The organism is Actinoplanes sp. NPDC020271 (genome assembly GCF_044388125.1).
Taxonomy (GTDB): domain Bacteria; phylum Actinomycetota; class Actinomycetes; order Mycobacteriales; family Micromonosporaceae; genus Actinoplanes.
This window is the reverse complement of sequence record NZ_JBIRWQ010000008.1, coordinates 1-111,909: the sequence shown is the minus strand read 5'-3', so window position 1 is coordinate 111,909 and position 111,909 is coordinate 1. Positions and strand designations below refer to the sequence as shown.

The 111,909-nt window shown below is 72.5% G+C and carries 107 protein-coding genes and 1 pseudogene (1 of these 108 only partly in view); 52 read left to right on the top strand and 56 right to left on the bottom strand.

The window, feature by feature from the left end:
- Both ACH442_RS19765 and ACH442_RS19760 read right to left on the bottom strand, forming a co-directional pair.
- Window positions 1-1,713 carry the 5' portion of an ATP-binding protein gene (locus tag ACH442_RS19765; protein WP_396339498.1) on the bottom strand. Its footprint begins 132 nt before the window's first position, so the window shows 1,713 of its 1,845 coding nt (coding positions 1-1,713); the start codon lies at window positions 1,711-1,713; its stop codon lies off the left edge, out of view.
- A gap of 101 nt (window positions 1,714-1,814) precedes the next feature.
- A complete protein-coding gene (locus tag ACH442_RS19760) occupies window positions 1,815-2,348 on the bottom strand; it encodes a hypothetical protein (protein ID WP_396339497.1) in 534 nt (177 codons plus the stop codon).
- Between the two features lie 161 nt (window positions 2,349-2,509).
- Between ACH442_RS19760 and ACH442_RS19755 the strand changes: the two genes are divergently transcribed.
- From ACH442_RS19755 to ACH442_RS19745, 3 genes are read left to right on the top strand one after another with little or no spacing between them, the layout of a single operon-like run.
- A complete protein-coding gene (locus tag ACH442_RS19755; protein WP_396339496.1) occupies window positions 2,510-2,770 on the top strand; it encodes a hypothetical protein in 261 nt (86 codons plus the stop codon).
- Window positions 2,770-6,447 carry a hypothetical protein gene (locus ACH442_RS19750; protein WP_396339495.1) on the top strand — a complete coding sequence of 1,226 codons (3,678 nt, stop codon included), beginning with the start codon at window positions 2,770-2,772 and terminating at the stop codon, window positions 6,445-6,447. The genes ACH442_RS19755 and ACH442_RS19750 overlap by 1 nt, the downstream gene beginning before the upstream one ends.
- A complete protein-coding gene (locus ACH442_RS19745) occupies window positions 6,444-7,457 on the top strand; it encodes a metallophosphoesterase family protein (RefSeq protein ID WP_396339494.1) in 1,014 nt (337 codons plus the stop codon). Before ACH442_RS19750 ends, ACH442_RS19745 begins: the two co-directional genes overlap by 4 nt.
- Window positions 7,458-7,464: 7 nt before the next feature.
- On the opposite strand, the gene ACH442_RS19740 is transcribed toward ACH442_RS19745, so the two are convergent.
- Window positions 7,465-8,565: a glycosyltransferase family 4 protein gene (locus ACH442_RS19740; RefSeq protein WP_396339493.1), complete on the bottom strand. Its 1,101-nt coding sequence runs from the start codon at window positions 8,563-8,565 to the stop codon at window positions 7,465-7,467.
- Window positions 8,566-8,652: 87 nt separating this feature from the next.
- Between ACH442_RS19740 and ACH442_RS19735 the strand changes: the two genes are divergently transcribed.
- Window positions 8,653-10,782 (top strand): hypothetical protein, encoded by a 2,130-nt coding sequence (locus ACH442_RS19735; protein ID WP_396339492.1) that lies wholly within the window; start codon window positions 8,653-8,655, stop codon window positions 10,780-10,782.
- On the opposite strand, the gene ACH442_RS19730 is transcribed toward ACH442_RS19735, so the two are convergent.
- Entirely contained in the window at window positions 10,730-11,551 is an 822-nt protein-coding gene (locus ACH442_RS19730; protein ID WP_396339491.1) for a glycosyltransferase family 2 protein, read from the bottom strand. The two genes, ACH442_RS19735 and ACH442_RS19730, sit on opposite strands and share 53 nt — an antisense overlap.
- Window positions 11,552-11,713: 162 nt before the next feature.
- On the bottom strand, window positions 11,714-12,427 hold the full coding sequence (locus ACH442_RS19725) for a phosphoribosyltransferase (RefSeq protein WP_396339490.1): 714 nt from the start codon (window positions 12,425-12,427) through the stop codon (window positions 11,714-11,716).
- Between the two features lie 204 nt (window positions 12,428-12,631).
- On the opposite strand from ACH442_RS19725, the gene ACH442_RS19720 reads away from it, so the two are divergent.
- The 3 genes from ACH442_RS19720 to ACH442_RS19710 are packed head-to-tail and all read left to right on the top strand — an operon-like array spanning window position 12,632 to window position 14,759.
- Window positions 12,632-13,873, top strand: a complete 1,242-nt coding sequence (locus tag ACH442_RS19720) for an NAD(P)/FAD-dependent oxidoreductase (RefSeq protein ID WP_396339489.1) — start codon at window positions 12,632-12,634, stop codon at window positions 13,871-13,873.
- Between the two features lie 7 nt (window positions 13,874-13,880).
- Window positions 13,881-14,195: a TusE/DsrC/DsvC family sulfur relay protein gene (locus tag ACH442_RS19715; RefSeq protein WP_396339488.1), complete on the top strand. Its 315-nt coding sequence runs from the start codon at window positions 13,881-13,883 to the stop codon at window positions 14,193-14,195.
- Window positions 14,196-14,246: 51 nt separating this feature from the next.
- On the top strand, window positions 14,247-14,759 hold the full coding sequence (locus tag ACH442_RS19710; protein ID WP_396339487.1) for a DsrE/DsrF/DrsH-like family protein: 513 nt from the start codon (window positions 14,247-14,249) through the stop codon (window positions 14,757-14,759).
- Here ACH442_RS19710 and ACH442_RS19705 read toward each other — a convergent pair.
- Window positions 14,752-16,311 (bottom strand): FAD-dependent monooxygenase, encoded by a 1,560-nt coding sequence (locus ACH442_RS19705; RefSeq protein ID WP_396339486.1) that lies wholly within the window; start codon window positions 16,309-16,311, stop codon window positions 14,752-14,754. The two genes, ACH442_RS19710 and ACH442_RS19705, sit on opposite strands and share 8 nt — an antisense overlap.
- On the bottom strand, window positions 16,308-16,751 hold the full coding sequence (locus ACH442_RS19700; RefSeq protein WP_396339485.1) for a hypothetical protein: 444 nt from the start codon (window positions 16,749-16,751) through the stop codon (window positions 16,308-16,310). The genes ACH442_RS19705 and ACH442_RS19700 overlap by 4 nt, the downstream gene beginning before the upstream one ends.
- Window positions 16,752-17,412: 661 nt before the next feature.
- Here ACH442_RS19700 and ACH442_RS19695 point away from each other — a divergent pair.
- Entirely contained in the window at window positions 17,413-18,825 is a 1,413-nt protein-coding gene (locus ACH442_RS19695; protein ID WP_396339484.1) for a GGDEF domain-containing protein, read from the top strand.
- Here the strand turns inward: ACH442_RS19695 and ACH442_RS19690 are convergent, their stop codons facing one another.
- Window positions 18,826-19,686: a septum formation family protein gene (locus ACH442_RS19690; protein ID WP_396339483.1), complete on the bottom strand. Its 861-nt coding sequence runs from the start codon at window positions 19,684-19,686 to the stop codon at window positions 18,826-18,828.
- Between the two features lie 161 nt (window positions 19,687-19,847).
- Here ACH442_RS19690 and ACH442_RS19685 point away from each other — a divergent pair.
- The 3 genes and pseudogenes from ACH442_RS19685 to ACH442_RS19675 form a co-directional block, all read left to right on the top strand.
- Window positions 19,848-20,498 (top strand): annotated as a pseudogene (locus tag ACH442_RS19685) (EmrB/QacA family drug resistance transporter); the annotation flags it as partial.
- 172 nt (window positions 20,499-20,670) lie between these two features.
- The gene (locus ACH442_RS19680; RefSeq protein ID WP_396339482.1) at window positions 20,671-21,723 is read left to right on the top strand and encodes a YbhN family protein; all 1,053 of its coding nucleotides are present in this window, start codon (window positions 20,671-20,673) and stop codon (window positions 21,721-21,723) included.
- 416 nt (window positions 21,724-22,139) lie between these two features.
- Window positions 22,140-22,646: a hypothetical protein gene (locus ACH442_RS19675; protein WP_396339481.1), complete on the top strand. Its 507-nt coding sequence runs from the start codon at window positions 22,140-22,142 to the stop codon at window positions 22,644-22,646.
- Between the two features lie 152 nt (window positions 22,647-22,798).
- On the opposite strand, the gene ACH442_RS19670 is transcribed toward ACH442_RS19675, so the two are convergent.
- Window positions 22,799-23,470 carry an SMI1/KNR4 family protein gene (locus tag ACH442_RS19670; protein WP_396339480.1) on the bottom strand — a complete coding sequence of 224 codons (672 nt, stop codon included), beginning with the start codon at window positions 23,468-23,470 and terminating at the stop codon, window positions 22,799-22,801.
- A 148-nt stretch (window positions 23,471-23,618) separates the two neighbouring features.
- The gene (locus ACH442_RS19665; protein ID WP_396339479.1) at window positions 23,619-24,701 is read right to left on the bottom strand and encodes an FAD-dependent oxidoreductase; all 1,083 of its coding nucleotides are present in this window, start codon (window positions 24,699-24,701) and stop codon (window positions 23,619-23,621) included.
- A gap of 82 nt (window positions 24,702-24,783) precedes the next feature.
- On the opposite strand from ACH442_RS19665, the gene ACH442_RS19660 reads away from it, so the two are divergent.
- On the top strand, window positions 24,784-25,413 hold the full coding sequence (locus tag ACH442_RS19660) for a TetR/AcrR family transcriptional regulator (protein ID WP_396339478.1): 630 nt from the start codon (window positions 24,784-24,786) through the stop codon (window positions 25,411-25,413).
- 187 nt (window positions 25,414-25,600) lie between these two features.
- Here the strand turns inward: ACH442_RS19660 and ACH442_RS19655 are convergent, their stop codons facing one another.
- Together ACH442_RS19655 and ACH442_RS19650 are read right to left on the bottom strand one after the other, a co-directional pair.
- Window positions 25,601-25,843, bottom strand: a complete 243-nt coding sequence (locus tag ACH442_RS19655; RefSeq protein ID WP_396339477.1) for an EamA family transporter — start codon at window positions 25,841-25,843, stop codon at window positions 25,601-25,603.
- Window positions 25,844-25,868: 25 nt separating this feature from the next.
- A complete protein-coding gene (locus tag ACH442_RS19650) occupies window positions 25,869-26,729 on the bottom strand; it encodes a helix-turn-helix domain-containing protein (RefSeq protein ID WP_396339476.1) in 861 nt (286 codons plus the stop codon).
- Between the two features lie 17 nt (window positions 26,730-26,746).
- On the opposite strand from ACH442_RS19650, the gene ACH442_RS19645 reads away from it, so the two are divergent.
- On the top strand, window positions 26,747-27,253 hold the full coding sequence (locus ACH442_RS19645; protein WP_396339475.1) for a VOC family protein: 507 nt from the start codon (window positions 26,747-26,749) through the stop codon (window positions 27,251-27,253).
- Between the two features lie 19 nt (window positions 27,254-27,272).
- On the opposite strand, the gene ACH442_RS19640 is transcribed toward ACH442_RS19645, so the two are convergent.
- A complete protein-coding gene (locus ACH442_RS19640; protein ID WP_396339474.1) occupies window positions 27,273-28,442 on the bottom strand; it encodes a zinc-dependent alcohol dehydrogenase in 1,170 nt (389 codons plus the stop codon).
- Complete coding sequence (locus tag ACH442_RS19635) at window positions 28,439-28,867, bottom strand: hypothetical protein (RefSeq protein WP_396339473.1); 429 nt, start codon at window positions 28,865-28,867, stop codon at window positions 28,439-28,441. Before ACH442_RS19635 ends, ACH442_RS19640 begins: the two co-directional genes overlap by 4 nt.
- 234 nt (window positions 28,868-29,101) lie before the next feature.
- Between ACH442_RS19635 and ACH442_RS19630 the strand changes: the two genes are divergently transcribed.
- Together ACH442_RS19630 and ACH442_RS19625 are read left to right on the top strand one after the other, a co-directional pair.
- The gene (locus tag ACH442_RS19630; protein ID WP_396339472.1) at window positions 29,102-29,350 is read left to right on the top strand and encodes a hypothetical protein; all 249 of its coding nucleotides are present in this window, start codon (window positions 29,102-29,104) and stop codon (window positions 29,348-29,350) included.
- 39 nt (window positions 29,351-29,389) lie between these two features.
- Window positions 29,390-30,460: a S1C family serine protease gene (locus tag ACH442_RS19625; RefSeq protein WP_396339471.1), complete on the top strand. Its 1,071-nt coding sequence runs from the start codon at window positions 29,390-29,392 to the stop codon at window positions 30,458-30,460.
- Here ACH442_RS19625 and ACH442_RS19620 read toward each other — a convergent pair.
- A complete protein-coding gene (locus ACH442_RS19620) occupies window positions 30,441-30,716 on the bottom strand; it encodes a hypothetical protein (RefSeq protein ID WP_396339470.1) in 276 nt (91 codons plus the stop codon). The two genes, ACH442_RS19625 and ACH442_RS19620, sit on opposite strands and share 20 nt — an antisense overlap.
- Window positions 30,717-31,053: 337 nt before the next feature.
- Here ACH442_RS19620 and ACH442_RS19615 point away from each other — a divergent pair, with 337 nt between their 5' ends.
- Window positions 31,054-31,656, top strand: a complete 603-nt coding sequence (locus tag ACH442_RS19615) for a chemotaxis protein CheB (protein ID WP_396339469.1) — start codon at window positions 31,054-31,056, stop codon at window positions 31,654-31,656.
- A 15-nt stretch (window positions 31,657-31,671) separates the two neighbouring features.
- Window positions 31,672-33,132, top strand: coding sequence for a DUF4389 domain-containing protein (locus ACH442_RS19610; RefSeq protein WP_396339467.1), 1,461 nt, complete (start codon window positions 31,672-31,674; stop codon window positions 33,130-33,132).
- A gap of 116 nt (window positions 33,133-33,248) precedes the next feature.
- Here the strand turns inward: ACH442_RS19610 and ACH442_RS19605 are convergent, their stop codons facing one another.
- Window positions 33,249-33,407 carry a hypothetical protein gene (locus ACH442_RS19605; RefSeq protein ID WP_396339466.1) on the bottom strand — a complete coding sequence of 53 codons (159 nt, stop codon included), beginning with the start codon at window positions 33,405-33,407 and terminating at the stop codon, window positions 33,249-33,251.
- Between the two features lie 60 nt (window positions 33,408-33,467).
- Window positions 33,468-33,701: a hypothetical protein gene (locus tag ACH442_RS19600; RefSeq protein ID WP_396339465.1), complete on the bottom strand. Its 234-nt coding sequence runs from the start codon at window positions 33,699-33,701 to the stop codon at window positions 33,468-33,470.
- Between the two features lie 191 nt (window positions 33,702-33,892).
- On the opposite strand from ACH442_RS19600, the gene ACH442_RS19595 reads away from it, so the two are divergent.
- Together ACH442_RS19595 and ACH442_RS19590 are read left to right on the top strand one after the other, a co-directional pair.
- Entirely contained in the window at window positions 33,893-34,582 is a 690-nt protein-coding gene (locus ACH442_RS19595; RefSeq protein WP_396339464.1) for a response regulator transcription factor, read from the top strand.
- Entirely contained in the window at window positions 34,572-35,948 is a 1,377-nt protein-coding gene (locus ACH442_RS19590; RefSeq protein WP_396339463.1) for an ATP-binding protein, read from the top strand. Before ACH442_RS19595 ends, ACH442_RS19590 begins: the two co-directional genes overlap by 11 nt.
- 35 nt (window positions 35,949-35,983) lie before the next feature.
- On the opposite strand, the gene ACH442_RS19585 is transcribed toward ACH442_RS19590, so the two are convergent.
- Window positions 35,984-36,640, bottom strand: a complete 657-nt coding sequence (locus tag ACH442_RS19585; RefSeq protein WP_396339462.1) for a DUF2202 domain-containing protein — start codon at window positions 36,638-36,640, stop codon at window positions 35,984-35,986.
- A gap of 233 nt (window positions 36,641-36,873) precedes the next feature.
- On the opposite strand from ACH442_RS19585, the gene ACH442_RS19580 reads away from it, so the two are divergent.
- Both ACH442_RS19580 and ACH442_RS19575 read left to right on the top strand, forming a co-directional pair.
- Entirely contained in the window at window positions 36,874-37,683 is an 810-nt protein-coding gene (locus tag ACH442_RS19580; protein ID WP_396339461.1) for a hypothetical protein, read from the top strand.
- 175 nt (window positions 37,684-37,858) lie between these two features.
- Window positions 37,859-38,332, top strand: a complete 474-nt coding sequence (locus ACH442_RS19575; protein WP_396339460.1) for a nitroreductase/quinone reductase family protein — start codon at window positions 37,859-37,861, stop codon at window positions 38,330-38,332.
- Between the two features lie 47 nt (window positions 38,333-38,379).
- Here the strand turns inward: ACH442_RS19575 and ACH442_RS19570 are convergent, their stop codons facing one another.
- From ACH442_RS19570 to ACH442_RS19530, 9 genes are read right to left on the bottom strand one after another with little or no spacing between them, the layout of a single operon-like run.
- Window positions 38,380-39,165: a family 16 glycosylhydrolase gene (locus ACH442_RS19570; protein ID WP_396339459.1), complete on the bottom strand. Its 786-nt coding sequence runs from the start codon at window positions 39,163-39,165 to the stop codon at window positions 38,380-38,382.
- Complete coding sequence (locus ACH442_RS19565) at window positions 39,162-40,259, bottom strand: glycosyltransferase (RefSeq protein WP_396339458.1); 1,098 nt, start codon at window positions 40,257-40,259, stop codon at window positions 39,162-39,164. Before ACH442_RS19565 ends, ACH442_RS19570 begins: the two co-directional genes overlap by 4 nt.
- Window positions 40,256-41,383: a GNAT family N-acetyltransferase gene (locus ACH442_RS19560; protein ID WP_396339457.1), complete on the bottom strand. Its 1,128-nt coding sequence runs from the start codon at window positions 41,381-41,383 to the stop codon at window positions 40,256-40,258. Before ACH442_RS19560 ends, ACH442_RS19565 begins: the two co-directional genes overlap by 4 nt.
- Window positions 41,380-42,177: a Wzz/FepE/Etk N-terminal domain-containing protein gene (locus ACH442_RS19555; RefSeq protein WP_396339456.1), complete on the bottom strand. Its 798-nt coding sequence runs from the start codon at window positions 42,175-42,177 to the stop codon at window positions 41,380-41,382. The genes ACH442_RS19560 and ACH442_RS19555 overlap by 4 nt, the downstream gene beginning before the upstream one ends.
- The gene (locus tag ACH442_RS19550) at window positions 42,174-43,280 is read right to left on the bottom strand and encodes a glycosyltransferase (protein ID WP_396339455.1); all 1,107 of its coding nucleotides are present in this window, start codon (window positions 43,278-43,280) and stop codon (window positions 42,174-42,176) included. The genes ACH442_RS19555 and ACH442_RS19550 overlap by 4 nt, the downstream gene beginning before the upstream one ends.
- Entirely contained in the window at window positions 43,277-43,993 is a 717-nt protein-coding gene (locus tag ACH442_RS19545; RefSeq protein ID WP_396339454.1) for a polysaccharide deacetylase family protein, read from the bottom strand. Before ACH442_RS19545 ends, ACH442_RS19550 begins: the two co-directional genes overlap by 4 nt.
- Window positions 43,983-45,500 (bottom strand): murein biosynthesis integral membrane protein MurJ, encoded by a 1,518-nt coding sequence (murJ, locus tag ACH442_RS19540; RefSeq protein ID WP_396339453.1) that lies wholly within the window; start codon window positions 45,498-45,500, stop codon window positions 43,983-43,985. Before murJ ends, ACH442_RS19545 begins: the two co-directional genes overlap by 11 nt.
- Window positions 45,497-46,807: an O-antigen ligase family protein gene (locus tag ACH442_RS19535; protein WP_396339452.1), complete on the bottom strand. Its 1,311-nt coding sequence runs from the start codon at window positions 46,805-46,807 to the stop codon at window positions 45,497-45,499. Before ACH442_RS19535 ends, murJ begins: the two co-directional genes overlap by 4 nt.
- 3 nt (window positions 46,808-46,810) lie before the next feature.
- Window positions 46,811-48,190: an exopolysaccharide biosynthesis polyprenyl glycosylphosphotransferase gene (locus tag ACH442_RS19530; RefSeq protein ID WP_396339451.1), complete on the bottom strand. Its 1,380-nt coding sequence runs from the start codon at window positions 48,188-48,190 to the stop codon at window positions 46,811-46,813.
- Window positions 48,191-48,422: 232 nt separating this feature from the next.
- Here ACH442_RS19530 and ACH442_RS19525 point away from each other — a divergent pair, with 232 nt between their 5' ends.
- Both ACH442_RS19525 and ACH442_RS19520 read left to right on the top strand, forming a co-directional pair.
- The gene (locus ACH442_RS19525; protein WP_396339450.1) at window positions 48,423-49,316 is read left to right on the top strand and encodes a class I fructose-bisphosphate aldolase; all 894 of its coding nucleotides are present in this window, start codon (window positions 48,423-48,425) and stop codon (window positions 49,314-49,316) included.
- A gap of 20 nt (window positions 49,317-49,336) precedes the next feature.
- Window positions 49,337-49,555 (top strand): hypothetical protein, encoded by a 219-nt coding sequence (locus tag ACH442_RS19520; protein WP_396339449.1) that lies wholly within the window; start codon window positions 49,337-49,339, stop codon window positions 49,553-49,555.
- Window positions 49,556-49,628: 73 nt separating this feature from the next.
- Here ACH442_RS19520 and ACH442_RS19515 read toward each other — a convergent pair whose 3' ends face one another.
- The 5 genes from ACH442_RS19515 to ACH442_RS19495 all read right to left on the bottom strand — a co-directional run bounded on the left by ACH442_RS19515 (window position 49,629) and on the right by ACH442_RS19495 (window position 53,588).
- Complete coding sequence (locus ACH442_RS19515) at window positions 49,629-49,841, bottom strand: DUF1918 domain-containing protein (protein ID WP_396339448.1); 213 nt, start codon at window positions 49,839-49,841, stop codon at window positions 49,629-49,631.
- Between the two features lie 163 nt (window positions 49,842-50,004).
- Window positions 50,005-50,670, bottom strand: a complete 666-nt coding sequence (locus ACH442_RS19510; RefSeq protein WP_396339447.1) for a CBS domain-containing protein — start codon at window positions 50,668-50,670, stop codon at window positions 50,005-50,007.
- 115 nt (window positions 50,671-50,785) lie between these two features.
- The gene (locus ACH442_RS19505) at window positions 50,786-52,174 is read right to left on the bottom strand and encodes an NAD(P)(+) transhydrogenase (Re/Si-specific) subunit beta (RefSeq protein WP_396339446.1); all 1,389 of its coding nucleotides are present in this window, start codon (window positions 52,172-52,174) and stop codon (window positions 50,786-50,788) included.
- Window positions 52,171-52,455, bottom strand: coding sequence for an NAD(P) transhydrogenase subunit alpha (locus ACH442_RS19500; RefSeq protein WP_396339445.1), 285 nt, complete (start codon window positions 52,453-52,455; stop codon window positions 52,171-52,173). The genes ACH442_RS19505 and ACH442_RS19500 overlap by 4 nt, the downstream gene beginning before the upstream one ends.
- Entirely contained in the window at window positions 52,452-53,588 is a 1,137-nt protein-coding gene (locus tag ACH442_RS19495; RefSeq protein ID WP_396339444.1) for an NAD(P) transhydrogenase subunit alpha, read from the bottom strand. The genes ACH442_RS19500 and ACH442_RS19495 overlap by 4 nt, the downstream gene beginning before the upstream one ends.
- A gap of 231 nt (window positions 53,589-53,819) precedes the next feature.
- Between ACH442_RS19495 and ACH442_RS19490 the strand changes: the two genes are divergently transcribed.
- The 9 genes from ACH442_RS19490 to ACH442_RS19450 all read left to right on the top strand — a co-directional run bounded on the left by ACH442_RS19490 (window position 53,820) and on the right by ACH442_RS19450 (window position 66,678).
- Window positions 53,820-54,065, top strand: a complete 246-nt coding sequence (locus tag ACH442_RS19490) for a hypothetical protein (RefSeq protein ID WP_396339443.1) — start codon at window positions 53,820-53,822, stop codon at window positions 54,063-54,065.
- Window positions 54,062-55,699 (top strand): NAD(P)-binding protein, encoded by a 1,638-nt coding sequence (locus ACH442_RS19485; RefSeq protein WP_396339441.1) that lies wholly within the window; start codon window positions 54,062-54,064, stop codon window positions 55,697-55,699. Before ACH442_RS19490 ends, ACH442_RS19485 begins: the two co-directional genes overlap by 4 nt.
- 17 nt (window positions 55,700-55,716) lie before the next feature.
- A complete protein-coding gene (nifJ, locus tag ACH442_RS19480; RefSeq protein ID WP_396339440.1) occupies window positions 55,717-59,256 on the top strand; it encodes a pyruvate:ferredoxin (flavodoxin) oxidoreductase in 3,540 nt (1,179 codons plus the stop codon).
- Between the two features lie 80 nt (window positions 59,257-59,336).
- Window positions 59,337-59,729, top strand: a complete 393-nt coding sequence (locus tag ACH442_RS19475; protein ID WP_396339439.1) for a VOC family protein — start codon at window positions 59,337-59,339, stop codon at window positions 59,727-59,729.
- Window positions 59,730-60,048: 319 nt separating this feature from the next.
- Window positions 60,049-61,200 carry a site-2 protease family protein gene (locus ACH442_RS19470; RefSeq protein ID WP_396339438.1) on the top strand — a complete coding sequence of 384 codons (1,152 nt, stop codon included), beginning with the start codon at window positions 60,049-60,051 and terminating at the stop codon, window positions 61,198-61,200.
- Window positions 61,201-61,257: 57 nt separating this feature from the next.
- Entirely contained in the window at window positions 61,258-62,148 is an 891-nt protein-coding gene (locus ACH442_RS19465) for an ABC transporter ATP-binding protein (protein ID WP_396339437.1), read from the top strand.
- A gap of 7 nt (window positions 62,149-62,155) precedes the next feature.
- Window positions 62,156-62,950, top strand: a complete 795-nt coding sequence (locus ACH442_RS19460) for an ABC transporter permease subunit (protein WP_396339436.1) — start codon at window positions 62,156-62,158, stop codon at window positions 62,948-62,950.
- 21 nt (window positions 62,951-62,971) lie between these two features.
- The gene (locus tag ACH442_RS19455) at window positions 62,972-63,862 is read left to right on the top strand and encodes a universal stress protein (RefSeq protein WP_396339435.1); all 891 of its coding nucleotides are present in this window, start codon (window positions 62,972-62,974) and stop codon (window positions 63,860-63,862) included.
- 128 nt (window positions 63,863-63,990) lie between these two features.
- A complete protein-coding gene (locus tag ACH442_RS19450; RefSeq protein WP_396339434.1) occupies window positions 63,991-66,678 on the top strand; it encodes a GNAT family N-acetyltransferase in 2,688 nt (895 codons plus the stop codon).
- Here the strand turns inward: ACH442_RS19450 and ACH442_RS19445 are convergent.
- The 3 genes from ACH442_RS19445 to ACH442_RS19435 form a co-directional block, all read right to left on the bottom strand.
- The gene (locus ACH442_RS19445) at window positions 66,641-67,048 is read right to left on the bottom strand and encodes a hypothetical protein (RefSeq protein WP_396339433.1); all 408 of its coding nucleotides are present in this window, start codon (window positions 67,046-67,048) and stop codon (window positions 66,641-66,643) included. The two genes, ACH442_RS19450 and ACH442_RS19445, sit on opposite strands and share 38 nt — an antisense overlap.
- Window positions 67,049-67,084: 36 nt before the next feature.
- A complete protein-coding gene (locus ACH442_RS19440) occupies window positions 67,085-67,570 on the bottom strand; it encodes a flavodoxin domain-containing protein (RefSeq protein WP_396339432.1) in 486 nt (161 codons plus the stop codon).
- 91 nt (window positions 67,571-67,661) lie between these two features.
- Complete coding sequence (locus tag ACH442_RS19435; protein ID WP_396339431.1) at window positions 67,662-68,564, bottom strand: universal stress protein; 903 nt, start codon at window positions 68,562-68,564, stop codon at window positions 67,662-67,664.
- Between the two features lie 252 nt (window positions 68,565-68,816).
- Here ACH442_RS19435 and ACH442_RS19430 point away from each other — a divergent pair, with 252 nt between their 5' ends.
- The 3 genes from ACH442_RS19430 to ACH442_RS19420 all read left to right on the top strand — a co-directional run bounded on the left by ACH442_RS19430 (window position 68,817) and on the right by ACH442_RS19420 (window position 71,866).
- Window positions 68,817-69,734, top strand: a complete 918-nt coding sequence (locus tag ACH442_RS19430; protein WP_396339430.1) for an ABC transporter ATP-binding protein — start codon at window positions 68,817-68,819, stop codon at window positions 69,732-69,734.
- Window positions 69,718-71,334, top strand: coding sequence for an ABC transporter permease (locus ACH442_RS19425; protein WP_396339429.1), 1,617 nt, complete (start codon window positions 69,718-69,720; stop codon window positions 71,332-71,334). Before ACH442_RS19430 ends, ACH442_RS19425 begins: the two co-directional genes overlap by 17 nt.
- Window positions 71,335-71,416: 82 nt before the next feature.
- Complete coding sequence (locus tag ACH442_RS19420) at window positions 71,417-71,866, top strand: hypothetical protein (protein WP_396339428.1); 450 nt, start codon at window positions 71,417-71,419, stop codon at window positions 71,864-71,866.
- A gap of 18 nt (window positions 71,867-71,884) precedes the next feature.
- Here ACH442_RS19420 and ACH442_RS19415 read toward each other — a convergent pair whose 3' ends face one another.
- The 4 genes from ACH442_RS19415 to ACH442_RS19400 are packed head-to-tail and all read right to left on the bottom strand — an operon-like array spanning window position 71,885 to window position 75,022.
- Window positions 71,885-72,649 (bottom strand): oxidoreductase, encoded by a 765-nt coding sequence (locus ACH442_RS19415; RefSeq protein WP_396339427.1) that lies wholly within the window; start codon window positions 72,647-72,649, stop codon window positions 71,885-71,887.
- The gene (locus ACH442_RS19410; RefSeq protein ID WP_396339426.1) at window positions 72,649-73,458 is read right to left on the bottom strand and encodes an FAD/NAD(P)-binding protein; all 810 of its coding nucleotides are present in this window, start codon (window positions 73,456-73,458) and stop codon (window positions 72,649-72,651) included. The genes ACH442_RS19415 and ACH442_RS19410 overlap by 1 nt, the downstream gene beginning before the upstream one ends.
- Entirely contained in the window at window positions 73,455-73,892 is a 438-nt protein-coding gene (locus ACH442_RS19405; RefSeq protein ID WP_396339425.1) for a cyclic nucleotide-binding domain-containing protein, read from the bottom strand. Before ACH442_RS19405 ends, ACH442_RS19410 begins: the two co-directional genes overlap by 4 nt.
- On the bottom strand, window positions 73,889-75,022 hold the full coding sequence (locus ACH442_RS19400) for a 4Fe-4S dicluster domain-containing protein (RefSeq protein ID WP_396339424.1): 1,134 nt from the start codon (window positions 75,020-75,022) through the stop codon (window positions 73,889-73,891). Before ACH442_RS19400 ends, ACH442_RS19405 begins: the two co-directional genes overlap by 4 nt.
- A 184-nt stretch (window positions 75,023-75,206) precedes the next feature.
- Between ACH442_RS19400 and ACH442_RS19395 the strand changes: the two genes are divergently transcribed.
- Window positions 75,207-77,546 carry a GNAT family N-acetyltransferase gene (locus ACH442_RS19395; RefSeq protein WP_396339423.1) on the top strand — a complete coding sequence of 780 codons (2,340 nt, stop codon included), beginning with the start codon at window positions 75,207-75,209 and terminating at the stop codon, window positions 77,544-77,546.
- Between the two features lie 47 nt (window positions 77,547-77,593).
- Here the strand turns inward: ACH442_RS19395 and ACH442_RS19390 are convergent, their stop codons facing one another.
- On the bottom strand, window positions 77,594-77,986 hold the full coding sequence (locus ACH442_RS19390; RefSeq protein ID WP_396339422.1) for an Hsp20/alpha crystallin family protein: 393 nt from the start codon (window positions 77,984-77,986) through the stop codon (window positions 77,594-77,596).
- Between the two features lie 198 nt (window positions 77,987-78,184).
- On the opposite strand from ACH442_RS19390, the gene ACH442_RS19385 reads away from it, so the two are divergent.
- The 5 genes from ACH442_RS19385 (at window position 78,185) to ACH442_RS19365 (ending at window position 85,535) form a co-directional block, all read left to right on the top strand.
- On the top strand, window positions 78,185-79,654 hold the full coding sequence (locus tag ACH442_RS19385; RefSeq protein ID WP_396339421.1) for an AAA family ATPase: 1,470 nt from the start codon (window positions 78,185-78,187) through the stop codon (window positions 79,652-79,654).
- Window positions 79,655-79,877: 223 nt separating this feature from the next.
- A complete protein-coding gene (locus ACH442_RS19380) occupies window positions 79,878-80,735 on the top strand; it encodes a universal stress protein (RefSeq protein ID WP_396339420.1) in 858 nt (285 codons plus the stop codon).
- A 25-nt stretch (window positions 80,736-80,760) separates the two neighbouring features.
- Window positions 80,761-81,519, top strand: a complete 759-nt coding sequence (locus ACH442_RS19375) for a 2,3-diphosphoglycerate-dependent phosphoglycerate mutase (RefSeq protein WP_396339419.1) — start codon at window positions 80,761-80,763, stop codon at window positions 81,517-81,519.
- Window positions 81,520-81,568: 49 nt separating this feature from the next.
- The gene (locus ACH442_RS19370; RefSeq protein WP_396339418.1) at window positions 81,569-83,047 is read left to right on the top strand and encodes an MFS transporter; all 1,479 of its coding nucleotides are present in this window, start codon (window positions 81,569-81,571) and stop codon (window positions 83,045-83,047) included.
- 118 nt (window positions 83,048-83,165) lie between these two features.
- Complete coding sequence (locus ACH442_RS19365; protein ID WP_396339417.1) at window positions 83,166-85,535, top strand: glycoside hydrolase family 65 protein; 2,370 nt, start codon at window positions 83,166-83,168, stop codon at window positions 85,533-85,535.
- Here the strand turns inward: ACH442_RS19365 and ACH442_RS19360 are convergent.
- On the bottom strand, window positions 85,525-86,409 hold the full coding sequence (locus tag ACH442_RS19360) for an alpha/beta hydrolase (RefSeq protein WP_396339416.1): 885 nt from the start codon (window positions 86,407-86,409) through the stop codon (window positions 85,525-85,527). The genes ACH442_RS19365 and ACH442_RS19360 overlap by 11 nt on opposite strands.
- Window positions 86,410-86,591: 182 nt before the next feature.
- Here ACH442_RS19360 and ACH442_RS19355 point away from each other — a divergent pair, with 182 nt between their 5' ends.
- The 3 genes from ACH442_RS19355 to ACH442_RS19345 all read left to right on the top strand — a co-directional run bounded on the left by ACH442_RS19355 (window position 86,592) and on the right by ACH442_RS19345 (window position 89,372).
- On the top strand, window positions 86,592-87,419 hold the full coding sequence (locus tag ACH442_RS19355; protein WP_396339415.1) for a universal stress protein: 828 nt from the start codon (window positions 86,592-86,594) through the stop codon (window positions 87,417-87,419).
- Between the two features lie 190 nt (window positions 87,420-87,609).
- Window positions 87,610-88,434, top strand: coding sequence for a slipin family protein (locus tag ACH442_RS19350; RefSeq protein WP_396339414.1), 825 nt, complete (start codon window positions 87,610-87,612; stop codon window positions 88,432-88,434).
- Window positions 88,435-88,505: 71 nt separating this feature from the next.
- Window positions 88,506-89,372 carry a universal stress protein gene (locus ACH442_RS19345; RefSeq protein ID WP_396339413.1) on the top strand — a complete coding sequence of 289 codons (867 nt, stop codon included), beginning with the start codon at window positions 88,506-88,508 and terminating at the stop codon, window positions 89,370-89,372.
- Window positions 89,373-89,436: 64 nt separating this feature from the next.
- On the opposite strand, the gene ACH442_RS19340 is transcribed toward ACH442_RS19345, so the two are convergent.
- The gene (locus ACH442_RS19340; protein WP_396339412.1) at window positions 89,437-89,562 is read right to left on the bottom strand and encodes a hypothetical protein; all 126 of its coding nucleotides are present in this window, start codon (window positions 89,560-89,562) and stop codon (window positions 89,437-89,439) included.
- 198 nt (window positions 89,563-89,760) lie between these two features.
- On the opposite strand from ACH442_RS19340, the gene ACH442_RS19335 reads away from it, so the two are divergent.
- Window positions 89,761-90,633: a universal stress protein gene (locus tag ACH442_RS19335; protein ID WP_396339411.1), complete on the top strand. Its 873-nt coding sequence runs from the start codon at window positions 89,761-89,763 to the stop codon at window positions 90,631-90,633.
- A 123-nt stretch (window positions 90,634-90,756) separates the two neighbouring features.
- Here ACH442_RS19335 and ACH442_RS19330 read toward each other — a convergent pair whose 3' ends face one another.
- Window positions 90,757-91,224, bottom strand: coding sequence for a Crp/Fnr family transcriptional regulator (locus ACH442_RS19330; RefSeq protein WP_396339409.1), 468 nt, complete (start codon window positions 91,222-91,224; stop codon window positions 90,757-90,759).
- Between the two features lie 40 nt (window positions 91,225-91,264).
- On the bottom strand, window positions 91,265-91,549 hold the full coding sequence (locus ACH442_RS19325; protein WP_396339408.1) for a hypothetical protein: 285 nt from the start codon (window positions 91,547-91,549) through the stop codon (window positions 91,265-91,267).
- Window positions 91,550-91,759: 210 nt separating this feature from the next.
- Between ACH442_RS19325 and ACH442_RS19320 the strand changes: the two genes are divergently transcribed.
- Window positions 91,760-92,833 carry a hypothetical protein gene (locus ACH442_RS19320; protein WP_396339407.1) on the top strand — a complete coding sequence of 358 codons (1,074 nt, stop codon included), beginning with the start codon at window positions 91,760-91,762 and terminating at the stop codon, window positions 92,831-92,833.
- A 271-nt stretch (window positions 92,834-93,104) separates the two neighbouring features.
- On the opposite strand, the gene ACH442_RS19315 is transcribed toward ACH442_RS19320, so the two are convergent.
- Together ACH442_RS19315 and ACH442_RS19310 are read right to left on the bottom strand one after the other, a co-directional pair.
- Entirely contained in the window at window positions 93,105-93,503 is a 399-nt protein-coding gene (locus tag ACH442_RS19315) for a hypothetical protein (protein ID WP_396339406.1), read from the bottom strand.
- Window positions 93,500-94,141 (bottom strand): hypothetical protein, encoded by a 642-nt coding sequence (locus tag ACH442_RS19310; protein ID WP_396339405.1) that lies wholly within the window; start codon window positions 94,139-94,141, stop codon window positions 93,500-93,502. The genes ACH442_RS19315 and ACH442_RS19310 overlap by 4 nt, the downstream gene beginning before the upstream one ends.
- A gap of 188 nt (window positions 94,142-94,329) precedes the next feature.
- Between ACH442_RS19310 and ACH442_RS19305 the strand changes: the two genes are divergently transcribed.
- Window positions 94,330-94,890, top strand: a complete 561-nt coding sequence (locus ACH442_RS19305) for a DUF2267 domain-containing protein (protein ID WP_396339404.1) — start codon at window positions 94,330-94,332, stop codon at window positions 94,888-94,890.
- Window positions 94,891-94,961: 71 nt separating this feature from the next.
- On the opposite strand, the gene ACH442_RS19300 is transcribed toward ACH442_RS19305, so the two are convergent.
- On the bottom strand, window positions 94,962-97,454 hold the full coding sequence (locus ACH442_RS19300; RefSeq protein WP_396339403.1) for a hypothetical protein: 2,493 nt from the start codon (window positions 97,452-97,454) through the stop codon (window positions 94,962-94,964).
- A gap of 246 nt (window positions 97,455-97,700) precedes the next feature.
- On the opposite strand from ACH442_RS19300, the gene ACH442_RS19295 reads away from it, so the two are divergent.
- The 4 genes from ACH442_RS19295 to ACH442_RS19280 all read left to right on the top strand — a co-directional run bounded on the left by ACH442_RS19295 (window position 97,701) and on the right by ACH442_RS19280 (window position 101,514).
- The gene (locus ACH442_RS19295; protein ID WP_396339402.1) at window positions 97,701-99,554 is read left to right on the top strand and encodes a hypothetical protein; all 1,854 of its coding nucleotides are present in this window, start codon (window positions 97,701-97,703) and stop codon (window positions 99,552-99,554) included.
- A gap of 111 nt (window positions 99,555-99,665) precedes the next feature.
- Window positions 99,666-99,977: a hypothetical protein gene (locus ACH442_RS19290; protein WP_396339401.1), complete on the top strand. Its 312-nt coding sequence runs from the start codon at window positions 99,666-99,668 to the stop codon at window positions 99,975-99,977.
- Window positions 99,961-101,064 (top strand): glutamate--cysteine ligase, encoded by a 1,104-nt coding sequence (locus ACH442_RS19285; protein WP_396339400.1) that lies wholly within the window; start codon window positions 99,961-99,963, stop codon window positions 101,062-101,064. The genes ACH442_RS19290 and ACH442_RS19285 overlap by 17 nt, the downstream gene beginning before the upstream one ends.
- 42 nt (window positions 101,065-101,106) lie before the next feature.
- Window positions 101,107-101,514: an OsmC family protein gene (locus ACH442_RS19280; protein ID WP_396339399.1), complete on the top strand. Its 408-nt coding sequence runs from the start codon at window positions 101,107-101,109 to the stop codon at window positions 101,512-101,514.
- Window positions 101,515-101,519: 5 nt separating this feature from the next.
- Here ACH442_RS19280 and hypE read toward each other — a convergent pair whose 3' ends face one another.
- From hypE to ACH442_RS19235, 9 genes are all read right to left on the bottom strand, one after another.
- On the bottom strand, window positions 101,520-102,575 hold the full coding sequence (gene hypE / locus ACH442_RS19275) for a hydrogenase expression/formation protein HypE (protein WP_396339398.1): 1,056 nt from the start codon (window positions 102,573-102,575) through the stop codon (window positions 101,520-101,522).
- Entirely contained in the window at window positions 102,572-103,684 is a 1,113-nt protein-coding gene (gene hypD, locus ACH442_RS19270; RefSeq protein ID WP_396339397.1) for a hydrogenase formation protein HypD, read from the bottom strand. Before hypD ends, hypE begins: the two co-directional genes overlap by 4 nt.
- Window positions 103,681-103,929: a HypC/HybG/HupF family hydrogenase formation chaperone gene (locus tag ACH442_RS19265; protein ID WP_396339396.1), complete on the bottom strand. Its 249-nt coding sequence runs from the start codon at window positions 103,927-103,929 to the stop codon at window positions 103,681-103,683. The genes hypD and ACH442_RS19265 overlap by 4 nt, the downstream gene beginning before the upstream one ends.
- A gap of 1 nt (window position 103,930) precedes the next feature.
- Window positions 103,931-106,240, bottom strand: coding sequence for a carbamoyltransferase HypF (gene hypF, locus ACH442_RS19260; protein WP_396339395.1), 2,310 nt, complete (start codon window positions 106,238-106,240; stop codon window positions 103,931-103,933).
- Window positions 106,237-106,704: a hydrogenase maturation protease gene (locus tag ACH442_RS19255; protein WP_396339394.1), complete on the bottom strand. Its 468-nt coding sequence runs from the start codon at window positions 106,702-106,704 to the stop codon at window positions 106,237-106,239. Before ACH442_RS19255 ends, hypF begins: the two co-directional genes overlap by 4 nt.
- Before the next feature lies 1 nt (window position 106,705).
- Entirely contained in the window at window positions 106,706-108,004 is a 1,299-nt protein-coding gene (locus ACH442_RS19250) for a Ni/Fe hydrogenase subunit alpha (protein ID WP_396339393.1), read from the bottom strand.
- Between the two features lie 115 nt (window positions 108,005-108,119).
- Entirely contained in the window at window positions 108,120-108,983 is an 864-nt protein-coding gene (locus tag ACH442_RS19245; protein ID WP_396339392.1) for a universal stress protein, read from the bottom strand.
- 36 nt (window positions 108,984-109,019) lie between these two features.
- Window positions 109,020-109,706 carry a CBS domain-containing protein gene (locus ACH442_RS19240; RefSeq protein ID WP_396339391.1) on the bottom strand — a complete coding sequence of 229 codons (687 nt, stop codon included), beginning with the start codon at window positions 109,704-109,706 and terminating at the stop codon, window positions 109,020-109,022.
- Window positions 109,707-109,797: 91 nt separating this feature from the next.
- The gene (locus ACH442_RS19235; protein ID WP_396339390.1) at window positions 109,798-110,769 is read right to left on the bottom strand and encodes an Acg family FMN-binding oxidoreductase; all 972 of its coding nucleotides are present in this window, start codon (window positions 110,767-110,769) and stop codon (window positions 109,798-109,800) included.
- A 213-nt stretch (window positions 110,770-110,982) separates the two neighbouring features.
- Between ACH442_RS19235 and ACH442_RS19230 the strand changes: the two genes are divergently transcribed.
- Window positions 110,983-111,786, top strand: a complete 804-nt coding sequence (locus ACH442_RS19230) for a Gmad2 immunoglobulin-like domain-containing protein (RefSeq protein WP_396339389.1) — start codon at window positions 110,983-110,985, stop codon at window positions 111,784-111,786.
- The last annotated feature ends 123 nt before the right edge of the window (window positions 111,787-111,909 follow it).

Sequence of the window (111,909 nt, the reverse complement as noted above, 5' to 3'; positions counted from 1 at the left end):
GTTCATTCCGGCGGCCAGGCACAGCGCCAGGTCGGCCGGGTCGGTCGCGGTCAGGGCCAGGACCGGGGTCGGCGAGCCGGCCGCCCGGATCCGCCGGGTCGCCTCCAGCCCATCGGTGCCGGGCATCTGGACATCCATCAGCACCACGTCGTACGGGTCGCCGCCGAGCACCGCCTCGACCGCGGCGGCACCGTCGGGCACCGCGTCGCAGGTGACGCCCATCAGCTGGATCATGCGGCGGAAGACCGTACGGTTGATGTCGTTGTCCTCGGCCAGCAGCACCCGGCCGGCCGGCAGCGGCGGCACGGTGACCGGCGCGCCGCGGACCCCGGTCCGTTCCTGGTTCAGCGCCGCGACCAGCCGGCGCAGCACCAGCGGTGCGGTCAGCACCCCGGGCCGGCGGACGATCCCGGTACGCGGATCGGTGGTGCTGATCATCAGCGCCCGTCCGTCCGGCCCGAGCGCCTGGATGACCGTGTCGGCGCGCTGCACCGCCGCCGGGTCATGCGCGTCGTCGCACCACAGCACCGTGTCGACGGCCGGCAGCTTGCCGGTGACGTCGGCGAACGTGACCGGGACCGGATCGGCGCCGGCGCTTGCCAGCAGCCAGGCCAGGGCCCGTACCGAACGGTCGGACGGAGCCATGACGGCGATCCGGCGGCGAGCGAGCGGTCGTGGTGGCCGGTCATCGTCCGGGGTCGCGGCGTGCAGCGGCAGGCGGACCCGGAACAGGGCTCCGGCACCCGGTTCGGACTCCACCTCGATGACGCCGCCCATCCGGTCGACCAGCCGGGCGGCCAGCGCCAGGCCGAGCCCGGCGCCCTCGTGGCGCCGTGAGGCCGACGAGTCGGCCTGGGTGAACGGCTGGAACAGCCGGGCCCGCTGCGGCTCGGCGATGCCCGGTCCGGTGTCCGAGACGGTGATCAGGAAGCTGCCGTCGGCATCCTCCTCGGCCAGTACCACCACCTCGCCGGATGCGGTGAACTTGACCGCGTTGCCGACCAGCGCCGTGAGCACCTGTCGCAGCCGGCCCGGATCGCCGGCCACCGTCGTGGGCAGTTCGGGCGCGGGCGCGGCCAGCAGCAGGATGCCTTTGTTGCGGGCCTGCAGTTGCAGCGGTTGCACGACGCCCTCGAGCAGTGCCCGGATCGGCACCGGCTGGCGGGTCAGGCTCAGCCGCCCGGTCTCCAGGCGGCCGAGGTCGAGCAGGTTCTCGGTGAGCGTCTCTAAGGCCTTCGCCGAGTGGTGGATGTTGTCCACGATCTCCCGTACGCCCTGGTCCAGCTGCTGCGCCCGGAGCAGGTCGACGGCGGCCACGACGGTGGTGACCGGGGTCGTCACCTCGTGACTGAGCAGCGCCAGGAACTGTGACCGCGTAGTGTCCAGGCACTGCTCGGCGGCGACCGTGACCAGCCGCTGGTCCTCGCCTGCGGGTCCGGTCAACGGGGCCACCCGCAGCGTGTGCACGGTGTCCTCGGCGCACCGGCAGCACAGTTGCACGGCGCCGGGCGTGGCTCGCCACACCGCCTCGAGCAGGCCCCGGTGGGCGCCGCACGGCCCGGGTGCGGCGCTGAGGAAGCCGCCCTCGGCCGGATAGAGCTCGCCGTCGCCACCGGACCACTGCCGGTTGGCGAACAGCACGCGCCCGTCGGGATCCAGGATCGCCGCGGCGACGGGGATCGCCTCGACGAGAGTGCGCGCCGCATATCCCATGGGCTGACCTTTCGGCGGGGGAACGGACCTGAACCAGGCCCGTGCCCCCAGGCTCGGCGAGCTCGGGAGCAAGCGCCGTGAAAGTCGGGAGCGATCCGGTTTCAGACGGCGAGCCGGCGGCGGCCGCGGTAGCCGCCGGGGGCCCCGACGAAGTGGCCGGCGCGGCGCCGCAACCGGGCACCCAGCACGAGCGTGAGGCCGGCCAGCGCTGCCAGCGCTGCCAGCACCCAGGGCAGCATGTCGATCGGGCCGCGCGCGGCCGCCTGCGGCGGAACCGCCGAGACCAGAACCCGGGCGGCTCCGGAGACCGAGCGGCCGGCCAGCACGATGCTGGTGCCGGACGCACCGGTGGCGATCAGCGTCTGCGGCACGTCGATCTCGATCCGGCCGTTCTCGTCGCCGCGGGCCTGCTGGATCGGGCTGCTGCCGAGCCGGACCTCGACCATGTCCCGAGCGCGGTAGCCGAACCCGGTGACCCGCAGCTGGTTGCCGCCGTCGGCCCAGGTCAGCACCAGCTTGTCGCTGCTGCCGGTGACCGCTGCCGCGGCCGGGCGGGCGACGGCCAGCAGCGTGGCGCAGGCGCCGAGCACGATCAGCAGGGCGGTGACGGTACGGCGGGCGGCGAGTTCGGGCATGCGTCGAGGGTGCGGCATCCCGGCCGGGTAGCGGAATGCCTCCGAGTCGAGCTTGCCCACCTCCTGAGCCGGGCTTGAGCCGGGCGGCCGGTGGTCCCGCGCTCAGCCGGTCGGCGGGTCCGCCGATGGTAAGGGTGTCCGAGGATGTCGGGAGGTGGGCCGTGTCGCTCGACCACGTCGCGCCCGGCGTGCGGACGGGACCCGGCCGGCACCGGCGTCCCTGGCATCTGCCGGAGCTGGCCGACCGGCTGTCCCGCCGCGCGCTGGCCGTGGCCGCCGGGCTGTTCGCCGCCTGCGGTCCGGTGCACGCCCTCGGCCTGACCGATCTGGTGTTCTGGACCGTGCTGGCCGGGCTCGGGCTGGCCGCCGGTGCGGTGCCCCTGGGCCTGCTCGGCTTGCGGCACCGGGACATCGCCGATTGATGCGGGGCCCGCTGACCCGGGCGGCTCTGCTCGCCTCGCGGCCGTATCTGATCGTGCTGGTGCTCGACGTGCTGATCGTCAGCCGCTGGTTCCGGACCGGCACTTTCATCGCCGGCGGCGACATGGGTGCGTTCATCAGGCGCGGCTGGGCACCGGAGATGACCTGGTCCTGGAACCACCAGCTGACCGGCGCGGGGTCGGCCGGCTACACCATGGCGCGGGCCTTCGAGTTCCTGGTGATCTGGCTGTGCCGGCAGGTGGGGCTGACCGAGTACTCCGCCCAGTGGGTCTTCTACACCTGCATCTACGGGCTGGTCGGCTTCGGCGTGGCGTACCTGGCCGGCGCGTTCGTCCGCAGCGGCGCGGGCATCGTGGTGGCCGGGTCGTTCGGCATGCTCAACGGGTTCTTCCTGACCCGGCTGCCGAATCCGCTCAACGTGATCTCGGTGGGGTCGGTCGCGTTCGTCACCGGCGTCGCGATGCGGGTGGCCCAGGGTCGCCGGGTCCCGGCCCCGATCGCCGGGTTCGCGCTGATGCCGACCTCGTTCCTGAGCTTCAACCCGCCGATGCTGGTGGTCGCCTACGCCTGGGCGGTGGCCGGTACCCCCGTCCTGGCCGCGCTGCTGCTCGGCTGGCGTGCGGCGGCCCGGCTGATCAGGTGGTTCGTCGCCGCGGTGCCCTGGGTGATCGGCCTGAACGCGTGGTGGCTGGTCCCGCTGGCGCAGAGCTTCGTGGGCGGTGGCGGCGCCACCGCGAACGCCACCTTCACCGACCCGACCAACTGGTCCTGGTCCCAGGTGAACAATCTGCCGCCGAACATCCTCACGATGGTCGCGAACTGGGCCTGGTTCCGGCCGCAGTACCTGCCGTTCGCCGCCGACCTGGACCGGCCGTGGTGGATCTGGATCCGGTACCTGCTGCCCGCGCTGGTCTTCGCCGCCCCGCTACTGGCCCCCCGGAGGCTGCGCCGGGTCGCGCTCGGCCTGCTCACGGTGATCCTGGTCTTCGTCTTCCTGGCCAAGGGGCTGCGCCCGCCACTGGGCCGGGTCAACCTCATGCTGTATCTGCACGCACCCGGGTTCTGGCTGTTCCGCGAGCCGATGAGCAAGCTCGGGCAGCTGCTCGTGTCGTTCTTCGGGGTGATGCTCGCGATCGGGGTGGCCGGGATGCCCGACCTGGTCCGGCGGGTGGCGCCCCGGCTGCGGCCCTACGCCTACGCGGCCGCGGCCACCCCGGTGCTACTGGCGCTGGCCTACCCCTACCCGCTCTACACCGGTGGCGTGATGCCGGACGAGCGGCCCACCCAACCGTCGATGCACGTCCGGGTGGCGCAGCAGTGGTGGGACACCGCCGCGCACATCGACGCCGACCCGCGCCCCGGCAAGGTGCTGGTGCTGCCCCTCGACGACTACTACCAGATGCCCACGACCTGGGGCTTCTTCGGTGCGGACAGCATCGCGAACCTGCTGATCAAGCATCCGGTGGTGCAACCGAAACCGGACGGCTACTTCGGTGACGTGCCCGGCTTCGCCGCCGACCTGCGGCTGGTCGAGACGGCGCTGCTGGCCGGGGATCTCACCGCGGTGCCCAAGCTGCTGGACGCGATCGGCGCCAGCCGGGTGATCGTGCGTCACGACCTGGTTCGTGGCCTGCCCAACCGCTATTTCGCCGACGACCGGCTGCTGGCCGCGGCGATGGCCCGGGTGCCCGGCGCCACCCTCGATCGAGGGGGCCTGCTCGACGTGTTCCGGCTCGGCGACGGGGCCAGCCCGACGGTCCGTACCTACGATCGGGTCCTGGACGCCCCGGCCCGCCCGGACGCCGGCGCCGCGGTACTCGGCACGGTGGACACCCGGACCGCGATCGCGGCACGGCCGGACACCTCGGTGGCCCCGGCCAGCCCTCAGATCGACGACCGCCCGGCGGTCACCCCGGACGTGGTGCACTGGCCGGTCCCGGCGGTCGACGAGGGTTCCCCGGTGACCACCGTCGACGTGCCGGCGGGCCGGTACACGGTCGCCCAGCGGGCCCGGGCCGCCCCGGCGCTGGTGCCCCGCCTCGACGGTGGTGACCTGGTGCTGGCCGATCCGACCGTGGTGAAGGTGGACGGGCGTCCGGTCTCGCGCCGGCCGGAGTTGCGGGTGCCGGTGCCGGGCGGCCGTCGCGTCCTGGCGATCCGGGCGGGTGACCGGCGTACCGTCTCGGTGGACGTCGCGAAGCCGGCGGCGGTGCCGATCGGCGCGGCCACCGGCCTCACCCTGCTGGCCGCCGCGGCGACGCCGGCGAAGGTCAGCGGGTTCAGCCCGGTCTTCGACTGCAACAACTACGAGCCGCGGCCGTGGCGGGAGCTCGGCCTCTCCGCGAAGGTGACCGGCTCCGGGCCGGATCGGACGGTCACGCTCGCCGCCGCCGACCACGCCGCCTGCACCCGGATGATCGTCGACGACGCGTCGCCGGGCCGGATCTACCGGGTCCGTCTGGAATACCGGCGGGTGACCGGGTCCCGCCCGCAGATCTGCCTGTGGCAGTCGGGCGCCGCCGGCTGCGAGCTGTCCGCGCGGCCCGCGGCCGCCGACGGGTGGACCCCGTACGAAGGTGTGGTGACCATGGACGCCGGCGGTGAACTGCAGATCATCCTGCACGCCGACGCCAATCGCCGACTGGGCCCGAGGACGGTGACCCAGTACCGCGACGTGCAGGTGCAGGCCCTGGAGCAGGTGGGCAGCCAGGAGGTGTGGCCACCGTTGGTGCCGGAGACCAGCGTCGAGCTCACCGCGGGCCTGCACCAGCTGCGCGTCGACGGCGGGCAGGCGGGTTCGGTGCTGTCCCCGTTCGAGCCGCTGGAGGACTGCTACCGCTACGACGACCAGACCGCCGAGCAGGCCGGACTGGCCGCCGAGGCGCAGACCGGGGTGGACGGGGAGACCACGTACACCTTGAAGGCGGTCAGCCACCTGGCGTGCATCGGGGCGACCGCCGGAAGCCTCGGCGCCTCCGCCCTCTACGAGCTGTCCCTGCAGGCGCGCAGTGTCGCATTGCGCAACCCGAAGTTCTGCCTGTTCCTGCGCGGACCCGATCTATGCCGCAAGCTGCCGTCGGTGGCCGTCTACCAGGGCTGGACCCGTTACGAGACGTTCATCCCGCCGGACCCGGAGACCGTCGAGACCCGCCTGTATCTGTACGGGCTGCGCGACTTCGCGGGAAAGCAACAGTCCCAGGTCGAGTACACGAGCGTCCGGCTGCGTCCGGTGGCGTCGGCCTCGGCCGTCGTGCTGGTCCGGCAGACGGCCGCGACGCCCGCCTCGTCGGCGGACTGGGCGCGGCACGATCCGGCCCACTTCGCCGGCACACTCACCGCGTCCGGGCCGACCACGCTCGCCCTGGCCGAGAGCGCCGCGCCCGGCTGGGGACTGACCGGCATCCCGGGCGCGACGAAGGTGACCCTGCAGGGCTGGATGAGCGGCTGGCGACTGCCCGGCGGCGGCAAGTTCGCGCTGCGTTACGCCCCGGCCCGGATCGCCCGCTACGCCTTCTACCTGCTGCCGGTCACCGTCGTGGCGGCCGGGGCCTACATGTACGCGGTCCGTCTGCCCGCCGGCCGGCCCGGTGACTGGACGGTCCGGCACCGGCGACGGCGCCGATTCCCGTGGCGGCGCGGAAGCCGGCCGCGCCGATGACCGCCATCGTGCGCCGACTGCTCGGCGAGCACTCCCGGCGGCGAATGCGGTGGGCCCGGCGGCACACCGTGCTGTGCGCGGCCGGCTTGCTGGTGTTCGTCCTGGTGGCAGTGGCGTTGAGCGCACCGGCGAGCCTCCGCGTGATCATCGGGCCGGACACGGTGACCGTGGTGGCGGTCGGTGACATGGCCTGCGACCCGGCCGACCCGGACCTGGAACGGGCCACCCGCGAGCAGGGCGACCGGTGCCGTCAGCAGGCGGTCTCGGACATCGCCGTGGCGCTGCACCCGGACGCGCTGCTGGCCCTCGGCGACGTGCAGTACGAGGTGCCGACCGCCGAGGCGTTCCGCACCGTGTACGGCCCGAGTTTCGGGCGGCTGCGCGACCGGACCGTGCCGGTCTACGGCAACCAGGAGTACAAGGTGCAGAAGGCGTCGTCGTTCACCACGTACTTCGGCGACCGGATCCTCGACGAACGCGGCTACTGGTCACAGGAGCTCGGCCGCTGGCACCTCGTGGTTCTCAACTCCAACTGCTCCGCGGTGCCCGGCGGATGCGGCTCCGGGTCACCGCAGCAGGCATGGCTCGACGCCGACCTGGCCGCGAACAGCAGCCGCTGCGTTCTCGCCGCCTGGCACCATCCACGCTGGTCGACCGGCATCGCCGGACCCGACGACCGGACCGCGGAGCTGTACCGCACCCTGTACCGGCATCGGGTGGACCTGGTCGTCTCCGGGCACGAGGCCGACTACCAGCGCTTCGAGCCGCTGAACCCGGACGGGGTGGCACACCCCGACGGCGTACGGCAGTTCGTGGTGGGCACCGGTGGCCAGGCGCACTACCGCCCGGAGGGTACCGCCGCCATCGGTGCCCCGCCCGGCGCGTACGCGGACTACGACCACCACGGCGTGCTCGCGCTGACGTTGCGCCCCGCCTCGTACGACTGGGCGTTCCATCCGCTGGAGGCCGCCCAGGACACCGAGGACGAGGGCTCGGCGCGCTGCCACTGAGCGCCGGTCAGGCCGCCACCCGCATCGGGCCGCGGGGGCAGCGGGCGTACCGCTCGACGGCGGTCAGCAGCCCGGCGGCGACCTCGTCCCAGGAGTGCGCGCCGCCGTAGGGCAGCGGCTCCGGCGCACGGCGCACCCAGGCCGGCAGCGCCTGCGCCAGCCGCTCGGCCATCGCCTCCGGGCGGGGCGGCACCACGATCCCGCGCGCCGCCCGGGTGGAGTCGCGCAGACCCGGCACGTCGTACGCGATCGTGGGCGTGCCCAATGCCGCCGCCTCGGTGACCACCAGTCCCCAACCCTCCCGGACGCTGGCGGCCAGGTGCACGTGAGCCCGGGCCATCAGGTCGTGCTTGTCCTGCTCACTGACCCGGCCGAAGAACTCGACACCGTCCGGAGCCTCGCCGGACAGCCGTTCCAGCAGCGGGCCGCCGCCGAGCATCCACAGCCGCAAGCCGGGAACCGCGGTGCGGGCCAGCAGGACCGCCCGGATCACGTCCCGGGGTCGCTTGTAGTTCACCATCCGGCCGCAGAACACCGCGGTGGGCCGGTCCTCCTTGGCCGGGCGGGGCAGCGGGTCGGGCGGCTCGTAGCCCTCCGGCACCACGGTCACGTCGTGCGAACCGAACCGGGCCAGGGCCTCCCGGGTCGAGTCGGAGACGGCCAGGATCGGGCTGCCGCCCAGCCGCCGCAGCCAGTTCGGCTCCAGCCGGTACCGGCCCAGATGCGCCAGCAGCGGCGGGGCGTTGATGTGCCAGATCTCCTCGCAGGTCTGGTGGACCAGCGCGATCGTCCGCGCACCGTCGTCCACCCACTCGTGCGCCTGGAACGGCACGGTGTTGGTCTCGTCGACGACCACGTCGAACCGGCCCCGGCCGTGCCGCTGCCACCAGCGCCGCGCCTCCCGGTAGACGGTGAACCGGTTGCCGGCCCGGACGATCCGGTAGCCGTCGCGGATCTCGTCCGCCGGGCGCCCCGCCACCGCCGCGGCGAACAGCGTGACCTGGTGCCCGGCCGCTGCCCAGCGGCGCAGTACCTGCTCGGTGTACACCTCGGCGCCACCGGAGGCGGGGTGGCTCAGATCACGCCAGTTCAGGACCAGGATGCGCATGACCGGGGAGATCGGCCGGGACAGCGCCGGGTTGAGAACGCCGGGATATGACCTCGCCGACCCGGCGGATTGCTGATACTGGCAGAAATGACCGAGCCATGGCGGAACCGGGCAGCTCGCCCCCGGCCGCCCGCCGCGCGACACCGGCGACCCGTCTCGGCCACCCGGCTGACCGTGGAGTCCACGCTCGTCGGCCTGGTCATCGGGTTGCTGGTCGTGGCGCCGTGGACCCGCTCGGGCTATCTGCTGCTGCTCGACTGGGTGGCCGGTCCGCACACCGCGCTGACCCCCGGGCTCTACGGACTCGACCCGGCGGCACTCGACGCCCTGCCGTACCGGTTGGTCACGCATGCCCTGCGTACCGTCACCGGGGCGGGCGCGACCAGCTGGCTGATGATCCTGGCGTACTTCCCGGTCGCCGCGGGCGGGGTGTCCGCCATCGCCGGTGGGAGCCGGTGGCGACGGCATCCGGCGGCGGTGTTCGCCTGTGTCAACCCGTTCGTCGTCGAGCGGCTGCACGCCGGGCACGTGCCGTTCCTGCTCTCGGTGGCCCTGGTGTGCCCGATGACCGCGTCGGCGCTGCACGCCCGCCGGCGCGGCGGCTGGTTCGCCGCCCGGCCGGCCGGCTGGTACGCCCTGGCCATCTCGGTCGGCGCGCACGCCGCCTGGCTGGGCGCAACGGTGCTGCTCGCCGTCGCGCTGCTGCCCCGGCCCGGCCGCCGGCACGTGGTCCGGACCGTCGTCGTCGTCGCCTCCGCCGGCTGCGTCTACGCCTACGCCGCGGCGGTCATCGCCACCGCGATCCTCACGGTCCGCGTCAGCGACGAAGATCTTGAGGTGTACGCGACGTACGCCGGCAACTCGGGTTTGATCGCGACCGTCGCCACCCTCCGCGGCTTCTGGCGTGGCGCCTCGGACAGCAGCCCGCAGCTCGCTCTGGGCGTGGTGCCCGGCGCGATACTGGTGGCCGCCGCCGTCGCCGGGCTGATCCGGCTTTGCCGGCGTGACCCGGGCACGGGGGCGCCGCTGGTCGCCGTCACCGTAACCGGGTTGCTGCTCGGCGCGGGCATCACCGGGCCGCTCGGCTCGGCGTACCGGATCGCTTTCGACACGCTGCCGCTCTTCCACGCCATGCGGGAGCAGCAGAAGTGGTCAGCGCTCGCGATGATCGGCTACGCGGTGGGATTCGGCGTGTCCGCGGAAGCGGTGGCCGTGCACTGCCGGGCCGGGCGCCCGGTGACACTGCGGGCGGTCGCGGCCGGGGCGGCGCTCGCCCTGGCCGGGATGACCGCCACGGTGGGCGGATCGCTGCTCTGGGGCCTCGGCGGCAGCGTTCGGGTCAGTCACTATCCGCAGGCCTGGTACACCGCCGACCGGATCATGGGAGACGGCGACGAGTCGATGCTGTTCCTGCCCTGGCACCAGTACCAGCCCTTCTCCTTCACCGAGGCGCGCAGCGTGGCGACGCCGGCTGGAGCCTTCTTCCGGCGACCGGTGCTCAGCAGCGATGCCGTCGAGTTGGGACCGGTGCGGAGCAACTCGTCGTCGTATCGGATGGCGTACCTGGATCGGTTGATCGCGGCCGGCGGCGGAGGGCATTTCGGGCACCTGATCGCCCCGCTGGGCGTCCGGTACGTCGCGCTGGCCCACGACCGGGAAAGCGGCACGTACGCGTGGCTCGACAGACAGACGGATCTGGAGCCGGTGCTGCGGACCGCCTCCCTCGACCTGTACCGGGTGACGGTCAGCGGGACCGGCCGGGTGGTGAGCGCCCGGGACGGCGACTACGCCGCGCTGCTCGCCTGGGCCGGGCAGGGGCGGCTCGGGACGGAGGCGGTGATCTCCGGGGCCGGCGGCGGAACCGTGCCGTCCGCGGCATCGGGTGGCCTGCGGCGCATCGGCTCGACCCGCTGGCGGGTGGCTGCGGGTGAGGCCGGCTGGGTGGTGCTGCCCGAGGAGTGGTCGGCGGGCTGGACGGCGGGGGATCAGGTCACCCGGCGCACCGTCGCGGGGACGGTCGCGGTCCATGCCGGTTCGGGGGCCTTCACGGTGCGTTACGCGCCGTGGAAGTGGTTACGGCTGGGTCTGGCAGGGTCGTTGCTGACGCTGCTGGCGCTGCTCGCCGCCGGTCTGGTGGAGCATCGGCGCGAGCTGTCGCCGCGGTTCAGACGGCGGCCTGGCGGTAGTGGCCGCCGAGGTGCCGGCCCAGGATCGTGACGGTGTCGCGCAGCGTGCGCACGATGGTCTTGCTGGTGACCGTGCTGCCGTTGGCGGCGGTGTTGAGCGCGACCGGCGCGGCGTGCAGGTTGCGGATGCCGGCCGCCTTGGCCGCGACGAAGAACTCCAGGTCGAAGGCGAAGCGCTGCTCGCGCAGGTGCGGAAGCAGCTGGGCGAGGGCGTCCCGGCGGATGATCTTGCAGCCGGTCTGGGTGTCCTTGACCTGCAGCAGGAAGAGCAGGGTGACCAGGGTCGAGTAGACCATCGAGATCAGCTTGCGGGCCTTGGAGGCGCCGCTGACCGAGTGGGCGTGCCGCTTGTCGGCGTAGACGGCCGCGTGGTCGCCGCCGCGGGCCAGCTCCAGGTAGGTGGCCAGGTGCGCCGGGTCGATGTCGCCGTCGGCGTCGATGAAGCCGACCCAGGCGCCCTGAGCGGCGGCGAAGCCCTGGTGCAGCGCGTTGCCCTTGCCGGAGTTGAGCCGGTTGTCGATCAGCCGGACCTGCGGCAGGTACGGCACGTGCAGCTGCGAGCCGTCGGTGCTGCCGTCGTTCACCGCGATGATCTCGTGCCCGATGCCGGCGGCGGCCAGCGTCGCGCTGATCGCGTGAATGGTCTGGCCGACGACCGGGCCGCAGTTGTAGAACGGCACGACCACGGTCAGCTCGACACCGGTGGTGGCCGGGGCCCAGAGGGTGGGGCCGGTCACCGGAGCGGCGACGGCCGGGGTGGCGGTGGGGACGAGGCGCTCGAGCGTGGCGGTTGCGTTCATGTCCACTACGGTCGAGCCGTAACCTCAAGCTGGGCTCTGGTCGGATTCAGCCCTCCGGCAAGCTTGCCGATCCGCCGTCGGGCCCGCGCCGCGACCGGGCGATGATCGTGACGTACCGCGCCGCGATCCGAGACGACCGGGATGACGTGCCGAAATCGCCGTTCACAAGGGCACGACGGCGCGGCGGGCCACCCCGGGCGCATCGCGTTCCCGCGCCCAGGCGGGCTCCGGGTGGCCGGCCCGCTCGGCGGCCGCCGATCGCAGTGTCCCGGTCACCTCGTGGTCGCCGGGTGGCCGGAAGTCGTCGTAGTGGTCGGCGGTCTCCTCCCCGGCCGGCAAACTGTGCAGGAAGACCACCTCGTCGGCGACCTCCGCCAGATCCTCCACCACGGCCGGCGCCGCGACCGGCGACGCCAGGATCACCTCGCCGGCGCCCAGAGCCCGAGCCACCTCGCAGGCGGCCCGAGCGGTCGTGCCAGTGGCGGCACCGTCGTCGACCAGCACTACCCTCCGCCCGCACAAGACGACCGGCGGCAGGTCGCCCCGCAGCGAATGCACCGCTCGTTCCAACTCGGTCCAGAGGTGTGTCCGGCCCACGGCGAGCGCGCGTGGACCGAGCCGGTGACGGCCGGCCACGTGGGGGTCGACGACGGCCGCGCTGTTCTCGCCGACAGCACCCATGGCCAGTTCCGCCTCCTGCGGCGCCCCGACCGTGCGGACCACGATCACGTCGAGCACGGCGTCCAGCGCCCGGGACACCTCACGGGCGACCATGATCCCGCCCGGGGACAGACCGAGGACCACGACGCCGGTCCCGCGCCGGTCGGCGAGCGCCCGGCCCAGCCGGCGCCCGGCCTCCACCCGATCGTGAAACATCACGTCACCTCCGGTGCTCCCTCCACGATGACGGCGAGCAGAGGGCCGCCGCACGGGCCGAACGGCCCGGTTCCCACGACCCGCGGCACGCGAGACGGCCCGCGTTGTCACGACCGTTCGGCTGGTCCCCGCCGCAGGGCCGGAGGCCCCTACCCGATACACCCACCGCTGCATACGGTGGAGGGGTATCAGGAGGTGGTCGGCATGCGACGACTACTCGTGCTGGGTGCCGGAACCGCCGGCGTCATGGTGGCCAACAAGCTGCGACGGCGCCTGCACCGGGCCCACTGGCGGATCACCGTCGTCGAATCCGGCGAACGGCACTTCTACCAGCCGGGTTTCCTCCTGGTGCCGTTCCGGCGATACGCTCCGAAGCTGGTCTCCAAGCCCACGGAGCGGCTGCTCGCCGACGGCGTGGAGCTGATCCGCGGGGAGGTCTGGCGAGTCGACGCCGTGGCCGGCCGGGTCGCGCTGGCCGACGGTTGCCAACTCCCCTACGACTACCTGGTGATCGCCACCGGGGTGAGCCCGCGCCCGGATCAGACGCCCGGCATGCTCGACGGCGGGCAGTGGCGCGACAGCATCTTCGACTTCTACACCTATGACGGCGCGGTCGCGCTGGCCCCGGCCCTGGAGCGGCTCACCGCCGGCCGGCTGGTCGTGCACATCACCGACATGCCGATCAAGTGCCCGGTCGCGCCGCTGGAATTCACCTTCCTGGCCGACGACTATCTGCGACAGCGCGGCCTGCGGGATCGTGTCGACCTGACGTACGTGACCCCGCTGCCCGGCGCGTTCACCAAGCCCATCGCGGCCGCGCGGCTCGGGACGATGCTCGACGAGCGCAAGGTCGCGGTGGAGCCGGACTTCCTGGTCGAGCGGATCGACGGACGCAAGCTGGTCTCCTACGACGAGCGGGAGGTCCCGTTCGACCTGCTGGTGACCGTGCCCCTGAACATGGGTGCGGACTACGTGGCCCGGTCCGGGCTGGGCGACGAGCTCAACCTGGTACCGGTGGATCGGCACACCATGCTGGCGAAGGCGTACGACAACGTCTTCGCGCTGGGCGACGCCAACGACATCCCGGCCTCCAAGGCGGGCTCGGTGGCGCACTTCGCGGCCGAGGTCTTCACCGGCAACTTCGTCGAGCACGCGGCCGGCCGCCCGATGACCGGCAGCTTCGACGGGCACGCCAACTGTTTCGTCGAATCCGGCCACGGCAAAGGCCTCCTGATCGACTTCAACTACGACACCGAGCCGCTGCCGGGCCGTTATCCGGTGCCCGGCCTCGGCCCCTTCCGGCTGCTGGACGAGTCCGTCGTCAACCACTGGGGCAAGCTCGCGTTCCGGTGGATGTACTGGCATCTGCTGCTGCCCGGCCGCCCGCTCCCGTTGCCGGCCCGCATGTCGATGGCCGGCAAGCACCCGCCCGAGCCCGAGGAGTAACCCCACCATGCCTGTCACCAGCATCGACGGCCGCGACATCCACGTCGACGACGAAGGGTTCCTCACCGCGTACGGCGAATGGGACGCCGACCTCGCCGGGCGCCTCGCCGAGCGCATCGGCATCGACCTCACCGACACGCATTGGAAGGCCCTGACGTTCCTGCGTGAGGACTATGCCGTACGCGGCGAAACCGCCACGCTGCGGCGGGTGTCGGCCGGGGCCGGCATCCCGATCAAGGAACTGTTCGCCCTGTTCCCCACGAAGCCGGCGAAGAAGATGGCCTACCTCGCCGGACTGCCCAAGCCGCACGGCTGCGTCTGACCGCACCCGGCGGCCTCGCCCCAGCAACTCTGTCCGGGAAGGGACTGCACGATGACCACGGAGACTGAGCCGGCCCGCGTGCCGGACTTCGGCGACGACGCCGCCACCGGCCGCACCCTCGCCATCATCTGCTCCAAGGGCGGTCTGGACATGGCGTACCCCGCGCTGATCCTGGCCAATGCGGCACTCGGCGAGGGCGTGCAGACGCACCTGTTCTTCACGTTCTGGGGATTCGACATGATCACCAAGTCACGCATGGCGGACCTCAAGTTCACCGTGCTCGGCAACACCGCCACCCACCTGCCGCAGGGCCTGGGCGGGCTGCCCGGGATGACAGCGATGTCCACCCACCGGATGCGGGAGCAGATCGCCGGGGCCGGGGTGCCCGAGGTGCCGGACTTCCTCGACCAGATCGTCGCCTCCGGCGGCCACCTGTGGGCCTGCCGGTTGTCGGCCGACATGATGCAGCTCAGCCGCGAGGACCTCTACGACGGGGTGGAGGACATCATCAACGCGGCCGACTTCATCGAGAAGACCGCCGGCGCGCAACTGCTCTTCATCTAGATCCCGGCGGGGCGACGGGCGCGCCGATGGTGGCGAGCCATCCGGCCACGGCGGGATCGTCGGCGCGGTCCGCACACGCACCCACATGCCCGTCCGGGCGCACCACCGTGACGCCGTGCCCCGGGGCGTTTCCGAGCCGGTGCACATGCACGGTTTCGCCGTCCCCGGCGATGCCCGGCGCCCCTCGATCGAGCAGCAGATGCACGCCCGGCCGAGCGATCAGCTCGTGCAGGCGAACAGGGCGCCGGCCGGCCTCCACCGGCAGGTCCGGCAGCCGATCACCGGGCGACCACGGCCCAGCGCGGCGCGGCGCGGCGCGGGACAGTGCGCTGTCCCGGTAGCTCGCATCGAGCTGGCCCAGCAGACGGACGGCCTCGCCGACGAGCCGGCGGCGGCGCAGCACGGCCGGCAGGACCGGTGCGGCGAGCGGCAGCAGGACGCCCCGGGCGAACTCGGCGACCGGTTCGAGCCCGGACTCGGCGTGGAAGATCAGGTTGGTCAGGCGCAACGATCGAAGCGCGGCCGGGCGCCGCTCCGCCTGGTAGGAGTCGAGCAGCCGGGCCGGATGGCTGCTCCGCCCGGCCAGTGCGAGCTTCCACCCGAGGTTGACCGCGTCCTGGAGCCCGACGTTCATACCGAGACCACCGGCTGGGGAGTGCACGTGCGCCGCGTCGCCGGCCAGCAGGAGCCGCCCGTCGCGGTAGCGGTCGGCCACGCCGTACCGCAGGCGCAGACGGGTGGACCAGGCCACCGCTGCCGGCCGGGCCACGACTCCGGACCGCTCCAGGGCAGACTGCAACTCGCCGGGCGTCGGGTCCGGGTCCGGATGAGCGCTACCGGCGGCCGGTCCCCCGGCGGGCTGGGTGACCAGCAGCCGCCAGTGCGCGCCCTCTCCGAGCGGGAACAGGAAGCAGAGCCCGTGCCGACCGGCGTACACATGCAGCAGCTCGGGTGGCAGGTCGCCGGTCAGGGCGAGGTCGGCGAGCAGGATCTCCTGCCGGTAGCCGGCCTCCCGGCGACGGATCCCGGCGATCCCGCGCACGGTGCTGTCCGTTCCGTCGCAGCCGGCGACCCAGCGGCATCGCACCCGCTCATCGCGGCCCGAGGTGTGCAGCACCGCCTCCCCCGACACACTGTCCAGCCCGGGGTGATACCCGGTCAGTTCCGTACCGCGCTCGACCGTCACGCCGCGCTCGGCCAGGGCGCCGGACAGAACGGCCTCGACGTCGGCCTGCCGGACCAGGGTCAGGTACGGGTAGGGCGTACCGCGGATCCCGAGATCCTCGAGGGAGGCGAGCACTACGCCTCGCCCGGTGTGCAGCACGGCTCGCGGGGCGGCGCCCGCCCGGTCGAGCAGCGACTCGACGACACCCAGCGGCCTCAACGCCTCCAGCGTGCGCGGGTGCACGATCAGCGCGCGGGACGGCCGGAACGCCCGCGGCCGTCGCTCCACCACCCGCACCCGGGCCCCGAGTGCATGCGCCTGCAGGGCCACGGTCAGCCCGACCGGGCCGGCCCCGGCGACCAGGACGTCCACCGGCGGGCCGCTCATCGCACGCCGACCGGGCACCACCAGGCCGCACCGGCGTCGCCGGTCGCCGCCCGCCACCTCTCGGAACGCTCGGCGGCGTCGGCCCGGGTCATCCCCGGCACCACCCGGTAGTCGATCGAAGCCCGGTGGCTGACCAGGGCCAGCACCCACCACAGGGCACGGGCGTACGCGGCCGCCCGGTCGGGGCCGTCCCATTCGTACAGGCCGCGGTAGACGCCGTGATCGTCGTGCGCCAGCCACAGCTTGGACGCGAAGCCGGGGAATCCGACGAACAGGGGCGTGTTGAGGATGCTCTCGGCCCGGAACAGGGCGTGACCCCGGCCGCGGACCCCGCGCAGCCGGAACTCGACCACGAGAACGCAGGGCTGCGCCGGGGCCGGCCGGTCCACAACGGTGTCCCGGTAGACCCGGGCGATGGTGCCGTCCCCGAACGACACCATCCGGCCAACGTGGGTCCGAGGTAGGTGTACCCGGCGGCGGGCCAGCAAGCGGGCGGTGACACCGGCGCAGCGCGCAACGGCGGCTGCGGCGACGGGCAGCGGCAACGGCGGAGCGTGCACGACGGCCTCCTTCGCGGGTGCGCGTACGTGCCCCCATCCTCCCGTGGCCCGGTGCGGCGGCGGCAGGGCCGAAGGACCACATCAGGCGCCGGACCGCCGTACGGGCCGAAGGTTCTGATCCTGAGCCGGTTCTGCCGGGTCGAGGGCGAACCGTTCGATCGGTTCGCCACGAGGCAAGATCGGTGCCGGGCCCGGTCCGGGCCTGCAGGTGCCGGATCTCGGCACCGGTCAGCCGTGGCCACAGCGCCACGTCGGCCGGCACGTAGGCCGGCACGTAGGCCGGTCGGCGGTGGGCGCGGGCGAAGTCGGCGGGCTCGACGCCGAACGCCTCGGCCCGGTCGGCGGCGGGCCGCGCCCGGCCGCGCGGCAGCCGGGAGGTGGTGGACTTGCCGGCGCCGTCGGGGCCGGGGAAGCCGAACACCTCACGTTTTTCGGCGGGCCGATCGAGGAGGAAGCATGCCGACCGATTGTGTGAAAAGGGTCAGGTCGCGCGGGCCGGTGCCGATCGGTGGGTTACGCACCCGCGGACACCGGAAGGCCCATGTTCCTGAGCTCCCCGTGGATCCGATACGTCACCATCGCGGTGACGATTGCCGTCGCGTACGTCGTAGCGACGGTCACCGGCGCCCCCGAAGCCGTGACCACGAGCTTGTCCGCGGTGTCGGTCGCGGCCGGCCTCACCGCCGCGATCCTGGGTATCCGCCTGTACCGGCCGCGCACGCTGTGGCCGTGGCTGCTGGCCGCCTCCCTGCTGCTGGCAGCGGTCGGCACCCTGCTCCCACCCGGCGTGCTCAACGGTGACGCCCCGAGCGCGGCCGACGCGTGCTTCCTCAGCGTGACCACCGGCGGAGCCGTGACCCTGCTGCTCATCCTGCGCAAACGCAACCCGGGACGGGACCTGGCGGGCCTGCTCGACGCGGCGATCATCACGGTCTCGGCCGGCCTGTTCTGGTGGATCTTCCTGATCGACCCGATCGTCGGCGGCACCGACGTCGAGCTGACCACCCGGCTGGTCGCGGCCGCCTACCCGCTGGGTGATCTGATGCTGGCCGCGCTCGGCGCCCGCCTGCTGCTGGACACCGGCCGCAAGTCCGTCGCCGTCTACAGCATCACCGGTTACCTCGGGCTGACCGTCGTCCCGGACACCATCAGCACGCTCGGCACGCTGTCCGGCAGCACGCGCGGGCACGCGCTGGCCGCCGTGCTGTGGGTCGTCTCGCCGCTGGTGCTCGGCCTGAGTTGCATGCACCCGTCGATGCGGGACCTGGACGCGCCGAGTGCGGTGCCCACCCCGGACATGGGCCCGCTGCGGCTCACCACGCTCGCGCTCGCCTCACTGCTCGCACCGGCGACGCTGCTGGTGCAGTTCCTGCGAGGCGCGCCGCTGCACGTGCCGCTGATCTGCGCCACCTGCGGCGTGTTGTTCCTGCTGGTCATCGGGCGGCTGGCCGGGCTGGTCGGGGACATGCGGCGGATGGCGACGACCGACGGGCTGACCGGGTTGCGGACCAGGCGGCACTTCCAGGAGGCCCTCGCCCACGCCGGGCACCGCGACCACGCGGTGATCCTGTTCGACATCGACCACTTCAAGCGGGTCAACGACACGTACGGGCATGACGGCGGCGACCGGGTGCTGCGCGAGGTCGGCGCCCGGCTCGGCGACGCGGTCCGGGCGCAGGACGTGATCGCCCGCTACGGTGGCGAGGAGTTCGCGGTCCTGCTGCCGCACACCTCGCCCGCGGAGGCGCACCTGGTCGCCGCCCGCATCCACGCCGCGGTCCGGGCCACGCCGATCCCGGTCACCGCGACCGAGTCGATCACGGTGACGGTGTCGGTCGGGGTGGCGTGCACCCCGACCGACGTGACCGATTCTGCCGGGCTTCCGTTGCTCGCCGACCAGCTGCTCTACCAGGCCAAGGAGTCCGGGCGGGACCAGGTCGCGGTGGCCGCCTGATCAGAGACCGGACGGGCCGGCCCCGGCCAGGGAACCGCTGAACGGATGTTCGGGCCGGTGGAGGTAGCAGCGGACGCGGCGCTCACCCGCCTCCCATTCACGGTCCGACGGAGTGAACCAGATCGCGTTGACGCCGTACTTCTCCTCGTCGTCGACCGGCACCTTGAGGTAGGCCGCGATGAGGTCGAAGCAGGCGTCCGCGATCTGATCGTCGTCACGCGGCGCAGTCTTCGCCTTGCTGGTGGACTTGACCAATCCGACCAGTTCGACCGTGTGTCGAGTCGAGCATGACCTGGCCGTCCAGTCCGTGACGTGGCCGGCCTTGTCCTGCGTGGCGACGGCGCAGGGCATCCGGACGCCGGCAGCCGGATTGGCGTAGGCGTTCTTGACGCTCCCGGTGACGAACTCCTTGGCTGTCGACCCGTTCCAGGCGAAAGACTCCTTGGACACGTCGCAGGAGTACCACCGGGAGCCCGCTCGCCAGGCCGCGTCGCTCGGGTAGCCCACCTCGATCTTGACCAGCAGGCCGGGGTGGGCGCCACCGACGTATGCGTCGACTTTCGTCCGGCACTCGCGGTAGGCCGTCGCTCTCCGCTCCGAGCCCTCCAGCGGCGGAATGTCGAGCTGGTACGTGATCGGCCCGACATAGGCCACCTCGAACTGGTGCTCGGTGTCGCACGGCACGCTGTCCTTCGCGTCGCGCTGGTCCTCGAAGTTGAAGCAGGTGCCGACGGCCGGCGTGTACGGCGCCGGGGCGGACGGCGACGGTGACGCGGCCGCTTGCGGCTGCTTGCTGTCGCAGCCAGTCACGAGCAGCAGCAACGCTGCCGCGGCGACCGCGGCCGAGCGGATGGACGGCATGTTCCGGGGCCCCGTATCTCAAGATCGAACGATGACGTGAAGAGATATCAGAAGGGAACAGCCCGGCGCGACCCCGCAGAACTTTCCCTCTGAGAAAATCTGCCCTTTGCGCAACGGAAGCCGCGCCATGAGCGCACCCACCCAACGGCGGCACCCGCGGCGAGCCGATCATCCCGCTGCCCATCGTCCGGCAGCGCAACACCGCCCTGGCGATCCTCGCCAGTCTCGCGGTCGGCATGGCGATGTTCGGCGGCGCGGTCTTCCTCGGTCAGTACTTCCAGATCGGCCGCGGCTACAGCCCGACCCAGGCCGGACTGCTGACCATTCCGCTGATGGCCGGCGTGCTCGTCACCTCGAACCTGGTGCTCGCCGTGCAGAACACCGTCGCGCTCAAGGACATCGGCGCGGCCAGCTCCACGGTCGCGTTCTTCCGCTCGCTCGGCGGCACCATCGGCGTCTCGGTCCTGGGTGCGGTCCTGGCCCGGCAGGTCACCGACCAGATCACCCACGACCTGGCCGCGGCCGGCGTGCCCGCCTCCGGCAGCGGCGGCGGCACCAGCGCGCTCAACCTGACCGCGCTGCCGGAGCCGATCGTGCACATCATCCGGGCCGCCTACGGCGACGCGACCGGGCACATCTTCGGAATCTCGGCGTTCATCGGGATCGTCGGCATCATCGCGGCGATCGCCATGCGGCCGGTCATGCTGCGCGACAGCCTCGACCTGCCCGACGAGATCAAGGCCGCGGCGGTCGCCGCCGACGCGGTCGACGGCGCCCCGGCCATCGACCAGGTGGACACCACCCGGCGCTGATCCCCGGCTCCCGTTCCGGCGCGCATCTCCAGGCCGACACCACCTCGCGCGCCGGAACGGGCTCCCCCAGCATGACCATCGTCACCCTGCCTACCAGGGAATTCGTGGCGACAGCCGTCTGTTGATCATTCCGCTGCATCCCCCCGTTCGCTACACCCGCCAGGAGCCAGTGGTGATCCCGACCCTCCAGCGGCCCACCGCGCCCGCGATCGTCCTCCCAGAACCCCGAACCCCTTCCTGGGTACGTCGTAACGCGCTCCGCCTCGCCGCCGTCGCCGCGGTCCTGGTGCTGGTGACCGTCGAGCTGGTCCTGGGCTGGAGCTCCCTGACCGACGCGCTGCACCAGCTGCGCCGCCCGCACCCCGGATGGCTGCTGCTGGCCGTCGCCGCCGAGATCGTCTCGATGAACGCCTACGCCCGCATGCAACGGCACCTGCTGCGGTCGGCCGGGGTGCGCCCGCCCATGATCGACAACGTGCACCTCGCCTACGCCGCGCACTCGCTGAACGAGACGCTGCCCGGCGGCCCGGCGTTCTCCACCCGGCTCAACTTTCAGCAGATGCGTCGCTTCGGGGCCACGCCCGCCGTCGCCTCCTGGGTGATCGCGCTCAGCGGCATCCTCTCCGCCTGCGCCCTCGCCGTGATCACCGTCGCCGGCGCCCTCGCCGCCGGTGGCGACGCCGACTGGCGGCACCTGGTCGGCCTGCTCACGGCCACGATCCTGCTGATCGCCGGCGCCCGCCGGATCGCCCGGCGCCCCGCACTCTTCCACGGCCCGCTCGCCGCCGTGAACCGCCTGCGCCACCGCCCGGCCGACCACGGCCACGACCGCATCCAGGACTTCCTCACCCAGCTGCGGGCGGCCCGGCTGCGCCCCGCCCGGGGCCTGGCCGCCGCCCTGCTCGCCCTGCTGAACTGGCTGCTGGACGCGGCCGGCCTGTGGCTGTGCTTCCTGGCCATCGGCGAACCGGCGCCCGGGATCACGGCGACCCTGCTCGCGTTCTGCGCGGCGATGGCCGCCGGGACCGTCACGATCGTCCCGGGGGGCCTCGGCATCATCGACAGCGCCCTGATCCTCGGCCTGATCACCGGCGGGGTGGGGGCGCCGGTGGCGGTGGCGGTCGTCGTGCTCTATCGGCTGATCAGCTTCGGGTTCATCATCGGGCTGGGGTGGCTCTCCTGGTTGCGCCTGCGCCACCGCAGCACGCAGGCCGCTCAGTTGTGACCGGCCACTGGCCTCGGCGGGCGTGGCGACCGTGAACCGGACCATGGACGAGCCGACGGAGGCGTGCCGCTGGAGGGACCCCACTCTCCGGGCGGTGGCAGCGAACCCGGCAACATCCCGCGAAGATTCTGATCCGTCTCGTCGACGACCCGCACCCGCGCGTCCGCTGGGCGGCGGCCACCAATCCCGGGTGCGACGAACACGTGCAGCGCGCCATCTGCGCGTCGGTCCGCTCGCCGGCGGAAGATCCCTCGTACTGAATCGTCTCGCCGGCGTCTCGGCAGGCGGCGCGTCCCCGTTCCCTGCTCACCGCCCCCGACCTCGGCACTGTCAATTGCCGGCATGAGCGCGGGTCCGGTCGCCCGAATGCGAGGCCGAACGTTGACGGTTGACGATATCATCGTCGCATCCGAGTGGTGACAGTTTGGATGAATATGGTCGGGAACATCTTCCAGGCACTCAGCCTGGCCGGGGTAATTCTCGCTATCTACTATGCGTCGTCGCAAACAAGGAAGCTCCAGAGACAAGTTCACATCTCCAACTTGTACAGCAGATACGACGCCCTGCATCATGCCAACGAGCGCTACGATGCCGGTCTTTCCATGCTTTTCCAAAAGCCTGAGCTCAGGCCGTACATCTTCGGGCGGAAGGCCGTGGACCTCGTCGGGGAAGAACTCGATCGCGCTCTCATCGTGGCCGATCAGATGGCCGGCGCTGTTGACCACGCATTGCGAGTGGGTGATCGCTTTCCGGACCCGGGAGACGAAGGCTGGTCTCCCGTCGCCCGGGAGATGGCACGGACGCCGCTCTTCCGGGCAATCGTGCTGGAGAAGCCGCACGATTTTCCTGACCTCGGTAGATACTTCGTGGCCGATGACAACGCGCCCGCCGGCGCGCCGCCGAACGGAATCGTGCCGAATTGAGTGCGCAGGAGAGGTGCGCCCCCTCATCGGCTGGCAGGCGATAAAAGCCCGATACGACCTTGACCCGATGGACCGGAGCGTGCCTGACGGGAACATGGAGGACTGATCTTTTCGGCGACGACTCGGCCGCCGAACTCGTCGCGGAGATCCGGTTATCGGGATCGGGCCTGCTCCTCTGCCTGTTCGAGCCATCCGCGGTAGCAACTGGCGAAACCTGTCGGGCTTCCGTCCGGCTCGCGCAGAGGGCGAAATCCGCGGTCGTCGGCGGTGTCGTCCGCCCACATCCGGCCACGCGCGGGCCCGTTGATCACGAGTGCCTCGCGGTAGGCACAACCGAGGTGGCACAGATAAAGCAGTCCGACGTAGTGCTCGGGCGCGCAGACCGCAGCGTCGTGCTGCTCCCAGTAGGCGTCCTCGGCCGCGTTGAACTGCTCCTCGGATTCGAAGTCGTCCTCGTCCGGTGGTTCAGGCAGGCCATCGGCCGGGTTGAACGCCTCGGTGTGCGGGAACGGCTGGCTCAACGTCTCCAGATCGGTCAACGTCGCGCCATCTCCCTCCCAGCACCAACGGCCTCCGACGCGGCGGAGCGGGAACAGGCCGTATGCGGGCCCAGCCCCGCCCCGGCTGACCTGCAGGAGAAAGGTCCGGTACTCGGCGGGTAGGTCGACGCCCAGCTGTGACTCCAACTCGGCCAGCTCATGCTCGGTGACCGGCGGTTCAAGCCGCCACTGATGGTCGTTGGCTCCGAAAACCGATCCGGCGTGCGGGTGGGTGGACAGCGTGGCCAGGCGATCGGGCACATCCGACCAGTCCGAGATGATCACCGCGACACCATAGACCGCAAGACCGATCCACAACGCGCTCCCGTGCAAGGACATCGCCGGTCAGCAGCGGCCGATCTCCGCAGCTGACGCGCGCTGCCACCAAGGATCGCCTCTATCGGCGAAGTCGTCCCGGCATGGCGGGTGGCAGTCAGCGCCCGGTGAGCTGGCCGATCATGCGGACTGAGTTCTCGACGGTGTCGAAGCCGCGCGGGAGCATCACGCGCTCATAGGCGGCGACCGCGGAGAGCAGATCCTTGTCGGACAGCAGTTCGGCGGCGAGAGTCTCGGCGTCCTGCAGGGCGGTGTTGGCGCCGACCCCGCCGGCGGGCGGCATCGTGTGGACCGCGTCGCCGAGCAGTGTCACGGGGCCGGGCGGCCACGGGTCGAAGCGGGTGCCGGCGCGGAGAGTGATCGGGAAGAAGGAGGTGCTGTCGCCGTACGCAATAAGGGTCCTGATTCTGGGGTCCCAACTGCTCGTGGCGTCGATCGCCGTTTGGTGGAGGTCGGCGCCGACTCGCTCCGGGGTCGTGACCAGCGCGATCATCAGGTATCCGCCGGGGTGGTCGCGGTAGCGGACGGGAGCGAAGCCGACGCCGATGCCGTTGTCGCCGGCCACCCAGCAGAATCCGCGGCGGAAGTCGGCCGGGATCAGTGGCTCGGTCTCGGCGTCGATCGGCATCCGGCCGTAGACGCAGCGTAACCCGAGGTCGCGGGGACCAGAATCGGGAACCAACTGCCGCCGCACGGCCGAGCCGACCCCGTCCGCACCGACGAGGAGGTCACCTTCGTCGGTGCCGCCCCCGGCGAACTCGACGCGGACCCGTCCGGAATCGGTCCATTGGTAGGAACTGACCGTCCGCCCGAAGACCACTCGGCCGTCGAGCCCGGTCAGCAGCCCGCGGCGGAACGTGTCCCGGTCCACGTTGCTGAGTTCGCTCGCCGGGATGCCGGGGAACTCCTGCGCGAAGACCCGTTCGAGCCGCTGGGTGAACGTCGCGACCAGGTCCCCGTTGACGCCGCTGGTGTCGCGGACCCGGTCGAGCACCTCCGGCGGCAGGCAGGCCCGGAGAGCGGCGTTCCCGTTGGCGTCGATGTGGATCCGGTAGCCCTGGTTGCGAGTCCGTGGGGTCGGGTCCTGCTCGTAGACGACGGCGTCGACGTCGCCCTGCCGCAGTGCTTGCGCGAGGGCGAGACCGCCGATGCCGGCCCCGCTGATCAGTACTCGTGTCATGCCCGGCACGGTATCAATCGCACGCATGTTTTTGTCAATCATATGAATACTTGACTGTTTCAGGCGGGCGTATGATCACCGCGTGACATCTCCACGTCCGCGCAGGTCACCAGCGCCGCAGAACCGGCAGCGGGACCCCGAGCGCACCCGGCAGAAAATCCTCGAGGCGGCCGCTGCGGAGTTCTCCGAGCACGGCTACGCCGGCGCGCGGACCAGGGCGATCGCCTCCCGGGCGGGGGTGAACCAGCAGCTGGTGTCGTACTACTTCGGCGGGAAGGAGGGCCTCTACCGGGCCATGTCCGAGCGGTGGGCGCAGCGCCGCGACGAGCTGGCACCGCCCGGCTCGTCGCTGCCGGACCAGTTGCGCGGCTACGCGACGGAGACGCTGCGCGACCCGGCCGGCGTGCGGATGTTCGCGTGGAGCGGTCTGCAGTGGACCGGCCCCGACGACGACCCGGACCGCGACACCCGCACCGAGATGCTCGGCGGCAGTGTCACCCGGCTGCGGGCCCTGCAGGCGGCGGGCCGGCTGCCGGCCGAGCTCGACCCGGTCTGCCTGGAGATCATGCTGATGGCCGCGTGCATGGCGACGACCACGCTGCCGCACGTGATCGAGGGGCTGGTCGGGGCGGATCCGCGCTCCCCCGAGTTCGTCGAGCACTACGCGAGTCAGGTCGCGCTCCTGGCCCAGCACATCGGCCTCGGCGACTGACCGGCGTCACCGAGGCGAGTCACGACGCGCTCCCGGCCCAGCACATCGGCCTCGACGACTGACCGGCGTCACCGAGGCGAGTCACGACGCGCTCCCGGCCCAGCACATCGGCCTCGACGACTGACCGGCGTCACGGAGTCGAGTCAGGACGCGCGACCGGCTCGCTTCGGCGACTGATCGTCCGGTGTCAGGGGACCGAGACCACGACCACGCCGGTCGCGACCAGGATCGCGGAGAGGACGCGGAAGCGGCCGAACGGCTCGTGGAACCGCAGGACGCCGGTCAGCGCCGCGAGCACGCCGCTGCTCCCGCGCAGGGCCGCGACCGGGGCCGGCGCGCCGCGCGTCTGCGCCCACAGCACCAAGCTGTACGCGAGCAGTGACGACGTCCCGCCGGTCAGCCCGAGCACGCGGTGTGGCCGGATCTGCACGAGCAGCTTGCGCTCCCCCGAACGATCAGACAGTGGACCCCGGCGAGGCAGCCGTCGCCCCGCCGGCCGGCGTGACCTCCTCGCGATAGCCGCTCAACGTCAGCCCGAGAACAGTGCGGAACTCGTTGGCCAGGTGGGCGTGGTCGCTGTACCCGAGGTCGGCGGCGACCGCGGCCAGGCTGAGGCCGGGTTCGGCTCGCACGCGTTCGGCGGCCTCCTGCAGACGGCGGCGGCGGATCATCGTGAGCGGCGACAGCCCGACGTAGCGTGCCGCGAGCCGCTGCAGCGACCGCGCCGACACGTTCAGGCGCTCGGCCGCGTCCTTGACCGTGCGGATCGTCGGGTCGGTGTCGATGACGTCCGCCATCGTGTTGGCCAGTAGCGCCTCGTGATCGGGCGGGGGCACCGAAGCGGCGAGCCAGTCACTGAAGGCCTCGATCGCGTGCCGGTGCCGGGTCGCGGCGTCCCCGGGGCCGGCCATCGCGCGACCCACGGTCTCGTGCAGGACCGGGATCTCAATTTCCCGGTACGTGTCCCGCAGCGCCCCCGGTTCGGCGACCAGGTGTGGCACGGCGGCCGGTCGCAGCAGCGCGCCGACGCCCCACCCGGTTCCGCTGAGGTCGCGGTGGGAGGCGCGCGTCGTCGGCCCGGAGAGCCCGACCAGGTCCGGCTCGACGACGAGGTTGCAGGCGGGGAAGGCGATCAAATGCTGGCGGGAGGTGCGGCCGGGCTGGATCTGCCATTCCGGGATCCAGAACCATCGCACGAGCCGGGCGACCGCGTCCGGCGGCGCATATCTGTCGAAGGTGGGCAGACGGGCCGGGTAGAGGATGCCACGCGGCTGGGTCTTCTGTCGCGAATCTTCAAGCGGCTCGGCATCGGGCATACCTACGATCCTGACCTATGACCGAGACGAACAAGGCCGCGGACGGCCAGTACACGACGAACGGCATCCCGCACGGCGCGACCCGGCTGACCCCTTTCCTGGTCGTTCCGGACTCCCGTGGGGCCATCGACTTCTACATCAAGATTTTCGGCGCGCGGGTCGTCGACGTGACCGAGTTCGGCGACGTGGTCGCGCACGCCGTCCTCGACTTCGGCGGCTGCCTGCTGCAACTGGGTGAGCCGCAGCCCGACTACGGGCTGATCCCGCCGCCGGCCGGGGACCAGGACTGCTACTCGATGGGCCTGTACTGCCCGGACGTCGACGACGTGGTCGCGCGGGCCGAGGCGGCGGGCGCGGTGGTGCGCGAGGCGCCGGCGACGTTCGTCTCCGGTGACCGGTTCGCGAGCGTCCGGGACCCGTACGGGATCAGGTGGTCGATCTTGACGCGGGTCGAGGACCTCTCGGAGGAGGAGAGCGCCCGCCGGGTCGCCGAGTGGGCCAGTCAGCAGAGCCAGCCGGCCTGACCCCTCGGCGACCGGGGCGTCAGGGCAGGAAGACCGCGCGGACGCAGCCGTCCTCCTTCTCCTTGAACATGCGGTAGCCCTCCGGCGCCCGGTCCAGCGGCAGCACGTGGGTGGCCAGGTGCTCGGTCGTCACCTCACCCTTCGCCATCCGCTCCAGCAGCATCGGGATGTACCGCTGGCCGTGCATCTGCGCGCCCCGTACCGTCAGGCCCTTGTTCATCAGGGCGCCGAGCGGGAACTTGTCGACGACGCCGGCGTAGACGCCGAGCACGAACACCGAGCCGCCCTTACGGCAGGCGTGAATGGCCTCGCGGACCGCGATCGGGCGGTCGGTCTGCAGGCGCAACTGCTGCTTGATCTGGTCGTATCCGAAGTGCGGCCCGGGCGCGTGCGCCTCCATCCCGACCGCCTCGATGCACACGTCCGGGCCCCGGCCGCCGCTGCGTTCGCGCAGTTCGGCCGAGACGTCGGTCTTCTCGTAGTTGACCGTCTCGGCGCCGATGTGGCGTTCCACCTGCTGCAGCCGGTTGTCGAGACGGTCGATGACGATCACCCGGTCCGCGCCGAGCAGCACGGCGGCGCGGGCCGCCATCTGACCGACCGCACCGGCGCCCCACACCGCGACGACGTCGCCGGGTTTGACGCCGCCCAGGTCGGCGCCCATCCAGCCGGTCGAGGCGGAGTCGGAGGCGAACAGCGCGCGCTCGTCGCTGACACCGTCAGGCACGGTGAACGCGCCGACGTCGGCGAACGGCACCCGGATGTACTCGGCGTGACTGCCGGCGTTGCCACCCATCGCGTGCGAGTAACCGAAGCAGCCGCTCGGCGCGTGCCCCCACAGCGACTCGGTGATCGCCGGATTGGTGTTACCGTTGTCGCAGAGCGAGTAGAGCTTCTGGTCGCAGTACCAGCAGTTGCCGCACGAGATGAACGACGAGACGACGACCCGGTCACCGACCCGGTGGTTGCGCACGTCCGGTCCGGTCTCGACGACCTCGCCGAGGAACTCGTGCCCGAGCACGTCCCCCTTCTCCATGAACGGGATGTACCCGCCCAGCAGATGCAGATCGGAACCGCAGGTCACGCTCTTGGTGACCTTGACGATGACGTCGCCGGGGTTGCGCAGCTCCGGGTCGGGCACGGTGCCGACGGCGAGCTTGTTGATCCCCTGCCACTGCAGCGCCTTCACAGCAGGCCTCCCTCACGGCCGTGGCGGGTGGCCGTCTGCAACGGCCGGTTCAGCAGCGTCGGCGTCGTCGTGGCCGGGCCGGACGGCAGCAGCACGTCACCGGCCTCGATCAGCGAGCGCGTCTCCCGCAGGGCACGGCGCACGTCACCGTCGGTCACCGGAGAGCCGTCGGGAATGCGTACAGTAATCTCTGTTCCTCGGTCTCCCGGGGCGGCCCGCAGGCTGATCTCGACGCTCCCGGCGATCTCGCGCAGCGAGCCGGGCAGCTGGGTGGCCTGCAGCTCGCCGATCGGTTTGTAGACGGTCAGGACATGACTGCGGTGTGCCGCGGGCCCGGAAGCGGCGCGGCGTCGCCTCGCGGCCACCGCCACGGTTCCGGCCGCGATCGGTGCGGCAATCAGAAGAGCTTTTCCGGTACGTCCCATGCGCTCCCCGATTCCACAGAAACCGGCGCCTAAACAACCGTTGCCGGCGCAGTCCCCGCACGGCCGCTGAGCACGGCCGGGTGGCACAGCAGTTCGGCGCGGCCCAGGACACCCGACAGCGACGGAAGCGCCGAGCCCGGACCTCGCCGGGTACGCACAGCGAGCGGTCAGCCAGTTTTCAGGGTCCGCGAGTACATAAAGAGGTGATTGATACCGGCCGGGAGGAGAGATCCGGTGACCATTCCTGAGCAGCGTCCGGACCCATCGGCGCAGGGGCCTTGGGCGCCCGGGCAGCATTGGCCGGTCAACACCGGCTGGACTCCGCAGGGCCAGTGGGCGGGTCAGGGGCAGTGGCCGGCGGCCGCCGGGTGGCCCCCGCAGCCGCAGCCGGCCCCGAGACGCAACGGGCGGGCCACCGCGTTCATCGGCGGCGGGCTCGCCGTGCTCGCGCTGGCCGCGGGTGGCGGTTTCGCGGCCGGGTGATCACTGAAACCGACGCCGGCGGCACGGACGACGGCCTCCGTGCCCTACCTGCCGTTTAACCCGGGAACGGGCAGCGGCAGCGGCTCCCCGTTCGGCGGCACCGGCCCCGGCTCGGGCAGCGACAACTCCGGCAACGGCGGTGGGACGACCGCGAGCGGTGCCACGCCGGAGCAGGTCGCCGCGGTCGCCGCCAAGGTCGACCCGGCGCTGGTCGACATCGACACCGTGCTCGGCGCGCAGAACGCGGCCGCCGCCGGCACCGGCATCGTGATCGCCTCCGACGGGATCGTGCTGACCAACAACCACGTGGTCGCCGGCGCGACCAGCATCACCGTCACCGACATCGGCAACCACAAGGCGTACCGGGCGGCCGTGATCGGCTACGACCGTTCGCACGACGTCGCGGTGCTGCGGCTCTCCGGCGCGTCCGGCCTGGCCACGGCCGGCGTGGCGACCACGGCGGTCAAGGCGGGTGACCCGGTCGTCGCGATCGGCAACGCCGGCGGCACCGGCGGGACCCCGAGCGCGGTCGGCGGCGCCGTCACCGCCCTCGACCAGTCGATCACCGCGTCCGACGAGTCGTCCGGCGCGTCGGAGAAACTGACCGGGCTGATCGAGGTGAACGCGGCCATCGAGGCCGGCGACTCCGGCGGCCCGCTGCTGACCACTTCCGGTCAGGTGATCGGGGTGGACACCGCGGCGTCGACCGGTTTCCGGTACCCGCAGGCCGGCGGCCAGGGCTACGCGATCCCGATCGCGGCCGCGACGGCGATCGCCGGCCAGATCCGGGCCGGGGCGGCGTCGAGCAGCGTCCACATCGGCGCCACGGCGTACCTCGGCGTCGAACTGACCAGCAGCCAGAGCGGCTACCAGGGCGTGCCCGGGCCGGCCGTGCTCGGCGTGGTCAGCGGCTCCCCGGCCGAGTCGGCCGGACTGACCCGCGGTGACGTGATCACCTCGGTCGGCGGCACCGGCGTCGCCACCGCCACCGACCTGACCAACCTGATGGACCGCTACCACCCCGCCGACCGGGTCGAGCTGACCTGGACCGACGTCAGCGGCACGTCGCACACCGCGACGGTCAAGCCGGCTACCGGCCCGGTGGGCTGACCGCACTCCCCTCGACGCCGGTCTCGTATGCGGTCCGCCCCGTCTCCGGATCACGCGCGTGCAGCGTGTGCGGGACCGGCGAGTGCGGACCGCCGAGGTCGGCGACGGTCGCCGACGCGCCCCGCACGGCCCGGACCACCTCCGGCGGGGCGGTGAGGTCGATCCGGGTCACCACGCCCGGGGTCGCCCACACCGGCACCCCGGCCGGCGTGCCGGAGAGCTGCGAGTGAAAATGTCCGCAAAGGATCCGGCGCACGCCTCGATCACCTGCAAGGCTTGCGCGTACGCCTCGGGAGTCCCGTCGTCGGCCACGTCCCCGGTGACCAGGACCGCGTCGAGGTCCCACAGCTCGCCACGGTCCCGCAGCATCAACCGCAGCGACGCCGCCGGGTCCACTCCGTGGTTGTTGGGCCCGGCGTCCCGAATCAGATCCGTGTCGGACAGGTGAAGTATCCGCATCCCCGAACGCCAAGTGCCGCCCGTCTGGCCGTGAAGCGCCAACCAGCGTCGAGTGGCCGGAACACATGCCGATCGGCCCTGTCCCCGCCGTCGACGCCATTCCACCGTGAGAACCAGGGAACGGAGGCGTCGCCATGCACAGTTCGATGCCGATCGTCGCGCTGGTGTGCTCGGCCGGTGGCCTGCCGGCGATCGAGGAGATCCTGTCCGGGTTGCCACCGGACTTCCCCGGCGCGGTGATCACGCTGCGCCGTCAGGACCCACGGGCGCACCGCGATCTGCTGGCCGAGATCCTGAACCGCTCCAGCCGCCTGCCGGTCGAGTTCGCCTGCCACGGCGGACACCTGGCCGCCGGGCGGGTGCTGGTCGCACCGACCGGCTTCCACACCCTGGTGAACTGCTCCTACGAGGTGACGCTGGTGCCCTCCGACGACCGGCCGCCCTATCGCCCGTCGGCGGATCTGCTGCTGACCAGCATGGCGCTGGCCGCCGGCCGCCGGGCGATCGCGGTGTTCCTGTCCGGTCACGGCAACGACGGCGCGACCGGTGCCGCCGCGATCCACCGGCTGGGCGGCACCGTCGTGGCCGTCGACGGATCCACGTCGACGGTGTCAGCGATGCCGTACGCGACGATCAGCCGCGACAAGATCATCGATCACGTCGTCCCGGTCGAGCGCATCGCCGGCCTGCTGACGGCGATCACCGCCGACCCACCCCTCAAACTCGTGGGCGGCTGACCTCCGGGAGGAGTGATGGAGCGTTATCCCGTACGTGTGCAAGCTCATCGCGACGAATCACTGAGCCGAGGGCTCTGGCTCGTCAAATGGTTGCTGCTGATCCCGCACGTCATCGCCCTGGCCGTGCTCTGGACCGGGGTCGTGGTGCTGACCCTGGTCGCCTACGTGGCGATCCTGTTCACCGGGCGCTGTCCCGCCGCGATCCGCGCCTACACCATCGGGGTGCTGCGCTGGACCTGGCGCGTCGGCTACTACGGTTACCAGGCGCTCGGCACCGATCAGTACCCGCCGTTCACCCTGGCCGACGTCCCCGGCCACCCGGCCCGGTTCTCGGTCGGCGAGCCCGAACCGATTCCGCGCTGGCTGCCGCTGGTCGCCTGGCTGTCAGCGGTGCCCCACCTGATCCTCATCGGCGCGCTCACCACGACAGCGACCTGGGCGGGCCCGGGGTACACCCGGACCTCGATCAGCGTGCTCGGCGCGGCGGTGCTGATCGCCGGGCTCGCCCTGCTGTTCACCGGGCGGCTCCCGACCGGCCTGCACGACCTGCTGGTCGGCATCGCCCGCTGGCAACTGCGGGTCATCGCCTACCTGACGATGCTGACCCCGCGCTACCCGCCGTTCCGCCTGGACCAGGGTGGCGCCGAACCACCGGACGGACCCATCGGTCCGGTCCACACGGACCCGTCGGTCCCGTCAGTCCCGGCGGACCCGTCGGTCCCGGCGCACCGGCCGTCCGCCGCCGGACCGGTCACCGCCCTGGTCATCGGCGTGCTGATCCTGCTTCCCGCGGTGGGGCTGACCATCGGTGGCGGCACGGTGCTGGCCCTGGATGCCGCACGTGACAGCGCCGGCTACGTCACCAGCCCGGCCGTCGCCCTGCACAGCAACACCGCGGCGATCACCGCGGAGAACCTGACCATCACCTCAGCCGACGTCTGGACCCGCGACGTCGCCGACGTCGGCGGCCTGCGGCTGACCGCGACCGCACCGGCGGGCCGGCCGGTCTTCATCGGCATCGCCTCGCAGCAGGCCGTCGACGCCTGGCTCGGCGGGACCGCCCACGACCAGTTCCTCGGGATGCGGTCCGGGACGGCCCGCTACGACCGCGCCGGTGGCACGACGCGCTCGGTGGCGAGCCCCGCGAGCGAGCAGTTCTGGCTGGCCTCGGCCGGCGGAACCGGCTCGACGACGGTCAACTGGAAGGTCACCGACGGGCAGTACGCCGTCGTGGTCGCCAACCCGGACGGCTCCCCCGGCGTGACCGCGGACGTGCGCGGCGCGGTGCAACTGCCCGCGATGAGCGGGCTCGGCACCGGTCTGCTCGTCGCCGGCATCGTGTCGGGTCTGCTGGCCGTCGGCCTGATCGTGCTCGGCGGCGTCGGCCTCGGTCGCCGGCACAGCGCCGAGCCGCCCGGACCCGGTCCGCAACCACCACCGCAACCGGCGCCGCCGCTGTCGACGGCCTCGACCTGAGCGTGCGGCGGCTCCCCGGCACTGATGCCGGGGAGCCGCCACTCACGTCTCCGCCAGAACGCAGTTCAACTACCACGCATCCGGCGATGCCGGTCGACCAGGTGGTTGCGCCCGGCTCAAGGTTGTGGCTTGCGGCCGTCACGCAGTTTGCCGAGCAGTCGCCTGGCCCGCTGCTGATTCTCGGGCTCGGCCAGTTCCTGTCGTCCCCGCTCGATCAGCTGCTTGCCACGAGGACTGCGGAGGAATTCCCGAAGGCGCTGCAACAGCGTCGGCATGTCTTCTCCTTCCCGCGGGCCGGTCGGGACTGCTCACTCGCCGAGACGACCGAGCAGGTCCTACACCTTGCCGGTGACCTGTTCCCCGGCGGCGGTGACGGTGTCACCGGCCCCGCCGACCGCTTCCGTGGCATCGGCGGCGGCGGTCGTTGCGTCAGTTGCGACGCTCGAGGCGACCTCCGTCGCGGCAGCCACTGCATCGGTTGCTTGATCTGCGGCATCGGGAACAGCGGGAACCTCGATGCCCAGGGACTCTTTGACGGTGGCGAGGAACTCTCGCAAGGGTTGCCACATCGGATCCTCCTGTGGATGGTGCCGTCGTGGCGCTGTCCCTCAACGGTGGACCGGTACCGGGCGGGTGGCGAGGGCCGATGGTCCCGGTCTCGCGAGGAAGGGACGGATCACCCGGTTCCGACGCCTCCGCCGGGTGCGCCCCGGGCCGGTCGGCCCTGGTTCTCAGCGTGGCCGTGGCGCAGGGTGGAGGCATGCCGGGCACCGTCCTGGTCGTCGAGGACGATCGGGAGTTACGGGAACTGGTCCGCCGCTATCTGCAGCGGGCCGGTCACCTGGTGCACACCACCGGGTCCGGTGCCGAGGCGGTCGGCCTGCTCGCCGGCGGCGGTGTCGATCTGGTCGTGCTCGACCTCGGGCTGCCGGACATCGACGGGCACGACGTGCTGGCCGTTGCCCGCACGGACCGGGACGTGCCGGTGGTGATCCTGACCGCACGCAGCGGTGTCGAGGACCGGATCGACGGGCTGCGCCGCGGCGCGGACGACTACGTGACCAAGCCGTTCTCCCCCACCGAGCTGGTGCTGCGGGTCGAAGCGGTGCTGCATCGCGCCCGGGGCGGCAACGGCGCCGGTGAGGTGGTGACGTTCGGCGGCCGATTGCGGGTGGACGAGGCGCGGCACGAGGTACGACTCGACGGCGCCGTCCTGGATCTGACGCCGACGGAGTGGGGTCTGCTGACCGCGCTGGCCACCACCCCGGGACGGGTGTACTCGCGATACGAGCTGATCAATCAGGTACGTGGTTACGAGTTCGCCGGCTACGAGCGCACCGTCGACTCCCATGTGAAGAATCTGCGCCGCAAGCTGGGCCCGGACGGCGCCCGGATCGTGGAGACCGTGCTGGGAGTCGGCTACCGGCTCGGGTGGTCACGTGACCAGTGATCGCGCTCCGCTGACCGGTCCGCTGGGCCGGCGGCTGCTGGCCGCGTTCCTGCTGGTGGCGTTGTCGTCGGTGGTGGTGCTGACCGGCGCCGCGCTGGTGGCCACCGACCGGGGCCTGTCCAGCGCCGCCCAGCAGGACCGCCGGCGGACCGCCACGCGGGTGGCGGCAGCGGCCGCGGAGGCGTACTCCCGCTCCGGCGGCTGGAGCAGCGCCGACCTGACCGCCGCGGCGGCGATCGCGGACGCGGCCGGCGCTCGGCTCACCGTGCGGGACGCCGACGGGAGCACGGTGTGGATCGGGCGCGGAATGGGGCCGGGTATGGGCGGCATGCACGGCGCGGACGGCAACGGCGGAGGGGCGGCCGAGTCGGCGGTCACCGTCGCCGGGCGGACGATCGGCAGTGTCCGGCTGGCGTTCCCCTCGGCCGCGGCCGGTGGCCGTACCGTGGCCTGGTCCTGGATCGCCGGGGCGGCCGCGGTCGCGGTGCTGGCCGGGCTCGCGGTCAGTGCCTACGTCGCGCGGCGGCTGGCCCGGCCACTCGTCGCGCTGGCCGCGACCGCCCACCGATTCGCTGCCGGTGATCGCTCGGCGCGGGCCCGGCTGCGGGCGCCGGGTGAACTCGGCGAGCTCGGCGAGGCCTTCGACACGATGGCCGACGAGGTCGTCAAGGCCGAAACGGTACGCCGGCGGCTGGCCGCGGATGTCGCCCACGAGTTGCGTACGCCGCTGGCCGGGCTGCAGGCCGGGTTGGAGGAACTGCGCGACGGACTGCAGCAGCCCGACCCGGTACGGCTGGCCGCCCTGCACGACCAGTCGTTGCGGCTGGGCCGCATCGTGCAGGACCTGGCCGACCTGTCGGCAGCCGAGGCAGCGGCCCTGTCCCTGAACCTGACGGAGGTCGAGCTCAGCCAGGTGGCGGCAGAAGCGCTGGCAGCGGAGCGGCCACGCCTGGACGCTGCCGGGCTCGTCGTCACCACCGAACTGGACGGACGGGTGCCGGTACGCGGCGACGCCGACCGGCTGCATCAGGTGGTGAGCAATCTGCTGGCCAACGCGGCCCGTTACTGCCGGCCCGGTGACCGGGTGCACCTGACGGTCCGGGCCGAGGACGGGGCCGCCGTGCTGCGGGTCGCCGACACCGGTCCGGGCATCGCCGCCGACGAGTTGCCGCACGCCTTCGACCGGCTGTGGCGTGGCCGCGGCGCCGCGACGGTCGCCGGTTCCGGGATCGGGCTGGCCGTCGTACGCGAGATCGTGACCGCCCACGGCGGCACGGCCGGCATCACGTCGGCGCCGGACGGCGGGGTGAGCGTCACCGTCCGGCTACCGTCGGCCGGTGACGACACCCTGCGGCGTGGCCACTGATCCCTTGCGGTGCGGCCGCGACGTCACCGGGCCGGTCATCGCGTGAAGGCAGCCAGGTGCCGTTCCGAGGCGGCCAGCAGCCGGCTGTAGACCTGCTGGACGTCGGCGGCGGTCAACCCGCTCAGGGCGGCTGTCAGCGCGGCGATGTCGTCGCGTTCGACCTGCTGCCCGGCGGCCAGAGCCGCGGACAGGCCGCCCTCGCCCTGCGCGAGCAGCTTGTCGTAGGTGGACTGCACCGCCGGGTCGGTGAACGTGCCGGGCGGCTGGTTCACGGTCGGGTCGGCGATCCCGTAGCGCCGCAGCACTGTGCGGACCATGGACAGGTGCTGCGACTCGGACATGGCTATGTGGCCGAAGATCGCCTCGTCGTAGCGACCGGCGAAGGCGACGTACAAGTCGTGGGCGAGTTTCTCCTCCGGTGCCATGGAAGCCAGGGTGCGCTTCTGCGCGTCGGTCAGCGTGCCCTGCGCGGCGGTGAGGCCGGCGCTCATGCACGTGCCGTCCCGGTGGCCGCCGCCCATGCCGTACCCGGAACCCATGCCGAAGCCGTTGCCGCCCGGCACTGCGGTGCTGGTCACGGCCGGGCCGCCGAACGGGTTGCCGGCCAGCGCCGGGGCCGCGACCGCCAGCCCACCCAGGCCGAGCGCGCCGGCCGCCAGAACCGTGGCGGTGCGGCGGGTGATGGTCTTCATGACTTCTCCCTTCCTGTCACCGCTTCACCATGACCGGCGGGCGTGATGGCGGCGTGCAACCGCTGTGCAGAACGCGTGGAGAATGTCGCACCGGGCAGTTCGCCGGTCGCAACCCAGCTGCTACCTGGCCACACTGGGCCCGCACCCGGTCCGGCCGAAAACTGGAGGCCACCCCGAAAAGTCTTACGGATCCCCGGGCGGATCCGCACGGAAAGAAATGAGGGTTGCCGACCATGTCGAGCCACTCCGCGACCTCCCTCGCCGCCGACCGGACGTACGGTCAGCATCCGGCGTCGTGGTGGGCGCAGTTCCCGGAAGCCTCCGAACGGCTGGACACCGCGTCGATGACCGAGGCCCTCGCCGACGTGATCATCCCGCGGATCAGCTCTCCGCTGCTGCGCCGGGAAGCGCGGATCGCCACCGACGTCACCGTCCGGCACCTGAACAAGCCGGCCAGCCCGGAACTGGCCGAGCGCGCCGGTCAGGCCGCCGAGCGGCTGCTGGCCACCGTGGAGCGGCTCAACGAACGATCCACGTCGGATGAGCCGGTGGCGGCCGAGGCCGAAGCGCTGTGCCTGGTGCTGACCGGCCGGTGGGCCGAGGCGGCGGCCCGGGTCGAGCCCTATGTGGGTACCACCGCCCTGTTCAAGGCGTTCGTCGCCGCGCTGCTCCTGGACCGGCTGGATGTGCCGCTGACCCTGCGGCTGCTCGGCGCCGGGCAGCCGCCGGCCATGGCCGTCCGGGCCGGCCGGGCCATCGGCAAGTACGGCTGGTGGCCCACCTGGCTGCTGAAGGTGGTCACCGGCCGGGCGCTGGCCGGAACCCTCGACGAGCAGACGATCACCGCTTTGGACCGGTGCGCGTACGCCGAGCTCAGCCCGGCTCAGGCGCGTTTCGCCCAGCGGATCCTCGACGGCGACCAGCCCCTCATCGACGCGTCCGCCCAGCGGCTGGAGACCTACGGCGAAGCAGGTGCCGCCAGCAGCCTGCGCGAGGGGGATCTCTCGGCGGTCGCGCTGGCCGCTCGCCTGATCCCGCTGTGAATGTCCCCCCGGTCACCACCGACCGCCCCGAAGGGAGCCGGCATCCGACCGCAGCGCGAACCCGACGAGCGACGATGGCCACCGGGTGGGGTCTTCCGGCTCTGCCGGGTGGCCCATGGCCGCGTCTAGCCTGCCTGCAGGAAACGGCAGTTCGCCACCACGGTGGGAGGTCGCCATGCCGGTCGAGCCCCGGACACGCAAACCCTGGCTGCCACCACGCTGGTTCGTCCGCACCGCGTGGGCGGCGCATCGGAGCGTCTACCGGGTTTCCGGCGGCAGGGTGGGGCTGTGGAAGCCACGCACCGGCGGCTGGGGTGCCCTGCGGTTGACCACCACGGGGCGGCGCACCGGGCGTGAACGCAGCGTCGTCCTCGGCTACCTCGAGGACGGTCCGAACCTGGTCACCCTGGCGATGAACGGGTGGGGTGACGGCGCGCCCGCCTGGTGGCTGAACCTCCAGGCGCATCCGGAGGTGACGGTGGTCTCGGCCGACGGCCGGTACCGTGCGCTCGGCCGTGCCGCCACGGGCCCCGAACGTGACCGGCTGTGGGACCGGTGGCGGCAGGTCGACAAGAAGCTGGACGAGTACGCAGCGCTGCGCTACTCGGAGACTCCGGTCGTCGTCCTGGAGCCGCTCGGGCCGGCCTGACAGCCGGCGACACCCGGCCATCCTCTCGCGGCGCGGCCATTGCGGGGTTACCCGACGGGCGTCCACACCCGGATGTGATCCACCCGCTTGACCGCGGTCGCCGTGGCCGGATCGGGTGGGATGCGGGAGTAGACCGCCAGGTTGGAGATGAGCGCGGTCAGTCCGTCCGAGGTCGCCGCGGTGCGACAGACTCGTACGCCGTCGACGTACCAGGTGGTACCGGACGCCTCGATCGTCACGCCGTAGGTGTGCCAGCCGTCCGCGGGATGGAAGGCCGGACGCCACTCGCATCTGCCGCCCGCTCCGGAGAACTGAGTGGCGTAGAGCATCCGAGGATTGTCCGAGTAGTACTCGTACACGTCGGTCTCGGTGTGCCGATCCACGCCGTCGGCCTGCCAGGTCCAGAACGCGGGCCAGAAACCGCGGTCAGCGGGCAAGATCGCACGCTCCTCCACGTACGCATACCGGAAGTGGTACGCCGGGGCGCTGCTGATCAGGCAGGACGTCCAGGCATAGGTCTGCCCGGACGCCGCGGAGGTCACCCGCTCGCGACGGGCCGTCATGGTCAGCAGCCCGTCGCCGACCCGGCAGTTCGCGGCCTGATTCCACTCGAGTTGCTCGTTGCCCGGGTTGCCGTGGCCGTCGTCCGGCTCGGCACTGGAGTGGTCGGACCAGCGCCGCGGGTCGAGGACCGCCCCGTCGAACTCGTCGCTGAACGCCAGTCGCCAGTCGCCGGGCATGCCCAGCGGCTGCGGGCTCGCCGCGGGGACCACGGGAGCGCCGCAGCCGCCCAGAACGAGGACAACCACGAGCGCCAGCAGCCGGCCGATCACCGCAACACCTCCTCGGTACGGGCGGTGAGCTGCTCGTACGTACGCCGTAGGTCGAATTGCGCGGCGTGCCGCGCTCCTTGCTCGCCCTCGGCCTCGCAGGCCGCCGGGTCGAGCAGCCGCCGGCTCAGCGCCTCGGCCAGCGCCTGTGGATCATCGGGCGGGACCTGTGCGCCGGCGCCCGGGAGAAGCGCTTCCCTCAGCCCGGGGACGTCACTGGCGACGACGCTGCGGCCGGTGGCCATCGCTTCGAGCAGGACCAGCGAAAGCCCCTCCCACCGCGACGGCAGCACGACGACGTCGGCGGCCGCGAGCCAGTCCCGTACGTCCTCGACTGCTCCGGCGAAGCTGACGCCGGGCGTGTTGCCCGCCCGCAGCCGCGGCCCGAGGTCACCCTCGCCCACCACCGCCAGGCCGGCCCGCGGACAGACAGCCCGGACCGCCGGCCAGGCTTCCAGCAGCACGTCCTGCCCCTTCTGCCGGGTCAACCGGCCCGGGCAGACGGCCAGCGGCACGTCGATCGGCACACCCAGCCGGGTACGGGCGGCGAACCGCTCCGCCGCGTTCGCGGGCTGGAAACGCTCCAGGTCCACGCCGTTGCGGACCACGGTGCACCGGCCTGCGATCCCGGCCGCGCGGCCCTGTTCCGCCTCGCCGTCGCCGACACAGATCAGCAGGTCGGTCCGGTGCGCCGCGAACCGCTCCCACCGCACGCAGGCCCAGCGCAGCGGACCGTCGACGGCCAGCCAGGACCAACCATGCGGCTGGAACAGGACCGGCACCCCCGCTGTCGGCCACAGACGGCCGGCCAGGCCCGCCTTCGACGCGTGCAGGTGCACCACGTCCGGCCGGACCGTCCGGATCAGCGCCCGCAGCCGGGCGATCTCGCCGAGCGACGCCGGGCCGGGGCCGCGGGTGGCGGCCCAGCGAAGGCGAGGCACGCCCGCCCGGCGCAGGGCGGCGGCGAGCCCTCCGCCGTCCGGGCAGGCGGTGGTGACCCGCCACCCGTGGGCACGCTGGTGACGGCAGGCGCCGAGGACGTATCGGGCCACCCCGGCTTCGGTGGGCTGGGCCACGTGCAGCACGGTGACGGTCACGCCCGGATCCGATCACGGACCGTCCGCAACCACGGCGCGTGCTTCTTCGCCGCTGCCACGGCGGCCCGCCAGGCCCGGACGCGGAGGGCGTAGGCCATACCCGCGGGACTTCCCGGCCGGATCAGCAGGACCCGCTCGTTGCGCTCGCGCTGCGGCCGCCAGCGATCCTTGTACGGTTCCTCACCCCGCAGGAAGCTCATCGCGGACAACCCGAGCCGGTGCGCCCGCGGTACGGCATCGGCCAGCATCATCACGGTCAGGTCCATCCCCCGGCGCAGCGCCGGGTCCGCCCCGTACAGGTAGCCGTCCAACGCGTCGTGCCCGACGAAGGCCAGGTGAGAGGTCTTCACCCGGTCGCCGTCACGATGCTCGACCAGCACCGCCTGCCCGGCAGCGAGCATCGCGGTCACGGCCCGGCCCAGGTACGCCGCGAACTCCTCGGTCAGGTGCTCGGGGTTGATGCCCCGGCCCCGCCACTGCAGCGCGTGCAGCCGCAGCAGCTCCGGCACCGCTCGATCCGCCTCGCCCGCGGTGACCTCGTGCCGTACCAGCCCGGAGCGGTTCAGCGTGACCAGTGCGTGCCGGGCGTGCCGGCGTTGCCGTCCGGGCAGTGACGCGACGAAATCGTCCCACGGGAGTGCTGGTAGGTGCTGGCACACCGACGAGGCGATCCGGTAGCGGTGCCCCGGCCAGGCGTCCCAGAACGCTGTGCCGGTCGTCGCGCCGGGCCGCGTCTCGGGCAGGTCGATCGCTCGCCAGCCGGGTTCGCGCAGCAGAGCGTCGGCCAGGGCCCGGGCCGCCGGACCGGCGAGGTCGTCGGCGATCAAGACCTCGGTGTAGTCGGCCAGCGTGCCTCCGAGTGGCACGAGAACGCGGGTACCGGCGCGGTGTGACAGCATCAGCGGCGCCGCGGCGACGAGCCTGCCGTCCCGGCGGATCAGGACGAGACGCAGACGGCCCGGTTCTGCGTAGGCGTGCCACCAGGCGTCCAGCCACCCGTACGACTGGAAGGGTGACGCCGCCGGGCAACGGTGGTACAGGTCCTCCCAGTCGTCGCGCAGCTCACGGAATGCGTCGTCGCCCCGGGTCTCGGCCGTCCATCCGGCTCCGGCCAGCACGATCATGATTGCTCCTCCTCCGGTTCGTCCACCGGGACCCGCCCCACGGCCCGGCTGGGCACGCTGCCCACGGCGGGCGAGACCGGTTGCTCCGCAACGGGCCGCAGGATGTCGGTCATCGCCGTGGCGTCCTCTTCGACCGGTGGCATCGAGAAGAGGGGTATTGCGGCTGTCCGGGTCGCGGCAGTCGGCGGCATCGGGGCGCGGCCGGCGCGGGGCGAGCGCTCGACGTGGCCGGGCTCGGGCGCCGGCTCTCCACCGCCGCCTCCACCCAGGGCGATCAGCCCGCCGATCAGCAGGCCCGCGGCGGCGCCGATCGCCAGTTCCCACGGAGGTTTCGGCGACGTGGGCCGGTCCGGCACGGTTGCTGCGGCCAGCACCGACAGCTTCACCGTGGTGTCCGTGCCGTGTTTGGACGCGTACTCGGCGAGCCCCCGGGCCACCGCGTTGGCGAGGTCGGCGGCGTGCTGCGCGTCGTCGCTGGTGGCGACGAGTTCGACAACCGGGGCGTCGGGTGAGGTGGCCGCGCGCACCGAGGAGAGCCCGGAGGTGTCGGAGAGCCGGTTCGCGGCGACGGCGAGCACCGGACCGCTGGTGGCGATGCGGCCATAAGCCTGCGCGAAGTTCAGCGCGGTCGCCGGATCGCTACGGGAGGCGGTCGCGACCAGGTAGGCCTTCGCCGTGTAGGTGGGGGTCTTCACCGCCGCGTACGTCGCGCCGGCCGCGCCACCGGCCACCGTGAGCACCATGATCAGAACGAGCCGCCGGAGCCCCCGGCGCAGAGGCGATGACGTGTTCACAGACGATCCCCTTCCAGGACGGACGGCACGATGTGCTCGTAGAGATCCGTCACCGCACCGGCGAGCCGCGCGATGTCGTAGTGGTCCACCACCGGCGGAACCGCTGACCGGACCCGGTCGTGCCCGCGGAGCCCGATCAGTACGGTGGCCAGCGCGCGTGGCATCGCCTCGGGGGTGTCGACCCGCAGCGCCACACCGCCGGCCGGGATGTCGTCGAGCGCCGGGCAGCACGCATACACCACGGGTAGCCCACTGGCCAGTGCTTCGAGAACCGCCAGACCGAAGGTCTCCTGCGGCGACGGGGACGCGAACAGGTCCATGGCGCAGTACAGCTCGCGGATGCCGGTGGCCTCACCGGTCAGGACGAGCCGGTCGGCCACGCCGAGCCGGCCGGCCTGCTCCCGAAGTGCGGGTGCCGCCGGGCCGTCGCCGACCAGGAGCAGGACGGTGTCCGGCAGGTTCGGCAGCGCTTGGACGAGCAGGTCGAAGCGTTTGCCGGTCACCGTACGCCCGACCGCCCCGATGACCTGCTCGCCGGTGGCGACGCCGAGGCGGGACCGGGCGGTGAGACGCAGGTGCGGATCGAAGCGGAACTCGGCGGGGTCGATGCCGTCCGGGATGACGGCGATCCGGTGGGCGGGCACACCCCAGGCGAGCAGCCGCGCGGCGACCACGCCGGAGACCGCGATCGTCATCCGGCCCAGCCGCTCGGTGACCAGGTAAAGGGCCCGTACGCCGGCTGAAGTCCTTCGGCCCTCGATGATGCCGTCGCCGAGCGAGTGCTCAGTGGCCACCACGGGCACGCCCGCGAGCCGGGCCGCGACCCGGCCGTAGACGCAGGCCCGGTAGAGGTGGGTGTGGACCAGGTCGAAGCCGCGACGGCGGATGAGGCGAGCGAGACGGGGCACGACGGTGACGTCCCGGTTGCCGTTCATGAGGACTTCGTGCACCACGGTGCCGTCCGCACGGATCGCACGGGCCACCACGCCGGGATTCGACAGGGTGGCGACCTCGCAGTCAGCGGACATCCGGCGTAGCAGCAGCCGCAGCTGGTGCTCGGCCCCGCCGGCGTTCAGTCCGGTGATCACATGCAGGACTCTCATGCCGGCACCCGCCCGGCGGTGAGGTGGTGCCGCAGCAACTTGGCGTAGAGGCGCGCCGAGTTGTCCCGGTCGCCGATGAACGTGCGCGGCAGGGTGAGGCGACCGGCCGGCCGGTTCCGGCCCGCCGTGCAGGCGTATTCGTAGCCGGCTGCGGCAACGGCCTCGATCTCCCGGGGGCCGGCCGCACCGTACGGGTAGCAGAAGCCGATCACCTCCTCACCGGTCAGACCGGCGAGGATCTGGCGGCTGCGGGACAGGTGCTCGCACAGGTCCGCGGGGGTCAGCCGGGGCAGGTGTACGTGGTGCAGGCCGTGCGAGCCGACTTCGATGCCGGCCGCGGCGACCTGGCGTACCTGGGCAGCGGTCAGCAAGCGTTTGCGGGGACCGGGGTCGTCCCAGGTGTTCGCACCGCCGAGCGCGCCCGCGACGACGAACACGGTGGCGGTGAAGCCGTACCGGGTGAGGGCCGGCAGCACCTGCGTGGCGAAGTCGGCATATCCGTCGTCGAAGGTCAGGCCGACCAGCCCGGCGCCCCGGCCGGCGTGGCGCGAGCGCAGCAGTTCACGGACCGACACGCCCCGCCGTCCGTGCCGGCGCAGCCACCGCAACTGCTCCTCGAAGCGGCCGGGCCGCACGGTCACCTGGTAAGGGTCGATGTCGTAGTCCTGCACCGAGTGGTGCATGAGCACGAACGGGGCGAATTCAGCGGCCATGGTGCAACCTCCGGGAGATGGCTGTGACGGCCGCGGTGATCTCGGGAAATCCGGCGAGATGGGCCAGCGCGGCGAACACGGCGAGCACGACGACGCCGCCCACGACCGCCTGCAGCAGGGGTGCGAGCCCGGCCGTGAGGAATGCGGCGATCAGCCCGGCGGCACACGCGACAGCGCCGACCACCGCGAGCCGGGCCGCCGGGCCCAGGACCGAGCGCATCGAGATCGGCAGCACCCTGCGGTGCAGCCCGTGCAACAGCACCACCGCGGTGGTGCTGATCCCGATGCCGTTGGCCGCCGCGATGGCGGACGCCCCCAGGACCGGGGTCCCGAGCACGGCGAGCAGGGCGGTCAGACCGAGCCCGGCCGCCATCGCTCCGACCGGGAACCAGGTCCGCCGGCCGTCCGCGTAGTACGGACGGGCGAGCACCCCGACCAGCGAGTGGCCGAGCACCCCCAGGGCATAGACGCGCACGAGCGTGGCGGTAGCGCCGGTGTCCGCCTCGGTGAACGCGCCGTGCTGCAGCAGAACAGCGACGACCTGCGGTGCGTACGCGATGAGAAAGGCGACCGAGACCAGGATCAGCGCCGTGACCGTGCGCAGGTCCGCCTCGACCCGTCGGCGGGCTTCGGCGACGTCACCGGCGGCGACGTCACGGGCGAGGGTGGGAAAGGTGACCGCGCAGATGAGCAGCGCGACGAGCATCGGGATCTGGTCGATCTTCTGCGCGTAGTTGAGGTGCGAGATGGTTCCCGTGGGCAGCCCGGAGCCGACGAAGCGTTCGACGAAGACCTGCGCCTGCCGGGTCAGCGTGTAGACGACCACCGGAAGGACCGCGGCCGCGGTCAGGGCCGAGCCGCTGAGCCGCCAGCGGCGTGGCAGGCCGACCCTGCGCAGGTACGCCGGCACCTGGACGAGCACCATGAACAGTCCGCCGACGGCGACACCGGCGGCAGCACCGACCACCCCGGAACGGGCGTGCAGGAGCACCATGCAGCCGACGATGCCGATGTTGTACACCAGGGTGAGCGCTGCTGGCGCGGCGAACACCTGATGGGCGCGCAGGGCTGCGCTCAGGTAGCCGGCCACGCCGAAGGTCAGGATGGTCAGGGCGGTCCAGCGGGTGCAGCTGACGGCCAGGTCCTGGCTGCCCAGGCCCGGTGCCAGCGCGCGGACCAGCAGCGGGGCTCCGGCCAGGACCGCGGTGCACAGGGTGACCAGGACGAGCGCGATCCGGGGCAGGGTGGCCGCCACCACCGTGCGCGCGTCGCCGTCACGGGCAAGGACCGCGCTGAACGCCGGGATCATCAGCAACGACATCGCGCCCTCGACGACCAGCACGTACGCCGTTTCGGGCACGGTCCACGCGACCAGGAACGCGTCGGTGCCGCCCCCGGCACCGAAGTAGCGGGCCAGCAGCAGATCGCGGCCGAGCCCCAGTGCCGTGCCGCTCAGCGAGATCGCGACGGTGAGGAGCGCTGCCTTGGCCAGCGTGGTGGTGCTCATGGCGTCACCGTCACTGCGGCCGGGGCCGGGGCGGGCACGATCAGAGCACGCCGCGCGGCCAGGCCGAGCAGCACCGCCAGCAGGACCGCGCCGGGGCCACCACCCAGATCGCCGTAGACGAAGTCGACCAGGGTCCAGGCCATGATGCCGGGTGCGGCGAGATCAAGGAATTTTTGCTCGGGCCCCGGCAGTGTGGACGGGACGCGACGTACGGCGCCTGTCGCCAGCGCGGCGAGCAACCCGCTGAACGCGACCAGCCCGACGGTGCCCTGCTCGCTGACGACCTGCAGGTATTGGTTGTGGGCGGACAGCAGCGGCTCGCGGCCCATGCCGGTGGACGGGTCGCCGATGTCGCTGCCGGCCGACAGCGCCACCGAGGCGTAGGAGTCGCGGTAACCGGCGAAGTCCTTGATACCGACTCCGAGGATCGGGTGGTCGGCCCAGATCGCGGCAGCGGTCCGCCACAGCGCGTAGCGGTCGAGCACGGACTGGTCCGGGGTGCTGCCGGAGCCGGCGATGCTGACGACCCGCTGCACGAACGTGCCCTCGGCCGGGTCGCTTCCCGCGGTGAGCGACACGGTGATCAGCAGCAGCACGCCGGCACCGGCCACGCCGGCGGCCAGCCGCCAGTTCGCCGCAGCGAGCACCGTCAGCACGCCGATCGTGGTGGCGACCCAGGCGCCACGGCTCAGGGTAAGAGCAAGCGGGACCGTCAACAGAGCGGCGAGGACGATCACCGCCGGCCGGACCGGGCCGCGGGCCGCCAAGGCGAAGGCCAGGGTGACGACGATCCCGTACCCGAGCACCGAGGCGAGGGCCATGACCTGTCCGGGCCCGAAGGTGCCGATCGCACGGATGTACGCACCGGCGTACGACGCACCGGTACGGGTGAGGTACTGGTAGACGCCGACGCCGCCTTCGGCGACGCTCACCGCGACGATCGATCCTGCCACCAGGCGTACGTCGAACCGGTCACGCAGCGACAGCGCGACCGCCAGCGGGACGAGCACGAAGATCTCGGTGTAACGGACGAAGCCGAGGACGCTGGTGGACACGTCCGTCGCGGTCACGGTCGCCACCGCGAAGGCCGCCAGGGCGACGGCGAACGGCAGCCGGCTCCGTCGTGTGCCGGCGCGTGATCCGCCGAGCAGTCGCACGGCGACAGCCGTGACGGCCAGACCGGCGGCGACGTCGGCCGGGCTGAGCTGTGACCTGGTCACGTCGTCGGTCCCGATGGGCAGGCAGACCAGCAGGACCGTGGCGGCGACCAGCACGCTCGGCCGGCTCAGCGGGAGTCGCGGTCGCATGGCTCACCCCCGCGGCTTGTGGAGCATGCTGCCGAGAGTGCGCAGCATGATCTTCAGGTCGAGGCCGAGGGACCAGTGCTCGATGTAGTAGTTGTCGAAGCGGACGCGGTCCTCGATCGAGGTGTCCCCGCGCAAGCCGTGGATCTGGGCCCAGCCGGTGATCCCGGCAGGGACCCGGTGACGGTCCGGGTAGCCGTTGTACACGCGTCCGAACAGGTCGGCGAAGTGCGGCCGTTCGGGTCGCGGCCCGACCAGGGACATGCTGCCGGTCAGTACGTTGACCAGCTGCGGCAGCTCGTCCAGCGAGGAGTTGCGCAGCATCCGCCCGACCCGGCCGACCCGCGCGTCGGTGTCGATGTTCCAGCGGCGGCACGACTCGGCCTCGTCCACGGGGGTCAGTGATCGGAACTTACGGATGGTGAACGGTGCTCCGTCGCGGGTGACCCGCTCCTGCCGGAAGATGACGGCGTGCCGCCCCGACTCGACTTTCACCGCGACCGCGCAGAGCAGCAGCAACGGTGAGAGCAGCACCAGCGCGGTCGCGGCGCCGACGACGTCGACGAGCCGCTTGAGCCGCCAGCGGCGCTGCTGCACCGGTTCGGGACGCAGCCGGGTCAGCGGGATGCCACGGACCAGGTCCGCTCCGCGGCTACCGACGGCGAGCTCGTGCAGCCTCGGGACCACGTGCACGGTCACGCCCAGCCGGCGGCAGTGCCGCAACCTCGTGACCAGCTCGCTGTCGGGCATCGCCGGGTAGGCGACGATCAGGTGCAACGGCCGGTACCGGGTGACAGCTCGTTCCAGGTCCGTCACCGGGGCCAGCACCGGCAGGTCGCGCTGCGCGAGCGCACGCGGACCCACGAACCCGACCGGGGTCAACCCGCACGATCGGTCCTCGCGCAGTGCGGTCGCGACCCGTACCGCCAGGTCACCACTGCCCACGATGATCGCCGCCCGGCCGGGCGAGCTACGCCGGTGCGCGCGCAGAAGGCTGTAGCCGGTCGTGCGGGCGAGCAGAACCGCTGCCAGCAGCACCCCGAGCACGGTCCGGCTCGGCCCGGGAAACGGGGTGAGCCAGTGGAGAGCGGCTGCGGCGACCGCAATCGCCAGGATCACTCGCGGCAGATCGTCGAGCGCGGAGAAGTGCAGACGCGCGCGGTAGAGTCCGGCGGCGGCCAGCGCCAGTGGCAGCAGCACGATCGGCCAGGCTGCGCGGGTGGCGACGGTCACGACGACGGCGGCGAGCACGTCCAGGATGAACAGGATCGCGATCTCGCCGATGCCGCTTCGGACCTTGCGTACCGGCACGAGCCCCGGGGCCTTCGGTGCGGTGACCGGAGTCCTGGTGGTGCTGAGGCGGGCCGTGATGTCAGATCGGGACACGGTGCTTCCCCAGGTTCGTCTCTCCCCGCCAGCGTGACAGCGCGAGTGCCGCACCGGCAGATCCGAACGACTCGCAAGCATCGACTTCCGTCATGACCTGAGGTGCCGGAGGTTCCTCCCGTGCCGGTTTCCTTGAATAACGCGAACCGGATCGCGCCCACGCGGGCCGACCGGCCCTGACCGGCAGGCCGGGCCGCGATCGAAGGTGGAGGCCGAGGAAGGGAGTATCGCGATGACCACGCGACTGCGCCTGTCGGAATGCGGTCTGAGTGCGGGCAAGCGGGCCCGGCTGCACCGCATCCTCTACCAGCACGGGCTCGGCAACGGCACGGCGTTGTTCCTGCCGTACGACCAGGGCCTGGAACACGGACCCCGGGACTTCTTCCCGGACCCGGCCGCCACCGATCCGCGGTACATCGTGAAGCTTGCCCTCGAGGGCGGCTTCAACGGCATCGCCGTCCAGATCGGCCTCGCCGAGAAGTTCTACTGGGACTACGCCGGCGAAGTGCCGCTGATCCTGAAACTGAACGGCAAGACCGACATCCCGCCGGACGGGCAGGCCCTCTCGCCGCTGCACGCCTCCGTCGAGGACGCGGTGCGGCTCGGCGCCGACGCGGTCGGTTACACGCTGTACGTCGGATCACCGGCGCAGGCCGCCGACTGCACGCAGTTGCACCAGGTGCGGCGTGATGCGCAGCGCTTCGGGATGCCGCTGATCGTCTGGGCGTACCCGCGAGGCGAGGCAATCGAGCACAAGGGCGGCAAGGACTCGTTCTACGCCGTGCACTACGCGGCCCGCGTGGCCAGCGAACTCGGCGCGGACGTCGTCAAGGTCAACTTCCCGCATCCGGAGAAGCGGGCCGAGGTCCCGCCGGCCTACACGGCCGAGTTCAGCGCCGAGCAGGCGATGCAGGCCGTGGTCCGCGCGGCGGGACGCACGCTGGTGCTGGTCTCCGGCGGCAGCAAGGCCGGCGACGAGGCGATGCTGACCAAGGCGCACGAGTCGATGGCCGCCGGGGCGACCGGGCTGATCTTCGGTCGCAACGTCTGGCAGCGCGATCATGACGCTTCCCTGCGTCTGGTGGGGCAGTTGCGGGAGATTCTGGCCAAGTACCCCACGTCGTGAGCAGCCGAGACCCAGCACGCATGACCGAAGGGAGGGACGTGATGAACGAGGCGAAGCAGTCGCGCGGTGCCCCGGCCGGGGCCGGCGGTGGCGCTGTGTACGGACTCGGCGTGATCGGCGCACTGATCTACTACATCGGCGCGGCCGACGGCTTCTGGATCGGAGTCCTCGGAGTGCTCAAGGCAATCGTCTGGCCGGTCTTCGTCGTCCACGACCTGTTGCGATTCCTCGGCAGTTGAACCCGGTGGTGGCATGACTGGTCCTCCTGCCAGTAGTGGCAGGAGGACTTCGGGCATGCGGCTTCGCCGCCGGTCAACCGGAGGTGGCCGGGTTCTCCCCCGGCGCCGGTTCGATCCGCGCCTCGGCACCCGGGATGACCACACTGGTGTACCCGTCCTCCAGCCACCGTACGTCGTACGGCGGGCTCCCGTCGTTGTGGGCAACGCCGGTGATGATGCCGATCCGCCGGGAGTCGCCGAGATGCTTTCCCTCGATGATGATCCGATCGCCGATGTTCGCCTTCATGGTCGTTCCTCCGTTCGGACACGTGAGGTTCTCCCTGCGAGCCTGTGTCCGGCTCACCGTGATCGCCAAGGGCCGAAGGTCCCCGGTCGGCGGGTGGGCGGCTCACCTGCTACCGGAGAATTCCCGGTCGACGCGGCCTCCGGCCGGGTGAGCGATGGTGCTGTCAGCGCTCACCCGCGGACGTGGCACAGTCGTCGAAGTCGTAGGCGATCTGGTCGGATGTCTCGATCACGCCGGGGACCGCCGCGACCGCACTCACCAGCATCTCGGCGGTCGACCGCCGCTCGGCGCGCCCGCTCAGCACCACGCTGCCGTCGTTCACCTCGGCGTCCACCGAAGCCAGGCTCTCGCCGATCAGGCCCTCGTCCACGATCGACCGTATCTCGGCCATCAGCTGCTGGTCCGGACGCCGCTGTATCCACAGCAGGTCGCCGCGGCTGACCATCCCCGCCAAGCGATCCAGTTCGTCCTCGACCGGCAGCTGTCTGACGCCGGCCTCGTGCATCCGCCGCGCGGCATCGCGCAGGCTCGTGTCCAGGTGCGCCACTACAGCGGGCGCGGTCATCAGTTCGGCGGCGGTGCGAGCGGCCGCCTTGCGCCGCCAGGTCCGCCGGCGTCTCCGGTCCGGCGAGGTCCCGGCCGGCATCTGCAGCTTGGGAAGCAGATCGGACTCCGACACCACGCCCAGGATCGAACCTCGTCCGTCGACCACCGGCACGGCGTCGACCGATCGGCTCACCAGCAGCTCCGCCACGTCCCGGAAGGAGGCGTCCGGCCGCACAGCGAAGACGTGTGCGGTCATCACATCACGTACATGCCAGACCTTCATGGCAATCCCTCCACCGTCGACACTAGGCCGCCTCGAGGGCAGCGCGGCAGGGTCCGTCGACTGCTGGTCGCAGGCCACGCGACCCGTGCCGTCCGCGGAACCGGAGGGGCAACGCTTACCGGGCGTAGGTCTGCACCGCTGCGAGCAGCGCGGTCAGTCCCGCCTTGGCGTCGGCGAAGAGCATCGCGGTGCGCGGATCGTGGTAGAGCTCGTTGTCGATCCCGGCGTACCCGTGGCCGAGTGACCGTTTGATCACGATGACGCTGCGGGCCTTGTCCACGTCGAGGATGGGCATCCCGGAGATCGCGTTGCCGGGGCGCCGCGCCGCCGGGTTCGTGACGTCGTTGGCGCCGACGACGAGCGCGACGTCCGTGGCGGGCAACACCGGGTTGATCTCGTCGAGGTCTTTGAGCTGATCGTACGGGGCATCGGCCTCGGCCAGCAGCACGTTCATGTGGCCGGGCATGCGGCCGGCGACGGGGTGGATGCCGTAGCTGACCTCGACCCCGTGGGCGATGAGGACCTTCGTCAGGGCGACCACCTCGTGCTGAGCCTGGGCGGCGGCGAGACCGTAGCCCGGGACGATGACGACCCTGGTGGCGTACGCGAGCTGGATGGCCGCGTCCTCGGCGCTGACCCGGCGCACGTCGGCCGTGCCGGGGATCGAGGCGGCCGTGGCCGCGTCGCCGCTGCCGTACCCGCCGGAGATGATCGCGCGGACCGGCCGGTTCATGGCGTCGGCCATGAGCTTGGTGAGGATCGCGCCGGCCGCGCCGACCAGGGCGCCGGCGATGATCAGCGGGGTGCTTCCGAGTACGAATCCGGCCATCGCCACGGCCGTGCCGGTGCACGCGTTGAGCAGCGAGATCACCACGGGCATGTCGGCGCCGCCGATCGGCAGGGTGACCAGGACCCCGACCGCCAGCGCGCAGGCCGCGACCCCGGCGAGCGCCACCGGGGCGCGCTCCGGCCCGGCGAACACGGCCAGGCCCACAGCCGCGGCCGCGAGCAGCGCGGCACCGGCCCGGCCACCGGGTGTCACGATCGGACGCCCGGGAATCCGCCCGGCCAGTTTGCCCGAGGCGATCAGGGACCCGCTGAAGGTGATGCCGCCGATGATCACGTCGAGGGCACCGGTGACGGCGGCCGGCACGCCGGTGGCCCGGTCACCGAGGGCGATCAGGGCGGCCGCCCCGCCGCCGACCGCGTTGAACAGACTGACCAGCTGCGGCATCGCCGTCATCCGGATCCGCCGGGCGGCGACCATCCCGGCTGTTGCTCCGGCGGCTGTGCCGGCGGTCAGCACGACGACCGCCATGGGGGTCAGCTGACCGTTCTCGATCAGGACAGCGGCGGTGGCACCGATCGCGACCAGCATGCCGGCGGCGGAGAGGCGGTTGCCGCGACGAGCGGTCGACGGCGCGTTCATCAGGTGAAGTCCCAGGACGAACATCGTGGCGCAGGCCAGGTAGACGAGGTGGACGATGGTGTCGAAGACGGTCATGACCGGCTCCGGAACATGGCCAGCATGCGGTCGGTGACGGCGTAACCCCCGGCGACGTTGGCCGCACCGAAGAACGCGGCGACACCGAGCAGCAGGTAGCCACCGGCCGTGGTGGCGGTCAGGGCCAGGAGCATCACGCCGATCAGCACGACGCCGTGCACGGCGTTGGCCCCGGACATCAGCGGCGTGTGCAGGGTGGCCGGCACCTTGCTGATCACTTCGAAGCCGACCAGCAGGCTCAACGTGAAGACGGTCAGATCCGCCATCAGCAGCGGGGTCACGACACACTCTCCTCCAGCAGCTCACGAACGACGGGATGGACGACCTCGCCGCCGCGGGCGACCGTCACCGCGGCGTGGATCTCGTCGGTCAGGTCCGGCGCCGGCACACCGCCCGGCATCAGCGTGCCGAGAAGAGCGAGGACATTTCGCGCGTACGCGGTGGAGGCCGCCGAGGGCACGGACGCCGCCAGATCCCCGGGACCGATCAGGCTGACACCTCCGATCAGCACGGTGCTGTGCGGGGCCACGCCCTCGACGTTGCCGCCGAGCGGACCGGCGGCCAGGTCGACGACGACCGAGCCCGGTCGCATGCCGGTCAGCGCGGCCGCGGGGATCAGCACGGGCGGCCGATGCCCGGGCACCCGCGCGGTGGTGATCACCACGTCGAAGCCGGCGACCGCGGCCTGCAGCGCCCGCTGCTGCGCGGCGCTCTCGTCAGCGGTGAGGGCGCGCGCGTAGCCGTCGGCCGAGGACACGGAGGAACCGCCCAGGTCGAGTAGCGCCGCGCCGGTGGAGGTGATGTCCGCGTGCGCCGCCTCGCGCACGTCATATCCCGTGACGACCGCGCCGAGCCGCCGGGCCGTCGCCATGGCCTGCAGCCCGGCGACGCCCGCGCCGAGAACCAGGACACGGGCCGGCCGGACGGTGCCGGTCGCGGTCATCAGCAGCGGGAAGTAGCCGCCGTACGCTGCGGCCGCCACGATCGCGGCCTTGTAGCCGGCCACGTTGGCCTGCGAGGTGAGCGCGTCCATCGGCTGCGCCCGGGACAGGTTGCGGGGCACCAGATCCAGGCTGATCGCGGTCACGCCGGCGGTGGCCAGCCGCAGCATCGCGGCCGGGTCGCCCAACGGATCGAGCAGGCCGATCAGCGTCTGCCCGGACCGGGCGCCGTCGGCGTCCGGGGGGAGGATGACGCAGACGAGCACCTCGCTGTCGCGGTACACCCGGGCGCGGTCACCGAGCGTGGCACCGGCCTTGCGATACTGCTCGTCCCCGAATCCGGCTCGCGTCCCGGCGTCGTTCTCGACCAGCACCGTGACGCCCCGCTCGGACAGACGCCGGGCCACGTCCGGGGTCAGCGCCACCCGGCGTTCGTGCTCTGCCGTCTCCCGCAGTGCTCCTACCGTGGTCATCGCCGGCTCCTTCGCAGCGGGCGCACCGGTCACCGCCGACGCTACGAGCCGGTGCCCTTCCCGGTCAGGGGCGAAGGGCCCGACGTTCCCGGCGCTCGGTGCGAACCGTCGCCCCGACGGCCGGGCCGGCCACCGGCCCGGCCCGGCCGGGCCCTCCGGCCCTGTCGGACACGCGGCGGATCTGCGTGCCATGGGGTGGAACGGCCCGATGCCGGTGAGGAGGTCCGTCCCGTGTTGAAGAAGAAGAGCGTCATCGGATACGACGGTTCGCCCGACGACCGTGCCGCGCTCGCCCGGGCGTCGGACGAGGCGGAACGCCCCGGCACGCCGGACGAGGCGTGCTCTGCCGACGAGTGGGCGGCCACGCCCTGCCTGTTCCCCATTCTGGTCCCGCCGCCGAAGGACCACCTCGCCGAGGCCGTCCGGGAGATGCTCGACCACAGCCTGGACCAGGCTCGCCGGGCGGAACCGTCATGAGCGCCGGGCCGCACGACATGACGCCGCTGCCGGATCTCGCACGGGACCAGGCGCGCGGCGGTCCGGTCCGGGAACGCCGTCCGGTCTACGTGGACCTGCTGCCGCCGTGCAACGCCGGCTGCCCGGCCGGGGAGAACATCCAGGCGTGGCTCGGGTACGCCCAGGCCGGTGACTACGAGCGGGCCTGGCGGGTGCTGGCGGCCGACAATCCGCTGCCGGCCGTGCACGGCCGGGTCTGCTACCACCCGTGCGAGTCGGTCTGCAATCGGTTGCACCTGGACAGTGCGGTCTCGATCCACGGTGTCGAGCGTTTCCTCGGCGACCTGGCCCTGGAGCGGGGCTGGGCCTTCGCTCCGGCACCGGCACCGACCGGCCGCCGGGTCCTGGTGATCGGCGCCGGGCCGTCCGGGCTCTCCGCCGCGTACCACCTGGCCCGGCTCGGTCACTACGTGGAGATTCACGACGCGGGCGCCGAGCCGGGCGGAATGATGCGCTACGGCATCCCGGCCTACCGGCTGCCGCGGGACGTGCTGGCCGCGGAGATCGCCCGGATCACCGCCCTCGGTGTGGTGATCGAGTGCGAGCATCCGGTCCGCGATCTGGTGGCCGAGCGCCGAGCCGGCCGGTTCGACGCCGTCTTCGTCGCCGTCGGCGCGCACCTGTCGCGCCGGGTGGACATCCCGGCCCGCGAGGCCGGGCGGATCGTGGACGCGATCGGTCTGCTGCGCAGTGTGGCCTCGGGCGAGCGGCCGGTGATCGGGCGCCGGGTCGCGGTCTACGGTGGCGGCAACACCGCCATGGACGCCGCGCGGGTCGCCAAGCGGCTCGGCGCCGAGGAGGCGCTGATCGTGTACCGGCGGTCCCGGGCGCAGATGCCCGCGCACGCCGAGGAGGCGGCCGAGGCCGAACGCGAAGGCGTGAAGATCAACTGGCTGCGCACCATCCAGGCGTTCGACGGGCCGCAGCTGACGGTCGAGGTGATGGACCTGGACGGCGACGGCCGGCCGGTGCCGACCGGGCGCACCGAGACGCTCACGGCCGACACGGTGGTGCTCGCGCTGGGACAGCGGGCCGACACTGCTTTCCTGCAGGACGTGCCGGGGGTCGAGTGCGGTCCGGACGGCACGGTGGTGGTCTCGGGATCGTTCATGACCGGCTGCCCGGGCGTCTTCGCCGGTGGCGACATGGTTCCGGCCGAACGCACGGTGACCGTCGGGGTCGGGCACGGCCGCAAGGCCGCCCGCCACATCCACGACTTCCTCAGCGGTACGCCGGGAGCCGTTCCGGTCAAGCACCCGGTCGCCGAGTTCGATCTGCTGCATCCGTGGTACTTCGGTGACGCCCGGCGCCGGGTCCAGCCGGAGCGTGATCCCGTCACCCGGGTCGCCGACTTCACCGAGGTCGTCGCCGGGCTCGACGAGAACGCCGCGCGCTTCGAGGCGGAACGCTGCCTGTCCTGCGGCAACTGTTTCGAGTGCGACGGGTGTCTGGGCGCCTGCCCGGAGGACGCGGTGATCAAGCTGGGGCCGGGCGACCGTTATCGCTTCGACTACGACCGTTGCACCGGCTGCGGCACCTGTTTCGCCCAGTGCCCGGTACACGCCATCGAACTGGTCCCGGAGAACCGGTCCTGACTACAGGAGGTACGGTCGTGAGCCGCACGGTCATGGACGGCAACGAGGCCGCGGTGTCGGTCGCGTACCGGCTCAACGAGATCTGCTGCATCTACCCGATCACGCCGTCGTCCCCGATGGCGGAACTGGCCGACCAGTGGTCGGTCGCCGGGCGTCGCAACCTCTTCGGCTCGGTGCCGTCGGTAGTCGAGATGCAGAGCGAGGGCGGTGCCGCCGGCGCCCTGCACGGCGCGTTGCAGAGCGGCGCGCTGACCACGACGTTCACGGCGTCGCAGGGCCTGCTGCTGATGATCCCGAACATGTACAAGATCGCCGGGGAGCTGACGCCGGCCGTCATGCACGTGGCCGCTCGATCGCTCGCCACCCAGGGGCTGTCGATCTTCGGCGACCACTCGGACGTGATGGCGGTGCGGGCCACCGGGTTCGCGATGCTGGCGTCCGCCTCGGTGCAGGAGGCGCACGACCTGGCGCTGGTGGCCCAGGCCGCGTCGTTGCGCACGCGGGTGCCGTTCGTGCACTTCTTCGACGGTTTCCGCACCTCGCACGAGCTGAACACGATCGACACCCTGGACGACGAGGACCTGCGGGCCCTGGTGCCCGAGGGTCTGGTCCGCGAGCACCGGTCCCGGTCGCTGTCCCCGGAACGCCCGGTGATCCGTGGCACGGCACAGAACCCGGATGTCTACTTCCAGAGCCGCGAGACCGTCAACCCGTTCCACGCCCGGGTACCGGAGGCGGTGCAGGACGCGATGGACCAGCTGGGCGCGCGGACCGGGCGGCGGTACCGCACGGTCGAGTACCACGGCGACCCGGACGCCGAGCGGGTCCTGGTGGTGATGGGCTCGGGCGCGGAGACGGCCCGGGAGACCGTCACCCACCTGGCCGCACGCGGCGAACGCGTCGGTGTCGTCCAGGTCCGGCTGTTCCGGCCGTTCCCCGCCGCCGAGCTGGTGGCCGCGCTGCCGGGCACGGCGACCCGGGTGGCCGTGCTGGACCGCACCAAGGAGCCCGGGTCGGCCGGCGAGCCACTGCATCTGGACGTGGTGGCCGCGCTGGCCGGCAGCGGCCGCCCGATGCCGGCGGTGATCGGCGGCCGGTACGGTCTCGGGTCGAAGGAGTTCACTCCGGGCATGGTCGCCGCGGTCCTGGACGAGCTGGCCGCCGCGCATCCGCGTCCCCGGTTCACCGTCGGGATCGTCGACGACGTCACCGGGATCAGCCTGCCCTGGGCCGAGCTGGACATCGAACCGCCCGGGACGAACCGGGCCGTCTTCTTCGGGATCGCCTCGGACGGCACGGTCGGCGCCAACAAGAACACCATCAAGATCCTGGCCGCGGACCCCGGCACGCACGCGCAGGGCTACTTCGTCTACGACTCCAAGAAGTCCGGTGGGCTCACCGTGTCCCACCTGCGGTTCGGGCCGGCGCCGATCCACGCGCCCTACCTGATCACCCGGGCCGGTTTCGTCGGCTGCCACCATGCCTCGCTGCTGGACCGCGCCGAGGTGCTGGAGTCAGCCGCGCCCGGCGCCACGGTGTTGCTCAACACCGCCGCGGAGGACGTCTGGGCCGCGCTGTCACGCCCGGTACAGCAACAGATCATCGGCAAGGGCCTGCGGGTCCACGCGATCGACGCCGACCGCGTCGCGACCGAGGCCGGGCTCCCCGGGCGCAGCAACACCGTGCTGCAGACCTGCTACTTCGCCGTCTCCGGGGTGCTGCCGCCCGACCGGGCGATCGCCCGGATCAAGGCCGCGATCAGCAAGTCCTACGCGAAGCGGGGCCCCGAGGTCGTCGCCCGCAACCACGCCGCGGTGGACGCCGCGCTCGCCGGTCTGCGCCGTGTCGACGTACCCGCGAAGGAGACCTCGACCCGGCAACCGCCGCCGCCGGTCCCGGAGACCGCGCCCCGGTTCGTGCGTGAGGTCACCGGCGCGATGCTGGCCGGGCTCGGCGACCGTCTGCCGGTGAGCGCACTGCCGGTCGACGGGACCTACCCCGGCGGAACCACCGCCTACGAGAAGCGCAACCTCGCCGAGCTGGTCGCCACCTGGGATCCACAGACCTGCATCCAGTGCGGCACCTGCGCGTTCGTGTGCCCGCACAGCGTCATCCGGGCCAAGCTGATCGATCGGCCGGCCCTGGACGGCGCGCCGGACGGCTTCCCGGTCGCGCCCCTGAACGCCCGGGGGCTGCCGGACACCGCTTTCAGCCTGCAGGTCTACCTGGAGGACTGCACCGGCTGCGGACTCTGCGTCGAGGCGTGCCCGGTCGGTTCGCCCGACCGCAAGGCCATCAATCTCGAACCACGGGAGCCGCAGGTGCAGGCCGGTCGGGACAAGATCACATTCTTCGAGACGATCCCGTACGCCGATCGCACGCGCGTTGATTTCGGCACCGTCCGCGGCGCGCAGTTCCTCCAGCCGCTCTTCGAGTTCTCGCTGGCCTGCACCGGGTGCGGCGAGACGCCGTACCTCAAAATTCTCTCGCAGTTGTTCGGTGACCGCCTGATGGTCGCCAACGCCACCGGCTGCTCGTCGATCTACGGCGGGAACCTGCCCACCACACCGTGGACCCGCAACGCCCAAGGGCGCGGCCCGGCCTGGTCGAACTCGCTGTTCGAGGACGACGCCGAGTTCGGCCTCGGTTTCCGTCTCGCCGCCGATCTGCACCGCGAGCTGGCCCAGAGCCGGCTGCGGCAGCTCCGGGACCGGATCGGCTCCGCACTGGTCGACCCGGTCCTCGACGCGCCGCAACGACGCGAGTCGGAGTTCGCCGCCCAGCGGGACCGGCTGGCGCAGCTGCAACGACGGCTCGACGAGCTCGCACCCGGCGATCCGCTCGTCGCCGACCTGCGCAGCGTGCTGGATCACCTGGTCCGGCGCAGCGTGTGGATCGTCGGCGGGGACGGCTGGGCCTACGACATCGGCGCGGGCGGCCTCGACCACGTCCTGGCCAGCGGCCGGAACGTGAACGTGCTGGTCCTCGACACCGAGGTGTACTCCAACACCGGCGGGCAGATGTCGAAGGCGACCCCGCTGTCGGCGGTGGCCCGGTTCGCGGCCGGCGGCAAGACCACCCCGAAGAAGGACCTGGCGTTGCAGGCCATCGCGTACGGCAACGTCTACGTCGCCCGGGTCGCGCTGGGCGCCGACCCGCAGCAGACCCTGCAGGCACTGCGCGAGGCGGAAGCCTATGACGGGCCGTCGCTGGTCATCGCGTACGCGCACTGCATCGCCCACGGCATCGAGATGCGCGACGGCCTGAACCAGCAGCATCGGGCGGTCGCGACCGGGTACTGGCCGCTGATGCGCTACGACCCGGTGCTGCGGGCCACGGGGGAGAACCCGTTCCTGCTCGACTGCCCGCGACCGCGGTTGCCGCTGACCGAGTTCACCGGCCGCGAGTTGCGGTTCCGGCAGCTGCACGACACCGATCCGGCGGAGGCCGAGCGGCTGGCCCGGCTGGCGCAGGAGGCCGTCGATCAGCGCTGGCGCGTCTACGAGGAGATGGCCTCGCACGGGCCGGAGCGTTTCCCCTCCGACGCCCGCCGATGAGGCCCGGGGCCGGGCGAGCATCCGGACTTCACGGGACCACCGGCCCTGGCCACACCGCCGGCGCCGGACGCACACTGGCGGTGAACGGCAACCACATCGAGGTGATCACCATGACGAACGCGGTGGTGCACTGGGAGATCGGCGGCCGGGATCTGGCCGTGCTGCGCGACTTCTACGCCAAAGCCTTCGGCTGGACCATCGACGACGCCATCGAGGACTACTGCCTGGTCCGTCCGGTCGCAGGCGGAGCCGGCGGCGCTCTCATGCAGACCCGGGACGACATCTCACATCATGTGACGGTCTACATCGACGTCGAGGATCTGGAGGGCGCTCTCCGGAGCGTCGAGGCCCTCGGCGGCACCCTCCTGATTCCACCGACCAGGATCAACGACTCACTGTCGTACGCGATGTTCCGGGACCCTTCCGGCAATGCTGTGGGCCTGTTGCAGGGCGGGACACTGCACCGCACCTGAGATGCCGGAAGAAGGGACGGCGCACGGTTCCCCGGCCGTGCGCCGTCGTATCAGCGGCCGCGAGAGGCGGGAGCGACTCGGCATCGGCAGGGGCCGGTATGCGAGTACACCGGCTCCCTGTGCCGGCCATCCGCCCGGCGACGGCCACGCTGACCACCGCCCGCCGGGACCAATGGCCCTGGCACGGCGGCACCGGCCGGTGGACGCTCGGGCTGAGACGTCCACCGGGTGACGTTCACTGCGGGTGCGGCGCCCGGTGGGCAGTTGATGGCGCACCGGCCGGTCCGGCCGGCGACTGACCGCGAAGAAGGTGGCCGCCATGCGGCAGACCGTCCGCCTCGGCCGGGTCCGGGGGATTCCGATCGGAGTCCACTGGTCCGTGCTGGTCATTCTTCTCATGCTGGTGTGGACCCTGGCGGAGACCCTGCTGCCGGATGCGGCCGCGGGCTACCCCGCGCTCGCCTATTGGCTCACCGCCATCTGGATGGCGGTGCTGTTCCTGGCCGCCCTCACCGCCCACGAGCTGGCGCACGCCCTCGTCGCGCAGCACTACGGCATCAGCGTCCAGTCGATCACGCTGTGGGCCCTGGGTGGTGTGTCCGTCCTCGACGACAAGCCGCGGAGTCCGCGGGCCGAGCTGCTGATCGCCGGGGTGGGTCCGCTCACCAGCCTGGTCGCCGCCGGGCTCTTCGGAGTGCTGACGTTCCCGGCCGGCCTGCTCTCCTCCTCGTTGCTCCGGATCGGATTGACCTGGCTGGCCGGCGCGAACCTGATGCTGGCCGTCTTCAACCTGCTGCCCGGCGCCCCGCTGGACGGCGGCCGGATCCTCACGGCGATCGTCTGGTGGATCCGCGGTGACCAGACGGTCGCCCGGCGCGCGGCCACCCAGACCGGCGCGGTCCTGGGTGTGCTGCTCTCCGGGCTGGGCGCCCTGCTCGTCCTCGGGCATGCCGTCATCACCGGGGTCTGGCTGGTCCTGCTGGGCTGGTATCTCGGCTTCGCCGCCCGTGGTGAACAGGCCGCGGTCCGGCTCTCGGAGGACCTGCGCGGCATCCCGGTCAGCGCGGCGATGTCGGCACCGGCGGTGTCCGGGCAGGCCGGGCAGAGCGTGGCCGAGTTCGCGGAACACACCGCCCGGTGGTGCCCGCACCGGACGTACCCGGTGATCGATCTTGACGGCCGGCTCGCCGGACTTCTCCCCGTCGCCGCGCTGGCGTCGCTGCCGGCTTCGGATCGCCGGTACGCCCGGCTCGCGCGCGTCATGATCCCGGTCGCCCGGCTGCGCGTCGTCCACCCCGAGGACCCCCTTCTCGAGGTCGTGGACGGACTGGACACGACATTGCACACGCTGGTGGTCGTCGATCGGGACCGGCCCTGTGGCGTACTGACCGCCGGCGACGTCGGCCGGCTGATCGGCGTCATCCGGCTCGGAGCCGCCCCCGCCGAGCGCGACCTGCACGCACTTCCCTGATCAACTCGGCCCTGATCAACTCGGCCCTGACCGACCCGACCCGACCGGAGGGACACCGTGCCGAACGCGGTGCAGACCTGGGAGCTGAGCAAGTCCTACCGAGGCCGGCAGGCGCTGGACGCGCTCGACCTGACCGTCCCGCGCGACATCGTCTTCGGCTACCTCGGCCCGAACGGGGCCGGGAAGACCACCACCATCCGGTTACTCGCCGGCCTTCTGCGCCCCAGCGGCGGCCGGGCCGAGATCGACGGGTTCGACGTGGTCCGCGACCGGGAACGGGCACAGCGTCAGATCGGCTACCTGCCCGGCGACTTCGCCGCCTATCCCCGGCTGACCGCGGCGGCCTACCTGGAATACCTGGGCCGGCTGCGCGGCGGGCCGGTCCGGGAGACCGTGCGCGCCCTGGCCGACCGGGTCGAGCTGGACCTGAACCTGCGGATCGGCGCGATGTCGCACGGCACCCGCCAGAAGGTCGGCATCGTGCAGGCGTTCATGCACTCCCCCGCTCTGCTCGTGCTCGACGAGCCCACCGCCGGTCTCGACCCGCTGATCCAGCACGAGTTCCTCGCCATGGTGCGCGAGGCCCGGGACCGTGGGCAGACCGTGTTCCTCTCCTCGCACAACCTCTACGAGGTGGAGGCGGTCGCCGACATGGTCGGCATCCTGGTCCACGGACGGCTCGCCGTGGTCGAGGAGATCGAGAAGCTCAAGGCCCAGGCGGTACGCCGGATCGACCTGACGTTCACCGGCAACCCGCCCGTGGAACTGCTCCACCAGGTCTCCGCCGCCCGCGAGATCACGGTCACCGGGCGTACCGCGCACCTGGTCGTCGAGGGGCACACGACCGAGTTGATGCGGGTGGCGGCGCCGTACGGGATCGAGCAGATCGTCACGCACGAGCCCGACCTGGAAGACGTCTTCCTCAGCTACTACGACCGGCGGGAGTGACCCGGCCATGCGTACCGTCTTCGCCAAAGCCCTCCACGACCAGCGCCGCTCCCTGCTGGGCTGGGGCCTGGGACTGTCCCTGGTGGTGCTGCTGGAGACCGCCCTCTGGCCGTCGATCGGGAAGATGACCAATTTGCAGCAGTTCCTCGCCGACTATCCGGAGGCGATGCGCAAGCTGTTCAACCTGCAGGACTTCGGCACCGGTACCGGATTCGTCAACGGCGAGTTGTTCAGCGCGCTGGTGCCGGTCCTGTTCCTCACGTATGCGATCGGCCGCGGAGCCCGGGCGATCGCCGGCGAGGAGGAGGCCGGCACGCTCGACGTGCTCCTGGTGACCCCGGTGACGACCACCGGCCTGTTGCTCCAGCAGAGCGCCGCCCTGCTGACCGGGCTGCTGGCCCTGGGCACGGTGCTGTACGCGGCCGTCCTGGCCGGTTCGGTGCTGTTCGGGCTCGGTATCGGGCTCGGCCCGCTGCTGTCCGCGACGCTGGCGATGGTGCTGCTGGCGTTCGAGTTCGGCGCTCTCGCGCTGGCCGCCGGAGCGGTCACCGGACGCCGTGGCCTGGCGATCGCCGTGGCCGGAGCCGCCGCGGTCGCCGGCTACCTGCTGTACGTGGCCGGGGAACTGGTCGGCGCCGTCGAGCCGTGGCAGCCGCTGTCCCCGTTCGACCAGGCGATGAGCGGAGGGCCGATCGGGGCCGGATTCCGCTGGACCTATCTGGTGATGCCCGCCGTGGCGATGCTTCTCGTAGGCGCGGCAGCGCCGAGGTTCGCCCGCCGGGACATCGCGGTAGCTCACTGACCCGCGACAAGAGGAGAGATCATGCCCATTCATGCCGGAGCACCGGTCGTGGTCGGGGCCGACGGCTCCGCCTCGGCCATGCGAGCCGTCGAGTACGCCGCGACCGAGGCGGCGTTGCGCCACCGCCCCCTGCTGATCCTGCATGCGTACGCGTGGCCACCGGCCGGGGTCGCCTACTCCACGGCCCTGGCCGCCACGGCCGACGCCACCCTGCGCCGGGCCGCCGACGACATCCTGCAGGACGCGGCCTGGCATGCCGCCCGGACCGCCCCGGCGATCACCTGCTCGACGCGCGCCGTGACCGGTGACCCGGCCACCGTGCTGCTGGAACTCAGCGAACAGGCCAATGTGCTGGTGCTCGGCGCCCGGGGCTCCGGGGGTTTCGCCGAGATGATGGTCGGCTCGGTCGCCGCGCACGTCACCCCGCACGCCGCCTGCCCGGTCGCGGTGGTGCGCGGAAGCGTGACGAGCGGCCCGGTCGTCGCCGGTGTCGACGGCTCACCCGGGTCCGCGGCGGCGCTGGACTTCGCCGCCGACGAGGCGGATCGCCGCGGCACCGAACTGGTCGCGGTGCACGCCTGGACGACGGCCGGTGGCACCGGCCTCGACGACGGTCTCCCGGCCGGCCGCCGGAGCGGGGGCAGCGCGGAGGAGCATCACCGGGTGCTGGCCGAGGCGCTGGCCGGGATCGCCGAGAGGCACCCGGACCTGACCGTGCACGGCGAGGTGCGGCACGGCCTCGCCCGTCAGGTGCTCACCGCCCGGTCCGACCACGCGCAGCTGATCGTGGTCGGCAGCCGCGGGCACGGCGGGGTGACCGGCCTGATGATGGGCTCGGTCAGCCAGCACCTGATCTATCGCGCCGCCTGCCCGGTCGCTGTGGTCCGGGCGGTGCCGGTCGCGGCCGCCTGATCACACCGATCCTCAGGGGCTCGGGTTACACCCTGTCCCCGCGGTGCGGAAGGGGCCTGTGGCCCTGCCCGGCCCCGTTGAGCAGACCAATGCTGAAGGTGGTACCCGGACACAAAGGTGTGATGCCGATGACCACCGACCTGCCCGTCGACAACGGGGCCGAAGCCGACGCCCTCGCCTCCGACGGAGGCATCGTGACCATCCGGCCCGTCCGCCCGGAGGACCGCCCCGGCCTGGCCGCCCTGTATTCCGGAGCCTCGCCGGAGAATCTCGGACTGCGGTTCTTCATCGTGCCGGGCCCGTCGACGGTCGCCGCCGAGCTGGACTCGCTCGTCGCGCCGGAGACCCGGGACCGTCTGACGGTCGTCGCCGTCGAAGGCCGCCACCTGCTCGGCGTCGCCTCCTGCGCCCGTCTGGACAACGCCGGCCGGACAGCGGAGATAGCGGCCTTCGTGGCCGATGACCACCACGGCCGGGGAATCGGCACCCTGCTGCTCGAGCATCTGGCCGCCCGGGCACGCCGGGTCGGCATCACCACCTTTCTCGGGCAGGCGCTGCCCCGCAACGCCGGCGTGCTGCGCATGGTGCGTGACTTCCACGCGCACACCCGCAGTCACACCCGGCTCGGGTACGTCGACGTGGCCATCGACCTCAACGATCGGCCCGCCCTCGACCGGGCCGCCGATGCCCGGGACCGGGTCGCGGAACGGGCCTCCCTGCACCCGTTGCTGGCGCCGGACTCGGTGGCGGTGATCGGTGCCGGGCAACGGCACGGAGGCGCGGGGCACGAGGTGCTCCGGGCGTTGCGTGACTACGGCTTCACCGGGCGGTTGTACGCGATCAACCCGTCCGGACGACCGGTGTGCGGGATGCCGGCCGTGCGCAGTGTGGCCGACCTGCCGGAGCCCGTCGACCTGGCGGTCGTCGCCGTCCGTGCCGACCTGGTCCCCGGGGTGCTCAAGGAGGCGGGGCAGCGCGGGGTGCGCGCGGCGGTGGTGCTCAGCAAGGGCTTCAAAGGTTCCGGGCCCGCCGCCCGGCAGCGGCGGGGGGAGGTACTGCGCATCGCCCGGGAGCACGGCATCCGGCTGGTCGGGCCGGGCAGTGCCGGCCTGCTGAACACCGATCCCCACGTACGCCTCAACGCCTGTCTGGCCCCGGCCCGGCCCCCGGCCGGTGGCCTCGCGGTGGCCGCGCAGTCCGGCACGGTCGGCATCGCCCTGCTGGCCGACGCCGCGCGAAGCGGCTGCGGTGTCTCCGGTTTCGTCTCCCTCGGCGAGAGGTTCGACGTGAGCGCGAACGACCTCATCGCCTACTGGTACGACGACGCGGCGACACAGGCGGTCGCCCTGCACCTGGAGTCCTTCGGCAACCCGCGCAGGTTCGCCCGCACGGTCCGGGCACTCGGACGGCGCAAACCGGTGCTGGCGATCGAGAGCCGGCGTGCCACGACCGCGTCGCACGACCTGGTCGACGCGCTGTTCACCCAGGCCGGGATCATCCGCACCACCGGCATCGGCGACATGCTGGACACCGCGCGGATGCTGATCGGTCAGCCGCTGCCCACCGGCACCCGGATCGGGATCGTCGGCAACGCCGGCGGGCTGACCCCGCTGGCCGCCGACCGTGCCGAGGCCGCCGGCCTGACCTGCCCGCCGCTGAGCCGGGAGACTCGCCGCCAGCTGCCGCGGGGCCACGACAACCCGGTCGATCTCGGCGTCGACGCGACGGTCCCGGCGATCTCGGAGGCCGCGGAGATCATCGCGAACAGCGGCGAGGTCGACATGCTGCTGTTGATGATCGTGGGGACCCGGGCGAACTGCCCGCCCGGCATGATGGCCGAGCTCGGCCGGGTCGTGGACGACCATCCGGACGTCACCGTCACGGCCGTCGTGATCGGCAGCACCGACGACGTGCCGACCTTCGGTGCCCGCGGCGCGCCCGTCTACCAGCAGCCGGACCCGGCGGTGCAGGCGCTGTCGAGGGCTCAGCGGTACGCGGTGTGGCGCCGGCAGCCACTGGGCCGGCGGCCCGACCTGCCCGGTCTGCAGACCGAGCGGGCGCGGGCACTGATCGGTCAGGCGCTGGCCGAGGGAGGCGGCTGGCTGTCACGGCTGCGCGTGTCCGCGATTCTGCGGTCGTACGGCATCGGATTGCTGCCGGTGTTCCCCGCGGCGACGGGCGTGGCCGCGGTGGCGGTCGCCGAACGTCTCGGCTTCCCGGTGGTCATGCGGGCCGCGGCGGCGCCCGACCGGCCGGCGGCCGTACGGCCCGGCCTGACCAGGGTCGCTGATGTCCGGGACGCCTTCGACGAGGTCGCCGGAACCGTCCGCGGAGCAGCGGGCGTCGTGATGCAACGGCAGATCACGGCCCCGACGCGACTCAGTGCGGCGATCCGCCACGACCCGCTCTTCGGCTCACTGCTGCGGCTCGTTTCCGAGGAGCAGAGCGACGTTCATGCCGTACGGCTGATGCCGCTGACCGACCTCGACGCGCGGCGCATGTGGCGTGAGCTGGACCTCGCCGCCGACCGGATCCCCTCGTTCGACACGTCCGCCTTGGAGGACCTGCTGCTTCGCGTCGGCCGACTGGCGGAGGACCACCCGGAGATCGCGGCGCTGGAACTGGCGCCCGTCCTCGCCGGCCCGGACGGGGTCACCGCCGCCGACGCGCGGATCCGGGTCGCCGCGGCCGGCGCCGAACCGGACGCCGGCCTGCGCAGGTTGTCACCGGTCGCGCTGCCCGGGGCACGATCCACCGGCGAGCGGCTGACCCGCGACGTCACGCGCGCTTCGCGTCCGCGTACAGGAAATTCTTGACGCGGAGCCGGCGCCAGACCACTCGCCGGACGGCGCGCACCCGCGGGAGTGCCGTCTCCGGGCCGATCACCTGGAAACCGGAGACGACAAATCGACGGCCGTGCAGATCCAGGCGGCCGTGACCGGCCGCGCGCAGGTTGCGCAGCCAGTCCACCCCGGTGCCGTACGGCAGCGGGATCACGAACCCGTCGGTCACCGGCTCGGCCAGCACCGGGGTGACGTAGGCGCGGCCGGTGCGGCGCCCGGTGTGGTGCAGGGCCGCCGCGTACCAATGCCGCCGGCCCGCCACCGTGCGCATCACCGGATTGAGGATGCGCTTGTTGAACCGGCGGATCCTGTCGCTGACTCGTGACGCCTTCCCGCTGGCCATGGGTTTCCTCCGATGCGCCGAAGTTGGTGGCCGAGGTCAGCCGGCGATTTCTTCCGCGCCGGTCATCGCCAGGACCTTGTGTGACCATTCGCCGATCGCCGCCCAGTCCCGCAGATCCCGCCGCGGGCGGCCGCGCCGGGGCGGGTCGGCGCCGCCGAACAGGCCGACGGTCGCCGGCACCAGCCAGGGCCGGCGGCTCAACGCCCGATCCAGCTGCGCCGAGCTGCGCCGCCAGGCGTCCTCGTCGTCCCGGCGCGGTCCCAGGCCGAACACCGCGACCTGCAGCCGGTCCAGTTCCCCGCGGTGCTTCTTGAGGAATCGGTGCGCGTCCCGGTGCCAGCGCCCGGAGTAGAGCGGCGCACCGAGGATCACCACGTCCCAGCCGGTCAACGGCTCGTCGACGGCCCGCGCGGGAACCAGCACCACGTCGTGGCCGGCGGCGGTGGCGACGGTCGCCACCGCCTCGGCCACCTCTCGGGTGGATCCGCTCCGGCTGGCGTAAGCCACGAGAATTCGCGTCATGGCGGCCACCTCCGTGCTCATCGTCGGCCTGCGGGCGATGTCGCGGGCAGGGCCGAAAGGCGGTACAAAGGCGCCGTCCGGCGCGTCCGGCTCAGCGGACGAAGAAGACCGGGCAGTGGGCGTGATGCAGGATCGCCCGGTCCACCGAGCCGAGCCGGCCCGGGTTCGTGGTGCGACCCAGCACCACCGCGGTGGCATGGCCGGAGGCGTCGACGATCTCGTTGACCGGGCTCCCGGCGACGCTCCGGTTGTGCACCGTGACACCGCCCCGGCGTTCGGTCCAGTCCGGTGTCTCGCTCGGCTCCCTGGTGACGTGCAGCAGAACGACGTCGCAGCCGCGGGCCGCCGCTTCGGTGACGGCGAACTCGGCCGCCCGGGTGGACGCCGCCGAGCCGTTCATCCCGACGAGCAGCGGACGGGCCGCCAGGTCCGGTCCGGGCGGCCAGCCGGCCTCGCGCACCACCAGCACCGGGCCGGGGTGCTCGGCGGCCACCCGGTCGGCGACGCTGCGCCGCAGCACGCTGCGGACCGGGCCGTGCCGGTGCCCGACGACGATCAGATCGCTGTCGCCGGCCGCCGAGAGCAGCAGTTCGGCGGCGTTCATCCCGACCGTGACCCGGGTCGAGACCGGCACCTGCGGGGCGAACGCGTGCACGCGTTCGACCAGGCGCCGCAGCAGCCGCGGGTCGTGCGGCGAGCCACCGGCGTGCACGATGAGCAACGGGGATCCGCGCAGTTCGGCTTCGATCGCCGCCTGATCGACGGCAACGTGGCTGGTGGGCATGTCGTCCACTCCGGCCAGGACCGTGCTCGTGACGATCCGGTCACCGGCGGCGGGCGCCGGGGACGTCGCCCGCGGGGCGACGTACGGGTCCACGTAGGAGAAGGCGCCGAGGTAGCGGTTGATCACCTCGGTGTAGGGCGAGACCCGGTGCGGGTCACCGGCTCGCTGCCGTGCCTCCCGCTCGATGTTGAACTTGTCGAGGTCGCTCATGACTGCCTCCCGACCCATCCGCGTGTTTCGCACGCCGGGAACGTTGCGGCACCCCGGAAAGGCGGGACGCCGACCGCGCTGCCGGCGCTCCTGATTCCAGGTGACCGCGGATCGCGCGTGGGCGACAGTGCTGTTCGGCCTGTTCATCGGCCACCGTTGCGCCCGGGCCCGGGCCCTCCAGCGGCGAAAGACCCGAGGAGACCGGACCAATCCCGCTGTCCTCGAAGGTGGACGGCGGGTAAGGCTGGGAGCATGCCCGCCATCGAGGTACGTGAGTTGAGCCGATCGTACGGGACGGTGCGTGCGGTGGACGGCGTCACGTTCTCCGTCGAGCCCGGTGAGGTCTTCGCCCTGCTCGGGCCGAACGGCGCCGGCAAGACCACCACGGTGGAGATCCTGGAGGGTTTCCGGGCGCGTGACGCCGGGACGGTGAACGTGCTCGGGCACGACCCGGCGAACGGCGGGCCCGCGTACCGGTCCCGGATCGGCGTGGTGCTGCAGTCGGCCGGTTTCGAGGAGGAGTTCACGGTCCGTGAGCTCGTGCGTCTGCAGTGCGCTCTGTTCCCCCGCGGGCACGACCCGGACGAGTTGATCACTCTGGTGGGGCTGGACGACAAGCGCACCACCCGGGTCAAGGGTCTCTCCGGGGGTCAGCGGCGGCGCCTCGACCTCGCCCTCGGCCTCGCCGGGGCGCCCGACCTGCTTTTCCTCGACGAGCCGACGACCGGTTTCGACCCGGCCGCACGGCATCGCGCCTGGGACCTGGTCGAGAACCTGCGTGCCCTGGGTACGACGATTCTGCTGACCACCCACTACCTGGAGGAGGCACAGCGCCTCGCCGACCGGGTCGCGGTGATGCGGGCCGGGCGCCTGGTCGCCGCCGGGGCCCCGGACGACCTGCGGGCCGGCAGCAAGCTTCCGACCGTGATCAGCTTCGGACTCTCCCCGGAGTTCCGTGTCGACGGGCTTCCGCTGCTGAGCGCGCCGATGGAGGTGACCGGGACGACGATCCGGATCGCCTCGCGGGATCCGTTGAACGACACGTGCCGGCTCACCGGATGGGCGCGCGACCTCGGCGTCGACCTGCCCGAGCTGGCGGTCAGCCCGCCCACTCTGGAAGACGTCTACCTGACGCTCACCGAGGAGGACTCCGATGAGCGCGCCGGCTGAGCGGGCCGTGACCAGCCGATCCGCGCTGTATGCGCTGACCCGGCATGCCGTGCGCGGCTTCGCCCGCAACCCGATCGCGGCGTTCTTCACCCTCGCCTTCCCGCTCGCCCTCCTGATCATCGTGGCTTCGATCATCGGCGATCAGCGCACCGCGGACGGTGTGCCGATCGCGCAGTACCTGGTCTCCCCGTTCGCCGTGTTCGGGGTCGCCCAGGCGTCGTTCGTGCTGGTCGCCGCGGACATGGCCGCGCTGCGGGAGAGGGGTGTCCTGCTGCGCCTGCGCGCCGCCCCGATCCCGGTGTGGACGGTTCCGGCGTCCCGGATCGTGGCCGCCGTCGTGGCCTCCGGGCTGGCGATGGTCGTGACGACCGTGGCCGGCGTGCTCGGGTACGACGTTCAGATCATCTGGCGCAAGGTGCCGGCGATGGTCGTCACGCTGGTGCTCGGCATCGCCTGCTGTGCCGCGCTCGGGCTGGCGCTGGCGGCACTCGCCCGTACCGCCGCGGTCGCACAGTCGCTGGCCCAGGGACTGCTGATCACCCTGGCGTACGTCTCCGACGTCTTCCTCGTCGGGGCTGCCCTGCCTCGTTGGATGCAGTGGCTGGGCTCGGCGCTGCCGCTGAAGCATTTCGCCCGCGCCATGGCGGAGACGTTCGACCCGGCCCCCGGGTACGGGTTCTCCCCCGGCCACCTCATCGTCCTGGTCGCCTGGGGCGTGGCCGGGGTCGTCGTCGCCGGGCTGCGGTCCGGATGGCAGCCCCGTGGGGCGGCCACGCCCCAGGCCGTCCACGAGCCGGACTTCGCGCCGTTGGGGCGCCTGTCCCCGCCCGTGCGACGGCACGGGTCACCTCTGACGACGCTGTCCGGGCAGATCTCGTACGCCCTGCTGGGCCAGCGCCGCGATCCGCTGGCGATGTTCTTCTCGGTGATCTTCCCGGCGCTGTTACTGGCGTTGTTCCCGACCGTGTTCGGCGACGGACGGGTGCACGGGATGACGCTCGCCCAGTATCTGTACGCCGGGATGATCGCCTACACCGCGGCGCTCACCGCGTACGTCAACCTTCCCGAGTCGGTGGTGACCGCCCGTGCGGCCGGCGTCCTGAAGCGGCTGCGGGGCACTCCCCTGCCGTTCCGCTGGTACTTCGCCGGACGCGCCGGTGCCGCGCTGACCGTCTCGCTGGCCGCCACCGTGCTGCTCACCGTCGTCGGCACCGGATTCCTGCACGTGCGGCTGGATCCGGTGCGGATTCCCGCGCTGCTGCTCGCGATCGTGGCCGGCTCGGTGTGCTTCGCCGCGCTGGGCCTGGCGATCGCGGCGCTGATGCCGGCCGCCCGTTCGATCGTCGCCGTCACTCTCGGCACGTTGCTGCCGCTCTGCTTCGCGTCCGAGATCTTCGTCGTCGGCGATCAGCCGTTGCCCGGTTGGCTGACCCACGTCGCGGGCTTGCTGCCGCTGCGTCACCTGTTGCGGGCGGTGCTCGCCGCGACCGACCCGAGCGTCACCGGCGCCGGCTTCGCAACCGGGTCTCTCGCGGTGCTCGCCGCGTGGACCGGCCTCGGCCTGCTCGTCGTCGCACGCCACCGCGACGCCCTGTCATGACCACCGGGACCATGTCCTCTACCGGCGGCGCAGCGGCCGTGCCAGTGTGGGGCGGTCGAACGCGGCACCGGGAGGTGGCACGATGACCATCGCCTCGACAGACCGGAAGCGCCCGCCGCTGACCGCCCGCCGGGCCGGGTACGGCATCGGCGCAGCGATCAACGCCGTCCTGCTCTATCTGATCAACGGCCGGCCCGGCTGGACGGTCGTCCCGTTCCTCGGTGACGACACCGCCGCCGTCCTCCCGTGGATCAACGCCTCGCTGATCGTCGGTCTGGTCGTCAGCCTGGTGCAACTGGTTCGCGACCCGCCCTGGCTGGTCGCGCTCGGCGGCATGGCGACGGCCGGCATCGGCGCGGCCGCGACGGCCAGGATGTGGCAGGTCTTCCCGTTCGTCTTCGGCAGCACGTCGTTCAACTGGGCGCTGATCGTCCGCATCCTGCTGGTCGTAGGGGTTGCCGGCAGCTTCGCCGCGCTCGTCAGCAACGCGGTGAAACTGGCGGCGTCGTGGCCGGCCGAGCACCACCGCTGAGGTCATTCCTCCGTGGGGTCAGTCGGCTCCGGCGTCGCGCACCTCGTCGAACGCCGTGACGGTGAAGGTGCGGTAGAGGCGCCGGATCTCCGGCTCGGACATGCCGGTGGCGCGCAGCAGAGCCGTCTGCGCCGCCACGTTGGGGGTCTCGGCCGGGCCGAAGCAGCCGAAGCATCCACGCCCGAAGGCCGGGCAGAGCGCGCCGCAGCCGGCCCGGGTGACCGGCCCCAGGCACGGCCGGCCGTGAGCCACCACGACGCAGACGGTGTTGCGGCGCTTGCACTCGAAGCAGACGCTGTGCGCGGGCAGCGCCGGTTTCCGGCCGGCGAGGACAGCGGTGATCACCTCGAGCAGCTGACGCTTGTCGATCGGGCAGCCGTGCAGCTCGTAGTCGACGTCGACGTGCGCGCCGATCGGGGTGGAGGTGCCCAGGGTCCGGAGGTAGTCGGGTCGCGCGTAGACCACCGAGGCGTACTCGGCGACGTCGGCGTTGTTGCGCAGAGCCTGGATGCCACCGGCGGTGGCACACGCACCGAGCGTGATGAGGACGCGGGAGTTCGCCCGGACGCGACGGATCCGGTCGGCGTCCGCCTGTGTGGTTATCGAACCTTCGACCAGGGAGACGTCGTAGGGCCCGGGCTGGACGTCGGAGGACGCCTCCAGGAAGTGGGCGATCCGCACCCGGCCGGCCACCGCGAGCAGTTCGTCCTCGCAGTCGAGCAGGCTGAGCTGGCAGCCGTCGCAGGAGGCGAACTTCCAGACGGCCAGCGTCGGGGTTCCCATCACAACTCCCGTTCGGTCAGCAGCGGCGCGGCCACCGGGTAGGGCACCACCGGGCCGTCCCGGCAGATCAGCAGCGGCCCGAGCTGGCAGTGCCCGCACCAGCCGATCCCGCAGCGCATGCAGCGTTCCAGCGACACCTGCACCCGGCCGGCGGGAACGCCCCGGGCGATCAGCGCCTCGGCGGTGAACCGCATCATCACCTCCGGGCCGCAGACGAAGGCGACGGCCGCGGCGAAGGTCACCGCCGCACCCGGGATCAGTGTGGTGACCAGGCCGACCGGTCCCGTCCAGCCGGCGGCGGGCCGGTCCGTGATCGTCAGGACCTGCCCGGATCCGGCCCATTCGCGTAGGTCGTCCGGGTAGAGCAGGTCGTCCGGGTGCCGAACGCCGATCAGCACGGCCACCCGGCCGAACGCCGGGCGCTCGCCGAGGATCCGTTCGACGAGCGGGCGCAGCGGGGCGAGCCCGATCCCGCCGGCCACCACGATCACGTCGTGGCCGGTCGCCGCGCTCACGTCCCAGCCGGCGCCGAACGGTCCGCGCACCCCGATCACGTCTCCGACCTCAGCACTGCAGAGAGCGGTGGTGACCGCCCCGACGGCCCTGATGGTGTGGCGCAACCCGTCGCCACACCGCCCGCTGAGCGAGATGGGAACATCACCGATTCCGTACGCCGTGAGCATCGCGAACTGGCCCGGGGAGAACGGCGGCAGCGATTCACCGAGCCCGGCGAGTTCCATCGTGACCGTGTCGGCGGTGTCGCGGTGCCGGCTCACTACCCGGTGCGGCACCGGAACAGCCGGGTTCATGGCCGTCCCCACAGATCCAGCAACCGCAGCCGGGTGGCGGTCAGCCGGTGCCCCAGCACCGGGACGAAACGTCGCAGTACCTCGTACCCGAGCTCGGGGTCGGCGGCACAGCGGGCCCGGACCAGGGCGGCGTCGAACTCGGTGGCCACCACCTCGGTGCGCGTGGTGGCGCCGAACCGCCAGCGGAACGGCGGGTACAGCCACGACCAGCCCAGCACCTCGCCCGGGCCGATGGTCTCCAGAACCTGTTCGCCGCGACCGGGCACGGCCAGGCTGAGGTTCACATCGCCCGTCTCGATCGTCCAGAAATGATCAGCGGCGCCGCCCTCGGAGAAGATCCGGTGTCCCGGCGGGTAGCGCACCGCGGCGTCGCACCCGAACAGCTCGGTCAGCAACCGCGGGGTGAGACCGGTCAGGAACGGGTGCCCGCTCATGACCGGTCCTTGGCCGGCCGGGTCGCCGCCAGGGCCGCGGCTTCCCGCGTGATGTCGATGCCGGCCGGGCACCAGGCGATGCACCGCCCGCAGCCCACACAGCCGGACATGCCGAACTGGTCATGCCAGGTACCGAGCTTGTGACTGATCCACTGCCGATAACGAGACCGCCCGCTCGCCCGCACCGGCCCGCCGTGAAGGTAGGAGAAGTCGAGGCTGAAGCACGAATCCCAGAGCCGCCAGCGTTCCGCGTGCTCACCGGTCAGATCCGTGACGTCCTCCGTGGTGGTGCAGAAGCACGTGGGGCACACCATGGTGCAGTTTCCGCAGGTCAGGCAGCGTGAGGCGACGTCGTCCCAGTGCGCCGACCCGCGCGTGTCCGCGATCAGCGCAGGCAGCGGCTCCTCGGGCAGGTGACGGGTGATGGAGGCAGCGGCGTGGTCGACCGCGGCGCCGGCGGCCAGCACGTCGTCGAGGCCGGCCGGGCGAGTCGGCAGCTCGGCCAGCACTTCCGCACCGGCCGGCGTGCGCGCGGCGACCAGCAGACGATGGCCGCCGTCGAGAATCTCGGTGAGGACCAGGTCGATTCCGCGGCCGGCACCCGGGCCGGTTCCCATCGACGTGCAGAAGCAGGTGGCGCTGGGCGCGACGCACTCGGCCACCGCGACGAACGTGCCGTCACGGCGCGCGGTGTAGGCCGGGTCCGGGTACCGGCCGGCGGCCAGAACCTGATCGAGCACGGCCATGGCGGCCACGTCGCAGGGATGCACGCCGACGAACGCGTAGCGCTTGGTGGGCGGCTCAGGCTCGTCGGTGCCGATCACGCCCGAGACACGATCGGCGGCCCAGAGCCGAGCCCGCGGCGGATGCAGGAACTGCTTCAACGACTGCGGTCCCGCGCTGTGCGCGAACACCGCGTCGTCGTCCCGGCGCCGCAGCCGATAGTGCCCGGCCTCGGTGCCGGCATCCCACCCGTACGGCAACTGGCCGGCGGAGCCGAGCTCAGCCAGCGTGATCGCGCCGTCGCGTACGGTGGGCCCGATGACCGTGTACCCACGCCTGGTCAGGGCCGCGAAGAGCCGATCGAGGCCGGACGGGTCCAGGAGCACCGCCGTTTCGCCGTCTCGCATGACACCTCCCTGTGCCTGCCACGGTGGTTCCACTCTTCGCCCCTCACCTCGGTCACGGCAGGGCCGTAGGTCCCGCGCCGCCGGCGGCGGGCCCTGGCGCGGAAGCGCGGGACCTACGGCCCTGCCCGGCGGGCATCGGCACGACCGATGATCCGAGCAGGGGCCGAGCATTGGAGACGAGACCATGCGAACGTGGACCGCCCGGCCGGCGACGACCACCACCGCGGTGGACGCACTGACAGCCGACGGCCGCATCGTGACGATCCGGCCGATCACCGCGTCCGATCGCCCCGCGATAGCCGCCCTCTACGAATCCGCCGATCCGGAGAACCTGCGGCTGCGCTTCTTCGCCCGGCCGACAGCGGCGGTCCTGGCGGCCGAGGTGCACCGGCTGTGCCGGCCGCAGTCGTCCCGGTTCCTGGCCATGCTCGCCTACGAAGGCACCGAGCTGGTCGGGGTCGCCTCCTGCGACCGCGACGGCGACAGCCCGCGTGGCGAGTTCGCGCTCTTCGTCGCCGACCGGCACCACGGTCGCGGTATCGGCACCCTGCTGCTGGAACACCTGGCCGTGCGTGCCCGGCGGCACGGCATGACGGAGATGACCGGCGAAGTCCTCTCCGGCAACCTCGACATGCTGCGCGTCGCCCACGAGTTCGGCTCCGGCAGCAGCTCCCGGTTCGACCACGGCGTCGTCGACGTCACGGTGGACACCAACACCGGGGACGGCGACGGCTCGGTGATCGACGAGCGCGATCGGGTCGCCGAGCGGGCCTCTCTGCACGCGATCCTCGCCCCGGCCACGGTCGCCGTGGTCGGCGCGGGTCACCGTCCGGGCGGCGCGGGGCACGAAGCGTTCCGGGCCCTGCGGGGCTACGGCTTCACCGGCCGGGTCTACCCGGTCAACCGCAGCGGTGCGCCGGTGTCCGGGTACCGCGCCTGCCGCAGCCTGCACGACCTGCCCGAGGCGGCCGAGCTGCTGGTCGTGGCTGTGCCCCCGGACCAGGTCGGCGAGGTGCTGCGCGACGGTGCGGCGACCGGCGCGCGCGCCGCCGTCATCCTCACCGAGATGCCCGGACCGGACGGGCGCCGCCGCCGGGCCGAGCTGTTGAGCCTGGCCCGCTCGCTGGACGTCCGCCTGATCGGCCCGGGCAGCCTCGGGGTGCTCAACACGCATCCGGATGTCCGGCTGGACGCGGGGTTGTTCCCGCTCGTGCCGTCCCCCGGGGAGCTGGCGGTGGCCGCGCAGTCCACCGGGTTCACGCTCGCTCTGACCGAGTACGCGAGCCGGGCCGACTGCGGCCTGTCCGCACTGGTGGTGCTGGGCGAGAAGGCCGATGTCAGCGGCAACGAACTGGTCTCCTACTTCCACGACGACCCGGCGACGGCCGCGGTCGCGCTGCAGCTGACGACGTTCGGCAATCCGACGCGGTTCGCGCGTCTGACCCGGGCGCTGTCCCGGCGCAAGCCCGTACTGGCCGTCCGGGAGGGGCACACGCCACCGGTCGTGGAGGCGCTGTTCGCCCGCGCGGGCGTGATCCGTACCGAAAGCCCTGGTGACCTCGTGGACGCGGCACGGATGCTGATCGGCCGGCCCCTCCCGGCCGGTCATCGGCTCGCCGTGGTGACCAACGGCGGGGAGGAAGGCACCGATCCGGGCGCGCCATCCTCGGCCCAGGTCCTCGAGCTGCCCGTCCATACGTCCCCGGCAGAATTCGCGGCGGCCGTGGAGTCGGCCGCGACCTCGGGAACGGCCGACATGCTCCTGGTGATCGTCGTAGGGACCCGGGCGAACCCGGCGGCACGGATCCTCGACGCTCTGGGCCCGGTGACCGACCGGCATCCGCGGCTGCCGGCAGCGGTCGCGGTCATGGGCGTCAGCGATCCACCGGCGACCGTCGGTGCCCGCCGCGCACCCGTCTACCGGTTCCCGGACCAGGCCGTGCGGGCCCTGACCCACGCTGCCGACTACGCCGAGTGGCGCCGCACGCCGGCGGTGAGCGAAGCCGCGCCCGCGGACGAGGCACCCGCCCGGGTGCGGGCCCTGATCGAGGCGGCGCTCGCCGGCGGCTTCGGACCGCAGCCCGAGGCACGCACCGCCGAGATCCTGGCGGCTTACGGCATCCGCACCGGACGGTCCGGCACCGAGCCGGCCGTCCGTCTGGTCGCCGGCGTGGTGCACGACCCGTCGCTCGGGGCGATGATCCTGCTCGGTCACGGACCGGCCGGCCCACCCGCCGACCCGATCCTGCGGATGACACCGCTGACCGCCCTGGACGCCGGGCGGATGGCCAGGTCGTTGCGGTGCGCCCCGCTGTCGCCCCGGTCCGGCGGTGACACGCTCGCCGCGTTGCTGCTGCGGCTGAGCCGCCTGGCCGTGAACCACCCCGAGGTCGCCGCCCTGGAACTCGAGGTGCTCGCCGGGCCGGACGGGACCCGGGTCACCGGCGCCGAGCTACGGCTGGGGCCGGCCGGGCCGGAACCCGCCCCGGCCCTGCGCCGGCTGCATGGCCCCGACGAACGCTGACGCCCGGGCCGGTGGATCCGCCCGGCCCGGGCGTCAGCGTTCGTGTCTCACTTCTTGGTGATGGCGATCTGCCGACCGGCCGGCTCCGGCGCGGTCAGCGGCACCGTGATCTCCAGGATGCCCTTCTCGTAGGTTGCGGTGATGGCGGCTTCGTCGGCGTTGGCCGGCAGCCGTACCGAGCGGTGCAGCATGCCGTACCGGAACTCCGTCCGACCGGCGCCCACCTTCTCCTCGTGGCGTTCGGCGTTCACCGTCAGCACCCCACTGGTCGTGCTGACCTGCACGTCCTTCTCCGGGTCGATCCCGGGAAGCTCAGCGCGCAGGACGTACTCCTTGTCGGTGATCCGGTCCTCGACCCGGATCGCCGGCATCGGACGCGGAAAGTCGACCTCCAGCCAGTCGGTCATGTCCCCGAACAGACGGGGAAGCAGCGACGTCATCGTCGTCCTCCTTCCGTTTTCCCCTTCATCGCATCGCGCGGGCCGCGCCGCGGTCAGGGCCGAACGGCTCTGAAGCGTGCCGATCGTCGCCCACCGGCCACGATGGTGCCGTTGGTCCCGCGCCTGGCCCGATGGCCCCTACCGGCGGGCCGGCGGGGCGGCGATCGTGAAGGTGGAGAGGCAGGGAGGCGGTAGATCATGGCCGGGCCCGACTACGCGGAACTGCTCCAGACGCACGCCGCGGTGCTGTTCTTCCTCGGCGACCGGGTCTACAAGCTCAAGAAACCGGTCGACCTCGGCTTCCTCGACTTCCGCACCCGAGCCGATCGATTCCGGGTCTGCAACCGGGAGGTGCAGCTCAACCGGCGGCTGGCCCCCGACGTCTACCTCGGGGTCGCCGACATCCTCGGACCGGACCAGGAACCCTGCGATCACCTGGTGGTGATGCGCCGGATGCCGGCCGCGCGCCGACTGTCCGCCCTGGTCCGGCAAGCCGAGCCGATCTCCGCCGAGCTGCGGGTCCTGGCCCGGACGCTGGCGGTCTTCCACGCCGCGGCGCCGCGCGGCCCGGCCGTCTCGGTGGAGGGTTCCCGCAGTGCGCTGCTGGATCGGTGGGACGCCACCTTCGGCCAGCTGCGCCGCTTCCACGGCGGGGTGCTGGACGCCGCCGCGGCCGAGGAGGTCGAACGCCGCACCCACCAGTTCCTGGCCGGCCGGGACGCGCTCTTCGCCGAGCGGATGGCGCAGAACCGGATCGTGGACGGGCACGGCGACCTGATCGCCGACGACATCTTCCTGCTCGACGACGGTCCCCGGGTGCTCGACTGCCTGGAGTTCGACGACCGGCTGCGCCACCTCGACGTGATCGACGACATCGCGTTCCTGGCCATGGACCTGGAACATCTGGGCGCGTCCGATCTCGCCGAGCGTTTCCTCGCCGACTATCTGGAGTTCAGCGGCGATCCGGCGCCGGCCACCCTGCTGCATCACTACTCGGCGTACCGGGCCTTCGTCCGGGCCAAGGTCGGATGCCTGCGCCACGAGCAGGGCGATCCGGCCGCGGCGGCGGACGTCGCCGCCTACACCGGCTTGACGTTGCGTCATCTGCGCGCCGGTGCCGTCCGGCTGATACTGGTCGGAGGTCCTCCCGCGACGGGCAAGTCGACGCTGGCCGGACAGCTCGCCGACCGGCTCGGCGCCACCGTGGTGTCCAGCGACCGGGTCCGCAAGGAGCTGGCCGGGGTGGACCCGGGCGCCGGATCGGCCGGCACCTACGGCACCGGGATCTACACCGGCAAGTGGACCGAGCGGACGTACGCCGAAATGTTGTGGCGTGCCCGGCAGCTGCTCGAACGTGGTGAGTCCGTGGTGCTCGACGCCACGTGGACCCGGGCCGAGCACCGGCGCTGCGCCCAGCGCCTGGCCGACTGCACGCACAGTGAGCTCGCGCAGCTGCGGTGTGCCGCCGATCCGGCGACGATCAGCGCACGGCTCGCCCGGCGTACCTCCGCTGAGCTTTCCGACGCCGACGCCCGGATCGCCGCCGCGATGACTCGGGCCGCCGACGACTGGCCGCAGGCACAGGTGATCGGCACGGACAGCGCCGGCAGCCTGGAAGCCGCCGTCGCCGCCGTCACCGCGGCACCGGAACCGGCTCGCACCGAGTAGTGCTCAGGCCGGAGCCGTCGGCGTCAGGTCGTTCGGCCCTGGTTGCCGGTCGGCCCATCTGCGCAACTTGAGGTGATGACGAAGTCACGCAAAGCCGCGAGGAGGCCACGATGGCGAGCATGAAGGACGCGGCGTCCGCGTTCCTCGCCAAGAAGCGGATCGCGGTCCCCCGCACCGTCGCCGGCGACTGAGACCCGGTCGGCCCTCAGCAGGAGGTGGACCCATGACCATCCGATCACTGACGCCGGTCGTCGCCGGGGTGAGCGGATCACCGGCCAGTGCCCGGGCGATCGAGGCCGCCGCCCGGGAGGCGGACCTCTACGGGCTGCCGCTGCGCCTGGTCCACTCGTTCGGCCACCGGCCCGACCGGCCCGAAGCCAGGGATCTGCTGCGTCAGGCGAGCGCGACCGTGGACCGGGTCACCCCGGGCCTGACCGTCACCGCCGAGCTGATCGAGGGCCAACCGCTCGCCGGCCTGCTGCGGCTGTCCCGTCAGGCCGCGCTGACCGTCGTCGGTGACGGTGACCTCGGCGAACGGGTCTGTCTGCCCGCGGACGCGACAGCGGTCCAGCTGGCGGCGCGAGCCTCCGGCAACGTCATGGTGACCCGGGCGGCGCCCGCGCCGTACGGGCCGGTCCTGGTCGGGGTGAACGGTCCGGGCACGTCCGAGGCGGCGCTGGACCTGGCCTTCGACGAGGCCGCCCGGCGCCGCAGCGGGCTGGTGATCGTGCACGTGGGCAAGGCGCCGGCCCGGGTGCACGAGATCGAGGAGGCGATTGCCGTACGCGCCGGACGGCAGGACGTCGACACGCAGCTCTGTGTCCTGTCCGGCGACCCGACCGCGGTGCTGCGCCGCGAGTCGCGACAGGCCTCGCTGATCGTCGTGGGTGCGCGCGGCGAGCAGCCGTACCACGGCATGCTGGGATCGGTCGCGCAGACGCTGCTGCACCACGGGCGCGGACCGATCATCGTGGTCCACGGGGCCGGACGCCTCGTGGCGAGGACCGGCGACGCACCGGTCGTCACCGGCTCCGGCAAGTACTCGGGGACCTTACGGCCCGACCCGATGGTGGACAGGTGAAGGCTTTTCCGACGATCGGCCGGGCGTGACGGCGACGGGCGAGGCCGGCAGCCTGCTGCTGCTCCGGCACGGGCAGAGCGTGAGCAACGCGGCCGACGTCTTCACCGGGTGGAACGACGCCGCGCTGAGCGGACTCGGTGCCGATCAGGCGCGGGACGCCGCCGCGGTGTTGCGGCGATGCGGCGTACGGCCGACCAGCGTCCACACCTCCCTGCTGAGCCGTTCGATCACCACCGCGGAGATCGTGCTGGGCGAGCTGGGCCGCGCGTGGATCCCGGTGGATCGCTCGTGGCGGCTCAACGAGCGGCACTACGGCGCGCTGACCGGCCGGGACAAGTCGCAGGTCGCGGCGGGGACCGACGCCGCGACCTTCCGGGCCTGGCGGCGGTCCTTCGCCGTGGCGCCACCGCCGATGAGCGCGGACGCCGCCGCGGTTCTCTACGCCGACGACCGGTACGCCGGCCTGCCCGCCACGGCACGGCCGCGGACCGAGAGCCTCGCCGACGTGTGGGGCCGGATGCGGCCGTACTGGGTGGACGTGCTGTATCCGCTGCTGCTGGCCGGAGGTACGCCGCTGGTGGCCGGGCACGGCAACGGCCTGCGCGCGTTCGTGATGCACCTGGAGGGGTTGAGTCCGGCCGAGGTGGAGCGACTCGACATCCCGACCGCCGTGCCGATGCGCTACCGGCTGGATCGGCGTGGCCGGCCGGTGACCGGGGTGGACGGCCGCTACCTGGACGCGCCGGCGGCCGCCGAGCCGATCCGGGTCGGCCCGGCGCATTGAAGCACTTCGGCCCTGCCCGGGCGGACCGGGTGCGCCCCACGGTGAGAGGGTGAGCACCGGATCACACCTGTCCTCCTCCGCGCTCGCGGAGGTGGTGCGGCTGCGCCCGTTCCGCCGGCTGTGGCTGGTGTTCGGGCTCTCGTCGCTGGGTGACTGGCTCGGCCTGCTGGCCACCTCGTCGTTCGCCTCCGGCCTGATGCGCTCGACGGCCGCGCAAGGCGCGACCTTCGGCGCGATCATCGCCGTTCAACTGCTGCCCTCGCTGGTCCTCGGCCCGGTGGCCGGTGTGCTGGCCGACCGGTTCGACCGCCGGCGGACCATGGTGGCGATCGATGTCGCCCGGTTCCTGCTCTACGCGTCCATCCCGGCGGCCGGGCAACTGGTTCACCGGCAGGCGGTCGTGGTCGCCTGGGCCGCCGCGGCCTCCTTCGCGGTGCAGGCCGGCGCGATGCTGTGGACGCCGGCCAAGGAAGCCGCAGTGCCGAACCTGCTGCCCAAGGCGCGCCTGGAGACGGCGAATCAACTGACCATCATCACGACGTACGGGATCACGCCGGTGCTGGCCGCGCTGGCCTTCGCCGCCGTGACGAGCCTGCCCGGCCTCGGGCGCACCGACGCGGCCGCGGTGGCGCTCTACTTCGACGCGCTGACGTTCCTGGCCTCCGCGGCGGTCGTCTTCTTCGGCGTGCCCGAGATCTCCGGGCGTCGCCCGGCCACGACGGCCACCGAGTCCTCGTGGACGGCGATCCGCACCGGCGTGCGTCACCTGCTCGGAACCCCGATGCTGCGCGGGCTGCTCGCCGGGCTCCTGGGCGCGTTCGCCGGGGCCGGCGTCGTGGTCGGTGGCGCGCGGTTCTACAGCCGCTCCCTCGGCGGCGGGGACGCCTCGTTCTGGCTGCTGTTCGCCGGGCTGTTCGTCGGCTTCGGGCTCGGGGTCCTGGCCGGTCCGCGACTTGCCGGCACCCTGTCGCGCCGTCTGCTGTTCGGGCTGTCCGTGCAGTTGGCCGGCTTCGCGGTCGTGCTGCTGGCGATGATGCCCCGGCTCGGTGGCGCCCTGCCGGTGGTCGTACTCACCGGTTTCGGGTCCGGCTCGGCCTTCCTCTGCGGGGTCACGCTGATCGGCGCCGACGTCGACGACGCCGTACGCGGGCGGGTTTTCGCCTTCGTGCAGACGTCGGCGCGCGTGATGCTGCTGCTGGCGGTCGCGGCCTCCAGCACCCTGGCCGGCCTGGGCGTGGGCAGTCTGGTCGTGCTCGGCCCGACCGCCGTCCCGCTGTCCGCGAGCCGGATCCTCTACTTCCTCGCCGGGATGTGCGGGATCGCCGTCGGCGCCGTCGCGGTCCGGCAGATGACCGGTCACACCGCCACTTCCCTGTGGCACGCGGCCCGCACCGCCCACCGTTCGTCGCCGGCCACGGCCGCGCCTCCCGATCAGGACCATTTCCCGGTACGTGGTGAGGACGCCCGTCGCCACGGTAATCGCCCGCCGGCCGGGCACGATCAGCTCGGTGCGGACGGCCGGCGCTGAGCCCGCGTCGTGGCCGTCGCCGGTACCCGTGGAGGCTGACCCGCGTGGCGCGGATCCACCGACGCAACGGGACGGAAGCCACTGTGCGGCGGCGGGCCGCGCGGTGGACAGTGGAGCGGTGAATCGGCACCCGGCCTTTCCCGTCGAGCCCTGGCAGATCCGCGAGACCTACCTCGACCGGGAGGTGCTCGCCCGGACCGAGTCCATCTTCGCGCTCGCCAACGGATATCTGGGGCTGCGCGGCAACCTCGACGAGGGCGATCCGCACGGCATGCCCGGTACTTACCTCAACTCGTTCTACGAGCTGCGACCTCTGCCGTACGCCGAGGGCGGATACGGCTATCCCGAGTCCGGGCAGACGATCGTCAACGTCACCGACGGCAAGGTCATCCGGCTGCTGGTCGACGACGAGCCTTTCGACATCCGGGACGGGCACGTGCGGCGGCACGAGCGTGTGCTCGACCTGCGTGCCGGTGTGCTGCGCCGCGAAGTGGAGTGGGAGTCCACAGCCGGACGGGCGGTGCGGGTCCGGTCGACCCGGCTGGTCTCCTTCGTGCAGCGGTCGATCGCCGCCGTCGAGTACGAGGTCACACCGCTCGATCATCCGGTCCGGGTGATCGTCCAGTCCGAGTTGGTGGCCAACGAGGCGCTGCCCGGCCCGCTCAAGGATCCGCGGGTGTCGGCGGTCCTGCAGGCGCCGCTGGTCGCCGAGGAGCATCACGCCGGTGACACCGGGGGCGCACTCCTGCACATCACGCGGGAAAGCCGGCTGAGACTCGCCGCGGCGATGGATCACCTGATCGAGGGGCCGCCGGGACTGCGGTGCACCAGCGAGGCAGAGCCGGACGTGGCCCGGACGACGGTGGCCTGCCGGTTGGTGCCGGGCCAGCGGTTACGTCTGGTCAAGCTGGTGGCCTACGGCTGGTCGAGCCGCCGATCCCGGCACGCGCTGCACGACCAGGTCGCCGCGGCGCTCGCCGGCGCCCGTTTCGAGGGCTGGCCGGGGCTGCTCACCGCCCAGCGAGACTATCTGACCGAATTCTGGGACGGTGCGGACGTCGAGGTCGACGGCGACGCGGAGGTGCAGCAGGCAGTCCGGTTGGCGATGTTCCACGTGTTGCAAGCCGGCGCCCGGGCCGAACGGCGCCCCGTCGCCGCGAAGGGCCTCACCGGCGCCGGATACGACGGGCATGTCTTCTGGGACACCGAGCGTTACGTGCTGCCGATGCTGACCTACCTGAAGCCCAGCGCAGCCGCCGGGGCGCTGCGCTGGCGGCACGCCACCCTGGATCTGGCCCGGGAGCGGGCGGCCACGCTGGGCTGGGCCGGAGCGGCGTTCCCGTGGCGCACGATCCGCGGGCACGAATGCTCCGGCTACTGGCCGGCCGGCACCGCGGCCGTGCATCTGGGGGCCGACATCGCCGACGCGGTCGTACGGTACGTCAACGCCACCGGGGACGTCGCGTTCGACCGGGACATCGGAGCCGAGCTCCTGATCGAGACCGCCCGGCTGTTGGCCGCCTTCGGTCACTACGACCGCGACGGCGCCTTTCACCTCGGCGGGGTCACCGGGCCGGACGAGTACACCGCGATCGCCGACGACAACGTGTACACCAATCTGGTGGCGCGGCGAAACCTGACCGCCGCCGCCGACGCCGCGCGGCGTCACCCCGGCCGCGCCGCCGCGCTCACCGTGAGCGAGGACGAGATCGCGGCGTGGCGGGCCGCGGCGGCGGCGATGAGCGTGCCGTACGACGAGCATCTGGGCGTTCATCCCCAGGTCAGCGGATTCACGACGATGAAGGAGTGGGACTTCGACGCCACCGGTGCCGGGGACTATCCGCTGATGCTGCACTTCCCCTACCTGGATCTGTACCGCACACAGGTCGTCAAGCAGGCGGACCTGGTGCTGGCGATGCACTGGTGCGGTGACGCGTTCAGCGCCGCCGACAAGGCCCGTAACTTCGCCTACTACGAGTCGCGTACGGTGCGCGACTCGTCTCTGTCGGCCTGCACCCAGGCGATCGTCGCCGCCGAAGTGGGCCACCTGGAATTGGCACACGACTACATCGGTGAGGCCGTCCTCACCGACCTCTACGACCTGCACCGCAACACCCGCGACGGGTTGCACATCGCTTCGCTGGCCGGAGCGTGGCTGTCACTGGTCGCCGGATTGGGCGGGATGCGCGACCACGAAGGAAGGCTCTCGTTCGCGCCACGGCTGCCCAGCCGCATCGACCGGCTGGCGTTCTCGCTGCTCTGGCGGGGGATGCGGTTGCACGTGACGGTCCGGCCGCGGGAGGTGGTTTACGCGCTGAGCGGCGGCCCCGGCGGCGCCGCGCTGCAGTTGACGCACCACGGCGAGCCGGTTGTCGTCACGACCGCCGGCCCGGTCATGCGGCCGATCCCGTCGCTCGTCGCGCCGGCCGAGGTCCCGCGCCAGCCGCCGGGGCGCCGGCCGGTGCACCGGCCGGATCTCATCCGGTGAGTGGCGCTGATTCCTGGCGGGCCAGAGCGGCGATCTCGCCGGCGATGTCGGGCTGCAACGCGGCCGGCAGATCGTGGCCCATGCCCGAATAGACGACCAGCTTGGCGCCGGGGACGACTCGCGCGGTCTCGCGCCCACCGGCGGGCTGCACCAGCAGGTCCCGGTCCCCGTGCAGTACGAGCACCGGCATTCGCAGGTCCCGCAGGAGCGGACGACGGTCCTCGGCGGAGAGGATCGCCGCCAGTTGCCGCCGAATGCCGTTGGGATCGCGCGCCTGGTCGAAGTTTCGGCGCGCCACCTCGGCGATCCCTTCCTCGTCGTGCGGATAGGCAGGCGAGCCGATCACCCGGAAGATGTTGACCATGCGCCGGGCGGCCGCGTCGCGGTCCCGGACAGGCCAGGGGGCCAACGCGGGAAGGGCACGCGGATGCGGGCGTCCGATGTGTGACGCCGGCGTGGAGGAGATCGAGGTCAGCGTCCGTACCCGATCCGGATGCCGGCAGGCCAGGGCCTGCGCGATCATGCCGCCGAGCGACACGCCGACCACGTGGGCACCGTCCCAGCCCAGAGCGTCCAGCACCGCGGCCGCGTCGTCGGCCATGTCGGCGAGCGCGTAGCCGCTCCAGCGCCGGGACACCCAGACGAGCGGTGACGGCATTCCCAGCCGGGTCAGATGGGTCGACGCCCCGACGTCCCGGTTGTCGAACCGGGCGACCCGGAATCCGTGCTCGGTCAACAGCGCCCGGAAACTCTCCGGCCAGAAGTCCATCGAGAGCCCCAGTCCCATGATCAACAACAGCGGCACGCCGTTCTCGGGACCTTCCACCTCGTACGCGATCTCGACGTCGCCGTGTCGTGCCCTGCCACCAGCCATGCCTCCATCGTCGCGCGCGCCGGGAATGCAGGCCCGAGCCCGACGGCCCGGATACCACGCCGATCGGCCCGGGCGAGGCGCGGCGGGGCCGGAGGTCACCGAAAAGGCGGACCGAGTGAGGGACATCCGGCCTGCCAGGCGTCCTCCCAGTAGCGGCACGCTGGAAAGAGAGAGTGAACGTGATGATCACCGCGACAGGTACCCCCGTGCTGGTCGGGACCGACGGTTCCGTGGCGGCATTGCACGTGGTCGAGGCCGCGGCGGTGGAAGCCCTGCAGCGGCACCGTTCGCTGCGCATCCTGTACGTCACACCGCCGGGGCCCGATGCGGGACAGGCCGCTCGCGTCGTCGCTCAGGCAGCCGAGCACGCCCGCAAGGCTCTGCCCGATGCGGCGATCACCACCGCGGTCGTCATCGGAGATCTCGTGACCGTCCTGCACGACGCGAGCCGGGCCGCTGCCCTCCTGGTGCTCGGCGAATCGTTCCGGCGCGCCGAGTCGACCGCGACGCTGCCCGCCCGGTTCGCCGCCGGGGCAGCATGCCCGGTCCTGGTGGTCCGTGGGCGGCTGTCGCCGTCCGGGCCGGTGGTGGCCGGCGTCGACACATCACCCGGAGGGAACGCCGCCCTCCGGTTCGCGGCCGCCGAGGCCGATCGGCGCGGCATCGAACTTGTCGCCCTGCACACGTGGCGGGAACGCGTGTCCACCCTGCTGGGCGACACAGCGCCGATGAGTCACGAGGACTGGTCGTGCGAGTTGGAGCATCGCCGGGTGCTGGCCGAGGCGGTGGCGGCCCTCGGCGGGCAGTACCCCGGCCTGCGCGTCTGGAGGCAGGTCCGGCGAGGATCGGCCCGCCGTCTGCTGGCCGACTGGTCACGCGGCGCACGGTTGATCGTCGTGGGCGCCTACGCGGGCCGCGGCTCCGGCATCGCGCCGCTCACCTCGGTGAGCCGATTCCTCGTCGAACGCGCCGCCTGCCCGGTGGTCGTGGTGCCGGCGCCAAGCCGATGACACCTCGGCGACCCGAGGTGCCCGATCCGGGGGCAGCCCGGTGAACTTGTTCCCGCTGTCAGGGGCCGATGTTCACGCCCGGTACGGGACGCCCGGCCCTGCCGGAAACCTGCCGGGACGGGCAACGGTGGAGTCAGGCACGCCCCGCAGCGGGCTTCCGTCCGCGCCGGCCGTGTGGAAGGAGACCCTGATGAGCCCACTCGCCATTTCCCTGATCATCGCGGCGGTCGTGGTGGTGCTGCTGCTCCTGCTGTCGGTGCGGATCGTGAAGCAGTACGAGCGCGGCGTGGTGTTCCGGCTCGGCCGCGTCGTCGGCGCCCGCAACCCCGGCCTGCGCTTCCTAATCCCGATCGTCGACATCATGCACCGCGTCTCGCTGCGGATCGTCACCATGCCGATCCAGTCGCAGGGCATCATCACCCGCGACAACGTGAGCGTCGACGTCTCCGCCGTCGCCTACTTCCGGGTCGTCGACGCCACCAAGTCCGTCGTCGCCATCGAGAACGTCCGCGCGGCCATCAACCAGATCGCCCAGACCACCCTGCGCAAGGTCGTCGGCCGGCACAGCCTGGACGAGACCCTCTCCGAGACCGACCGGATCAACGACGACATCCGCATGATCCTCGACGTCACCACCGTCGAATGGGGTGTCGAGGTCACCCTGGTCGAACTCAAGGACATCCAGCTGCCCGACGCGATGAAGCGGGCGATGGCCAAGCAGGCCGAGGCCGAACGGGAGAAGAGGGCCAAGATCATCAATGCGGAGGGCGAATCCCTGGCGGCCGCCGCCCTCGGCGACGCCTCCGACACCATGATGGCCCACCCGCTCGCCCTGCAACTGCGCAACCTGCAGTCGCTGGTCGAGATCGGCGTCGACAAGAACACCACCGTGGTCTTCCCCGCGCCGCTGATGAGCACCATCGGCGAGCTGGGGAACTTCCTCAACCACGAGTCGGAGGCCAGCCGTCGGCCCGCCCCGGCCACCAACGGCGCAACTCCTTCGCCCCGGTCCTGACCACACCGGCCCACGGCCGCCTGCCCGGTGCCCACGGAGCAGAAACGGTTCGCACTCTCAGGAGGCGAAAGGTGAACACCACCGAAGCGATCCTGGTCGGCACCGACGGCTCCGCGCCGGCGCAGGCCGCCGTGCGCTGGGCCGCGGTGGAGGCCCAGCGCCGCGGCGCGTCGCTGACGATTCTCAACGCGTACGACTCCACCTGGGCAGCCACGCCGGGACTGCCGCGCCGGGACCTGACCGGAGCGGCCGACGTCGCCGAGGCCGTCGTGGCCGAGGCCCGCGCCGCGATCAGCACTCTGGCGCCCACCGTCACCGTGCACACCGTCGTCGCTCCCGGTGACCCGGCCTCCGTGCTGCTCGAACACAGCCGGGATGCCGGCCTGCTGGTGGTCGGCCACCGCGGCCGCGGCGGCTTCACCAGCCTGATGCTGGGTTCGGTCGGATCACGCGTCTCCGGCCACGCCCGGCGCTCCACCGTGGTGGTCCGTGGCCGGACGATGGCGTTCGACGGACCGGTCGTGGTCGGCGTGGACGGTTCCCCGGGCGGCCGCCCGGCCCTGCGCACCGCGTTCGAGACCGCCCGCCTGCGGCACGCTCCGGTTCTCGCGGTCCACGCCTACCCCACCCCGTTGCCACCGGTCGGACCGGGCCTCGCCCCGATCCTGCCGCCCGACCCGGAGGAACTCGCGAAGTCGCATGCCCACGCGGTCGAGTCGCTGCTGGCCGGGTGGACGAGCCGGTTCCCCGACGTGCGGGTGCAGCTCGAGGTCGCCACCGGAACGGCAGCCGGACTGCTGGTCGGCGCGTCGCACCACGCCCAGCTGGTCGTGGTCGGCAGCCGCGGACTCGGCGCCGTGACCGGGACGCTGCTCGGCTCGGCCGGCCAGCAACTGTTGCATCACGCGGATTGCCCGGTCCTGATCGCTCGTGACTGACCGGGCGTCGTGCCGCGGCTCGCGCCACCCGTCGTGGCCCGGGACGCGGCACGACGGCCGCGAATCATCGGTGCAGGCGCCTGCGGACGTTCACCGCCGTCAGGTCGATCACGGTGGCCACCGCGGCGACCGCGACGCCGATGAGCGGGAACACGCCGGCCACCCCGATCGCGATCATCTGGCGTTTCATCGGTCGCTCCTCTCCCTCGTCGCTTCCGGTTCCGACTCTGTGCCGGTCGCGACGATGCCGGTACGGCCGCTGGTCACCTCCTGAGCAGGTCGGCCGCGCCGCCGGACCCGGGACTTCCGGCCCGCCGATCCGGGCTCTGCTGCTCTGCATCGAGGCACCGGCCGAGTCGACCATGGAGAGGAGACGAAGGGATTCGCCATGCGGAGCAAGAGCATCGTCGTCGGCATCGACGGCACACCGACCAGCAACGCCGCAGTGGACTGGGCCGCCAGGGAGGCGCGGCAGCGCGGATCGTCCCTGCGCATCGTGCACGCCTTCGACTGGGACTGGCGCGAGTCCCGGTTCGAGGTCGGCAGCGAGTACGTCGACACCGCCCGCCAGCAGGCCGACGGCGTCATAGCGGCCGCGGCCGAACGGGTCAGGAGCATCGCGCCGGAGGTCGGCATCCAGACGTTCGCGCTGATCGGCCACGCCGTGCCGCGGCTGCTGGAATCATCGCGTACCGCTCAACTGCTCGTGCTGGGCAGCCGCGGGCGCGGCGGATTCGGCGGGATGCTGCTCGGCTCGACCAGTCAGCGGCTCGCCATCCACGCACCGTGCCCGGTCGTCGTGGTCGGTGACCAGGAGCCGGCCGCCGACGCGCCGATCGCCGTGGGTGTGGACGACTCCGACAACGCCGACCTCGTCCTGGAAGCCGCCTTCACCACCGCCGCCGGGCACGGCCGCCCGATCACGGTGGTCCGTGCCTACCCGCCGGTGGTCCCCGCATGGCTGACCACCGACTTCCCGCCCACCGTGGACGCGCCGGAGCAGCACGCGGCGGAACTCGCCCACGTCGAGGAGCAGCTCGCCCCCTGGCGGGCCAAGTTCCCGGAAGTCCCGGTCGAGGTGACGTTGTCGCACGACACACCGCCTGCCGCCCTCGTGGCGGCGTCCCGCAACGCGCAGCTGATCATCGTCGGCAGCCACGGGCACGGCTTGCTCTCCGGCACCCTGGTCGGCTCGACGAGTCTGCAGCTGTTGCACCACGCCGCCTGCCCGGTACTGATCGCCCGCCGGCTACCGGACTGAGGCTCCCCGGCCCGACCCGGAACTTCGTCGGAACGCCGCTACGGCACCGGCCGGGAGGATCATCGTCGAACCTGACGGACCGATCCTCCCGGCCGCCGTGTGACCATGGGCGAACGCCGGTTCTCAGCCGGGAAAGGCGTACCACTCGACGAGCCGGTGACGCGCCTCCACCAGCCGCTCGGCTACCACATCCAGCACGCGAAGGCCCAGGCTGTGGGCCAGCGCCGGGTCCTCCGCCATCAGCCGGCGCACCGCATCGGCCTCGAACTCGACGGCATGGATGTCCTCGGTGACCACCGCCCCGCAGGTCCACCGATACGGTGGCCGCAGCCACGACCAGCCGACGAGGCTCCCGGCCCGCGCCTGCCCGAAGAAGATGTCGCCGTGGCCCGGGACGTGAAAGTCCAGGCCCACGGTGCCACGATGCACCAACCAGAAACGGTCCGCGTCGGCGTCCTCACGGATGAGCCGCTGCCCCGCCGGGGCCCGGACCGAGCAGCCCGCCCCGGCGAGCCGGTGCAGCCATCGGGCCGGCAGGTCCGCGACCAGGTCGTGCATGACGAGAAGGTCGAAAACGCTGAGGGATTCCACGAGTCACCTGCCGATCATCGTTGGCACGCGGTGGCCGGTCTCACGCTCCGGCGCCCGGATCATGGTTCTCCGGGAGGGAGAGCGGGTGTTCCCGATCATCGCGGGCCGCCAACCGCTCGAGAGCGTGACGGTACTGCTCCGGCTTGATCTCACCATCGAGCAGTTGCGCCGTCATCGCGCCTTCCAGGGTCGTCGGGCTCCGTGTCGCAGCCCCGGCACCGGGATCCTGTCCGGCCGCGGCGGTCGCCTTCTCCGCCTCCTTGAACGCGGGCCACGCGGCGAAGCCGGCGGCCGCCAGCAGCGCCACCGTGAACAGCGTCAGCATCAGCATGGCTGTCACCCCCTTCTATACCCACCCTGTTCCTGCCCCGCCTCGATCAGCAGGGACGAAGGTCCCTCCCCCGAGGTCCGGGAGGCCGCACCGGAGGACGTACGGATGCGCCGGGTGAGCTGTCCGGAAATGAGGACTTCGGACTCTGTACGCGGTACCCCGGTGGCGCCCTAGCCTGGCAGGTGTCACAGCGGAGGTGACGTCATGTCCGTGATCCGCGCGGAAGACCTGCACGACATAGCTCGCCTGGCGGACCCGGCAGGCGTGCTCTCGGTGTACGCAACGGTCGATCCGCACCCGGAGACGGCTGTGCCCGCTCCCTGGCAGGTGAGGATTCCCCATCTGCTGACCGAACTCACCCGGCGGGCCGGGACGGAACTGCCGCACCTGAGGCAGCGCATCGACGCGATCCAGCCGGCCCTGACGCGGATGCTGGACGGTAAGAGCCCGGGGCGGGGCCACGCACTGTTCGCGACGGTGAGCGGTGAGACCGTACGTGAGGTGCACGTCCAGACCTCTCTGGAGAACGGTGTCCGGCTGGGTGACGCCGCCTATCTGCGCCCGCTCGCCGACGCGTTCAGCAAGGCGGCCCCGGCCGGCATCGTCGCTGTCAGCAGGCACGGCATCCGGCTGATCGACTACCGGCTCGGCCTGGCCGAGGAAGCCGGCACCCTGGTGTTCGAGCCGCCCGCACCACCCCGGACGCCGGGCCGCAGCGGCACGCAGCGCGACCTGCAGAACCGGCGCACGATCGTCCACCTGGAGCGGTTCCTGGCCGACAGCGGTGCCCGGCTGGCCCAGCTCGGCGCCCACCCGGACTGGGAGCAGCTGGTCGTCACCGGGGACGGTGACCTGGTCGCGGCCTTCGTCGCCGGCCTCCCCCGCCTGCCCCACACCGACGTGGTCACCGCAGGGCACGTCGTCACCGCCACGATGCCGCCGTCGAGGGTCGCCACACTGGTGGCGGTCAACCTCGATGTCGCCCGGCAGCGGGCCCGCCTGCGGTTCGCCGAACTCGTCCGGGACACCGCGCATGCCGGTGGGGCGGCGACCGCCGGTCCGGCCGACACGCTCCACGCGGCCGCCCGAGGCCGGGTCCGGCACCTGCTGCTCGACGGCGCCCGGCACCCGGCCGGCATCGACGGCCCCGGCGACGAGACGGGCGAGCAGCTGATCGAGTTGACCTACGGCTCCGGCGGCGCCGTGACACTCCTCGGTGGAGGTGCGGCCCGGGTCCTGGCCCACGACGGCGGCGTGGCGGCACTGCTGCACCCCTGACCCCGTGCCGGATTCTCCGGGTGGCCGTGCGCCGGGTTCTTCGTCACCGGATCACCGCTTCCGGCCCTGGCGGGCGCCGACTGCGCCGGCTCAGGCTGGAGGGACGGTGACCGCAGCACCGGAGGTGCGGGATGTCAGACCGGCCGGCGGTGCGGTTCCCCGCCATTTCTGAGCCGCTCGCGGCGGGCCGGGCGCCGCACTCCTGGCCGGCCACGCTGATCACGGCGTTGGTCTTCTTGACGGTGGGCCCTGCCGCTCGGCGTCTGCCGTGTCAGCGCAGAGCCGGACCGGGTGGCGCCTCGACGACCAGAAGATCACTGTGGGTACGCCGGGTCAGTGCCGCCACCGTGGCCGCCGCCCGCGGATCCGGGCCGCGCTCCACCACCAGCAGGTCGGCCTGACGGCTGGCGGCGGCCAAGGTGATCACCGCGTCCACGCTCCGCCGGACCGCGAGGGTGACCGCGACCGACGGATACTTCTCGGCCCAGCGCGCCACCAGCTCCCGGACATGACGGTCCGCCGCGTCCGAGGCCGGGCCGGTGGCCACGACGGTCACCGCCGCGCCGTGCCGCTCGGCCTCGTCCAGGGCACGCCGCAGGGCCGACTCCCCCGGTGACGCGCCGATCAGGCCGACCGTGATCCGCTCAGCGATCATGACCGGGGCGCTCATCGTGCGACCCTTTCCAGCGCCCGGGCCCGGCTCCATCCGCGCACCACCACTCCGGTGACGGCGGCCATGGTGAGCGCCATCAGGAAGCCGCCGGCGACGCCAACCGCGATCACCACGCCCAGCGCCTGCCCTTCATGCCACAGCGGCATGCTGAAGCCCAGGAAGACGGTCAGGCCGGCGAGCCAGGCCAGCGCGCTGGCGACGACCCATCTTCCGGCGTACGGCGTGAGGCCGCGCAGCACCGTCCACTGCGCGGCCCCGATCGAGTTGAGGAGCGCCAGCCCGGCGAGCAGCGCGCCGGGGACCAACACGTACACCGGCCAGTTCTGCCGGACAGGTGCGAGTGCCGACGGCAGGAGCCCGATGGCGTACGCGCACATCGCCGCGACGGACGTCACCGCGGTCCAGCGTCGTGCCGGGAAACCCGGGAACACCCCGCGCAGCACCACCGCTTGGCCCCAGCCGAGCAGCAGGCCTTCCACCGCTCCGGCGGCAAGCAGCACCGGCACCGACACGACCGCCGCCGACCGCGCCGTGAGCGCGCCGGCCGTGGCGGGGACGGCGAAGCCGGTGAACTCGGCCGCCGTGACGGTCGCCATCCACTTGCGCCAGATCCGGCTGGATACCGAGCCCCTCATACTTCCATCGTGGACCCGGTCCCGGGCGCTGGTCTGCGGTCGCAGGTCCCTCCGGCGCGGGCCTTGCGTACTGCCGGAGGCACGGCCCGGGATGCCGCCCAGCGCGCCGAGCCGGGGACGAACGGCTCTGCCCTGGCCGCGCGCCGGGGACGAGGCTGGGGACGAACCTTCGTACGAGGGAGATGCTCATGTCCTCCACCGCGGCCGACGTGTTCGACCATGCCTTGCACACCGCACATTCCTGGCTCGCCGACGTCACCCACCAGCTGGGCACCGACGACCGGTACGCCGCGCACCGGGCGCTCCGCGCCTGGCTGCACACCTTGCGGGACCGGCTGCCGGCCGCCGCTGCCACTGACTTCGCCGCTCAGCTCCCGGAGCTGTTCCGGGGCGAGTTCTACGACGGATGGCAGCCGGGCCGCGCGGCGCACCGGCACGGCCCCGAGGAGTATCGGGAGCGTTTCGCCCTCGAAGCCCAGATCCCCCGCGAGCGCGTCGACGCCGTGGCCGCGGCGGTGACCGCGGCACTGCGCGCCCGCATGTCACCCGGGCAGGTCGACGGCGCCCTCGAACTGGTCGCCGAGCCGGTGCGCCGGATCCTGCGCGGACCGGCCGACGTCCCGTCCGTCACCCATCCGGAGCCGCCGGTCACGGCGGGGCGCACGGTCCCCGGCCGTGACCGGCTCAGCGATGCGGTACGGCACAACACCGAGGCGCTCGTCGCCGAATCGCTCGCCAACGAGTGGTGACACCCGGCCGCGGCGGTGCGGCCCGCCCGGTCCGGGCGGGCCGCACTCACGGGTGAACCCCGTCGCCGCGATCACCTGATCCGCACGGTGATCCCCTCGATGAAGGTGAGCGTCGGCTGTCCCAGGAGCGTCTCCACCGCACGCGCATAGGCCGCATCGGCGGGATATCCGGAGTGACCGTAGATCCGCGGCGCACAACGATCACCGGGAGGCGGATCGAACACCGGATCCGGCAACCACCAGTCCACGTCCGCCTCGGCCACCGGCTGTCCGCGGTGGTCGGCGAAGACCGGACCGCCGATCGGGTCCGTCGGCCGGTACAGGTTGCGCCACCGCCACGTCTCGCGCTCCTCGCGGTCATCGGCGAAGCCGGTTTCGCCTGTCCAGCCCGGCCGGCGCAGGAACTGGCCGAGCCGGCCCAGCGCGCCCTCGCCGAAGTAGGCGGGGAAGAACGGGGCGTACAACCGGCGCAGCGGGCAGCCGTACGTGATCAGCGAGACGTTGCCGCCCCGCGCCACCTCCATCTGCATGACCAGCGCCGCCGCGATGACCGAGCCCTGCGAATGCCCGGACAACACGATGTGCCGACTATTGCTCAGCGGTCCGTTGCCGAGCCGTTCGAGCAGGTCGGGCAACGTCCGTTCCATGTAGCACGGCGGGGCGAGCGGATGCGCGGCGCGGACCCAGAAGGTGCACAGGTCCCAGAGGACTCCGACGACGCGTCGTACCTCGTGCTCCCGGTAGGTACGCCGGCCCAGAGTGATCATGACGCCGGCCAGCGCGGCCAGAACCAGGGTGCCGGCCGCCACCATCCACGGCACGTGCGCGAACACCGCTTCCGGGTCCAGCGCGTGCCCGGCCACCGCGCCCACCACGATGACCGCGATCATCACCGTCCAGGCGCCGACCGCTCTCTGCACGATCCGCACCAGGTCGGCCCGGTGCCACGCGGTGGCGATACGCGCGACCCGGCGTTCCCGGACGGCCGGGTCCGCGCCGGGTGCGTCCTCGCCGTACCAGCTGCGGACCTCGGCCGTGACCGGGTCCCGGCCGCTCATCGTCCCGGCGACGACGAACACGGCCGGTACGACGAGCGCCACAAGGGCGCAGAACGCGGCTGCGGCGGTCCACGAGTACGAAGACGGCAGGACGACCTCGCTGGTGCCGGCCGGATCCGCGGCCACCTGTGGAGTCCCGAGCAGACGCGCCACGGTGACGGCCAGCCCGGCCGACCACCCGGCGCTGAGCGCACAGGCCAGCAACGTCAGGGCCGCCGGGGCGAGCCCGCCCCAGGCCGGACGGGTCACGACGGGCGCCGGCTTGTCCGGGTCACCGGCCCCGGTGATCTGCGGGTAGGCGTGCCTCATCGCCACCCACCGCAGCAGACCGGCTCCGGCGGCAATGACCAGGACGAGCACGGTCTGGAGCAGGAACAGCACCTGGAGGGCACCGGCCAGACCGGGCAGCGCGCCCGCCGCTCCCGACTCGGCCGCCCGCGCGGCGTCCCAGGCCGGCCCCAGCCCGGTCGTCACGGCGACGGCGCCGAGCACCGCCACCGCCGTCCACGGCAGGAACGTGAAGGCGTCGACGTCGCGCCAGTCGTCGTGGTCCTTCCCGGGAGTCCTCCGGTCGGACATCGACGGCAGGGCGGCCAGCCACGGACAGGCCGCCAGGAGCACCAGCATCAGAGAGGTCAGCACCACGACGGCCGGTCCCTGCGGGCCTCGCCAGACCGACGCCACGGATCGGGCGCCGGCTCCGGCCGTGAACCACAGTGGCAGGAGGACGAACCCGGCGAGCACGGTTATCGCGGTGGTGATGTGCACAGCCCGCAACCGGCGGACCGGACCGCGCCCGTTCCACATCAGCCGGTCCTCCAGCGGGGTGGACGCGACGCCGGCCGCCCTCGGCACCGGCACCGCCTCCAGATGAGCCCACGTGTTGTTCGCCAGGAACCAGAACAGCGCGATCAGCGCCAGTGGCACCAAGCCCAGCAGGAGGAAGGGTCGCGGCTGGTCGCGCAGCCACGCCCGGTCGAGGAAGCCCAGCCAGCCGGGCCGGTCGCCGGGCTCACGCGCCGCCATCTGCCAGCCGACCAGGTCCATCGCCACGACCGCGGTACCGGCGACGGCCAGCACGGTCAGCGACAGCGCCACCAGCCGCAGGGATGCCTCGGTGACCCGCCGCACCGCCCGCCAGGAGGCGCCGCCCGCCCGGACCCGGCGCAGGTCGGCGCCCTTGCCGGCCGGCACCCGGAAGTCGGCGGGATCCACTCCCAACGGCACCGCGGCCGTGAAGAACGCCGCATTGACCAGGGCGAACGGCGCCAGCAGCAGCCACAGCGCCCGTAACCGCCCACCGGAGGTGAGCCCGCCCCAGTGGTACGCCTCGACCAGCCGGCCGTGCTCCGGCCCGGCGGTCCGGCCGTCGGCGTCCCTGCGCCGGTAGAACCCGGCTTTCCTGTCGCCGGCCACCAGGCCGGCCGCGGGAACGTCGAGGACGGTTTCCGGTGGGCTGCCGGAAACCCCGTGAATCCGTAGCTCATAGACCTCACACGACGCCATCGGACCGACCTCCCTCGATCAGCTCCAGGAAGACGGCGCGCCTGAGGGGATCCCGTTCGCCGCGCCATCGAGGCCTCTGCGGATTCGCATGAGGGGCGGAGACCGGTGGCGGGCGTCGAGCGGACGCGTCGCGCGGATCCGTTGAGCGAAACACGGCAGAAGCGCGACAGCCAGAGTCCCAGGTCCAAGCTGGACAGGGACTCTCGGCTCTGGCTGTTCGCCTCCAGCCCGGTCGACAGTGGGCCCATGGGCGCCGGTGACTGGTTGCGGTCCGGCCTCGTGTGGGCAGTGGTGCTCGCCGTGGTCCTGGCGCTCGTCGCGGTCGGCCGATGGTTCAGCCGGCACACGCTGCGCATCGTGACCGCCGTCCTCGTCCTGAGCGCGACCATCACCCTCGCCGCCTGGGGCGAGCCGGCACACCACGACTTCACCGACGCGTTCACTCAGGGCGCCAGCTACGCTTCGGACGCCTTCTTCAAGCCGTTCTACGCTCTCGTCCCGGACCGGATTCCCGGGCCGGACACCACCAGCCTCGCCTGTTTCGGCGTCGTGCTCGTGGTGCTCTACTGGCTGCTGGAGGCATGGTCGGCCAGGTTCGAGGCGCCGGCCGTCAGCTTCGACGACCACGACGGTCCCACCGACCTGATCACGGAGCTGCAGTTCCGGCTCCCGGCCGTGCAGGTGCGCCGGCCCTCCGTCGTCCCGGGTGGCGCCACCCCGGAGACACTGGCCGCCGTGGTCGAGTCGAGCAGCCTGCCGGAGAAGGGACTGTACGCGCAGCTGGTCCGGCTGGCCGGCGCGCTCTGGCCTCAGCCGCCCAGGTTCGTGGTGAAGCTCCGGCAGGAGGACCGCCCCGGCGACGCCGGCCAGGACGGCTCGGGCGTGCAGCACCTGACCGTCGACGTGCGGGAGGCACGGAGCCAGCAGAGTCGCATGGTCCGTACGGTTTGCTGCCGGGAGGGCAATGCCGCCGAGCGGGTGGCGGGACTGGCCGCCCGCTTCGTGTTCGCGACCGACCCGAATACGCCACGCTGGTCGGTCGGCTCCTTCGACGGCGAGGACCTGGCCGCGTATCTGCTCGCCCAGCAGGTGACCGCCGATCCCCGCTCGCCCGGCGAGGCCGCGCGTCTACGCGACCACAAGGCCCACCTGCTCGACCGTGCCGTCCGCAACTCCCCCGGCGCGGGCGTCGCCCGATACGAGCTCGCCCTGCTGCGGGATCTGCAGGGCGACCATCTGGAGGCGCTGCACCTGCACGCGATCAACTGCGCGCAGTACCCGCGCTTCCACCGGGCGCGTTACCGGCTGGCCATGTCGCTCGAGATGGTCGCCGGGCTCGATCTCGCCGGCCTGTGGACCGGCATGCCGCTCGCCGACCGCAGACATCTCGTCCGTACGCTGCGCCGATGCGGGCTGCCCGACGCCTGGCACGATCGTATGCTGGACGAGGCGCTCACCGCGGTGCTGCCGTCACCGGCACAGGTCAGGCACCTCCGGTGGGCGTTCCTGCGGCTGTCCGAGCGGCAGTTCCGCGGGTACCGGCGGGCGCTGGGGTTCTGGCATCTGCTGACCCGCCGTCTGCTGCACCGTGATCAACGGGACGATCTGCGTCCCATGCTGTTGCCACTGCGTACCGCCTGGGCATCGCGTCATCGGATCCGCCTCGGCGCCCGAACGGCACAGGACATCGCCGTGGTCCGCCGCGCGATTCTCGAAGGAGAGTGGGCCACGGTGAGCCGCTGCCTGCGGCGTTATCGGCCCGCCGGCCAGGCCGGCCAGGCCGGCGCTCGCGGCTGGCGGCAGTCGTGGATCGCCTGCTACGACGCGGCTTGCCTGCATGCGGCCGTGGTCGCCGCGCTGCCCGCGGCGCCCGGCCCGGCTCTCACAACCGCCGGCGTGCCCGGCCGGGCAGAACTGGTCGATCGGGCCGTCATGCTGCTCGAGGACGTCGTGGACGACCCGGACTGCGAGATGGAGAGGCCGTCCGACTGGATGTCCGTCGATCCGGATCTGCTGCCACTCACCCACGAGACGGCATTCGTGAGCTTCCGCGAGACTCAGCGCGCCCACGACTACCCGAAGTCCCGATCGCCGTCCTGACCTCCCTCCCCGGCGGAGGCGCCGCGGCGCGGGGCCCGGCCGGACGGGACGTGCGGCCCTGCCGGACGAATCCGTGACGGCCGACACTCGATGCGGCGGGAGGTGATGGCGATGCTCGACGTGATGGTGCTCGTGCTGGCGATGGTCGCGATCGTGGTGGCGGCTTGGTGGCCGAGCGGTGACACCGAACCGGACACCGCCGAGGGCGACCCCGGCGGTCCCAGCCCGCAGGCACAGGCGCCCACCAGCCTGGAAGGGACCCTGGTGGCCCAGGTGATGCACGGGGGGATCAGCCCGGCGCAGTACCGGCACGCCCTGGCCGGCCTGGCCTGGCGCGACGAGGCGCGGCACCCGCTGTCGGTGCCGCACGACGACCCGCCGGGCGAGCTTCCGAGGGGGTCGTGTGATGGCGCCGACCGATGAGTTGGTGACCTTCGGCGTGGAGGAGGAGTTCCTCCTGCTCGATCCGCGGCACGGCCGGCCGGTCCCGGCCGCCCCGGCGCTGCTGGACAAACTGCGTGACCATGCCGGCCCGCGAGCCGAGCTGATGCGCTACCAGGTCGAGACCGCCACCGCCGTCTGCACCGATGCCGCTGGGCTGCTGGCGGAGCTGACCCGCCTGCGCCGGTTGGTCATCGCCGGAACCCGGTCGTTGGGCTGCTCCGTCGTCGCCAGTGGAACCGCGCCGTTCGGGGCGCCCGGCCTGTCGGCGCTGACCGACGTCCCCCGCTACCACGGCCTGGCCCTGCGTCATCCGGCGCTGACCGCGGTGTCCGGGGTGTGCGGCTGCCACGTCCATGTCGGTGTGCCGTCGCGTGACCTCGGCGTGCAGGTCCTGGCCCGGATCCGGCCGTGGCTGGCGACGCTGCTCGCGATCAGCGCCAACTCCCCCGTCGCCGACGGGCGTGACACCGGCTGGGCCAGCCACCGGTACGGTCTGGCGACCCGCTGGCCGACCGCCAGGCCGCCGGGGGTGTGGCGCAACGCCGCCGAGTACGACCACGTGGTCCGGGAGTTCCTGGCCCGGGGCGCGGCGATGGACGAACGCTGTGTCTACCTGCTCGCGCGGCTCTCGCCGGTCTATCCGACCGTGGAGGTACGCGTCGCGGACGTCTGCCCGGACGCCGCCACCGCCTTGCTGGTCGCGGTGCTGGTGCGGGGGCTCGTGGCCACGGCGCTGGCGCAGGTCAGGGCGGGGGTGCCGCCGCTGCCGTCCCCGCGGCCGTGGATCACCACCGGGTTGCTCGCGGCCGCCCGGTACGGACTCGACGGTCCCGGCGTCGATCCGTTCACCGGCCGGGGCGTACCCGCCTGGCAACTGGTCGCCGCGCTGATGGATCACGCCGGCAAGGCCCTCGCTGATCTCGGCGACACCGCGACCGCCCACGACCTCCTGCATCGGGTCCGCGTGCTGGGCACGGGTGCCGAGCAGCAGCGCCGGCTGTGGGCCGGCACGGCCACCGCCGCCGGGATGGTTTCCGGGCTGACCGCGATGACCGGCGCCGGCTGACGATGCCGGCCCGGCGTCGCACCCAGGAAAGGAGCAGGTGCAATGACCGCCGTTCTCAGCCACCACGCCCGGGTCGAGGCCCGGCCCGGGCTTTCCTACGAGATCCTGGTACGCGGCCACCGCTGCACGGTCGATCAGCCGGTGGCGTCGGGCGGCGTCGATGCCGGGCCTACGCCCACCGAGCTGTTCGTGGCCGCGCTGGCGTCGTGTGTGGCGTTCTATGCCGGGCAGTGGCTCACCCGGCACGGCTATCCGCGTACGGGTCTGGCCGTCGACGCCGATTTCGACATGGGCGAGCGGCCCACCCGGGTCACCGAGATCCGGTTGCGGGTGCACGTTCCGGCGGAAGTGCCCAAGGAGCAGTGGCTCGGCCTGCACGCGGTGGCGTCGCACTGCACCGTGAGCAACACGTTGATGCGGCCGCCGGTGGTCACCGTGACCGAGGATTGAACCGCTCAGCAGATCCTGGGTAGCTGCTCGCCGACCGGCATGTCCAGGACACGCCGGGAACCGACCGCGGTGCGCACCACCACGGGACCGTCGGCCTGGACGGTCCCGATGCGCACCGCGTGCCGGCCTTCGCCACGGGAACGCATCGCGGACAGAACGGCGTCCGCCTTGCCCGGGGCGACGAAGGCCACCAGGCAGCCCTCGTTCGCGACGTACGCCGGGTCGAGCCCGAGCATCTCGCAGGCCGCGCGGACCGGCTCGGGCACCGGCAACGCCCGTTCCTCGATCTCGGCGCCGACACCGGAGGCCGCGGCGATCTCGTTGAGCGCGGCGGCCAGTCCACCCCGGGTCGGGTCTCGCAGCGTGTGCACGGCGTCGCCGCCGGCCGCCACCATCGCGGCGACCAGGCGGTGCAGCGGGCGGGTGTCGGATTCGACGTCCGCCTCGAAGCCCAGGCCTTCCCGGGTGCTGAGCACGGTGACGCCGTGGCAGCCGATCGGCCCGGACAGCAGGATGGCGTCGCCGGGCCGGGCGCGGGCTGCCGACGGCGCGGCCCCGGCGATGCGGCGCCCCAGGCCCGCGGTGATCACGAAGAGCCGGTCGGCGGCGCCGCGCCCCACCACCTTGGTGTCGCCGGTGACCACGGGAACGCCCGCGGCCGCCGCGGCCTGGCCGGCGGAGACGGCGACCCGGCGCAGCTCGGTGACCGGAAGACCTTCTTCCACGACGTACGCGATGGTCAGCGCGATCGGCATCGCCGCGCGCATGGCCAGGTCGTTGACGGTGCCGTGCACGGCGAGCGCACCGATGTCACCGCCGGGGAAGAAGAGCGGGTCGACGACGTACGCGTCGGTGCTCAGCGCCAGATCCGTCCCGTCGACGGTGACCACGGCGGCGTCTTCGAGCGGCCCGCCGGGTGCGGCGGTGCCGAGTGCGGGAAGCAGCACCTGCCCGATCAGTTCGGCGGAGAGCCGGCCTCCGGCGCCGTGCCCGAGCAGGATCCGTTCGGTCTCCGGCAGCGGCGCCGGGCAGCTGCCGGCGGCCGGGTCGACAGTGGTCATCGCGAGCCTTCCGGTCGTGGGGCGCGGCGGCGCCCGGCGGAGTGGTAGGCGGCGCAGGTGCCCTCGGCCGACACCATGGGCGCGCCCAGCGGGCTGCGCGGGGTGCAGGCCGTGCCGTAGGCCCGGCAGTCGGTGGGTACCTTGGCGCCGGTCAGGATGTCGCCGGCGATGCAGTCCGGGTGCTCACGGACCACGAGACGCCCGACGTCGAAACGGCGGGTGGCGTCGAAGGCAGCGAACTCGTCGGTGAGGGTCAGCCCGCTGGCCGGGATGGCGCCGATTCCACGCCACGTCCGGTCGGTGACCCGGAAGACGCGGCGGATCGCGTCCTGCGCGGCACGGTTGCCTTCGCGGCGGACCGCGCGGGCGTACTGATTCTGCACCACGTGGTGGCCCTGCTCCAGCTGGCGGACCGTCATCAGGATGCCTTCGAGCAGATCCAGTGGTTCGAAGCCGGTGACCACGACGGGTACGCCGTAGGCGGCGGCGATCGGCTCGTATTCGGTCCAGCCCATCACCGCGCAGACGTGCCCGGCCGCCAGGAAACCCTGCACCCGGCAGCCCGGGGAGCGCAGCACGGCGGTCATCGCCGGCGGCACGAGCACGTGGCTGACCAGGAGGCTGAAGTTGGGCAGTCCGAGGGCGGAGGCGTGCAGCACGGCCATCGCGTTGGCCGGGGCGGTGGTCTCGAAGCCGACGGCGAGGAACACCACCTGCCGGTCCGGGTGCTCGCGGGCCAGGTTCACGGCGTCCATCGGCGAGTACACCACGCGGACGTCGGCGCCGCGGGCGCGCAGCGCCAGCAGATCGGTGCGGGAGCCGGGCACGCGCAGCATGTCGCCGAAGCTGGTCAGCGTCACCTCGGGACGTCCGGCGATCGCCATGGCCTGGTCGAGGATCTCGAGTGGGGTGACGCAGACCGGGCAGCCGGGGCCGTGGATCATGCGGATCCCGCCGGGCAGCAGTTCGTCGATGCCCTGCCGGACGATGGTGTTCGTCTGCCCGCCGCACAGTTCCATCAGCGTCCACGGCCGGGTGGTGACCTTGTGCAGCTCGGTGAGCAGGGTCCGGGCCAGCTCCGGGTCGCGGTACTCGTCGAGGTATCTCACGGGCTCAGCTCCCGGTCGAGGACGTCACCCATCGCCCGCAGCACGGCCAGCGTGCGCTCGGCCTCCGCGGCGTCGACGACACTGATCGCGAAGCCGACGTGGACGATCACGTAGTCGCCGGTGCCGGCTTGCGGGGCGTAGGACAGACAGACGCGTTTGCGGACGCCCCCGAAGTCCACGGTTCCCATGCGCAGGCCGTCCTCCTGTCGTACGTCGATGATCCGGCCGGGTATTCCGAGGCACACGTCAGCCTCCCTGCTGCAGCCAGGCCGCGGCGACCACTGCCTGGCCGTAGCTGATGCCGCCGTCGCCGGCCGGCACGTCGCGGTTGAGCAGCGCGGTCAGTCCGGCGTCGCGCAGTGCCCGGGGCAGCGCTCCGGCCAGGATGCGGTTCTGCAGGCAGCCCCCGGAAAGGCAGACGACCTTCACTCCGGTACGGTCGGCGGCCCGCGCGCAGAGCTCCACGGTGACCGCGATGACGGTACGGTGCACCGCCGCCGCCAGTTCCTCGGCCGGTTCCCCGGCGTGGGCGCGGGTCAGTAGTTCGCCGATGGTGCCCGACCAGTCGTAGACCCAGAGGCCGCCGACGCGCCGGAGCCGCCACGGCAACGCCCGCGCCCGGCCGGTGGACCGGTGGGCCGCGGCTTCGAGCAGCACCGCCGCCTCCCCTTCGTAACCGGCGTCGTCGCAGAGGCCGAGCAGCCCGGACACCGCGTCGAAGAACCGGCCGGCGCTGGAGGCGTGCGGGCTGTGCACGCCCCGCTCGATCATCCGGCGTAGCAGCTCGGGCTCGGCTGCGGGCATCCGTCGCAGCATGTCGGGTTCGGGGCCCGGCGGCACGGGGAACTCACCGCCGTACAGGTAGCCCAGCGCCATCCGGGCCGGTCGCCGGATCGCGGCCGCACCGCCGGGCATCGGCGCGGTGCCGAAACGGCCGAGCCGGCGGAAGCCGGTGTAGGTGGCCAGCAGCAGCTCACCGCCCCAGAGCCGCCCGTCGTCGCCGAACCCGAGCCCGTCGTAGGCGAGGCCGAGGAACGGTCCGTCGACGCCGTTCTCGGCCGCGCAGGACGCCACGTGGGCGTGGTGGTGCTGGACGCCGATGCGCCGGGGCGCCGGGGCGAGCTGTTCGGCGTACCCGGTGGACACGTAGCCGGGGTGAAGGTCGTGCGCGACGATCTCGGGTTCGAACCGGTGCAGGCGGCTCAGTTGCGCCACGGTGTCGCGGAACGCGGTGAGCGTGTCGGCGTCGGCCAGGTCACCGCCGTGCGGACCGACCAGCGCGGTGGCGCCGCGGGCGAGGGTGAAGGTGTGCTTGAGTTGCGCTCCGACGGCCAGGACGGGGCGGGGCGTGGCCATCGGGAGCGGCAGCGGGCCGGGCGCGTACCCGCGGGCGCGCCGGATCATCCGGGCCCGGCCGGCGGCGATCTGGACCACCGAGTCGTCGTAGCGGGCCCGGATCGGCCGGTCGTGGCTCAGGAAGCCGTCGGCGATCCCGGCGAGCCGCTCCGCGGCGTCGGCGTCGTCGACCGCGATCGGCTCGTCGGCACGGTTGCCGCTGGTGACCACGAGCGGACGGGCCAGTTCGTGCAGCAGCAGGTGGTGCACGGGCGTGCAGGGCAGGAAGACCCCGACCCGGTCGAGACCGGGGGCGATCCCGGGAGCCAGCGCGGAGTTCGCGTGGACGGGCAGCAACACGATCGGACGGGCCGGCGAGGTCAGTACCGTACGAGCTTCCGGGTTCAGGTGGACGATCGTGGCGGCGGCATCGAGGCCGGCCACCATGACCGCGAACGGTTTGCGGGGACGCCGCTTGCGGCGGCGCAGCCGATTCACCACCACGGCGTTGGTCGCGTCGCAGACCAGCTGGTAACCGCCCAGGCCTTTGATCGCCACGATCCGGCCGACCGCGATCGCGTCGGCCGCCACCCGCAGCGCCGGATCGCCGCCGGCCGAGCGCACGCCGGCGCGCCACGTGAGCCGGGGTCCGCAGGCCGGGCACGCCACCGGCTCGGCGTGGAAGCGCCGGTCGGCCGGGTCGTGGTATTCCGCGGCGCATCGCGGGCAGAGCGGGAATCCGGCCATGGCCGTCCGTGCCCGGTCGTACGGCAGGTCGTCGACGATCGTGGCCCGCGGCCCGCAGGCGGTGCAGTTGACGAACGGGTAGCGGTAGCGTCGATCCGCCGGGTCGAACAACTCCGTCCGGCATCGGGAACAGGTCGCGAGATCCGGTGGCAGCCCGGCGAAACCGGCCGACACGTCGGCATCGGTGCTGGCCACCACCCGGAAACCCGGCGGGGGTACGGCGCCGGTCGGCGTCACCGTGATCTCACCGACCCGGGCGGCCGGTGGAGCCTGCTCGCGAAGCGCCTCGACCAGCCGCCGGACCGCCTGCTCCGAGCCGCCCACGTCGACGATCACGTCTCCGCCGACGTTGCTGACCGCCCCGTCCAGGCGCAGCCCGGTGGCGACCCGGTGCACGAAGGGCCGGAAACCGACGCCCTGCACGGTGCCACGGATCCGCACCGACCACGCCTGCGGCGTCACGACGGCGGTCATCGCGGGGCCACCAGGGCACAGGCGCGGTCGGCGACCGGGCCGACCGCGGCGCTCACCGCGGCGCTCAGCCCCACCCCGAAACCGAATTCCTTCCCGTACGCCACGAGCGTGACCAGCCGCTGCGGCAGGCGGCCGAGGACCCGGGCGAGCTCGACCGTGGTGCCCAGCCCGATACCGTGCCCGGACGCGGCCGCCGGTTCCGGCTCGGTGTCCTCCAGCAGGGCCAGTTCCTGCCAGCCGGTCCGGCCGTGCCCGGCGGCGACGTCGATCACCACGGTGATGGCAGTGCCGGTCCAGGCTTGCAGCATCCGCGCCGGTTCACCGTCGCTGATCCGCAGCTCCACCCCGGCGAGGCGGTGGTCACCGGCGACGCGGTCCGCCAGTGCGGCGACCACCAGCGGCCCGAACCCGTCGTCGTGGCGGTACTCGTTGCCCACCCCGATCACCACCCGCCGCCACACCATGTCAGCCTCGATCCACGTGCAGGTCGAGGAAGTGGGTGGCGCAGGAGATGCACGGGTCGTAGTTGCGGATCGCCTGCTCGCACTGCGCCGTCAGGTGCTCGTCGTCCAGGTCGAGGCGGCCGGCCACGAAACGAGCCAGGTCGTCCTCGATGGCGGCTTGGTTCTGCGAGGTGGGCGGCACGATCCGGGCCGTGGTGAGCACACCGCCGGCATCCAGCTCGTACCGGTGGAACAGCGTGCCCCGGGGCGCCTCGGTCGCGCCGCGGCCGATTCCCGCTCGGGGCGGCACCGGCACCGACGGCTCCGGCGGCGGCTCGTACTCGTCGATCAGCCGGAGGGCCTCGTCCACCGCGTACACCGTCTCCACGGCCCGGACCACGATGCTGCGGAACGGATTGCGGCATTCGCCGCCGAGGCCGGCCCCGTCCGCGGCCTCACGCGCCACCGGGCTCAGCCACTGGTGGTTGAGGCTGTAGCGGGCAGCCGGGCCGGTCAGGTAGTGCCCGCGGCCGGCCAGCCGGGCGTGCAACGCGGTCGAGTGCGGCACCTGCTCCTCGACGACGTGCTCCTCGAAATCACGTACGCCGAAGGTGAGCCCGCCGGTGGTCACCACGGATCCACCGTCGATCGGGTAGCGGCCGGGGCTGGTCAGCGACAGCATCTCGTGATCGTGGCGGAAGTCCGGGAAATCGAACCCGGCCACCCAGCGCACCGTCTCCAGCGCCTGGTCGAGAGCCGACCGCAAGCGCTGCCGCAGGGAGCGCAACGCCGCCGGGTCCGGAGCCCGGTAGAACCCGCCCACCCGGACGTTGATCGGATGGATGGCCCGGCCGCCGATCACCTCGATCAGGTCGTTGCCGGCCTGCTTGAGGGCCAGACCCCGCTCGACCAGGTCACGGCGGTCCTTCGCGAGTTCGAGGGCGCTGCCGTACCCGAGGAAGTCCGGGGCGTGCAACAGGTAGATGTGCAGCGTGTGACTCTCGATCCACTCACCGCAGTAGAGCAGGCGGCGCAGGGCGGCGATGCCGGGTGGGACGGTCACGCCACACGCGTCCTCGATCGCCGCGCAGGCGCTCATCTGATACGCCACCGGGCAGATTCCGCAGATGCGGGCGGTGATGTCGGGTGGTTCGGTGTGCCCGCGGCCGCGCAGGAACGCCTCGAAGAAGCGCGGCGGCTCGTAGATCTCCAGCCGTACGTCCTCGACGGCGTCGTCGCGGACGCGGACGTGCATGGCTCCTTCACCCTCCACCCGGGCCAGGGCTTGCACGTCGATCAGCCGCTCGTAGCGATGCGTCATGACGCCTCCTCGGACCCTTCTCCCCACCGTGCCCCGCCCTACCGGGCGTGCGGCAGGGCCGGAAGTCCCCTCAGCTGTCCGCCCGGTGAGCCGATGGCGTGCCGGACGACGAGGATCAGCCGCGTGCCTCGTAGCCGTGCGGCACGACCAGCACCGGCCGGTAAGCGCGGTGCAGCGTGGCCATGGCGACGCTGCCGAGCATGATCTCGCTGAGCGCCGAACGGCCCCGCGAGCCGACCGCGATCAGAGCCGCCCGCCGGACGGCCGACTCCGCGGTCAGCGCGGCGGCGACCGTACGCCCGTGCTCCAGCGACGTTCCTTCCGCGGAGACCGTGACCAGGCCGGTGGCGGACGGGCCGGCCGGCTCCTCGCTGTCGCGGACGAACACCGGCACCACGCCCCGCCCGGGGAACAGTCGTGCGGCCGCGTCACGCGCTGCCTCGGCCCCGGCCGAACCGTCCCAGCCGACCAGCACGTCACCGCCGTCCACCGCGGCTCGTTCGTGCTCCAGCAGGGGATGCGGGACGACCAGCACCGGGCAGGACGCATAGTGCACGGTCATGTCGGAGACGCTGCCGAGCAGGGCGCGGGTGCCGCCCAGCCCCCGTGAGCCGACGACGATGAGATCCGCGCCGGACCGCTCGGCGAGCTGGGCAAGCAGTGCCCCTTCCCCGCCGTAGGCCCGCTCGATCAGCGCCTCCGCGTCCCATCCCTGCAGCCCGGCGATCGCGGCGCCCAGGGCGGCCAGACGGCGTGCTTGCGCCTCGCCCTCTCGTTCGACGGCTTCGACGAACTCGTCCAGGCAGCTCGCGCCCCGCCAGAGCCGATGACGCATCGCCTCGTCGGCGAAGGGCGGTGTCCAGGCGTACGCGATGAACGCTCGCGCCCCCGGCAGGAGCCGGGCCGCCGCCTCGATCGCGGCTGCGGCCGCCGGCGAGCCGTCGTAACCGGTCAGGATTCGCCGTTGGGTGGTCGGCATCGGGCACCTCCGCGTCCCGGGACGGCCGGGGCCGGCTCAGGCGATGAAGTACGCCGGAGCCGGATCGGCCAGGTGGTGATCGTCGTAGGCGAAGGTGATCCGGTCGACGACGTCGACGACCCCCGGCACCAGTCGCACCGTCCGCACGGTCAGGGCCGCCGACGACCACCGTTCGGTGTGTCCGGTCAGCGTGACCACGCCGTCCGCGGCCACCGCGCTGACCTCGGCGACGTTCTCGGTGAGCAGGACCTCGTCGATCGCCGTACGGGCGTCGGCGAGGATCGCCGTGTCCGGGCGCAGGTGCTCCTTCAGCAGGTCACCACGGCTGACCATGCCGACCAGCCGGCCCAGCGAGTCCTCGACCGGCAGTTGTTTGACGCCTGCCTCCTCCATCCGCAACGCGGCCGCCCGGACCCCGGTGCGGGCCAGCGCGACGACTGCGGGCGCGGTCATCAGCTCGGCCGCGGTGAGCCCGACGGCCTTGCGCCACTGCGCGCGCTGCCGGCGTTCGTACCAGTGCGGCTCCTCGGCCCCGCCGTACTCGATCTTCTGGAGCAGGTCGCTCTTGGACACGACGCCGAGGACATGCCGGTCGTCATCCACGACCGGCAGTGCGTTGATGCGCCGTCCGGTCATCAGGTTGACCAACTGCCGGTACGGCGTGTCCGGGTGAGCGGACACCACGTCGGCCGTCATGACGTCCTTGACATGCCAGGTATTCATCTTCGATCCCTCCGCTCCCACGCTAGGCCGCAGGCGGGCCGCTCGTGCAGGGCACACGGTCCCGCCGGTGCGGGCTGCCCGGCCGGTGGCGTCACCGCGCCGGCGAACCGGCGCGCAGCAGCACCTCGGTCAGCGGCCGCCGGGGCGTGCGCCCGGACTTCCGGCCGTAGCCGACGCGCAGCACCATCTGGGCCGCCCGGGGCGTGAGTGCGGCCCGCACCGCCGGCACTTCGACGGGCTGGCTGATCGGTGTGGTGGCCAGCCCGAGCCAGGTCGCGGTCAGCAGCACCCGTTGCAGGGCCATGCCGGCGAGCAGCCACTCGACCCGGCTGTCCCCCTCGGTCGCCAGCACCATGATCGTCGGGTGCGGTTCGAACGGCTCACGCGTCCGCGGCCCGGGCACCCCGGCGGCGAAGTCGCGCACCGGCATGATCTCCAGGGCGTCCCACGGGCCGGCCGCCCAGGCCGGCACGCCGTCGTGGCGTACGCCGAGCCCGGTCCACCGGCCGATCTCCTCGGCGTAGTGCGGGCGGTCGCGCAGCCAGTGGTCCGCGGTCCGGGCCAGTCCCAGGATCGCGTCGCGGCCCGCGGGCCCCACCACGGTCAGCGTTGCGCCTTCCCGGCGGGCCGCGGCGCGGAGCTGCTCGACGGCGTCGGCCGGCAGCGCGACGTTGGCGAACGGCGACCGGTTGGTGTGCCGGTGCGGGATCGCCGCGGCCAGTTGCTCAGTGGCCTGGTCGACCGGCGCGACTCGGCCGACGGTCACCCGGGCCGCCAGAGTCGGGTCGTCCGGGTCGGGAAGCAGGTCGCAACCCACCTGGTAGCCGGCTTTGCGCAGCGCGATCCGCAGGGTGTAGACGGCCGCGCCAACGCTGATCAGGTGCTCGCGGCCGTCCGGGTCGACGACCGGCAGACGGCGGTCCGGGTCGGCGTACACCTCGATCGCCGGCGGCGCGACCCGGAACTTCCACGGCTGGCTGTTGTGCAGCGACGGCGCGGTGGTGGCCAGACGCACACAGTCGTTCAGGACCCCCCGCGACGGTGGGACGAAAGACGTGCTCATCGTGCCTCCCTTCACCGACCTCGGCTCGGGCCGCGGTCACTTCAAGAACAGCGCGGACCGCCCCGGTCGGCCAGGGCCCAAGGTCCCGCCGGCGGCCTCCAGAACCTTCCGGTACGGCGTTCGTCCCCCGAAGTGAGGGCTTCGAGCCCTCACCTTCGCGGGCCGCGCCACCTACTGTCGTGGGGAAGCAATGGCGCGCCCGAGGAGGCAGCCATGATCATTTCTTCGGCCCGGCGCCGATCGGTTCTCCTGATCGGCGTCTTTCTCGCTGTTCTGCTCGCGGTCAGCGGCGTCTGGCTCCTGGTCCGGGACGACGGTTCCGGTGGCGAGACCGGTTCCGCACCGAGCGCCCCCGCACCGGCCACCTCGGCCGGTGTGACGCCCTCGGTCCCGGCGCCGGTGACCACCGCTCCCCGTCCGCGCCACTCCACCACGCCACCGGCCACCCGGCCGCCGACGACGGCGCCCAGCACCCACGAGCCGACGCTGGCGCTGGCCCGGGCCACCGCGGTCCGGTTCCTGAGCGAGGTCGTCGGCATGCGGCACCTGTCGGTGCAGAGCTCTCAGTGGCGCAGCGACTTCGTCGCGACAGTCGACGTCCGTACGGATTCGGGCTCCGGCCCGGTCAGCACGGTCGCCCTCGGCAAGGGGCAGGCGTCGTTCGCCGTTCTCGGCGTCACCACGCACACCATCGTGGTCGACCAGCCGCCGTTCCAGATCGACCCGGCCTATCTCGAGGTGATCCACTCGCCGATGACCATCAGCGGGTCGGCGCTCGCCTTCGAGGGCAACGTGGCGGTCCGCGTGGTGGAGATCCGCACTGGGGCCACTCATGGCCTCGGTGAGGGGCACGTGGTCGGTGGCGGCGATGTGATGCGCTCGTTCACCGGTGAGATCACCTTCGCGGCGCCCAGCGCGGAGACCGGCTGGGTGCTCGCCTTCGAACGGTCCGCGCGTGACGGTCACATCACCAAGGCCACCGTCGTCCGCGTGGCCTTCGTCCAGCAACCGGCCTGACGGGGCGGACAGCCCGGGGGGGGGGGGGGCCCCGGGGGGGGGGGGCCCCCCGCGGCGGCCCCGCCCCGCCGCGGCGGATTACAGCCCCCCACCCCCCGCGGGCGCCCCCCCACGACCACCCCA

What these genes read in the sequence shown, in the direction of transcription:
- ACH442_RS19410 (WP_396339426.1), bottom strand. Translation starts at nt 73,458, where the DNA reads ATGAACCCGGCTGTTCCGGTGCCGCACCGGGTAGTGAGCCGGCACCGC.
- ACH442_RS19645 (WP_396339475.1), top strand. Translation starts at nt 26,747, where the DNA reads ATGACCGAGACGAACAAGGCCGCGGACGGCCAGTACACGACGAACGGC.
- hypE (WP_396339398.1), bottom strand. Translation starts at nt 102,575, where the DNA reads ATGACCACTGTCGACCCGGCCGCCGGCAGCTGCCCGGCGCCGCTGCCG.
- ACH442_RS19635 (WP_396339473.1), bottom strand. Translation starts at nt 28,867, where the DNA reads ATGGGACGTACCGGAAAAGCTCTTCTGATTGCCGCACCGATCGCGGCC.
- ACH442_RS19235 (WP_396339390.1), bottom strand. Translation starts at nt 110,769, where the DNA reads ATGAGCACGTCTTTCGTCCCACCGTCGCGGGGGGTCCTGAACGACTGT.
- ACH442_RS19605 (WP_396339466.1), bottom strand. Translation starts at nt 33,407, where the DNA reads ATGCCGACGCTGTTGCAGCGCCTTCGGGAATTCCTCCGCAGTCCTCGT.
- ACH442_RS19545 (WP_396339454.1), bottom strand. Translation starts at nt 43,993, where the DNA reads ATGGCCGCTGAATTCGCCCCGTTCGTGCTCATGCACCACTCGGTGCAG.
- ACH442_RS19610 (WP_396339467.1), top strand. Translation starts at nt 31,672, where the DNA reads ATGGAGCGTTATCCCGTACGTGTGCAAGCTCATCGCGACGAATCACTG.
- ACH442_RS19405 (WP_396339425.1), bottom strand. Translation starts at nt 73,892, where the DNA reads ATGAGCGGGCACCCGTTCCTGACCGGTCTCACCCCGCGGTTGCTGACC.
- ACH442_RS19360 (WP_396339416.1), bottom strand. Translation starts at nt 86,409, where the DNA reads ATGGCTGGTGGCAGGGCACGACACGGCGACGTCGAGATCGCGTACGAG.
- ACH442_RS19300 (WP_396339403.1), bottom strand. Translation starts at nt 97,454, where the DNA reads ATGGCGTCGTGTGAGGTCTATGAGCTACGGATTCACGGGGTTTCCGGC.
- ACH442_RS19355 (WP_396339415.1), top strand. Translation starts at nt 86,592, where the DNA reads ATGATCACCGCGACAGGTACCCCCGTGCTGGTCGGGACCGACGGTTCC.
- ACH442_RS19575 (WP_396339460.1), top strand. Translation starts at nt 37,859, where the DNA reads ATGCCGGTCGAGCCCCGGACACGCAAACCCTGGCTGCCACCACGCTGG.
- ACH442_RS19385 (WP_396339421.1), top strand. Translation starts at nt 78,185, where the DNA reads ATGGCCGGGCCCGACTACGCGGAACTGCTCCAGACGCACGCCGCGGTG.
- ACH442_RS19525 (WP_396339450.1), top strand. Translation starts at nt 48,423, where the DNA reads ATGACCACGCGACTGCGCCTGTCGGAATGCGGTCTGAGTGCGGGCAAG.
- ACH442_RS19550 (WP_396339455.1), bottom strand. Translation starts at nt 43,280, where the DNA reads ATGAGAGTCCTGCATGTGATCACCGGACTGAACGCCGGCGGGGCCGAG.
- ACH442_RS19250 (WP_396339393.1), bottom strand. Translation starts at nt 108,004, where the DNA reads ATGACGCATCGCTACGAGCGGCTGATCGACGTGCAAGCCCTGGCCCGG.
- ACH442_RS19705 (WP_396339486.1), bottom strand. Translation starts at nt 16,311, where the DNA reads ATGAGCGGCCCGCCGGTGGACGTCCTGGTCGCCGGGGCCGGCCCGGTC.
- ACH442_RS19455 (WP_396339435.1), top strand. Translation starts at nt 62,972, where the DNA reads ATGCCCATTCATGCCGGAGCACCGGTCGTGGTCGGGGCCGACGGCTCC.
- ACH442_RS19415 (WP_396339427.1), bottom strand. Translation starts at nt 72,649, where the DNA reads ATGGGAACCCCGACGCTGGCCGTCTGGAAGTTCGCCTCCTGCGACGGC.
- ACH442_RS19730 (WP_396339491.1), bottom strand. Translation starts at nt 11,551, where the DNA reads ATGAACGCAACCGCCACGCTCGAGCGCCTCGTCCCCACCGCCACCCCG.
- ACH442_RS19725 (WP_396339490.1), bottom strand. Translation starts at nt 12,427, where the DNA reads ATGTTTCACGATCGGGTGGAGGCCGGGCGCCGGCTGGGCCGGGCGCTC.
- ACH442_RS19315 (WP_396339406.1), bottom strand. Translation starts at nt 93,503, where the DNA reads ATGAGCGCCCCGGTCATGATCGCTGAGCGGATCACGGTCGGCCTGATC.
- ACH442_RS19230 (WP_396339389.1), top strand. Translation starts at nt 110,983, where the DNA reads ATGATCATTTCTTCGGCCCGGCGCCGATCGGTTCTCCTGATCGGCGTC.
- ACH442_RS19710 (WP_396339487.1), top strand. Translation starts at nt 14,247, where the DNA reads ATGACCACGGAGACTGAGCCGGCCCGCGTGCCGGACTTCGGCGACGAC.
- ACH442_RS19520 (WP_396339449.1), top strand. Translation starts at nt 49,337, where the DNA reads ATGACCGAAGGGAGGGACGTGATGAACGAGGCGAAGCAGTCGCGCGGT.
- ACH442_RS19255 (WP_396339394.1), bottom strand. Translation starts at nt 106,704, where the DNA reads ATGGTGTGGCGGCGGGTGGTGATCGGGGTGGGCAACGAGTACCGCCAC.
- ACH442_RS19535 (WP_396339452.1), bottom strand. Translation starts at nt 46,807, where the DNA reads ATGCGACCGCGACTCCCGCTGAGCCGGCCGAGCGTGCTGGTCGCCGCC.
- ACH442_RS19310 (WP_396339405.1), bottom strand. Translation starts at nt 94,141, where the DNA reads ATGAGGGGCTCGGTATCCAGCCGGATCTGGCGCAAGTGGATGGCGACC.
- ACH442_RS19325 (WP_396339408.1), bottom strand. Translation starts at nt 91,549, where the DNA reads ATGCTGACGCTGTTCACGGTGGCGCTGCTGGCGGCCGCCGGCTTCGCC.
- ACH442_RS19450 (WP_396339434.1), top strand. Translation starts at nt 63,991, where the DNA reads ATGACCACCGACCTGCCCGTCGACAACGGGGCCGAAGCCGACGCCCTC.
- ACH442_RS19430 (WP_396339430.1), top strand. Translation starts at nt 68,817, where the DNA reads ATGCCCGCCATCGAGGTACGTGAGTTGAGCCGATCGTACGGGACGGTG.
- ACH442_RS19585 (WP_396339462.1), bottom strand. Translation starts at nt 36,640, where the DNA reads ATGAAGACCATCACCCGCCGCACCGCCACGGTTCTGGCGGCCGGCGCG.
- ACH442_RS19240 (WP_396339391.1), bottom strand. Translation starts at nt 109,706, where the DNA reads ATGAATACCTGGCATGTCAAGGACGTCATGACGGCCGACGTGGTGTCC.
- ACH442_RS19745 (WP_396339494.1), top strand. Translation starts at nt 6,444, where the DNA reads ATGACCGCCATCGTGCGCCGACTGCTCGGCGAGCACTCCCGGCGGCGA.
- ACH442_RS19320 (WP_396339407.1), top strand. Translation starts at nt 91,760, where the DNA reads ATGTCCGTGATCCGCGCGGAAGACCTGCACGACATAGCTCGCCTGGCG.
- ACH442_RS19560 (WP_396339457.1), bottom strand. Translation starts at nt 41,383, where the DNA reads ATGATCGTGCTGGCCGGAGCCGGATGGACGGCCGAGACCCGGGGCGAC.
- ACH442_RS19700 (WP_396339485.1), bottom strand. Translation starts at nt 16,751, where the DNA reads ATGGTGTCGTTCGGGGACGGCACCATCGCCCGGGTCTACCGGGACACC.
- ACH442_RS19460 (WP_396339436.1), top strand. Translation starts at nt 62,156, where the DNA reads ATGCGTACCGTCTTCGCCAAAGCCCTCCACGACCAGCGCCGCTCCCTG.
- murJ (WP_396339453.1), bottom strand. Translation starts at nt 45,500, where the DNA reads ATGAGCACCACCACGCTGGCCAAGGCAGCGCTCCTCACCGTCGCGATC.
- ACH442_RS19245 (WP_396339392.1), bottom strand. Translation starts at nt 108,983, where the DNA reads ATGCCGACCACCCAACGGCGAATCCTGACCGGTTACGACGGCTCGCCG.
- ACH442_RS19495 (WP_396339444.1), bottom strand. Translation starts at nt 53,588, where the DNA reads ATGACCACGGTAGGAGCACTGCGGGAGACGGCAGAGCACGAACGCCGG.
- ACH442_RS19420 (WP_396339428.1), top strand. Translation starts at nt 71,417, where the DNA reads ATGACCATCGCCTCGACAGACCGGAAGCGCCCGCCGCTGACCGCCCGC.
- ACH442_RS19750 (WP_396339495.1), top strand. Translation starts at nt 2,770, where the DNA reads ATGCGGGGCCCGCTGACCCGGGCGGCTCTGCTCGCCTCGCGGCCGTAT.
- ACH442_RS19505 (WP_396339446.1), bottom strand. Translation starts at nt 52,174, where the DNA reads ATGACCGTCTTCGACACCATCGTCCACCTCGTCTACCTGGCCTGCGCC.
- ACH442_RS19290 (WP_396339401.1), top strand. Translation starts at nt 99,666, where the DNA reads ATGCTCGACGTGATGGTGCTCGTGCTGGCGATGGTCGCGATCGTGGTG.
- ACH442_RS19285 (WP_396339400.1), top strand. Translation starts at nt 99,961, where the DNA reads ATGGCGCCGACCGATGAGTTGGTGACCTTCGGCGTGGAGGAGGAGTTC.
- ACH442_RS19720 (WP_396339489.1), top strand. Translation starts at nt 12,632, where the DNA reads ATGCGACGACTACTCGTGCTGGGTGCCGGAACCGCCGGCGTCATGGTG.
- ACH442_RS19400 (WP_396339424.1), bottom strand. Translation starts at nt 75,022, where the DNA reads ATGCGAGACGGCGAAACGGCGGTGCTCCTGGACCCGTCCGGCCTCGAT.
- ACH442_RS19580 (WP_396339461.1), top strand. Translation starts at nt 36,874, where the DNA reads ATGTCGAGCCACTCCGCGACCTCCCTCGCCGCCGACCGGACGTACGGT.
- ACH442_RS19435 (WP_396339431.1), bottom strand. Translation starts at nt 68,564, where the DNA reads ATGAGCGACCTCGACAAGTTCAACATCGAGCGGGAGGCACGGCAGCGA.
- ACH442_RS19425 (WP_396339429.1), top strand. Translation starts at nt 69,718, where the DNA reads ATGAGCGCGCCGGCTGAGCGGGCCGTGACCAGCCGATCCGCGCTGTAT.
- ACH442_RS19485 (WP_396339441.1), top strand. Translation starts at nt 54,062, where the DNA reads ATGAGCGCCGGGCCGCACGACATGACGCCGCTGCCGGATCTCGCACGG.
- ACH442_RS19390 (WP_396339422.1), bottom strand. Translation starts at nt 77,986, where the DNA reads ATGACGTCGCTGCTTCCCCGTCTGTTCGGGGACATGACCGACTGGCTG.
- ACH442_RS19595 (WP_396339464.1), top strand. Translation starts at nt 33,893, where the DNA reads ATGCCGGGCACCGTCCTGGTCGTCGAGGACGATCGGGAGTTACGGGAA.
- ACH442_RS19760 (WP_396339497.1), bottom strand. Translation starts at nt 2,348, where the DNA reads ATGCCCGAACTCGCCGCCCGCCGTACCGTCACCGCCCTGCTGATCGTG.
- ACH442_RS19335 (WP_396339411.1), top strand. Translation starts at nt 89,761, where the DNA reads ATGCGGAGCAAGAGCATCGTCGTCGGCATCGACGGCACACCGACCAGC.
- ACH442_RS19740 (WP_396339493.1), bottom strand. Translation starts at nt 8,565, where the DNA reads ATGCGCATCCTGGTCCTGAACTGGCGTGATCTGAGCCACCCCGCCTCC.
- ACH442_RS19665 (WP_396339479.1), bottom strand. Translation starts at nt 24,701, where the DNA reads ATGACACGAGTACTGATCAGCGGGGCCGGCATCGGCGGTCTCGCCCTC.
- ACH442_RS19395 (WP_396339423.1), top strand. Translation starts at nt 75,207, where the DNA reads ATGCGAACGTGGACCGCCCGGCCGGCGACGACCACCACCGCGGTGGAC.
- ACH442_RS19695 (WP_396339484.1), top strand. Translation starts at nt 17,413, where the DNA reads ATGTTCCTGAGCTCCCCGTGGATCCGATACGTCACCATCGCGGTGACG.
- ACH442_RS19380 (WP_396339420.1), top strand. Translation starts at nt 79,878, where the DNA reads ATGACCATCCGATCACTGACGCCGGTCGTCGCCGGGGTGAGCGGATCA.
- ACH442_RS19510 (WP_396339447.1), bottom strand. Translation starts at nt 50,670, where the DNA reads ATGAAGGTCTGGCATGTACGTGATGTGATGACCGCACACGTCTTCGCT.
- ACH442_RS19305 (WP_396339404.1), top strand. Translation starts at nt 94,330, where the DNA reads ATGTCCTCCACCGCGGCCGACGTGTTCGACCATGCCTTGCACACCGCA.
- ACH442_RS19515 (WP_396339448.1), bottom strand. Translation starts at nt 49,841, where the DNA reads ATGAAGGCGAACATCGGCGATCGGATCATCATCGAGGGAAAGCATCTC.
- ACH442_RS19615 (WP_396339469.1), top strand. Translation starts at nt 31,054, where the DNA reads ATGCACAGTTCGATGCCGATCGTCGCGCTGGTGTGCTCGGCCGGTGGC.
- hypF (WP_396339395.1), bottom strand. Translation starts at nt 106,240, where the DNA reads ATGACCGCCGTCGTGACGCCGCAGGCGTGGTCGGTGCGGATCCGTGGC.
- ACH442_RS19295 (WP_396339402.1), top strand. Translation starts at nt 97,701, where the DNA reads ATGGGCGCCGGTGACTGGTTGCGGTCCGGCCTCGTGTGGGCAGTGGTG.
- ACH442_RS19280 (WP_396339399.1), top strand. Translation starts at nt 101,107, where the DNA reads ATGACCGCCGTTCTCAGCCACCACGCCCGGGTCGAGGCCCGGCCCGGG.
- ACH442_RS19715 (WP_396339488.1), top strand. Translation starts at nt 13,881, where the DNA reads ATGCCTGTCACCAGCATCGACGGCCGCGACATCCACGTCGACGACGAA.
- ACH442_RS19735 (WP_396339492.1), top strand. Translation starts at nt 8,653, where the DNA reads ATGACCGAGCCATGGCGGAACCGGGCAGCTCGCCCCCGGCCGCCCGCC.
- ACH442_RS19440 (WP_396339432.1), bottom strand. Translation starts at nt 67,570, where the DNA reads ATGACGCGAATTCTCGTGGCTTACGCCAGCCGGAGCGGATCCACCCGA.
- ACH442_RS19470 (WP_396339438.1), top strand. Translation starts at nt 60,049, where the DNA reads ATGCGGCAGACCGTCCGCCTCGGCCGGGTCCGGGGGATTCCGATCGGA.
- ACH442_RS19445 (WP_396339433.1), bottom strand. Translation starts at nt 67,048, where the DNA reads ATGGCCAGCGGGAAGGCGTCACGAGTCAGCGACAGGATCCGCCGGTTC.
- ACH442_RS19690 (WP_396339483.1), bottom strand. Translation starts at nt 19,686, where the DNA reads ATGCCGTCCATCCGCTCGGCCGCGGTCGCCGCGGCAGCGTTGCTGCTG.
- ACH442_RS19340 (WP_396339412.1), bottom strand. Translation starts at nt 89,562, where the DNA reads ATGAAACGCCAGATGATCGCGATCGGGGTGGCCGGCGTGTTCCCGCTC.
- ACH442_RS19350 (WP_396339414.1), top strand. Translation starts at nt 87,610, where the DNA reads ATGAGCCCACTCGCCATTTCCCTGATCATCGCGGCGGTCGTGGTGGTG.
- ACH442_RS19650 (WP_396339476.1), bottom strand. Translation starts at nt 26,729, where the DNA reads ATGCCCGATGCCGAGCCGCTTGAAGATTCGCGACAGAAGACCCAGCCG.
- ACH442_RS19600 (WP_396339465.1), bottom strand. Translation starts at nt 33,701, where the DNA reads ATGTGGCAACCCTTGCGAGAGTTCCTCGCCACCGTCAAAGAGTCCCTG.